Annotated in this window: 119 protein-coding genes and 1 tRNA gene (1 of these 120 only partly in view); 63 read left to right on the forward strand and 57 right to left on the reverse strand. The window is 68.3% G+C overall.

Annotated features, from left to right (window positions below; all coding sequences use genetic code 11):
• The 7 genes from ACFPN9_RS07325 to rimP form a co-directional block, all read right to left on the reverse strand.
• Window positions 1-1378: hypothetical protein (locus tag ACFPN9_RS07325; protein WP_377816154.1), on the reverse strand; the 1378-nt coding region annotated here is incomplete at its 3' end.
• Window positions 1379-1536: 158 nt separating this feature from the next.
• Complete coding sequence (gene truB / locus ACFPN9_RS07330) at window positions 1537-2484, reverse strand: tRNA pseudouridine(55) synthase TruB (protein WP_066734854.1); 948 nt, start codon at window positions 2482-2484, stop codon at window positions 1537-1539.
• Window positions 2477-2905, reverse strand: a complete 429-nt coding sequence (gene rbfA, locus ACFPN9_RS07335; protein ID WP_066734856.1) for a 30S ribosome-binding factor RbfA — start codon at window positions 2903-2905, stop codon at window positions 2477-2479. The genes truB and rbfA overlap by 8 nt, the downstream gene beginning before the upstream one ends.
• Before the next feature lie 97 nt (window positions 2906-3002).
• Window positions 3003-5843: a translation initiation factor IF-2 gene (infB, locus tag ACFPN9_RS07340; RefSeq protein ID WP_066734858.1), complete on the reverse strand. Its 2841-nt coding sequence runs from the start codon at window positions 5841-5843 to the stop codon at window positions 3003-3005.
• Complete coding sequence (locus tag ACFPN9_RS07345) at window positions 5840-6613, reverse strand: RNA-binding protein (RefSeq protein WP_082733131.1); 774 nt, start codon at window positions 6611-6613, stop codon at window positions 5840-5842. The genes infB and ACFPN9_RS07345 overlap by 4 nt, the downstream gene beginning before the upstream one ends.
• Before the next feature lie 14 nt (window positions 6614-6627).
• Window positions 6628-8220: a transcription termination factor NusA gene (gene nusA, locus ACFPN9_RS07350; protein ID WP_066734860.1), complete on the reverse strand. Its 1593-nt coding sequence runs from the start codon at window positions 8218-8220 to the stop codon at window positions 6628-6630.
• A gap of 5 nt (window positions 8221-8225) precedes the next feature.
• Entirely contained in the window at window positions 8226-8912 is a 687-nt protein-coding gene (gene rimP / locus ACFPN9_RS07355; protein WP_082737613.1) for a ribosome maturation factor RimP, read from the reverse strand.
• 342 nt (window positions 8913-9254) lie between these two features.
• On the opposite strand from rimP, the gene ACFPN9_RS07360 reads away from it, so the two are divergent.
• Window positions 9255-10343 (forward strand): DUF2336 domain-containing protein, encoded by a 1089-nt coding sequence (locus ACFPN9_RS07360; RefSeq protein ID WP_197431964.1) that lies wholly within the window; start codon window positions 9255-9257, stop codon window positions 10341-10343.
• Here ACFPN9_RS07360 and trmB read toward each other — a convergent pair.
• From trmB to ACFPN9_RS07470, 22 genes are all read right to left on the reverse strand, one after another.
• Window positions 10318-11010 carry a tRNA (guanine(46)-N(7))-methyltransferase TrmB gene (gene trmB / locus ACFPN9_RS07365; RefSeq protein WP_066734864.1) on the reverse strand — a complete coding sequence of 231 codons (693 nt, stop codon included), beginning with the start codon at window positions 11008-11010 and terminating at the stop codon, window positions 10318-10320. The genes ACFPN9_RS07360 and trmB overlap by 26 nt on opposite strands.
• Window positions 11011-11119: 109 nt before the next feature.
• Window positions 11120-12328, reverse strand: a complete 1209-nt coding sequence (gene metK / locus ACFPN9_RS07370; RefSeq protein WP_066734866.1) for a methionine adenosyltransferase — start codon at window positions 12326-12328, stop codon at window positions 11120-11122.
• 163 nt (window positions 12329-12491) lie between these two features.
• Window positions 12492-12905, reverse strand: a complete 414-nt coding sequence (locus ACFPN9_RS07375) for a helix-turn-helix domain-containing protein (protein ID WP_066734868.1) — start codon at window positions 12903-12905, stop codon at window positions 12492-12494.
• A 121-nt stretch (window positions 12906-13026) separates the two neighbouring features.
• On the reverse strand, window positions 13027-14622 hold the full coding sequence (gene lnt / locus ACFPN9_RS07380; protein ID WP_082737612.1) for an apolipoprotein N-acyltransferase: 1596 nt from the start codon (window positions 14620-14622) through the stop codon (window positions 13027-13029).
• Window positions 14622-15599, reverse strand: a complete 978-nt coding sequence (locus tag ACFPN9_RS07385; protein WP_067993955.1) for a hemolysin family protein — start codon at window positions 15597-15599, stop codon at window positions 14622-14624. The genes lnt and ACFPN9_RS07385 overlap by 1 nt, the downstream gene beginning before the upstream one ends.
• On the reverse strand, window positions 15596-16216 hold the full coding sequence (gene ybeY, locus ACFPN9_RS07390; protein ID WP_082747113.1) for an rRNA maturation RNase YbeY: 621 nt from the start codon (window positions 16214-16216) through the stop codon (window positions 15596-15598). Before ybeY ends, ACFPN9_RS07385 begins: the two co-directional genes overlap by 4 nt.
• Complete coding sequence (locus tag ACFPN9_RS07395) at window positions 16213-17310, reverse strand: PhoH family protein (protein WP_082733163.1); 1098 nt, start codon at window positions 17308-17310, stop codon at window positions 16213-16215. Before ACFPN9_RS07395 ends, ybeY begins: the two co-directional genes overlap by 4 nt.
• 207 nt (window positions 17311-17517) lie before the next feature.
• Complete coding sequence (miaB, locus tag ACFPN9_RS07400) at window positions 17518-18903, reverse strand: tRNA (N6-isopentenyl adenosine(37)-C2)-methylthiotransferase MiaB (RefSeq protein WP_066718989.1); 1386 nt, start codon at window positions 18901-18903, stop codon at window positions 17518-17520.
• A 106-nt stretch (window positions 18904-19009) separates the two neighbouring features.
• A complete protein-coding gene (locus tag ACFPN9_RS07405; RefSeq protein ID WP_067254850.1) occupies window positions 19010-19819 on the reverse strand; it encodes a lysophospholipid acyltransferase family protein in 810 nt (269 codons plus the stop codon).
• A gap of 19 nt (window positions 19820-19838) precedes the next feature.
• Window positions 19839-20336 carry a GNAT family N-acetyltransferase gene (locus ACFPN9_RS07410; protein ID WP_066718983.1) on the reverse strand — a complete coding sequence of 166 codons (498 nt, stop codon included), beginning with the start codon at window positions 20334-20336 and terminating at the stop codon, window positions 19839-19841.
• 66 nt (window positions 20337-20402) lie between these two features.
• The gene (tsaB, locus tag ACFPN9_RS07415; RefSeq protein WP_066718972.1) at window positions 20403-21086 is read right to left on the reverse strand and encodes a tRNA (adenosine(37)-N6)-threonylcarbamoyltransferase complex dimerization subunit type 1 TsaB; all 684 of its coding nucleotides are present in this window, start codon (window positions 21084-21086) and stop codon (window positions 20403-20405) included.
• A 67-nt stretch (window positions 21087-21153) separates the two neighbouring features.
• Window positions 21154-21714, reverse strand: coding sequence for a NifU family protein (locus ACFPN9_RS07420; RefSeq protein ID WP_066718969.1), 561 nt, complete (start codon window positions 21712-21714; stop codon window positions 21154-21156).
• A 109-nt stretch (window positions 21715-21823) separates the two neighbouring features.
• The gene (locus tag ACFPN9_RS07425) at window positions 21824-22318 is read right to left on the reverse strand and encodes a universal stress protein (protein WP_066718966.1); all 495 of its coding nucleotides are present in this window, start codon (window positions 22316-22318) and stop codon (window positions 21824-21826) included.
• A 92-nt stretch (window positions 22319-22410) separates the two neighbouring features.
• Window positions 22411-23472, reverse strand: a complete 1062-nt coding sequence (gene trpS, locus ACFPN9_RS07430; RefSeq protein WP_066718963.1) for a tryptophan--tRNA ligase — start codon at window positions 23470-23472, stop codon at window positions 22411-22413.
• A gap of 90 nt (window positions 23473-23562) precedes the next feature.
• On the reverse strand, window positions 23563-25134 hold the full coding sequence (gene murJ, locus ACFPN9_RS07435; RefSeq protein ID WP_066718961.1) for a murein biosynthesis integral membrane protein MurJ: 1572 nt from the start codon (window positions 25132-25134) through the stop codon (window positions 23563-23565).
• Between the two features lie 24 nt (window positions 25135-25158).
• Complete coding sequence (gene hslU, locus ACFPN9_RS07440) at window positions 25159-26469, reverse strand: ATP-dependent protease ATPase subunit HslU (protein ID WP_066718955.1); 1311 nt, start codon at window positions 26467-26469, stop codon at window positions 25159-25161.
• The gene (locus ACFPN9_RS07445) at window positions 26466-27008 is read right to left on the reverse strand and encodes a GNAT family N-acetyltransferase (RefSeq protein ID WP_245282443.1); all 543 of its coding nucleotides are present in this window, start codon (window positions 27006-27008) and stop codon (window positions 26466-26468) included. Before ACFPN9_RS07445 ends, hslU begins: the two co-directional genes overlap by 4 nt.
• Window positions 27005-28081 carry a hypothetical protein gene (locus ACFPN9_RS07450; protein WP_067994608.1) on the reverse strand — a complete coding sequence of 359 codons (1077 nt, stop codon included), beginning with the start codon at window positions 28079-28081 and terminating at the stop codon, window positions 27005-27007. The genes ACFPN9_RS07445 and ACFPN9_RS07450 overlap by 4 nt, the downstream gene beginning before the upstream one ends.
• On the reverse strand, window positions 28078-28647 hold the full coding sequence (gene hslV / locus ACFPN9_RS07455) for an ATP-dependent protease subunit HslV (RefSeq protein ID WP_245282444.1): 570 nt from the start codon (window positions 28645-28647) through the stop codon (window positions 28078-28080). Before hslV ends, ACFPN9_RS07450 begins: the two co-directional genes overlap by 4 nt.
• 149 nt (window positions 28648-28796) lie before the next feature.
• Complete coding sequence (gene hemA, locus ACFPN9_RS07460; protein WP_066718949.1) at window positions 28797-30008, reverse strand: 5-aminolevulinate synthase; 1212 nt, start codon at window positions 30006-30008, stop codon at window positions 28797-28799.
• A gap of 87 nt (window positions 30009-30095) precedes the next feature.
• Window positions 30096-31355 (reverse strand): allantoate amidohydrolase, encoded by a 1260-nt coding sequence (locus tag ACFPN9_RS07465; protein WP_245282445.1) that lies wholly within the window; start codon window positions 31353-31355, stop codon window positions 30096-30098.
• Window positions 31356-31364: 9 nt separating this feature from the next.
• Window positions 31365-32111: an SDR family NAD(P)-dependent oxidoreductase gene (locus ACFPN9_RS07470; protein WP_066718944.1), complete on the reverse strand. Its 747-nt coding sequence runs from the start codon at window positions 32109-32111 to the stop codon at window positions 31365-31367.
• Between the two features lie 419 nt (window positions 32112-32530).
• Between ACFPN9_RS07470 and ACFPN9_RS07475 the strand changes: the two genes are divergently transcribed.
• Complete coding sequence (locus ACFPN9_RS07475) at window positions 32531-33337, forward strand: WecB/TagA/CpsF family glycosyltransferase (RefSeq protein WP_245282446.1); 807 nt, start codon at window positions 32531-32533, stop codon at window positions 33335-33337.
• The gene (locus ACFPN9_RS07480) at window positions 33334-34224 is read left to right on the forward strand and encodes a DUF6492 family protein (RefSeq protein WP_066718940.1); all 891 of its coding nucleotides are present in this window, start codon (window positions 33334-33336) and stop codon (window positions 34222-34224) included. Before ACFPN9_RS07475 ends, ACFPN9_RS07480 begins: the two co-directional genes overlap by 4 nt.
• On the opposite strand, the gene ACFPN9_RS07485 is transcribed toward ACFPN9_RS07480, so the two are convergent.
• A complete protein-coding gene (locus tag ACFPN9_RS07485) occupies window positions 34199-35458 on the reverse strand; it encodes a lipopolysaccharide biosynthesis protein (RefSeq protein WP_066718937.1) in 1260 nt (419 codons plus the stop codon). The two genes, ACFPN9_RS07480 and ACFPN9_RS07485, sit on opposite strands and share 26 nt — an antisense overlap.
• Before the next feature lie 136 nt (window positions 35459-35594).
• Here ACFPN9_RS07485 and ACFPN9_RS07490 point away from each other — a divergent pair, with 136 nt between their 5' ends.
• Complete coding sequence (locus ACFPN9_RS07490; protein ID WP_066718934.1) at window positions 35595-36683, forward strand: endo-1,4-beta-xylanase; 1089 nt, start codon at window positions 35595-35597, stop codon at window positions 36681-36683.
• An 81-nt stretch (window positions 36684-36764) separates the two neighbouring features.
• Complete coding sequence (locus ACFPN9_RS07495) at window positions 36765-39155, forward strand: Wzz/FepE/Etk N-terminal domain-containing protein (RefSeq protein ID WP_156446483.1); 2391 nt, start codon at window positions 36765-36767, stop codon at window positions 39153-39155.
• 9 nt (window positions 39156-39164) lie between these two features.
• Here the strand turns inward: ACFPN9_RS07495 and ACFPN9_RS07500 are convergent, their stop codons facing one another.
• Window positions 39165-40193 (reverse strand): glycosyltransferase family 2 protein, encoded by a 1029-nt coding sequence (locus tag ACFPN9_RS07500; RefSeq protein ID WP_377816171.1) that lies wholly within the window; start codon window positions 40191-40193, stop codon window positions 39165-39167.
• Window positions 40194-40372: 179 nt separating this feature from the next.
• Here ACFPN9_RS07500 and ACFPN9_RS07505 point away from each other — a divergent pair, with 179 nt between their 5' ends.
• Entirely contained in the window at window positions 40373-41542 is a 1170-nt protein-coding gene (locus tag ACFPN9_RS07505; RefSeq protein WP_377816173.1) for a glycosyltransferase, read from the forward strand.
• A 1-nt stretch (window position 41543) separates the two neighbouring features.
• Here the strand turns inward: ACFPN9_RS07505 and ACFPN9_RS07510 are convergent, their stop codons facing one another.
• Entirely contained in the window at window positions 41544-42653 is a 1110-nt protein-coding gene (locus ACFPN9_RS07510; protein WP_245282447.1) for an AbrB family transcriptional regulator, read from the reverse strand.
• A gap of 302 nt (window positions 42654-42955) precedes the next feature.
• Between ACFPN9_RS07510 and ACFPN9_RS07515 the strand changes: the two genes are divergently transcribed.
• From ACFPN9_RS07515 to ACFPN9_RS07535, 5 genes are all read left to right on the forward strand, one after another.
• Window positions 42956-44026: a DMT family transporter gene (locus ACFPN9_RS07515; RefSeq protein WP_067254853.1), complete on the forward strand. Its 1071-nt coding sequence runs from the start codon at window positions 42956-42958 to the stop codon at window positions 44024-44026.
• A gap of 114 nt (window positions 44027-44140) precedes the next feature.
• On the forward strand, window positions 44141-45184 hold the full coding sequence (locus ACFPN9_RS07520) for a GMP reductase (RefSeq protein ID WP_066718923.1): 1044 nt from the start codon (window positions 44141-44143) through the stop codon (window positions 45182-45184).
• 99 nt (window positions 45185-45283) lie between these two features.
• Window positions 45284-46315 carry an amino acid ABC transporter substrate-binding protein gene (locus ACFPN9_RS07525; RefSeq protein ID WP_197426569.1) on the forward strand — a complete coding sequence of 344 codons (1032 nt, stop codon included), beginning with the start codon at window positions 45284-45286 and terminating at the stop codon, window positions 46313-46315.
• Between the two features lie 125 nt (window positions 46316-46440).
• A complete protein-coding gene (locus tag ACFPN9_RS07530) occupies window positions 46441-47604 on the forward strand; it encodes an amino acid ABC transporter permease (protein WP_156446482.1) in 1164 nt (387 codons plus the stop codon).
• On the forward strand, window positions 47601-48650 hold the full coding sequence (locus ACFPN9_RS07535) for an amino acid ABC transporter permease (RefSeq protein WP_066718917.1): 1050 nt from the start codon (window positions 47601-47603) through the stop codon (window positions 48648-48650). Before ACFPN9_RS07530 ends, ACFPN9_RS07535 begins: the two co-directional genes overlap by 4 nt.
• Window positions 48651-48719: 69 nt before the next feature.
• Here the strand turns inward: ACFPN9_RS07535 and ACFPN9_RS07540 are convergent, their stop codons facing one another.
• Entirely contained in the window at window positions 48720-49277 is a 558-nt protein-coding gene (locus ACFPN9_RS07540; RefSeq protein WP_066718914.1) for a GcrA family cell cycle regulator, read from the reverse strand.
• Window positions 49278-49839: 562 nt separating this feature from the next.
• On the opposite strand from ACFPN9_RS07540, the gene ACFPN9_RS07545 reads away from it, so the two are divergent.
• The 4 genes from ACFPN9_RS07545 to ACFPN9_RS07560 are packed head-to-tail and all read left to right on the forward strand — an operon-like array spanning window position 49840 to window position 53789.
• Window positions 49840-51066, forward strand: coding sequence for an aspartate aminotransferase family protein (locus ACFPN9_RS07545; protein ID WP_066718911.1), 1227 nt, complete (start codon window positions 49840-49842; stop codon window positions 51064-51066).
• 50 nt (window positions 51067-51116) lie between these two features.
• The gene (gene argF / locus ACFPN9_RS07550) at window positions 51117-52037 is read left to right on the forward strand and encodes an ornithine carbamoyltransferase (protein ID WP_245282448.1); all 921 of its coding nucleotides are present in this window, start codon (window positions 51117-51119) and stop codon (window positions 52035-52037) included.
• Complete coding sequence (locus ACFPN9_RS07555) at window positions 52037-53044, forward strand: Hsp33 family molecular chaperone (RefSeq protein WP_066718904.1); 1008 nt, start codon at window positions 52037-52039, stop codon at window positions 53042-53044. The genes argF and ACFPN9_RS07555 overlap by 1 nt, the downstream gene beginning before the upstream one ends.
• 25 nt (window positions 53045-53069) lie before the next feature.
• The gene (locus tag ACFPN9_RS07560; protein ID WP_066718902.1) at window positions 53070-53789 is read left to right on the forward strand and encodes an HAD family hydrolase; all 720 of its coding nucleotides are present in this window, start codon (window positions 53070-53072) and stop codon (window positions 53787-53789) included.
• A gap of 18 nt (window positions 53790-53807) precedes the next feature.
• Here the strand turns inward: ACFPN9_RS07560 and argE are convergent, their stop codons facing one another.
• Both argE and apaG read right to left on the reverse strand, forming a co-directional pair.
• Window positions 53808-54983 carry an acetylornithine deacetylase gene (gene argE / locus ACFPN9_RS07565; RefSeq protein ID WP_066718899.1) on the reverse strand — a complete coding sequence of 392 codons (1176 nt, stop codon included), beginning with the start codon at window positions 54981-54983 and terminating at the stop codon, window positions 53808-53810.
• A complete protein-coding gene (gene apaG / locus ACFPN9_RS07570) occupies window positions 54980-55372 on the reverse strand; it encodes a Co2+/Mg2+ efflux protein ApaG (protein ID WP_066718897.1) in 393 nt (130 codons plus the stop codon). The genes argE and apaG overlap by 4 nt, the downstream gene beginning before the upstream one ends.
• 198 nt (window positions 55373-55570) lie before the next feature.
• On the opposite strand from apaG, the gene ACFPN9_RS07575 reads away from it, so the two are divergent.
• On the forward strand, window positions 55571-56659 hold the full coding sequence (locus ACFPN9_RS07575; RefSeq protein WP_066718895.1) for a 2'-deoxycytidine 5'-triphosphate deaminase: 1089 nt from the start codon (window positions 55571-55573) through the stop codon (window positions 56657-56659).
• Between the two features lie 110 nt (window positions 56660-56769).
• Window positions 56770-56844, forward strand: a tRNA-Gly gene (locus ACFPN9_RS07580).
• 85 nt (window positions 56845-56929) lie between these two features.
• On the opposite strand, the gene ACFPN9_RS07585 is transcribed toward ACFPN9_RS07580, so the two are convergent.
• The 16 genes from ACFPN9_RS07585 to ACFPN9_RS07660 form a co-directional block, all read right to left on the reverse strand.
• Window positions 56930-58177: an integrase gene (locus tag ACFPN9_RS07585; RefSeq protein ID WP_377816181.1), complete on the reverse strand. Its 1248-nt coding sequence runs from the start codon at window positions 58175-58177 to the stop codon at window positions 56930-56932.
• Window positions 58164-58421, reverse strand: a complete 258-nt coding sequence (locus ACFPN9_RS07590; protein WP_377816183.1) for a hypothetical protein — start codon at window positions 58419-58421, stop codon at window positions 58164-58166. The genes ACFPN9_RS07585 and ACFPN9_RS07590 overlap by 14 nt, the downstream gene beginning before the upstream one ends.
• Window positions 58421-58843, reverse strand: a complete 423-nt coding sequence (locus tag ACFPN9_RS07595; protein ID WP_377816185.1) for a DUF4326 domain-containing protein — start codon at window positions 58841-58843, stop codon at window positions 58421-58423. Before ACFPN9_RS07595 ends, ACFPN9_RS07590 begins: the two co-directional genes overlap by 1 nt.
• Window positions 58843-59316 (reverse strand): hypothetical protein, encoded by a 474-nt coding sequence (locus tag ACFPN9_RS07600; RefSeq protein ID WP_377816187.1) that lies wholly within the window; start codon window positions 59314-59316, stop codon window positions 58843-58845. Before ACFPN9_RS07600 ends, ACFPN9_RS07595 begins: the two co-directional genes overlap by 1 nt.
• Before the next feature lie 200 nt (window positions 59317-59516).
• The gene (locus tag ACFPN9_RS07605; protein ID WP_377816190.1) at window positions 59517-60626 is read right to left on the reverse strand and encodes a DUF5131 family protein; all 1110 of its coding nucleotides are present in this window, start codon (window positions 60624-60626) and stop codon (window positions 59517-59519) included.
• Window positions 60626-60847 carry a hypothetical protein gene (locus ACFPN9_RS07610; RefSeq protein ID WP_377816192.1) on the reverse strand — a complete coding sequence of 74 codons (222 nt, stop codon included), beginning with the start codon at window positions 60845-60847 and terminating at the stop codon, window positions 60626-60628. Before ACFPN9_RS07610 ends, ACFPN9_RS07605 begins: the two co-directional genes overlap by 1 nt.
• Complete coding sequence (locus ACFPN9_RS07615) at window positions 60847-61359, reverse strand: thermonuclease family protein (protein WP_377816195.1); 513 nt, start codon at window positions 61357-61359, stop codon at window positions 60847-60849. Before ACFPN9_RS07615 ends, ACFPN9_RS07610 begins: the two co-directional genes overlap by 1 nt.
• Window positions 61356-62189 carry a ParB N-terminal domain-containing protein gene (locus ACFPN9_RS07620; RefSeq protein WP_377816197.1) on the reverse strand — a complete coding sequence of 278 codons (834 nt, stop codon included), beginning with the start codon at window positions 62187-62189 and terminating at the stop codon, window positions 61356-61358. Before ACFPN9_RS07620 ends, ACFPN9_RS07615 begins: the two co-directional genes overlap by 4 nt.
• Window positions 62189-64384 (reverse strand): ParB/RepB/Spo0J family partition protein, encoded by a 2196-nt coding sequence (locus ACFPN9_RS07625; protein WP_377816199.1) that lies wholly within the window; start codon window positions 64382-64384, stop codon window positions 62189-62191. The genes ACFPN9_RS07620 and ACFPN9_RS07625 overlap by 1 nt, the downstream gene beginning before the upstream one ends.
• A gap of 6 nt (window positions 64385-64390) precedes the next feature.
• Window positions 64391-64603 (reverse strand): hypothetical protein, encoded by a 213-nt coding sequence (locus ACFPN9_RS07630; protein WP_377816201.1) that lies wholly within the window; start codon window positions 64601-64603, stop codon window positions 64391-64393.
• On the reverse strand, window positions 64600-65340 hold the full coding sequence (locus tag ACFPN9_RS07635) for a hypothetical protein (protein WP_377816203.1): 741 nt from the start codon (window positions 65338-65340) through the stop codon (window positions 64600-64602). The genes ACFPN9_RS07630 and ACFPN9_RS07635 overlap by 4 nt, the downstream gene beginning before the upstream one ends.
• A complete protein-coding gene (locus ACFPN9_RS07640) occupies window positions 65337-65660 on the reverse strand; it encodes a hypothetical protein (protein ID WP_377816205.1) in 324 nt (107 codons plus the stop codon). Before ACFPN9_RS07640 ends, ACFPN9_RS07635 begins: the two co-directional genes overlap by 4 nt.
• Window positions 65657-66031: a hypothetical protein gene (locus ACFPN9_RS07645; RefSeq protein WP_377816207.1), complete on the reverse strand. Its 375-nt coding sequence runs from the start codon at window positions 66029-66031 to the stop codon at window positions 65657-65659. The genes ACFPN9_RS07640 and ACFPN9_RS07645 overlap by 4 nt, the downstream gene beginning before the upstream one ends.
• Window positions 66032-66388, reverse strand: a complete 357-nt coding sequence (locus tag ACFPN9_RS07650; RefSeq protein WP_377816209.1) for a hypothetical protein — start codon at window positions 66386-66388, stop codon at window positions 66032-66034.
• 126 nt (window positions 66389-66514) lie between these two features.
• Window positions 66515-67009, reverse strand: coding sequence for a hypothetical protein (locus ACFPN9_RS07655; RefSeq protein WP_377816211.1), 495 nt, complete (start codon window positions 67007-67009; stop codon window positions 66515-66517).
• A gap of 10 nt (window positions 67010-67019) precedes the next feature.
• Window positions 67020-67934, reverse strand: coding sequence for an XRE family transcriptional regulator (locus ACFPN9_RS07660; RefSeq protein WP_377816213.1), 915 nt, complete (start codon window positions 67932-67934; stop codon window positions 67020-67022).
• Between the two features lie 241 nt (window positions 67935-68175).
• Here ACFPN9_RS07660 and ACFPN9_RS07665 point away from each other — a divergent pair, with 241 nt between their 5' ends.
• The 25 genes from ACFPN9_RS07665 (at window position 68176) to ACFPN9_RS07785 (ending at window position 90395) form a co-directional block, all read left to right on the forward strand.
• The gene (locus tag ACFPN9_RS07665) at window positions 68176-68733 is read left to right on the forward strand and encodes a phage regulatory CII family protein (protein ID WP_377816215.1); all 558 of its coding nucleotides are present in this window, start codon (window positions 68176-68178) and stop codon (window positions 68731-68733) included.
• Entirely contained in the window at window positions 68733-69317 is a 585-nt protein-coding gene (locus tag ACFPN9_RS07670) for a GcrA family cell cycle regulator (protein ID WP_377816217.1), read from the forward strand. Before ACFPN9_RS07665 ends, ACFPN9_RS07670 begins: the two co-directional genes overlap by 1 nt.
• The gene (locus tag ACFPN9_RS07675; RefSeq protein WP_377816219.1) at window positions 69314-69580 is read left to right on the forward strand and encodes a hypothetical protein; all 267 of its coding nucleotides are present in this window, start codon (window positions 69314-69316) and stop codon (window positions 69578-69580) included. Before ACFPN9_RS07670 ends, ACFPN9_RS07675 begins: the two co-directional genes overlap by 4 nt.
• Window positions 69577-70200, forward strand: a complete 624-nt coding sequence (locus ACFPN9_RS07680) for a hypothetical protein (protein WP_377816221.1) — start codon at window positions 69577-69579, stop codon at window positions 70198-70200. The genes ACFPN9_RS07675 and ACFPN9_RS07680 overlap by 4 nt, the downstream gene beginning before the upstream one ends.
• Entirely contained in the window at window positions 70200-71519 is a 1320-nt protein-coding gene (locus tag ACFPN9_RS07685) for a DUF7146 domain-containing protein (protein ID WP_377816223.1), read from the forward strand. Before ACFPN9_RS07680 ends, ACFPN9_RS07685 begins: the two co-directional genes overlap by 1 nt.
• Window positions 71516-72079, forward strand: coding sequence for a hypothetical protein (locus tag ACFPN9_RS07690; RefSeq protein WP_377816225.1), 564 nt, complete (start codon window positions 71516-71518; stop codon window positions 72077-72079). The genes ACFPN9_RS07685 and ACFPN9_RS07690 overlap by 4 nt, the downstream gene beginning before the upstream one ends.
• The gene (locus ACFPN9_RS07695) at window positions 72076-72549 is read left to right on the forward strand and encodes a hypothetical protein (RefSeq protein WP_377816227.1); all 474 of its coding nucleotides are present in this window, start codon (window positions 72076-72078) and stop codon (window positions 72547-72549) included. The genes ACFPN9_RS07690 and ACFPN9_RS07695 overlap by 4 nt, the downstream gene beginning before the upstream one ends.
• Window positions 72550-72631: 82 nt before the next feature.
• Window positions 72632-74434, forward strand: a complete 1803-nt coding sequence (locus ACFPN9_RS07700) for a DNA primase family protein (RefSeq protein ID WP_377816229.1) — start codon at window positions 72632-72634, stop codon at window positions 74432-74434.
• A gap of 355 nt (window positions 74435-74789) precedes the next feature.
• A complete protein-coding gene (locus ACFPN9_RS07705; protein WP_377816231.1) occupies window positions 74790-75614 on the forward strand; it encodes a hypothetical protein in 825 nt (274 codons plus the stop codon).
• A gap of 76 nt (window positions 75615-75690) precedes the next feature.
• Window positions 75691-76341 (forward strand): hypothetical protein, encoded by a 651-nt coding sequence (locus ACFPN9_RS07710; RefSeq protein ID WP_377816233.1) that lies wholly within the window; start codon window positions 75691-75693, stop codon window positions 76339-76341.
• A gap of 199 nt (window positions 76342-76540) precedes the next feature.
• A complete protein-coding gene (locus ACFPN9_RS07715) occupies window positions 76541-77092 on the forward strand; it encodes a hypothetical protein (RefSeq protein ID WP_377816235.1) in 552 nt (183 codons plus the stop codon).
• 23 nt (window positions 77093-77115) lie between these two features.
• Entirely contained in the window at window positions 77116-79203 is a 2088-nt protein-coding gene (locus ACFPN9_RS07720) for a terminase gpA endonuclease subunit (protein WP_377816237.1), read from the forward strand.
• 12 nt (window positions 79204-79215) lie between these two features.
• The gene (locus ACFPN9_RS07725; RefSeq protein ID WP_377816239.1) at window positions 79216-79428 is read left to right on the forward strand and encodes a hypothetical protein; all 213 of its coding nucleotides are present in this window, start codon (window positions 79216-79218) and stop codon (window positions 79426-79428) included.
• Window positions 79428-81017: a phage portal protein gene (locus ACFPN9_RS07730; protein ID WP_377816241.1), complete on the forward strand. Its 1590-nt coding sequence runs from the start codon at window positions 79428-79430 to the stop codon at window positions 81015-81017. The genes ACFPN9_RS07725 and ACFPN9_RS07730 overlap by 1 nt, the downstream gene beginning before the upstream one ends.
• Window positions 81014-81907 carry a S49 family peptidase gene (locus ACFPN9_RS07735; protein ID WP_377816243.1) on the forward strand — a complete coding sequence of 298 codons (894 nt, stop codon included), beginning with the start codon at window positions 81014-81016 and terminating at the stop codon, window positions 81905-81907. The genes ACFPN9_RS07730 and ACFPN9_RS07735 overlap by 4 nt, the downstream gene beginning before the upstream one ends.
• A 27-nt stretch (window positions 81908-81934) precedes the next feature.
• Window positions 81935-82378 carry a hypothetical protein gene (locus tag ACFPN9_RS07740; RefSeq protein ID WP_377816245.1) on the forward strand — a complete coding sequence of 148 codons (444 nt, stop codon included), beginning with the start codon at window positions 81935-81937 and terminating at the stop codon, window positions 82376-82378.
• Window positions 82379-82444: 66 nt separating this feature from the next.
• On the forward strand, window positions 82445-83104 hold the full coding sequence (locus tag ACFPN9_RS07745) for a head decoration protein (RefSeq protein ID WP_377816247.1): 660 nt from the start codon (window positions 82445-82447) through the stop codon (window positions 83102-83104).
• Between the two features lie 78 nt (window positions 83105-83182).
• On the forward strand, window positions 83183-84217 hold the full coding sequence (locus ACFPN9_RS07750; protein WP_377816249.1) for a major capsid protein: 1035 nt from the start codon (window positions 83183-83185) through the stop codon (window positions 84215-84217).
• Between the two features lie 10 nt (window positions 84218-84227).
• Complete coding sequence (locus ACFPN9_RS07755) at window positions 84228-84647, forward strand: hypothetical protein (protein ID WP_377816251.1); 420 nt, start codon at window positions 84228-84230, stop codon at window positions 84645-84647.
• Window positions 84644-85444: a hypothetical protein gene (locus ACFPN9_RS07760; RefSeq protein ID WP_377816253.1), complete on the forward strand. Its 801-nt coding sequence runs from the start codon at window positions 84644-84646 to the stop codon at window positions 85442-85444. Before ACFPN9_RS07755 ends, ACFPN9_RS07760 begins: the two co-directional genes overlap by 4 nt.
• Window positions 85441-85686 carry a DUF2635 domain-containing protein gene (locus ACFPN9_RS07765; RefSeq protein ID WP_377816255.1) on the forward strand — a complete coding sequence of 82 codons (246 nt, stop codon included), beginning with the start codon at window positions 85441-85443 and terminating at the stop codon, window positions 85684-85686. The genes ACFPN9_RS07760 and ACFPN9_RS07765 overlap by 4 nt, the downstream gene beginning before the upstream one ends.
• Window positions 85687-85728: 42 nt before the next feature.
• Window positions 85729-87243, forward strand: coding sequence for a hypothetical protein (locus ACFPN9_RS07770; protein ID WP_377816257.1), 1515 nt, complete (start codon window positions 85729-85731; stop codon window positions 87241-87243).
• Window positions 87244-87310: 67 nt separating this feature from the next.
• Window positions 87311-87700 (forward strand): phage tail tube protein, encoded by a 390-nt coding sequence (locus ACFPN9_RS07775; protein WP_305678937.1) that lies wholly within the window; start codon window positions 87311-87313, stop codon window positions 87698-87700.
• Entirely contained in the window at window positions 87700-88065 is a 366-nt protein-coding gene (locus ACFPN9_RS07780; protein WP_377816260.1) for a hypothetical protein, read from the forward strand. Before ACFPN9_RS07775 ends, ACFPN9_RS07780 begins: the two co-directional genes overlap by 1 nt.
• A gap of 74 nt (window positions 88066-88139) precedes the next feature.
• The gene (locus ACFPN9_RS07785; RefSeq protein ID WP_377816262.1) at window positions 88140-90395 is read left to right on the forward strand and encodes a phage tail tape measure protein; all 2256 of its coding nucleotides are present in this window, start codon (window positions 88140-88142) and stop codon (window positions 90393-90395) included.
• 1 nt (window position 90396) lies between these two features.
• Here ACFPN9_RS07785 and ACFPN9_RS07790 read toward each other — a convergent pair whose 3' ends face one another.
• Both ACFPN9_RS07790 and ACFPN9_RS07795 read right to left on the reverse strand, forming a co-directional pair.
• Window positions 90397-90747 (reverse strand): hypothetical protein, encoded by a 351-nt coding sequence (locus ACFPN9_RS07790; RefSeq protein WP_377816264.1) that lies wholly within the window; start codon window positions 90745-90747, stop codon window positions 90397-90399.
• A gap of 49 nt (window positions 90748-90796) precedes the next feature.
• The gene (locus tag ACFPN9_RS07795; RefSeq protein ID WP_377816266.1) at window positions 90797-91048 is read right to left on the reverse strand and encodes a helix-turn-helix domain-containing protein; all 252 of its coding nucleotides are present in this window, start codon (window positions 91046-91048) and stop codon (window positions 90797-90799) included.
• Between the two features lie 87 nt (window positions 91049-91135).
• Here ACFPN9_RS07795 and ACFPN9_RS07800 point away from each other — a divergent pair, with 87 nt between their 5' ends.
• From ACFPN9_RS07800 to ACFPN9_RS07900, 21 genes are all read left to right on the forward strand, one after another.
• On the forward strand, window positions 91136-91501 hold the full coding sequence (locus tag ACFPN9_RS07800; protein WP_377816268.1) for a hypothetical protein: 366 nt from the start codon (window positions 91136-91138) through the stop codon (window positions 91499-91501).
• Between the two features lie 139 nt (window positions 91502-91640).
• Window positions 91641-92558 carry a BRO-N domain-containing protein gene (locus ACFPN9_RS07805; protein ID WP_377816270.1) on the forward strand — a complete coding sequence of 306 codons (918 nt, stop codon included), beginning with the start codon at window positions 91641-91643 and terminating at the stop codon, window positions 92556-92558.
• A complete protein-coding gene (locus ACFPN9_RS07810; protein ID WP_377816272.1) occupies window positions 92558-93265 on the forward strand; it encodes a DNA circularization N-terminal domain-containing protein in 708 nt (235 codons plus the stop codon). The genes ACFPN9_RS07805 and ACFPN9_RS07810 overlap by 1 nt, the downstream gene beginning before the upstream one ends.
• On the forward strand, window positions 93262-93708 hold the full coding sequence (locus tag ACFPN9_RS07815; protein ID WP_377816274.1) for a hypothetical protein: 447 nt from the start codon (window positions 93262-93264) through the stop codon (window positions 93706-93708). Before ACFPN9_RS07810 ends, ACFPN9_RS07815 begins: the two co-directional genes overlap by 4 nt.
• Window positions 93705-94823 carry a hypothetical protein gene (locus ACFPN9_RS07820; protein WP_377816276.1) on the forward strand — a complete coding sequence of 373 codons (1119 nt, stop codon included), beginning with the start codon at window positions 93705-93707 and terminating at the stop codon, window positions 94821-94823. Before ACFPN9_RS07815 ends, ACFPN9_RS07820 begins: the two co-directional genes overlap by 4 nt.
• Window positions 94820-95299, forward strand: coding sequence for a phage baseplate assembly protein domain-containing protein (locus ACFPN9_RS07825; protein WP_377816279.1), 480 nt, complete (start codon window positions 94820-94822; stop codon window positions 95297-95299). Before ACFPN9_RS07820 ends, ACFPN9_RS07825 begins: the two co-directional genes overlap by 4 nt.
• Complete coding sequence (locus ACFPN9_RS07830) at window positions 95299-95841, forward strand: phage GP46 family protein (RefSeq protein WP_377816281.1); 543 nt, start codon at window positions 95299-95301, stop codon at window positions 95839-95841. The genes ACFPN9_RS07825 and ACFPN9_RS07830 overlap by 1 nt, the downstream gene beginning before the upstream one ends.
• A 22-nt stretch (window positions 95842-95863) precedes the next feature.
• The gene (locus tag ACFPN9_RS07835) at window positions 95864-96934 is read left to right on the forward strand and encodes a baseplate J/gp47 family protein (RefSeq protein WP_377816284.1); all 1071 of its coding nucleotides are present in this window, start codon (window positions 95864-95866) and stop codon (window positions 96932-96934) included.
• Window positions 96931-97665: a hypothetical protein gene (locus ACFPN9_RS07840; protein WP_377816286.1), complete on the forward strand. Its 735-nt coding sequence runs from the start codon at window positions 96931-96933 to the stop codon at window positions 97663-97665. Before ACFPN9_RS07835 ends, ACFPN9_RS07840 begins: the two co-directional genes overlap by 4 nt.
• Before the next feature lies 1 nt (window position 97666).
• Window positions 97667-98590: a hypothetical protein gene (locus tag ACFPN9_RS07845; RefSeq protein WP_377816288.1), complete on the forward strand. Its 924-nt coding sequence runs from the start codon at window positions 97667-97669 to the stop codon at window positions 98588-98590.
• A gap of 4 nt (window positions 98591-98594) precedes the next feature.
• Window positions 98595-99098, forward strand: a complete 504-nt coding sequence (locus tag ACFPN9_RS07850; RefSeq protein ID WP_377816290.1) for a DUF4376 domain-containing protein — start codon at window positions 98595-98597, stop codon at window positions 99096-99098.
• 644 nt (window positions 99099-99742) lie between these two features.
• Complete coding sequence (locus ACFPN9_RS07855) at window positions 99743-100162, forward strand: hypothetical protein (RefSeq protein ID WP_377816292.1); 420 nt, start codon at window positions 99743-99745, stop codon at window positions 100160-100162.
• 64 nt (window positions 100163-100226) lie between these two features.
• Window positions 100227-101072, forward strand: coding sequence for a tyrosine-type recombinase/integrase (locus tag ACFPN9_RS07860; protein ID WP_377816294.1), 846 nt, complete (start codon window positions 100227-100229; stop codon window positions 101070-101072).
• A gap of 43 nt (window positions 101073-101115) precedes the next feature.
• Complete coding sequence (locus tag ACFPN9_RS07865) at window positions 101116-101790, forward strand: peptidoglycan-binding protein (RefSeq protein ID WP_377816296.1); 675 nt, start codon at window positions 101116-101118, stop codon at window positions 101788-101790.
• A gap of 40 nt (window positions 101791-101830) precedes the next feature.
• Window positions 101831-102079, forward strand: coding sequence for a hypothetical protein (locus tag ACFPN9_RS07870; RefSeq protein WP_377816298.1), 249 nt, complete (start codon window positions 101831-101833; stop codon window positions 102077-102079).
• Window positions 102079-102297 (forward strand): hypothetical protein, encoded by a 219-nt coding sequence (locus ACFPN9_RS07875; RefSeq protein ID WP_377816300.1) that lies wholly within the window; start codon window positions 102079-102081, stop codon window positions 102295-102297. The genes ACFPN9_RS07870 and ACFPN9_RS07875 overlap by 1 nt, the downstream gene beginning before the upstream one ends.
• A 43-nt stretch (window positions 102298-102340) precedes the next feature.
• The gene (locus ACFPN9_RS07880; protein ID WP_377816302.1) at window positions 102341-102724 is read left to right on the forward strand and encodes a hypothetical protein; all 384 of its coding nucleotides are present in this window, start codon (window positions 102341-102343) and stop codon (window positions 102722-102724) included.
• A 40-nt stretch (window positions 102725-102764) separates the two neighbouring features.
• A complete protein-coding gene (locus tag ACFPN9_RS07885; protein ID WP_377816304.1) occupies window positions 102765-103073 on the forward strand; it encodes a Pam3-gp28 family putative phage holin in 309 nt (102 codons plus the stop codon).
• A 21-nt stretch (window positions 103074-103094) separates the two neighbouring features.
• Window positions 103095-103391: a hypothetical protein gene (locus tag ACFPN9_RS07890; RefSeq protein WP_377816307.1), complete on the forward strand. Its 297-nt coding sequence runs from the start codon at window positions 103095-103097 to the stop codon at window positions 103389-103391.
• Window positions 103388-103867, forward strand: a complete 480-nt coding sequence (locus ACFPN9_RS07895) for a hypothetical protein (protein WP_377816309.1) — start codon at window positions 103388-103390, stop codon at window positions 103865-103867. The genes ACFPN9_RS07890 and ACFPN9_RS07895 overlap by 4 nt, the downstream gene beginning before the upstream one ends.
• A 249-nt stretch (window positions 103868-104116) precedes the next feature.
• A complete protein-coding gene (locus ACFPN9_RS07900; RefSeq protein WP_377816311.1) occupies window positions 104117-104971 on the forward strand; it encodes a DNA adenine methylase in 855 nt (284 codons plus the stop codon).
• Between the two features lie 527 nt (window positions 104972-105498).
• Here the strand turns inward: ACFPN9_RS07900 and ACFPN9_RS07905 are convergent.
• The 4 genes from ACFPN9_RS07905 to ACFPN9_RS07920 form a co-directional block, all read right to left on the reverse strand.
• Window positions 105499-105774 carry a hypothetical protein gene (locus ACFPN9_RS07905; protein ID WP_377816313.1) on the reverse strand — a complete coding sequence of 92 codons (276 nt, stop codon included), beginning with the start codon at window positions 105772-105774 and terminating at the stop codon, window positions 105499-105501.
• Between the two features lie 56 nt (window positions 105775-105830).
• On the reverse strand, window positions 105831-106259 hold the full coding sequence (locus tag ACFPN9_RS07910; RefSeq protein ID WP_377816315.1) for a PadR family transcriptional regulator: 429 nt from the start codon (window positions 106257-106259) through the stop codon (window positions 105831-105833).
• 286 nt (window positions 106260-106545) lie between these two features.
• The gene (locus tag ACFPN9_RS07915; RefSeq protein WP_377816317.1) at window positions 106546-108246 is read right to left on the reverse strand and encodes an AMP-binding protein; all 1701 of its coding nucleotides are present in this window, start codon (window positions 108244-108246) and stop codon (window positions 106546-106548) included.
• Between the two features lie 205 nt (window positions 108247-108451).
• A protein-coding gene (locus tag ACFPN9_RS07920) for a hypothetical protein (protein ID WP_066718888.1) crosses the window boundary here: on the reverse strand, window positions 108452-108981 show its 3' portion. The gene runs 13 nt beyond the window's last position; 530 of the gene's 543 nt are visible here — the last part of the coding sequence; its start codon lies off the right edge, out of view; the stop codon is at window positions 108452-108454.

The raw sequence follows: 108981 nt of genomic DNA on the forward strand, positions 1-108981 counted from the left end.
CCACCGCATTGATCTCGTTGATGCCGGCGACGAGCTTCTGCATCTGCGCGTCGGCCTGGTCGATCTGCAGCCGCGCCGAGAAATCGCCGGCGGCCGCAGCCGCGACCACCTCGCCGACATCGGAGACAACAGCTTCCATCGACTGGGCGCGGGCAAGGCGAGCCGCGGCCGCGGCCTGCTCCTGCTGCTCGAGCGCGCGGATGCGCTTGATGTTTTCCTGGAAATCGCCCAGCGCATGGCTGATCGCATCGACCTCGACCATGCCGACCTTGGACGGGATCCGCGCATCGTCAGCGCCGGACAGCATCAGCCCGACCGACTCCGCGAGCTGCCCCAGCGGCCGGACCACGCCGCGCTGGAAGAGCCACACGATGCCGATGACGGTGCCCGTCACCAGGAGGATCGCCACGAGCGATAGGGCCAGCTGCCAGCCTGCCTTGGTGATGCCGGCATCGATCTCGGCCGTGGCCTGGCTGAAGGCGGCGTCGCGCATCTGGAGGATCGTGGCGAGGGACTTCTGCGTCCAGGCGCGCCAGTCGGTCAGGCTCATGCCGGGCGGCGTGCCGTCGCGCGCCGCCTCATACATGGTGCGGTAGGTCTTGGCCTCCTCCTCGCGGAAGCCGGTCTGCACGGTGGCGAGCGCCGCCTTGAGCTGGGGCGTCACCTCCATCTGGGCGACCGCCTGGTCGATCAGCACCCAGAGCTGTTCGATGCGGCCACTGAAGCGGTCGACCTGCGAGGTCGCCGCCGGCGTCAGTTTCACGCCGCTGCCGACATATTGGGTGAAATGGACCGAACGGCTGCCGGCCGCCTCGCGGATCGTCGTGGCGAACTCGCCGAGCGAGACGGTGTTGCTGACCTCGGGATTGATGTCGCCGATCCGCGCGCCGATCTGGCGCTGCAGCGCGGTCTGCTGGTTGAGCAATTCGAGCACCGTCGCGCTGAACTGCTGGGCGACCTTGGGGTCGCGCTGCTGCAGGGGCTTGCTGCCCTCCGCCATGGCGATCCGGCGTGCCTCGGTGAGGCGAGGCGCGATCTGCGCCACCGGCCCGGCGAATTCCGAGCGCTTGCCGAAGCTCGTTTCTGCGACGCTCTGCTGCATCTGGGCGACGCGCGCATCGGTGTCCTGGGCCGACTGCTTGGCCGTGGCGGCGATCTTGCCGTCGGGATCGGCCGAGAGGATGACCTGGGTCATCCCGCCACGCTCGATCGCCGCGCGCTCGATCACCCGGCTGATCGCCTCGGAGGCGACGACGAGGCTGCGGGTCTCCCGCGCCGTCGAGAGGGCCTGCATCTGCTGGTAGGCGACATAGCCGCTCGCCAGGATGGCGGCGCCGCCGGCCGCGATGGTGCAGATGAGAAAATGCGTGACGCGCATGGCGCTCAATCCCCGACGGCCGCCGCCTCGAATCCGGTTGGCAGGTCGCGCCGTTCTGAGACGGCTTCGACCCGCACCAATCGGAGCGTTGTCGTCCGAGAAATAGGCCCCCGGCCGTTAACGCGAGCTTTCGAATCGCGGTTCTGGGGGCGTCGCGATCAGAGATTGAAGACGCGATGGGGCACGAATTCGCCTTGCTCGACCGCGCCAATGGCGATCAGCACGCCGCCGCAGGTGGCGTAGACCGCAGGGCTCGCCGGCAGCGCATCGCGTCCACGCAACAATACGCTCTGTCCGCGCTTGAGCCGCATCGCCGCATCGCGGCTGATCGCGATCTCCGGGATCAGCGACAATGCTGCCATCACCGGCCGCAGGGCGCCGGCAGCGCTGTCCGCGCTCTCGCGCAACGCGTCGACGGAGGTCGCGTCGGCGATGCCGAAGGGGCCGACCCGTGTGCGCCGCAGATGCGCGACATGGCCGAGGCAGCCGAGCGCCAGACCGAGATCGCGGGCGATGGCGCGCACATAGGTGCCCTTCCCGCATTCCGCCTCGAAGGTCGTCGTCTCCGCTGAATGGGAGACGATGCGCAGCGCGTCGATCTCGACCGGTCGCGCCTCGAGCACGACCTCCTCGCCGTCGCGGGCGAGATCGTAGGCGCGCTCGCCAGCGATCTTGATGGCCGAGAAGCGCGGCGGTACCTGGCTGATCGTGCCGGTGAAGCGTGGCAGCAGAGCCGCGATGGCGGCCTCCTCGGGGCGCGCCTCGGATGTCGCGATGACCTTGCCCTCGGTGTCGTCGGTGTCGGTCTGGCTGCCCCAGGCCACCGTGAACTCATAGGCCTTGCGGCCGTCCATCACGAAGGGAACGGTCTTGGTGGCTTCGCCGAGCGCGATCGGCAGCAGGCCCGAGGCGAGCGGATCGAGCGTGCCGGCATGGCCGGCCTTCTTGGCCGCGAAAGCCCGCTTGACCACCGCCACCGCATGCGTCGAGGTCATGCCGACGGGTTTGTCGAGCACGACCCAGCCATGCACGTCGCGCTTCTTCGGACGCGGCGCGAAGCTCTGACCCTGGGGTTCGAGGAGATCCGGTGCGGCCGGTTCAGTCATCGTCCTGCTCGTCGGTCTGGATGCGCAGCGGCTGCTTCAGGATGTCCTGACGCACCTTGTCGGAATACAGGATCGCATCGACGCGCTCGGCCTCGGCGAAGCTCTCATCCGCCAGGAAGCGGATATCGGGCGCGAATTTCAGGTTCACACGATGCGCGATCTCGCCGCGGATATAGCGCTTGTGGTCGTTGAGCGCCTTCAGCACCGGTTTCACGTCGCCGCCGCCGAGGGGCATGATGTAGCAGGTCGCGAGCTTGAGGTCGGACGAGAGGCGCACCTCCGGGACCGTGATGACGTGCCGGGCCAGCACCTCGTCATGGATATCGCCGCGCGACAAAAGCTCCGCCAGCGCGTGGCGGATGACTTCGCCGATGCGCAGCTGGCGCTGGTTGGGGCCGGAGGGTTTTGCGGGTCTTGCCATGATTCTCGTTCTCCGGGATCGGACCGGACGGACGGTCGATAAAAGCATCATGGCCGGGCAAGCCCGGCCATGATCAGCCTGGGTCGAAGCGGACGCCTCAGAGCGTGCGCTTGATCTCCTCGACGCGGTAGCACTCGATGACGTCGCCCGGGCGCATATCCTGGTAGTTCTCGAAGGACATGCCGCACTCCTGGCCCGCCACGACTTCCTTGGCGTCGTCCTTGAAACGCTTGAGCTGGGCGAGCTTGCCCTCGTGAACCACGACGTTGTCGCGGATCAGGCGGACATTGGCGCCGCGCTCGATCGTGCCGTCGGTGACGCGGCAGCCGGCGATCTTGCCGACCTTCGAGACGTTGAAGATCTCGAGGATCTGCGCGTTGCCGAGCATGGTCTCGCGCAGCGTCGGTGCCAGCAGGCCCGACATCGCGTCCTTCACATCATCCATCAGGTTGTAGATGATGTTGTAGTAGCGGATCTCGACGCCGGTGCGCTCCGCCGCCTCGCGCGCTTCCTTATGCGCACGGACATTGAAGCCGATCACCACCGCGCCGGAGGCCTGGGCCAGCGTGACGTCGGATTCGGTGATGGCGCCGACACCGGAGGACAGCACGCGGGCGCGCACCTCCTCGTTGCCGACCTTCTCCAGCGAGCCGACGATGGCCTCGACCGAACCCTGGACGTCGCCCTTGATGACGAGCGGGAACTCCTTGCGGCCGGCGCCTTCCTTGAGCTCGCGCATCATCTCGGCGAGCGAGCGGCCGGCGCCCGACGCAGCACCGCGCGCGGCGAGACGGTCGCGACGCTGACGCTCGCGATAATCCGTGATCTCGCGGGCGCGGGCTTCGGAATCGACCACCGCGACGCGGTCGCCGGCTTCCGGCGTGCCGTTGAAGCCGAGCACCTCGACCGGCATGGAGGGCGGAGCCTCCTTCATCTGGGCGCCCGTGTCGCCGATCAGGGCGCGCACGCGGCCCCATTCGGAGCCGGCTACGACGATGTCGCCGGTGCGCAGCGTGCCGCGCTGGACGAGCACGGTCGCCACCGGGCCGCGGCCGCGATCGAGCTTGGCCTCGATGACGGTACCTTCGGCTGCCCGCTCGGGGTTGGCCTTGAGCTCGAGCAGTTCGGCCTGCAGCGCGATCGCCTCGAGCAGCTTGTCGAGATTCTTGCCGGTCTTGGCCGAAACCTCGATTTCGAGCGTCTCGCCGCCCAGCGACTCGACCTGAATCTCGTATTGCAGCAGCTCGGCGCGGACCCGCTCGGGGCTGGCGTCGGACTTGTCGATCTTGTTGATCGCCACGATCAGCGGCACGCCAGCGGCCTTGGCGTGGTTGATCGCCTCGACCGTCTGCGGCATCACGCCGTCATCGGCCGCCACGACCAGCACGACCACGTCGGTGACCTTGGCGCCGCGGGCGCGCATCGCCGTGAAGGCGGCGTGGCCGGGCGTGTCGATGAAGGTCACCTTCGCACCCGAGGGCGTCGTCACCTGATAGGCGCCGATATGCTGGGTGATGCCACCCGCCTCGCCCGAGACAACATGCGTCTGGCGGATCGCGTCGAGCAGCGAGGTCTTGCCGTGGTCGACATGGCCCATGATGGTCACGACGGCCGGGCGCGGCAGCAGCGTCTCGTCCGTGTCGGGCGTGTCGAACAGGCCCTCTTCCACGTCCGATTCCGCCACGCGCTTGACGGTGTGGCCCATTTCCTCGGCGACGAGCTGGGCGGTGTCGGCGTCGATCACGTCGGTGATCTTGTGCATCGCGCCCTGCTTCATCAGCAGGCGGATGACGTCGACGCCCCGCTCGGTCATGCGGTTGGCGAGTTCCTGGATGGTGATCGTCTCGGGGATGATCACCTCGCGCATCACGCGCTCCTTCGCGACGTCCGAGGCGCGGTGCCCGGTCATGCGCTGGACGCGGCGGCGGAAGGCGGCGACCGAACGCGTGCGCTCGTCGTCACCGCCGGTCGCGGTCGACAGCGTCAGGCGGCCGCGCGGCTTTTCGCCGACCTTGGGAGTCTTCGGAGCCGGAGCCGGGGCGCCTCGCGGCGGGCCGCCCGCACCACCGCCGGGGCGGCGGAAAGCGGGCCTCGCCTCGCCATCATCGGGACGGCTGCGCGGGGTGGCGGCAGACGGCGCCTGACGCGTCGGACGGGTGATGGCGGGCTCTGCCGGAGCCGTGGCATCGACGCGCGGGGGGCGCGGCGTGTCGAGACGCGGCGGACGGGAATCGAGCCGGGGCGGACGCGCGCCGACATCCCGCATCGGGGCACGGGGCGCGAAATCGGGTCGCGGGCCTGCGGCGGCCGGGCGCGGCGCATAGCCGGCAGCGGCGGGCGGCGGAGAGGACGGCGCCTGCGAGGGAGCCGCGGGCGCGACATCGCGCGGCGGCTGCGGCGCACGCGGAGCCTGCGGCTCGTCCATCCGCTGGCGGGCGGCGCTTTCGGCGCGGCGCTTGCGGTCTTCCTCCTGGCGGCGGCGCTCTTCCTCTTCGCGCTGGCGCGCAGCCGCGGCTTCGCGCTCCTGGCGTTCACGCTCCGCGGCGAGAGCCCGGGCGCGGGCCTCCTCCTCGGCGATGCGGCGGGCTTCAGCCTCACGATCGCGGGAGTCGGCGAGGGCGCGCTGGCGCGCTTCCTTCTCGTCCTCTGAAAGGGTGCGCAGCAGCATGCCGGAGGCGGGCCGGGCCGGCGGCGTCGGCGCGGCCGGAGCCGGACGCGGAGCGGCCTGCTGCACCGGCGGCGCGGCGGGACGCGGCGCGGGGGCCTCCTTGGCGTCCGGGCCGGCGACACGCCGCTTGACCTCGACGACCACCTGCTTCGACCGCCCATGCGAGAAGCTCTGCCGGACAGTGCTCTGCTCGACGGGACGCTTCAGGCTCAGGGTCTTCGGGGGGCTGACGGTCAAGGTCTTGTCGCCCGGGGTCTTGGTATCGCTCATTCTGTGCTCGGTCCTGCCGCGTTCGGTCCAGCCGGTTCGGTCGTTCGTTGGTCTACGGAATCGTCGCCTGCGGGGTTGGCACCGGTCGGCTTATCCGGGTCGGTTGCGCCGGCATCGCCCGTCCGATAGCGAACGAGCCGACGCCAGCGGGAGAGGAAACCCTCCGCCGCCGGTCCCGGAGCAAGCGCCGCATGTATCACATGTGGGCGGCCTAACGCCAATTCCAAATCTTCGCTCGCGAAAATTGCCACGACAGGCAGCTTTCGCGCCTTCAGACCGGCCTCTTCGCGGGCGACTTCGGCCCGGCGGAGCGCCTGGCCGATCTTGCGACGCCCATCCTCGGCGCCGTCCTGTGCCTCGATCACGCCGGCGCACTGGCCGGAGCCGATCATCGCCTCGACCTTGGCGAACCCCGCCTGCACGAGCCCGGCCTTGTTGGCCATGGCCAGCGCCTGCAGCGCGTCCTTGTGCATCAACCGGTCGATCGTCGCAGCCAAATCGGGCGGCACGACGACCTTGGTCTTCAGCGAGCGTTCGAAGGCGCGGCGCTTGATCGCCTCGGCGACGGTCGCGGCGCTGAGGCTGGCCCAGACGCCGCGCCCCGGCAGCTTGCGCCGCAGATCCGGCACCAGCACGCCATCGGGGCCGACGACGAAGCGGATCAGATCGTCCGGCGACTTGACCGCCCGCGTCACGACGCAGCTGCGCTCCGGCCCGTCGCGACGGGCCTGGGGCGTTTCGCGCGGACCGCGCGCCGCAGCCGCGTTCATGGCGCGCTCCCGGCTCAGGCCTCGGCTGTTGCCTCGGTGGTGTCCTCGGCTTCCTCCGCCGGAGCCTCGACCCAGCCGGCCTGGATGCGGGCGGCCATGATGATGGCCTCGGCGTCCTGACGCGAGAGGTCAAAGCCGTCGAGATAGCCGGAGTGGCGGGTGGTCTCGCCGTCCTTGCGCTCGGTCCAGCCGACGAGATCGTCGGTGGCGCAGCCGGCGAGATCCTCGACCGACTTCACGTCGTTCTCGCCCAGCGCGACCATCATCGCGGTGGTGATGCCGGCGACCTCGCGCAGCCCGTCTTCGACGCCCAGCGCCCGGCGCTTCTCGTCGAACTCGGCCTCGACCGCGGCCAGATACTCCTGCGCGCGGGACTGGATCTCGGCGCCGGTCTCCTCGTCGAAGCCCTCGATCGAGGCGAGCTCGGAGGGATCGACATAGGCGACCTCCTCGACCGTCCGGAAGCCTTCCGAGGCCAGCAGCTGGCCGACCGTCTCGTCGACGTTCAGCGCGTTCATGAAGATGTCGGTGCGGGTGACGAACTCCTTCTGGCGCCGCTCGGATTCCTCGGCCTCGGTCAGGATGTCGATGTCCCACCCTGTGAGCTGCGAAGCCAGGCGAACGTTCTGGCCACGGCGGCCGATCGCGAGGGAGAGCTGCTCGTCGGGCACCACGACCTCGATCTTGTCCGCCTCTTCGTCGAGCACGACCTTGGCGACTTCCGCCGGCTGCAGCGCGTTGACGACGAAGGTCGCGACGTCGGGCGACCACGGAATGATGTCGATCTTCTCGCCCTGGAGCTCGCCGACCACGGCCTGCACGCGCGAACCGCGCATGCCGACGCAGGCGCCGACGGGGTCGATCGAGGAATCGCGGCTGATCACGGCGATCTTGGCGCGCGAACCCGGATCACGGGCCACCGCCTTCACTTCGACGATGCCGTCATAGATCTCCGGCACTTCCTGGCCGAAGAGCTTGGCCATGAACTGCGGATGGGTACGGGAGAGGAAGATCTGCGGCCCGCGCGGCTCGCGGCGCACGTCGTAGACATAGGCGCGGGCGCGGTCGCCGACCTTGAAGGTCTCGCGCGGGATCATCTCGTCGCGGCGGATGATCGCCTCGCCGCGGCCGAGATCGACGAAGACGTTGCCGTATTCGACGCGCTTGACGGCGCCGTTGACGATCTCGCCGATGCGGTCCTTGTACTCGTCGTACTGGCGATCGCGCTCGGCCTCGCGGACCTTCTGCACGATGACCTGCTTGGCGGCCTGGGCGGCGATGCGGCCGAAATCGAAGGGCGGCAGCGGATCGGCGATCACGTCGCCGACCTGGGCGGCCGGGTTGTGGCGCTTGGCCTCGTCGACGGTGATCTCGACGGCCGGATTCTCGACGCTGTCGACCACCTGGAGATGGCGCGCCAGGCGCAGCTCACCGGTCTTGGTGCTGATCTCGGCATGGACGTCGGTCTCGGCGCCGTAGCGCGAGCGGGCGGCGCGGGCGATGGCGTCCTCCATCGCGTCCAGCACGATCTGCCGGTCGATCGATTTCTCGCGGGCGACGGCGTCCGCGATCTGAAGCCATTCGAGCCTGTTGGCTGCGACCACCATGGCGCTCACTCCTCTTCGGTTGTGTCGGGCGGAGTCTGTCCGCGAATCTTGTCGGGCCGCGGGCCCAGCGACTTCTTGCGTCCCTTGGGCGGCGCGGCGATATCCTCCGCGGGCGGCATCGCGGGCGGCAGCCCGGCCTTGCCGCGGCGCAGCGACTCGGTCACCAGCGCATCGGTCAGCACCAGCCTTGCATCGGCGATCAGCCCCATCGGAATCGCGACATGGCGCTCCTCCTCGGTCTTGGCGTCGTCGCGGGCGAGCAGAGCGTTGCCGCCCTCGACTCCGAGCAGGATGCCCCGGAAGCGCTTGCGGCCAGCCACGGGGGCCTCGGTGTCGATCTTCGCGAGATGGCCGGCCCAGCGCGCGAAGTCGCCGGCGCGGACGAGCGGCCGGTCGATGCCGGGCGACGACACTTCGAGATGGTAGGCGACCTGGATCGGGTCGTCGACATCGAGCGCCGGCGAGACGGCCTGGCTGACCTCCTCGCAACCCTCGACATTCATCGTGCCGTCCGGCCGCTCGGCCATGATCTGCACGGTGCAGCCGTTCTGGCCGGTCACGCGAACCCGCACCAGCCGGTATCCGAGATCGACGATGGCGGGCTCGATGATCGCGGCGACGCGCGCGGCCACGCCGCTCTCGACGACGAGGCGGGGGTCGTTGTCCTGTTCGCTGGCGTTCGGCTCGTTCATGCCCTGGCTGCCTGCCTCTCGGCCGGGCTGGCGCCCGGCTTCGACCGAAGGATGGTGCATGGAGCGCCGGGAGCGGCCGCGCGGGGGCCGCCGGCCATCGGCGTCATGCTCGGCCCCGGCTGGGCTGCGGCCAACAAAAAAGAGCGGACCTTCCGGCCCGCTCTTGATCATCGGCTGATACCGAAACCAGAGCTGTTGGCGCCTATTTAGTCTGCATCGGCCCCGCTGGCAAGCGTCCTCTCCGGCAGGGGAGCCCCGCAAAGTCCGGTGCGGCATTCCGCTAACCCGCTGGTCATCCTTCTGCGTCATGGTGATGCCGCTGCGCGTTGCTTGGGGATGAGTATGAGTTCTGTCAGTTCGCTGTTGCGCGATCTCGAGACGACGATGGTGCGCGGCTCCGCCGACGAGCGCACGCAGATCCTGTCGCGTCTGACCGACCTCTTCCTCAGCACCGCCGCGGTCATGGACGAGGACCAGGTCGGCATTTTCGATGTCGTGATCGGCCGCCTTTCGCGCGCGATCGAACTCAGGGCCCGCATCGAACTCTCTGAACGGTTGGCGCCCGTGCCCAATGCACCGGCCGGCGTGGTGCGCCAGCTGGCGCTCGACGAGATCGCCGTCGCCCGGCCCGTCCTCGTCGCCTCGCCCCGCCTGACCGATCAAGACCTCGTCGCCATCTCCGCGGCGAAGGGGCGCGATCACATGCTCGCCATCACCGAGCGCGCCGCGCTCGGCGAGCCCGTGACGGATTTCCTGATCCTGCGCGGCGGCCGCCTGGTGACCCACGCCATCGCCGCCAATCCGGGCGCGCGCTTCTCCCATCACGGCATGGGCGTCCTCGTCATGCGGGCCAATCAGGACGATGCGCTGCAGTCCGCGCTCGGCGAACGCAAGGATCTGCCGGCCGAACTCGCTAGCCAGCTCATGGCGGCGGCGAAGAACTCGGCGCGGCGTCGGCTGTCGGCCGGGCTCGATCCTGACATGGCTGAGGTCGTCGGGGATGCCGTCGAGCGCGGCGCGCTCGCCGTGGCCGCGGACGCGCAGATCAAGAGCGATCTGGGGGCCGCCAACGAGGCGCTGGTCGAAATCAACCGCCTCCGCGACGCCAACCAGCTCGACGAAGCCGCAATCGTCCGCTTCGCCAGCTCGGGCGCCACCGAATACGCGATCTGTGCCGTCGCGGTGCTGGCCGAGCTGAGCCTGCCGGCGGCCGAGCAGGCCGTGCTGGGGCCGGACCGCGACGCGGTGCTGCTGGTCGCGAGGGGGCTCGGCTGGTCCTGGGAGACGGCCGCGGCGCTGATCGGCCTGCGCAAGGATTTCGGCAAGTCGGAAGCCGCCATCGAGCGGGCACGGCAGCATTTCCGCACCATCGCCCAGCCGACGGCGCAGCGCGTCCTCGGCTTCCTCAGGATGCGCGACGCACAGCAGTGAGATAGCTCGATACCCGCCCCGCCGCGACCGCCTTGGCCTCGTAGCGGGTGCGGATCCAGCCGGGATAAGGCTGGCGCCAGTCCTCGGCCCGTTCGTCGGTCCAGTCGAAATCGGGCGAGCGGGCCAGCCGCGCCAGCGTCCAGCCGACATAGTCGTCGATGTCGCTGGCGAAGCGGAAGCGTCCGCCCGGACGCAGCGTCCGCGCCAACAGCGTCAGCGTGCGGTCGGAGACGAAACGGCGCTTGCGCTGGCGCCGCTTCGGCCAGGGATCGGGATAGAGAAGGTCGATCGCATCGAGCGAGCCCGCCGGCAGACGCGGCAGGAGCAGCGCCGCGTCGCCGTCCCAGATGCGGATGTTGTCCAGGCGCTCGCGTTCGATCACGGCCAGGAACTTGGCCATGCCATTGATGAAGGGCTCCACGCCGATGAAGCCGATCTGCGGGCTCTCGCGCATGCGCATCAACAGATGCTCGCCGCCGCCGAAGCCGATCTCGAGCCGCACCGCCTCGACCGGCCGCGGAAACAGCGCCTTGAGGTCGGCGATCTCGCCCTCCGGCAGGCGCAGCCGCGGCAGCGCCGTGTCGATCATCACGCTCTGGCCCTCGCGCAGGGCCTTGCCCTTGCGCCGGCCGAAAAAGGCGCGGTCGGGATCGTGGTCATGGGTCATCGGGACGGTCTTCTGGCTGGATGGCGTGGCGGTCGAACGGCGTGCCTAGCAAACAAAAAGGGCCGGAGCGACATGCTCCGGCCCGATCGAATGGTCGGCTGCGTCTGCGTCAGGCGGCGACGGCCTTCTTCAGCGCGTCGACCAGATCGGTCTTCTCCCAGGAGAAGCTGCCGTCGCGGCCGGCCTTGCGGCCGAAATGGCCATAAGCTGCCGACTTGGCGTAGATCGGCTTGTTGAGCTGGAGATGGGTGCGGATGCCGCGCGGGGTCAGGTCCATGACCTCGCCCAGGACCTTCTCCAGCTTGGCCTCGTCGACCTTGCCGGTGCCGTGCAGGTCGACATAGATCGACAGCGGCTTGGCGACGCCGATGGCGTAGGAGAGCTGGATCGTGCAACGCTCGGCGAGCTTGGCCGCGACCACGTTCTTGGCGAGATAGCGCGCCGCATAGGCCGCCGAACGGTCGACCTTGGTCGGGTCCTTCCCCGAGAAGGCGCCGCCGCCATGGGGCGCCGCGCCGCCATAGGTGTCGACGATGATCTTGCGGCCGGTCAGGCCGGCGTCGCCGTCCGGGCCGCCGATGACGAACTTGCCGGTCGGGTTGACGTGCCAGACGGTGTCCTTCGAGATCCAGCCCTCGGGCAGGGTCGAGCGGATGTAGGGCTCGACGATCTTGCGGACATCGGCCGAGGACAGGCTCGCATCGGTGTGCTGGGTCGAGAGCACGATCTGCGTCACGCCGACCGGCTTGCCGTTCTCGTACTTGACCGTGACCTGGCTCTTGGCGTCGGGGCCGAGCTTGGCGGCGCCGCCTTCCTTGGCGTGCCGGGCCTTGGCCAGCACCTCGAGGATCTTGTGCGAATAATAGATCGGCGCCGGCATCAGCTCGGGCGTCTCGCGGCAGGCATAGCCGAACATGATGCCCTGGTCGCCCGCGCCTTCATCCTTGTTGCCGGAGGCGTCGACGCCCTGGGCGATGTCGGCGGACTGGGCGTGCAGCAGCACGTCGATCTTGCACTTCTTCCAGTGGAAGCCGTCCTGCTCGTAGCCGATCGCCTTGATCGCGCGGCGGGCGGCCGACTTGACCTTGCTCTTCATCGCCTTCTCGTCGAGCGAGGTGCGGACCTCGCCGGCGATGACGACGCGATTGGTCGTGGCCAGCGTCTCGCAGGCGACGCGCACCTGCGCGGCGTCCATCCCCGCCTTGGCGGCTTCCTTGAAGAACAGGTCCACGACCTCGTCGGAAATACGGTCGCAGATCTTGTCGGGATGGCCCTCGCCGACGGATTCGCTGGTGAACAGGTAATTCTGGCGTGACACGGTGGGACAACCCTTGGTCAGCGATGGCAGGAGGCCGGCCCTGGGACCAGAGCCGGCCGACGAAAAACGGCCAACCTCTTTGCAGCGGACGTGTTCGGCGTCAAGCACGCCGAACCGTTTACCGGGAGAATCGTTCGACAGGGCGAACGATCAGGGCTCGTTTTCAGGTGTTTTCTGGCTCTTCTTCGGCGAGGGTCTCGACAAGGTCGATGATGCGGCGCCGGACCTTGGCGCTCTTGATCCGCACGAAGGCCTTCGTCAGTTGCACGCCTTCGCTGCTCGACATGAAGTCCGAGACATAGGCATTCGCGGCTGAATCGGAGAACCCCCCGGTCGGCATGTCGCCGGTCGGAGCGCCCTCGAAGAAGAACGACACCGGCACGTCGAGCATCTTGGCGATCTGCTGGAGCCGGCTGGCGCTGATCCGGTTCGAACCCTTTTCGTATTTCTGGACCTGCTGGAAGGTCAGCCCCAGCGCATCGCCGAGCTTTTCCTGGCTAACGCCCGCGAGCATGCGCTGCATCCGCACGCGACTGCCGACATGGCGGTCGATCGGGTTGGGGACTTTTTTTAACATAGGTTTGCCTTGGCTCTTCGCGCTGGCTCGGATGCATGGGTTCCGGCGGCAGCATAGTCAATTGGTTTGAGGCGGTGGAGGTCGGCACCCTATCCCCTCGGTTTACAAGTTCCAAATGGGATTAGTCACGGGGCAGCATTCGCGCCAGCAGCAAGAAGCCAGCCAAAAGGGCGACATAGGCCCAGTCCGCGATGCGGCCGTAGAGCGTGGCCGGGCCGGCGCGCGGCAGCCCGACATCCAGCACGCCCTCGCGTCCGAGAGGCAGGCTCGCCAGCGTCCGGCCATAGCCGTCGGTCACCGCCGAGATGCCGGTGTTGGCGACGCGCACGAGAGGCAGCCCCTCCTCGATCGCGCGCAGCCGCGCTTGGGCGAAATGCTGGTAGGGCCCGCTCGTCTGCCCGAACCAGCCGTCATTGGTCAGGTTGAGCAGGAAGCCGGGACGCGGCCCCTGTGGCATGGCTTCGCCCGGGAACACCACCTCGTAGCAGATCAGCGGCGCGGCCGGCGGCAGGCCGCGGATCGTCAGCGGCAGACGGCGCGTTCCGGCGGCGAAACCGCCCGGCACGGACACGAACTCCGAGAGCCCGACGCTGCGGATCAGCCGCTCGAGAAACGCCGGCAGATACTCGCCGAACGGCACCAGATGGACCTTGTCGTAGCTCGAGACGATCGCGCCCTCGTCGTCGACGACCTGGATCGAATTGAAGATCGGTGGCCGGCTCTCGCCCGGCAGCACCTCGCCGGCCCGCGCGGCGCCGGTGATCAGCGTGGTGTTGGGCGGCAGCAGGGCGGCGATCCGCGCCAGCGCCTGCGGGGTCCGTCCGAGCAGGAAGGGGAAGGCCGATTCCGGCCAGATCAGATGGGTCACGGCCTGGACGCCGGGCGTGCTCGGGCTCGTCGCCCGGTCGCTGAGCGTCAGATACTGGTTCAGGATCGCTTCGCCATTGCGGGCGTTGAACTTGGCGTCCTGCGGCAGGTTCGGCTGCATCAGCCGCAGCTTGACGCCGGCGACCAGCGGCACCGGATCGGCAGGGACACGCCAGAGGCCGAAGCCGAAGAGGCCGGCGACGGCCAGAAGCGCCAGCACCGGCATCCGCCAGCGCGCGAACGCGCCCTCCGACGTGCCGAGCGTCGCCGGCGCCGCCCCGATCGCGACCGCCAGCAGCGTCAGCCCGTAGAGCCCGACGAGGGAGGCGGCCTGCGCGATCTGCGCCTGGCCGGCGAGCATCATGCCGTAGACGTTCCAGGGAAAGCCCGTCAGCACATGGCCGCGCAGCCATTCGCTGAGCGAGAGCATGACCGCCAGAACGAGGATGCGGCCGGCGCCGGTCGACCAGAGCAGCCGCGCGCAGCCGAAGCCGAGTGCGGGGAAGAACGCCAGCAGCGCCGGCAGTGCCACGACGCCCAGCGGCATCGCCCAGGCGAATTTGTCGGCCTCCACGAGGAAGGCCGCACCCAGCCACCACAGCCCGGCCAGAAAGAAGCCGAAGCCCCACCACCAGCCTGCGGCGGCGGCCGCACGGAAGCGGGCGAGAACGCTCCCGCCGACCGATCCATCGACCAGCCAGACGGCTGCGGTCATCGGCACGACGATCAGCGGCCAGAGATCGAGCGGGGGCAGGGCCAGCGCGCCGCTGGCGCCGGCGAGACAGGCGATCGCTCGCCTGCGCCATCCCCAGGCGAGAATGACGCCGTCGGCCAGAGACGCTAACCGCATCAGACCGTTTCCGCCGCGCTTGTGTCCTCGCCGGCCGGGCGGCGGTGGATGCTGAGGCGCTTGACCCGGCGGCTATCGGCTTCGAGCACCTCGAAGATCAGCCCTTCGGGCCCCTCGATCGTTTCACCCTGTTCAGGAACGTGCCCGGCCAGCGTCACGATCAGCCCGCCCACGGTGTCGACCTCCTCCGCGATCGGGTTCTGCGACAGGTCGATCCCGGTGGCCTCGCGCAGTTCGTCCAGCGTGGCGCGGGCGTCGGCGCTGTAGCGCCCCTCGCCATCGGGCGTGATGGCGGGCGCCTCCTCGAGATCGTGCTCGTCCTCGATGTCGCCGACGACGATCTCGATCAGATCCTCGATGGTGACGAGCCCGTCCGTGCCGCCATATTCGTCGATCACGAGGGCGATATGGGTCCGTGTCGTCTGCATCCGCACCAGGAGTTCGACGGCTGGCATCGAGGGCGGGACGTAGAGGACGGGCCGCATGATCTTGGTGGCGGCCAGCGTCATCGTCAGATCGACCGCGCCGAGATCGTGGAGCGCCGGCTGGGACAGCCCCGCGCTCGGCTCGGCCTTGGCCTGGCCGGCAATGAATTCGAGGAAGTCGCGGATATGGACCATACCGCGGGGATCATCGAGCGAGTCGTCGAAGACCGGCAGGCGGGAATGGCCGGCGGTTCGAAACAGCGCCAGCAACTCGTCCAGCGTCGCATCCGCAGGCACGGCGATGATGTCGGCGCGCGGGATCATGACGTCGCCGACGCGCCGCTCCCGCAGGCTGAGAACATTGGAGAGCATGGCGCGCTCCTGCGTGCTCAGATCGGCGAGTTGTCCGCTGCCCTGGGCCAGTGCCTCGGTGATCTCCTCGCGGATGGTTCCGCCGCCACGCAGGCCGAGCCTGTCCAGAAAATGGCTGAGCCAATGGGTGAGGCCGCGTCCGGCGGCTTCGGGCTGGGTCTGTCGACTGTCGTCGCTCATGATCGTGAGGGTCGGTCCGGGGTGGGAACAGGCGCGGGTGAAGCGGGGGCGGGCGGGGTGACGAGTTCGCCGTCGGCATAGGGGTCGGCGATTCCGAGGCGGGCCAGAGCCGCGACTTCGAGCCCTTCCATCCGCTCGGCCTCCGTTTCGGTTTCGTGATCTTCGCCAAGCAGATGCAGCAGGCCGTGGATCACGAGATGGCTGAAATGATCTGCGATGGCCTTGCCCTCGGCCTCCGCCTCGCGCGCGACCGTTTCATAGGCGATGACGATGTCGCCGAGGACGGGGCTCGCACCGATCCGGTCTGCCGGAGCGGCCGGGAACGACAGGACATTCGTCGCCTTGTCGAAGCCGCGCCAGTCGCGGTTGACGATGCGGATGCGCCGGTCGTCGGTCAGCAGCAGGCTCAGTTCGGCGCCAGGAAGGGGCTTGACCGGAGCCACGGCCAGCGCGGCCTCGATCGCCTCTGTAGCATGGGCCCGCAGCGCCGGCAGGTCGCCCAGCGCGCGCCATTGCCGCGACTGCGCCCGCAGGGCGAGTGCGGGCGGCACGGGAGGCTTGTCGGAACGGATCTCGGGGCGCGGCGCCGAACGCCGCGCGCGAGGTCGATCGGTCATCGCGGCCGCTCCCGCGACAGGGTCCGCTTCAGGCCATCCATCTCGTCCTCCACCGGCGCCTGCGGGAGCGGCGCGCGCAGGCGCTCCTCGCGCTCCTCGCGCTCGCGCCGGGCAGCAGTCTCATAGGCCATGACGATGCGGCGCACGAGGTCGTGGCGGACGACGTCGCCCTCCTCGAACTTGGCGTAGCCGACGCCCTCGACGCCCGAGAGCAGCTTTACCGCCTCGATCAGCCCCGAGCGCTGGCCCGGCGGCAGGTCGATCTGGGAGGGGTCGCCGGTGATGATCATGCGCGAGCCCTCGCCCAGGCGGGTGAGGAACATCTTCATCTGCACGGAGGTCGCGTTCTGCGCCTCGTCCAGCAGCACCACGGCATTGGTCAGCGTCCGGCCGCGCATGAAGGCCAGCGGCGCGATCTCGATCATGCCGGTCTGCAGCGCGCGCTCGACATGGCGCGCTTCCATGAAGTCGTTCAGCGCGTCGTAGATCGGCCGCAGATAGGGATCGACCTTCTCGCGCATGTCGCCGGGCAGGAAGCCGAGCCGCTCACCCGCCTCCACGGCGGGGCGCGACAGGACCATGCGCTCGACGACGCCCTGCTCGATCAGCGACACCGCATGGCCGACCGCGAGCCAGGTCTTGCCAGTGCCGGCCGGCCCTTCGGCGAGGACGAGCTCGTTGCGCTTGAGCTGGCGCAGATAGGCGTCCTGCGCCGCATTGCGCGCCCGCACGGGGCCGCGCTTGCGCGTGACGATCGCGTCGAAGGAGGCCTTGCCGGCATCGGCCGCCGGAAACAGCGAGCGCTGCACGTTGCTTTCCTCGATCGCGCCGTCGACTTCGCCCAGGGTCACGGGCGCGCCGGCCTTGGCGCGTGTGTAAAGCGTTTTCAGCACGCGCCCGGCCTGCTCGGCGGTCTCGCGCGGCCCCTTGACCGTCGCATGGTTGCCGTTGGGGCTGATGACCACGCCCAGCCGCCGCTCGAGATGGGCGAGGTTCTGGTCGTAATGGCCGAACACGAGGCTGGCGAGGCGGTTGTCGTCGAAGGAGAGCAGCACCTCGGTCGCCGGCAGCCCATCCCGCGTCAGCCCGTCGATGCGTGTCGGCGTCGCCTCGCGGCGGGGGCTGCGGTCCGGGCGGGGTGTCGTCGTGTCAGCCTGTGCCAATGGCGTCGTCTCCCTGGCGCCTGTTCCGGCCGGACAGGAGCGTGAGGCCGGGTCGTCTACCCTGTGCAACGATCATATCAGCCGGTGCGACGGTGGCAGGCTGATGACAGGGACGCGTGGAACGCAACGGAACGGGGCTCACGCGGCGATATCCTCGGAGGAGGGCTTGCCTGCGGCAGCGCCGGTCGCCTCGGCCTTGCGGCCGAACAGCGAGTTGGAGCCCGCCCGCTCGATCACCACCTGCACGAGCTCGCCGATCTGATTCGTCTCCGTCTCGATCTGGACAGCCTGAAGGTAGGGCGATTTCCCGGCAAGCTGGCCGGGATGGCGCCCCGCCCGCTCCAGCAGCACGTCGACGGTGCGTCCGACCATCGCATGGTTGAACGCCTGGCGATGATGTTCGATCCGGGCCTGCAGCCGGTGCAGCCGCTCGTCCATCACCGCGGCCGGGACGGCGTCGTCGAGCTCGGCGGCCGGCGTGCCCGGGCGCGGCGAATACTTGAAGGAATAGCTCGAGGCGAAGCCGATCTCGTCGACGAGACGAATCGTGTCCTCGAAATCGGCATCCGTCTCGCCAGGGAAGCCGACGATGAAATCCGAGGACAGCGCGATATCGGGCCGCGCCTGCCGGATTCGGTCGATGAGCCGGCGATAATCCTCGGCGCTGTGCTTGCGGTTCATCGCGGCGAGGATTCGGTCGGAGCCGGCCTGCACCGGCAGATGCAGGAAGGGCATCACCTGCGGCAGGTCGCGATGCGCGGCGATGAGATCGTCGTCCATGTCGCGCGGATGGCTCGTGGTGTAGCGGATGCGGGCGATCCCCGGCACCTCGGCGACACGGTGCATCAGCCGCGCCAGGCCCCAGATGCGACCATCCGGCCCTTCGCCGTGATAGGCATTGACGTTCTGGCCGATCAGCGTGACGTCCTGCACCCCCGAGGCCGCCAGCCGCTCGATCTCGGCCATGATCTGCGCCACCGGCCGCGAAAACTCGGCGCCGCGCGTATAGGGCACGACGCAGAAGGCGCAGAACTTGTCGCAGCCTTCCTGGACCGTGACGAAGGCGGAGATGCCGCGCTGGCGTATCGCCTGCGGCCGCGGCGCGGGCAGATGGCCGAACTTGTCGTCGATCGGCAGGTCGGTATCGACGACGCGCCTGGCGCGCGCCTGCTCCAGAAGCTCGGGCAGGCGGTGATAGGCCTGCGGCCCGACGACGAGATCGACCGCCGGCTGCCGCCGCTGGATCTCCGCGCCCTCCGCCTGGGCGACGCAGCCCGCGACGATGATGCGCGTGTCCTGCCCCTCCGCCTTCTGCGAATTCTTGATGTCGCGGAGCTTGCCGAGTTCGGTATAGACCTTCTGCACCGCCCGGTCGCGGATATGGCAGGTGTTCAGCAGGATCAGGTCCGCGCCCTCGGGCGTCGCCGTCTCCTCGAAGCCCTGTTCGCCCAGGATGTCGGCCATGCGCTGGCCGTCATAGACGTTCATCTGGCAGCCGAAGGACTTGATATGAACTTTCTTCATCGCGCCGGGTCTGGTCTCCAAACCGTCTCCTTACTCCGGATCGCGCCGCGAGGGAACGCCCGGCACGGCTCCGGGGGCCAAGCAACGACCGGGCCAGCAGCGGGCATCACGGCAGCGGCCGCCCGCTGACGGTTTCCTGGCGCGCCTTGCGGATCGTCTCCTGCGCCCGGCGGGTCGCTTCCTTGCGCGAGGTGGAACGGCCCATCGCGATCGGCTCGCCCCAGGCGAGCTCGACGTCGATCGCCCCGGCGCGCAGGATCGCCTGCAGATGCGGAACGAGCGGGGAGTCGCCATACCAGGCCAGCGCCGCGCGTTCGAAGCGTCCGCCCGCGATGCCGTGAAAGCCCGTATAGCTGATCGTCAGCGGATAGACGGCCACGTCCGCCTCAGCATCGGACTCGCCCTTGCCCAGCGCCTCATGGGCCGCCCCGAGGAGCGAGGAACGCAGCGGCCGGATGCGGGTGCCGTCGCCCGTCGTGCCCTCCGCGAAGAGCACGACCGCCTCTCCGGCGGAAAGCCGCTCGCCCATGGTCGCCGCGACGTCGGCGGTCGCCGCCCGCCGCGACCGGTCGATGAAGACGGTGCGCTGAAGCTTGGCGAGAACCCCGATCACCGGCCAGCCCGCCACCTCGCTCTTGGCGACGAAGCTGAGCGGCCTTTCGGCGCCGAGCACGCAGATGTCGAGCCAGGAGACGTGGTTGGAGACGATCAGCCCGGCCGCGCCCTTCGGCGGCGGCGTGCCGCGCACGCGCCGCCTTACGCCGAGGCAGCGCAAGGTCATGCGGTGGAACAGGCGCGGGATGGCGGTGGCGCGGGCGGGCGCCAGCCGCATGACCAGCCATTGCACCGGCAGCAGCGCGACCGTGCCGGCGGCGAAAACCGCGACCCGCAGGAGCGCGCCGGGCGGCAGCGACATCATGGCGTCAGCGGCGGGGTCACGCCAGGTCGAGCCGCATGGCGACGGCGGTGGCCCTGCTGCCGTCGGGCTTCGGATAATAGCCCTTGCGCCGGCCGACCTCGCGGAAGCCGAGATGGCGGTAGAGCCGCTCGGCCGCGACATTGCCATCCTCGACCTCGAGGAAGACCTGCGCGACCCCGTTCCCCGCCAGGCGGGAGAGGTGGGCGCCCAAGAGATTGGCGCCCAGACGGTTGCCGCGATGGGCGGGCGCGACCACGATCGAGAGGATCTCCGCCTCGTCGGCGGCCTGGCGCGACATCACGAAGCCGGCCGGTCGAGTCTGGTGACCGGTGAAGACACCGTCCGCCGCGACGCTGGCGTCGCTCAGCAGGGCGGCGCATTCGCCCGCCTCCCAGCCGCGCGCGAAGCCGCCCTGGCCATGCAGCGCCGCCACGTCGCGGGCGTGGCGCGCGTCGAGCCGCGCCGTGCGCGCCGGGCAGGATTCGGGATGGAGGAGTCGCCGCAGCCAGTCCATGGCGCTTGATGGCACAGCCCGGGGGCGCGGCAAATACCCTTGCGTCATCGGGGCGTTTCGCCCTTCTCAGCGCCGCGGCAGGCGCGCGCGGTCCTGCGGCGTCGTCTCCGGGGCCTTCAGATAGAGCGGCCGCGGCGGTGCCTGTTCCGGATCCGCGATCAACCCCAGCCGGGCGACCCAGGTCACGTCGGGCGCCCGCGAATCGTCGATCACCAGCGCATCGAGCCCGATCGCCCAGGCCTCGTTGGCGACGGCCAGCGCAGCCGAGCCGACGAGGCTGACCGGACCGGCCCCGATGGCGCGCGCCGCATCGCGATAGCTCACCTGACGTAAGGCAACGATCGGCCGGCCCTCCGAACTCAGCGCCTGGAACCAGACCTGGCCGTGCTTGGCGTCGAGCGCGGCGGCGATCACCCGCCCGCTCTCGCGGCCGACCAGAGGCGCGGCGCAGGCGGCGAGCGTCGTCACGCCCACGGCTGGGATCTTCGCGGCGAAAGCGATCGCGCGCGCCGCGCTGACGCCGACGCGCAGGCCGGTATAGCTGCCCGGTCCGACCGTCACGGCGACACGCCCGAGCGACGAGAACCCGCCCGGAACAGCTTTCATCACGCGTTCGATCAGCGGCATCAGCGCCTCGGCATGGCCGCGCTCCATCGCGACCTGCTCGATCGCGACGGGTTCGGCCGCCCCGGCCTCCAGCACGCAAGCCGAGCAGGCGCCGAGCGCGGTGTCGATCGCGAGAATGCGCATCAGCCTAGGCCTTGCCTGTCGGGTAATCTTGCACGCGGGACGTCATTCTCGACAGGCGGCTAGGTGATCAGATCGCCTCGACTTCCCGCACATCCGGCAGGAAGTGGCGCAGCAGGTTCTGGATGCCGTGCTTCAGCGTCGCGGTGGACGAGGGGCAGCCCGAGCAGGAGCCCTTCATCGCGAGATAGACCGTGCCGTCCTTGAAGCCGCGGAAGGTGATGTCGCCGCCGTCGCCAGCCACCGCCGGCCGAATGCGTGTCTCGAGCAGATCCTTGATCGTCTCGACGGTCTGGGCGTCCTCGGGCGCGAAGAACTCGCCCTCTTCCGTAACGTCCGCCTGCGAGCCGCTCGCCAGCACCGGTGCGCCGGACATGAAATGCTCCATGATCGCGCCGAGGATCGCAGGCTTCAGATGCGGCCACTCGCCGCCGGCCTTGGTCACGGTGATGAAGTCCGCGCCGAGGAAGACGCCGGACACGCCCGAGACGCCGAAGAGGCGCTGCGCCAGTGGCGAGCGCTCGGCCTGCTCGGCGTCGCGCAACTCGAGCGTGCCGTCCGGCATCACGGTGCGGCCGGGCAGGAACTTCAGGGTCGCCGGGTTCGGCGTGGCTTCGGTCTGGATGAACATGCTGGAGTCTCCGGTCCCGGACGGTTCAAGGCCGCCGTTCCATCGGCGAGATATAGGCGCCTGTCGCGAATCATTCCAGCGCGAAGCGGGTGGGCCGCAGCGCGCACCGTCATGCCAGCGCGTCGATTTCCTCGTCTTCGAGGTGGCCGGGCACGATCGCGACGGGAATCGGGAAGCTGGCGGCCGATTTGCCGGCGAGCGCGCTGACCAGTGGTCCGGGGCCGTCGCGGCCGGCACCGGCGGCAAGGACGAGCAGCGAGATGTCCTCGTCGGCCTCGATCAGCTTGACCACCTCGTCCGCCTTGTCGCCGGTGCGCACGACGCGCTCCGGCTCCAGCCCGGCGAAGGTGCGCACCGCTTCCGCAGCGGCGTCGATCAGCTTTTCGGCCTCGGCCTCGGCCTCCGCCTGCATGACCTCGCCGACGCCGAGCCAGGTCTCGTGCTCGGGCGGCTTGATGACGCCCAGAAGCACGATCGCGGCGCCCAGCCGCGCGCAGCGGCGCGCCGCGAAGCGGACCGCCTTGGCGCATTCGACGCTGTCATCAACGACCGCGAGGAATTTCGGGCGATGGCCCGTCTCGTAGGACCGCCGTCGCTTTACCATCGATCTCGCCCTGCCGCCGCTTCGGGAACGGACATGGTGGCTCGCGCCGCAACGTCAGCGCAAGCCCGCGCCTTGAGGTCGGGCCGCACCGATCAGCCGCGCCGCACGAAGCCGACGATGTCCTTGACGTCCCGCATGATGGGGGCGGCGATCGCTTCCGCCCGCTCTGCGCCCGCGCCGAGAATGCCGTCGATATGGCTGACATCGGCCAGGAGCCGGCGCATCTCGCCGGCAATCGGCGCGAGCTTCGCCACGGCGAGATCGACCAGTGCCGCCTTGAAACCGGAGAACTGCCCGCCGCCGAACTGGGCGAGAACCTGCGCCTTGGTCTGGCCGTTGAGCCCGGCATAGATGCCGACGAGGTTCTCCGCCTCGGGCCGGCCCTCCAGCCCCTTCTCCTCGGATGGCAGCGCGTCGGGGTCGGTCTTCGCCTTTCGGATCTTCTGGGCGATGGTCTCGGCATCGTCGGTGAGGTTGATGCGCGAATTGTCCGAGGCGTCGGACTTCGACATCTTCTTGGTGCCGTCGCGCAGGCTCATCACCCGCGGCGCCGGCCCCTGGATCATCGGCTCGGGCTGCGGGAAGAAGCCGAGCTCGCCCGTGCCGAGCCCCTTTTGCGCGATCTGCGCACCGAAATCGTTGTTGAACTTCTGGGCGATGTCGCGCGTCAGTTCGAGATGCTGCTTCTGGTCCTCGCCGACCGGCACATGCGTCGCCTTGTAGAGCAGGATGTCGGCGGCCATCAGCACGGGGTAATCGTAGAGGCCGACCGAGGCGTTCTCGCGATCCTTACCGGCCTTTTCCTTGAACTGCGTCATCCGGTTCAGCCAGCCGAGCCGGGCGACCGTGTTGAAGATCCAGGCCAGTTCCGCATGCTGCGGCACCTGGCTCTGATTGAAGATGATGCTGCGCTGAGGGTCCACGCCGGCCGCGACATAGGCCGCCGTGACCTCGCGGGTGGCGCGCGTCAGTTCGGCCGGACCGCCCCAGACGTCGAGGCCCTGCGTGATCGCGTGCATGTCGACGACGCAATAGATGCACTCATGCGTCTCCTGCATCGCCACCCAGTTGGTCAGCGCGCCGAGATAATTGCCGAGATGCAGCGTCGAGGTCGGCTGCATGCCGGAGAAGACGCGCTGGTGAAAGGTCGCCATCGGGGCGCTCCCGCAAGGGTGGGGTCGTCTGGAGTGCCGCGTTCTGGCCGAAGCCCGCCCGAGGCGCAAGGGCAAGCCTGGCCTCTGGCGTCAGATGGGCTTGCCGAGGCGGCTGAGCTCGCGCAGGCGGAAGGCGCCGAGCATCCGTCCCGCTGCCGCATAGACGAGGCCGCCGGCGCAGCACAGGGTCAGAAGCGCGGCCACGCGCCACAGCAGCGCCGACCGGGTCGAGAGAGCTTCCTCCAGCCAGGGCATCAGCGCCGCGAGCGCCGCCACCATGAGAACGCTCGCAGCCAGCACGGACAGGATCGGCCTGAGCAGCGGCAGGCGCGGTCGCCAGAGTCCGTCCCGCGCGAGGAAACTTCCGAGCACGCAGGCTTGCGTGACGAAGGCGAGCGTCGCGGCCGCGGCGGCATTGGTGGCAGGCATGGGGAGCACCGACAGCCGCCCGGCCAGGATCGCGACGCCGAGTGCCGCCAGCCCGGCATAGAGCGGCAAGCGCGGCGTCTGGCGGGCAAAATAGACCTGGGCGAAGACCTTGGCGATGACGGCGAATGGCAGGCCGGCGGCAAAGGCCTGCATCGCAGCGGCCGTTCGGATGCGGTCGATCTCGGTGAAGCGACCGCGCTCGAACAGGACGGAGATGATCGGCTCCGCCAGCCAGCCGAGGGCAACGGCGGCGGGGATCGCCAGCGCCAGCCCCAGCACCAGAGCGCGGTTGATCATGTCGCGTCGGCCGGCCGCGTCGCCGCTGGTCTCGCAGACGGCAATGGCCGGCAGCAGCACCACGCCCATCGCCACAGCCACGAAACCGAGCGGTAGCTGGAAGACCCGGTCGGCATAGTAGAGCCATGACACTGCGCCCGGCTGAACCGAGGCGATCTGGGTCGACACCAGCAGCACGAGCTGCGAAGTCGATGCCGCCAGCAGGGCCGGGCCGCCCAGCCGCAGCAGTCGTGTCATCGCGGGCGACCAGCTCAGCCGCGGCCGGACCAGCGGCATGTTGCCGTACCAGAGCGCGACGATGATCATCAGGAGGTGCAGGGCGCCGCCGAGACTGACGGCGGCGGCGATCAGCGCGGCCCCCTGCACCGAAGGCATGCCGGTCGTCAGCGCGACGATCAGGGCGGCGATCAGGACAAGGTTGAGCAGGGACGGCGCCAGTGCGGCGACGAGGAAGCGTCCCTCCGAATTGAGCACCGCGGCGAGCAGCGAAGCGAGCGTGGTGAAGGCGAGAAAGGGCAGCGCGATCCGCGTGTATGCCGTTGCCATCGCGAGAGTCTGGGGCGCGTCATGGAAGCCGCCCGCGATGGCGAGCACCAGCCAGGGCGCGAGCAGCAGGCCGAGTCCCGTGGCGGCCCCGACGCCGAGCGCCAGCCAGGCGAAGGCCTCGCCGACGAAGCGCCGCGCGGCTTGCGCGCCCTCCATGGTGCGAAGATCGAGATAAACCGGCACGAAGGGCGCGTTCAGCCCGCCCTCGCCCAGCACGCGACGCATCAGATTCGGCAGGCGGAAGGCGACGAGAAAGGCGTCCGCCACCGGCCCGGCGCCGAGCATCCGCGCGATCAGCATGTCGCGCGCGAAACCGAGCAGGCGCGACAAGACCGTCGCCAGCCCGACGACGAGCGAGTTGCGGGCGAGCTTCGCGGGTTCCGCCGGCATCGCCGCCCTTCCTTCAACGGTGGGTTACAGAATGAACCGGCTCAGATCCGCGTTCTTCGCGAGATCGCCGATGCGGGACTGCACATAGGCTGCGTCGATCGTCACCGTCTCACTGGAGCGGTCGGGCGCCGTGAAGGAGATTTCGTCGAGAATCCGCTCGATCACCGTCTGCAGCCGCCGCGCGCCGATGTTCTCGACGGTGGAGTTCACATCCACGGCGATGCGCGCGATTGCGTCGATCGCATCCGGCGTGAAATCGACGCGCACGTCTTCGGTCGCCATCAGCGCCACGCTCTGCTTGATCAGGCTGGCCTCGGTTTCGGTCAGGATGCGCCGGAAATCGTCGACGTCGAGGGGCGAGAGCTCGACGCGGATCGGCAGGCGACCCTGGAGTTCGGGCAGGAGGTCGGACGGGCGCGAGACGTGGAAGGCCCCCGACGCGATGAACAGGATGTGGTCGCTCTTCACCGCGCCATGCTTGGTCGCCACCGTCGTGCCCTCGATCAGCGGCAGCAGGTCGCGCTGCACGCCTTCGCGCGAGACATCGGCCCCGCTTTTGCCCTCGCGGGCGCAGATCTTGTCGATCTCGTCGAGAAAGACGATGCCGTTGTTCTCGACCTCGCGGATCGCCGCCTGCACGATCGCCTCCTGGTCGATCAGCTTGTCGCTTTCTTCCGTCAGGAGCGGCCCATAGGCATCCTTGACGAGGACGCGCCGGGGCTTGCCCTTCTGGCCGAAAGCCTTGCCGAACATCTCGGAGAGGTTGATCGCGCCGATCGAGGCTCCGGGCATGCCGGGCACCTCGAACATCGGGGCGCTGGGGCCCGCACCGGCGGCGATCTCGATCTCGATCTCCTTGTCGTCGAGCTCGTTGGCGCGCAGCTTGCGGCGGAAGGAATCGCGGGTGGCGAGGCTGGCATTGACGCCGACCAGCGCGTCGAGCACGCGCTCCTCCGCGGCCAGATGCGCCTTGGCTTCCACGTCCTTGCGCCGCGTTTCCCGTACCAGCGCGATCGCGATCTCGACCAGATCGCGCACGATCGACTCGACGTCGCGGCCGACATAGCCGACCTCGGTGAACTTCGTCGCCTCGACCTTGAGGAAGGGCGCATTCGCCAGCTTGGCAAGGCGGCGCGCGATCTCCGTCTTCCCGCAGCCGGTCGGCCCGATCATCAGGATGTTCTTCGGCGAGACCTCTTCGCGCAGCGGCCCTTCGAGCTGCTGCCGCCGCCAGCGGTTGCGCAAGGCGATCGCGACCGCGCGCTTGGCGTCGTTCTGGCCGACGATGAAGCGGTCGAGTTCGGAAACGATCTCGCGGGGGGAGAAAGAGGTCATGTCAGGTCTGAATCCTGCTGGAACTGCATGATGAGGACGCCGGGCGTCCGGCCTTCGAGATGGGGGACAGCTCGGAAGCCCGCCTTGCGATAGGCGGCGACGGCGCGCCCGTTATCCGGGTCGGGATCGATCAGGATTGTCTCGTGGTCTTGGGCCAGGAGGTTCACCGCAAACTGGCGCAGCGCGGCCGAGCCGATCCCCTGCGACAGCCGCTGCGAATCGGCCAGAGAGAGATCGACGCCGACGGCCTCGGCCGGGACCTCAAGGAGCCAGGGGCTCTCGGCGGTCCATGCGGGGATCTGGTGCGGACCGATCCGCCAGACCTGGATATAGCCCGCCGGCTCGCCATCAAGCATGATCAGGAAGGGCGAGCAGGTGTCGTCACGACCTTCGATCATGTCGCGGATGTAGCCGACTTCGGTCTTCGGATCGCCCCACCACTCCTGCCAGTGCGGCTGCGCAACCCAGCGCGCGAGCAAAGGCAGATCCCCGGCCTCGACAGGGCGGAAGGCGATGTCATGGGACACCGGCGCGCTCACGCGGGCTCCGCCGGCGGCAGTTTCGCCCGCAGCCCACCGAGCGGCACGCGCGGCAGCAGGAGCCGCCGCAGGCTGCGCCACCCTGCGGACAGCGCGAGCACCACCACTGCCAACCCGAGCAGCGTCAGCGGCAAATGCAGATCTCCGGAGACGCCGCGCGAGATCAGATGCGCCACCGCGATGCCGGCATAGCTCAGCCCGGAGACGATCAGCGCCCGGCGGTCGATCACCAGCGCCACCAGCGCGAGCAGCGCGAACACCGCCAAAGTGGCGCCGGCGGCGGCCGTTCCCATGCGGCCGACATCGCCGATCGCAGCCTGCGTGACCGGGTGGACGATCAGCGGCGCAGCGAGCAGGTGCAGCCAGAAGGCGACGTCCGAGCGGCGGGTTCGACGCAGCGGATCGCTGAGGTCGAGCCGCATCGCCGCCAGGAAGATTGCGAGGCCAGCCGCGAGCGCGAGCGGATACAGATGGCCGCCGACGAAGCCTGGGGAGGCCCGCTCGATCAGCCCGGCTGCGATGGCCAGCCCTCCGAGCCCGCCGATCGCGCCGTCGATCGGCACGCGGAAGCGCCAATGGTGGAGCGCGGCCGCCAGGACCGTGCCGAGCCCGGCCCCGAGATAGCCCCAGCCATCCGCTCTTGCACCGGAGAAGCCGTCTCCTGCGACAAGCCCGATCGCGACCACGCCGAGAAAGCCGCCGGATGCGGCGAACATCAGCGCCAGCGCGATCGAGGGCAAAGCGAGGCGCATCCGGCGCGAGAACCACTCGGCCAGTCCCCAGGAGACGAGCAGCGAGGTCAAGGCGAAGACCTGGCCGAAGCCGAGGACGCTCGAAAGCCCCAGGACCGCGGCCGCCAGAAGCCCGACGCCGATGGTGACGAAAACGTCGTTGAACCCACCGATCAGACGGAAGCGCTCGTCGTCGGGGTCCGGCCGGGATGGGCTCTCGGCGCCGGGCGAGGCCGGCGACGAAGCAAGCCGCAGCCGGGCCAGATGGGCGATGCGGATCGCCTGGGCCCGGTCGATGACGCCGGCCTCGACGGCGGCGTCGAGGTCCTCTTCCAGGATCACGCCGCCTCCAGCGTTTCGATCACCAGCGAATGGTTGGTGTAGACGCAGATGTCGCCGGCGATCTTCATCGCCTTGCGCACGATCGCTTCGGCGTCGGGCTCGACATCGATCAGCGCGCGTGCCGCCGAGAGCGCGTAGTTGCCGCCGGAGCCGATCGCCATCACCGAGCCATGCTCGCTGGCCTCCGGCTCGAGCACGTCGCCGGTGCCCGAGATCAGCAGCGAAACCTCCTTGTCGGCGACCAGCAGCATCGCCTCTAGCCGGCGCAGATAGCGGTCGGTGCGCCAGTCTTTGGCGAGCTCGACGCAGGCTCGCAGCAATTGCGTCGGATACTGCTCCAGCTTGCTTTCGAGCCGCTCGAACAGCGTGAAGGCGTCGGCGGTCGCGCCGGCGAAGCCCGCGATCACCGCACCCTTGGCGAGCCGGCGCACCTTGCGGGCGTTGCCCTTCATGATGGTCTGGCCGAGCGAGACCTGCCCGTCGCCGCCGATCACGACCCGCCCGCTCTTGCGCACCATCAGGATGGTGGTCGCGTGCATCGTCGGGGCGGAGGAAGCGTCTGACATCGCGATTCGGCCTCGGCGGTTCGCGGGAGGGGAGCCGCCAACATGTTCAGCGGCGCCCGCGGTATCAAGGGGTGGCACCGCTTGCGCCCGCAGGCGACACGGGCCGCCGCGGCGATTCACGTGAAACGCCTTGCGGTCGGCAGCAGCCCTCAGGCCGCCCGCTGCAGCCCCACCCGGCCCCAGATCGCGCTCAGCCCGGAGACGAGATGGTCGATATCCGCATCGGAGTGCAGCGGCGAGGGCGTGATCCGCAGCCGCTCGGTGCCGCGCGGCACGGTCGGGTAGTTGATCGGCTGGACATAGATGTCGAAGCGTTCGAGCAGCTCGTCGCTGACCGCCTTGCACAGCACGGGGTCGCCGACCATCACCGGGACGATGTGGCTGGGGTTGGCGAGATGCGGCAGCCCGGCGGCGTCGAGGCGCCGGCGCAGCGTCGCCACCCGCTCCTGATGGCGCTCGCGCTCCTCCTGGCTCTGCTTGAGATGGCGGATCGCGGCGAGCGCGCCGGCCGCGACCGGCGGCGGCAGCGAGGTCGAGAAGATGAAGCCCGAGGCAAAGCTGCGGACATAGTCGCAGAGCGCCGCCGAGCCCGTGATGTAGCCGCCCATCACGCCGAAGGCCTTGGCGAGCGTGCCCTCGATCACGGTCAGGCGCGAGGCCAGGCCGTCGCGCTCGCTGACGCCGCCGCCGCGCGGCCCGTAGAGGCCCACCGCGTGGACCTCGTCGATATAGGTCATCGCGCCGAATTCCTCGGCGATGTCGCAGAAGTCCGCGATGGGAGCGATGTCGCCATCCATCGAGTAGACCGATTCGAAGGCGATCAGCTTGGGCCGCGCCGGATCGAGCGCGGCGAGCTTGCGGCGCAGATCGTCGGGGTCGTTATGGGCGAAGATGTGCCGTTCCGCCCGCGAATGGCGAATGCCCTCGATCATCGAGGCGTGGTTGAGCGCATCCGTCAGCACGACACAGCCGGGGATGCGCGAGGCGAGCGTGCCGAGCGAGGCCCAGTTCGACATGTAGCCGGAATTGAACAGCAGCGCGGCTTCCTTGCCGTGCAGGTCGGCGAGCTCCTGCTCCAGCAGGACGTGGTAGTGGTTGGTGCCGCCGATGTTGCGGGTGCCGCCGGCGCCGGCGCCGCAGCGCTCGATCGCCTCGTGCATCGCCGCCAGCACGGCCGGGTGCTGGCCCATGCCGAGATAGTCGTTGGAGCACCAGACGGTGATCTCGCGCGGGCCACCTTCGCCATGATAGGTCGCGCGCGGAAAACGGCCGGCCTGGCGCTCCAGATCGGCGAAGACGCGGTAACGGCCTTCGCGGCGCAGGCCGTCCAGCTCCTCGCGGAAGAAAGTCTCGTGGTCCATCGCCTGCCTCCTGCGGCGCGCGCTTTCTAAAGCCTAGGGCCGGACAGGCGAAATGGCACGCGGTGTCGCGCCCCGTCTTGACCTCGATCAGTTTTCGCGCCGCGCCAGTTCAAGGATCGCCTCCAGCAGCGCCCGGATCGCGATGCCGGCATCGGCTTCGGTCATGGCCTCCAGGGGCGAATGGCTGATGCCCTTCTCGTTGCGCACGAACAGCATCGCGGCCGGGCAGAGCGCGGCCATCGCCATCGCGTCGTGACCCGCGCCCGAGGGCAGACGTCGCGGGGTCGGATTGACGCCCATTCGGGCGATCCCGGCGCTGAGCGCCTCCTGCAGCGTCGGATCCATCGGCACCGCGGAAGCCTTGGCATAGGTGGTGATGTCGAGCCCCACGCCGCGCCGCGCCGCGATGGCGGCGAAGCGCTCCCTGACGATCGCCTCCATTGCCGCGACCGTCTCGTCGCGGGGCGAGCGGATGTCGACGGTGAAGGAGACCGCACCGGGCACGACATTGGTCGCGCCGGGTTCGACCTGGAACACGCCGACCGTGCCGACCGCCTGCTCGTGCCCGGCGGCGATTCCTTCCAGCGCCAGCGCCATCTCGGCCCCCGCCGTCAGCGCGTCCTTGCGCAGCGCCATCGGCACGGTGCCGGCATGTCCGGCCTCGCCCGTCACGCGGACGCGGGCGCGCCTCTGGGCATTGATCGCGGTGACGATGCCGACGGCCTCGTTTTCGACCTCGAGCACCGGCCCCTGCTCGATATGGACCTCGAGATAGGCCTTCACCGATCCCGGCTTGCGCGCCAGCCCGGCGATGCCGCCGGGGTCGCCGCCGAAGGCGACGAGCGCATCCGCGAGCCGCACGCCGTCCGCATCGCGCGCCTCGAGCCAGGCCGGGTCGTAATCGCCCGCCAGCGCGCCCGAGGTGGAGAGATGCGTCGGGAAGCGGACATTCTCCTCGTCGCCGAAGGCCACCACCTCAAGAGCGAAGGGCAGGACGATTCCCGCATCACGCAGCGCCTGCGCCGCGAGAATTCCGGCGACGACGCCGAGATTGCCGTCGAAGCGCCCGCCATCCTTCACCGTATCGATATGGGAGCCGATCATGACGGATGGCCCGCCAGGAACCGGACCCTCGCGTCGGCCTTGGACCGACCCCGCCGCATCGATGAAGGCGGTCAGCCCCGCGACCTCCATCGCGCCTTTCGTCCACTCGGCCGCCTGCCGGTGGGCGGGCGACAGATAGAGCCGCGTCAGTTTGCCGGGTTCGTCGGAGAAGCGGGCGAGGCCTTCGAGCGCGGCGAAGGCGCGCGCGCCAAGGACGGCGGCGGAGGGAAGCGAGGCTGCCATCATGTGGTCCTAGTAGGTCGCCCGGCCGCCCGACAGGTCGAAGACGCCGCCGGTGGTGAAGCTGTTCTCGGCCGAGGCGAGGAAGGCCACCATGGAGGCGACCTCCTCGGGCAGCAGGAAGCGCCCGCGCGGGATCTTGGCGAGCATGTAGCCGATATGCTCCTCGGTCATCTGGTCGAAGATGCGGGTGCGGGCGGCGGCGGGTGTGATGCAGTTCACCGCGATGTCCTGCGTCGCGAGCTCCTTGCCGAGCGACTTGGTCAGCGCGATCACCGCCGCCTTCGAGGCCGAATAGGCCGAGGCGTTGGGGTTGCCCTCCTTGCCGGCGATCGAGGCGACCAGCACGAGACGCCCGTAGTTGCGCTTGATCATGCCGGGGATCACCGCCTGGCAGCAATGCAGCGTGCCGTCGACATTGAGCTTCATCACCCGCGCCCATTCGTCGAGCGGATACTCCCAGGTCTTCAGATTGGCCCCGGCGATGCCGGCGCTGGTGACGAGGATGTCGACGCTGCCCTGCTTGGCCTCCAGCGCGTCGGCGGCGGCTTTCACCGCTGCCGCGTCGGTGACGTCGATCCCGAGCCCGGTCGCCGTCCCGCCGATCTCCGCTGCCGTCTTGGCGGCGAGGGCGCCGTCCAGGTCCCAGATCGCGACATAGGCGCCGCTGGCGGCGAAGCGCTCCGCCACGGCGCGGCCGATGCCCTGCGCGCCTCCGGTGACGATGGCGGTTCTTCCCTGCAGATCGATCTGGTTCATGGTCGGCCCCTGACTCGTTGGAGGCGCACCCTAGGGGGTCGAAGGCCGCAGGGACAAGATCGCGCGGGCGGCGTCGATGCCTTGCTGGTGCCGGGCCGCAACGATTCGTTTACCATGATCGCCGATCCGCTGTTGTGGCCTGGGCTGTTCCGAAGCGGGACGCGCGGCCTGTTCCCGTGCCGATCCCGCACAGGGCGCGAGATCTTCCGCGAGCCGGCGCCGCGCCGCCGCCCCGTTCCGGAACATCGCGTGATTTCAGGGGCTTTGCCGGTTAACCCGGCCTCGCGCATCGGCTGAAGAGGCCGTTCACCACCCCGCCGTCTTCGCCTTGATTCCCGCCGGCATTGCGTCATGACCAAGAGGCGCCGACCATCGGCGCGAGACGCCGCCGACTGACCTCCTCCAGGATCGCCCGAGCCTTGCCCGCCAGCCTCACCCTCCCTCGCAACACTCCGATGCCGGCGGCGCGGCCGGCCGGCATCGCGCAGCGCGACATCGGCGGCATTGCCGTTGCGCTGCTGTCTCGCAGCGCGGCGCTGGCGGAGTTGTCGGAGGCGATGAGCAGCGGCCGACACGTCAAGCTCGCCTTCTGCAACGCCAACCTCGTCAACATCGCAGCGGCCGATCCGGCTCTGCTGCGGCAGCTTGCGGGCTTCCTCGTCCTGCCGGACGGAATCGGAGTCGATCTGGGGAGCCGCCTGCTCCATGGCGACAGCTTCCCGGCCAATCTGAACGGAACGGACTTCATCCCGGCCCTGCTCGAGGCCGAGACCCGCGCGCTGACCATCGCTCTGCTCGGCGCGAGGCCCGGCGTGGCCGAGCGGGCCGCTGCGAAGCTGGCCGAGCGCTATCCCCGTCACTGCTTCCGCGTCGCCGGCGACGGCTTCTTCGACGCCGCAGGCGAAGCCGTACTGCTCGCATCCCTGAAAGCCGCCCCGCCCGATCTCCTGCTCGTCGCCCTCGGCAATCCCCGCCAGGAGCGCTGGATCGCCGAAACGCTAGGCCCGCAGCATGCGGCGGTCGCGGCCGGTGTCGGCGCGCTGTTCGATTTCCTCGCAGGCGAGGTGCCGCGCGCGCCGGAAGCCTGGCGCCGAGCGCGGCTGGAATGGCTCTACCGGCTCCGGTGCGAGCCGGCCCGGCTCTGGCGCCGCTACATCCTCGGCAACCCGCTCTTCCTGCTGCGCATCCTGCGCCAGCGCCTGCGGACCGGCAGGCCGCAGCCGTGACGCAGAGCTTCGCCATCGCGACGCCGAGCTATGCCGGCGATGTCGAGCGCTGCCGGCTGCTCTGCGCCAGCATCGACCGCTTCGTCACCGGCCACGCCGCGCATTATCTGCTGGTCGAGGATGCCGACGTCGCCCTGTTTCGCCCGCTCGAAGGCCCGCGCCGCCGCGTCATCGCCGAATTCGAGCTGCTGCCGGTCTGGCTGAAATCCTGGCCCGATCCGCTCAGCCTCGGTCGCCGTCGCGTCTGGACCGGCCCCCGCGCCCTGCTGCGCGGCGTCCCGCCGCTGCGCGGCTGGCATGCCCAGCAGCTGCGCAAATTCGCCCTGCCGCTGAAGAGCGACGAGGATGTCGTGCTCTTCGCCGATTCTGACATGCTCTTCCTGCGGCCCTTCGACGTCGCCAGCCTCGCGACGCAGGACGGCGTGCGGCTCTACCGCAAGCCCGACGGCATCGCCGCGGAGATGCGCGAACATCGCGGCTGGTGCGACAGCGCGGCGGGTCTGCTCGGCCTGCCCGCGCCGGATTTTCCGAGCCCCGACTACATCAACAACATGGTGAGCTGGCGCCGCGACAACGTCCGCGCGCTCATGGACCATATCGAGAGCACCAGCGGGCGCGACTGGGTCAGTGCCATCGCCTCGCGCCGCGGCTTCTCGGAATATGTGATCTACGGCTATTTCGTCGAACGCGTGCTGGGGCTCGACCGGGCGCGTCACTGGCCGGACCCGCGCGAACTCTGCAAGGTCTATTGGGGCGGCGAGGCCGGGGCGATCGAGGGCTTGCGCTCCTTCGAGGAAGTGCTGGAGCCCTGGCAGGTCGCCGTCGGCGTGCAGTCCTTCATCGGCGAGCCGGTCGAGGCGATCAGGGCCCTGTTCGAGACGCAGTGACGCCGCGCCCCGCCTGCGCCAGCAGCCTGTAGGTCACCGCCGCCGACAGGACATACACCGCGCCGAAGACCAGATTGAGCCAGGGAGCCCAGGCGTCGTCTGCCGGAAAGCGCAGCATCACCCAGGAGAGCAGGGCGGCCTTCAGCCCGGTGATCGCCAGCAGGAGCGCGATCCGCGAGCCGGTCCGCTCGCGCGCATAGAGCAGCTCGGCATGGTATTCGACCAGATTGCGGAAGGCCGGGACCAGAAGCAGCGGCAGGAAGAGATAGGCCGCTTCGCTGACGTTCCGGCCCAGCAGCCCCGGGAAGGGCCAGAGCGCAATGATCACCGCCAGCAGCCCGCCGATCGAGATGGTGGCGATGCCGGCCTCGACCAGCGCGAGCCGGCCGGCCCCGCCGGCGAAACCCCGGTCCTTCATGATCTTCTGGACCAGCATCTGGTTGAAGCTGCGCACGGGCATCGCGGTGAGGTCGATGACGCGCATGGCGATGGCGTAGAGCCCGGCGATGCGTTCCCCGGCCAGCGCCAGCATCAGCAGTTTGTCGAGCTCGGCCTGGACATAGAAGACGATTTCGGCCGCCCCGGCATAGACGGCGTCCGCCATTCGGCGCGGATAGAGCCGGCGGACGAAGCGCAACCGCAGCGGTGGCAGAAAGAAGATCAGCGCGAGGCTCAGCGTCGCCGTCGTGGCCGCCAGATAGGCCAAGACCCAGATCTCGAGGCTGTGCCGGCCGAAAGCCGCAAACAGCAGCGCGGCGACCGTGCGCAGCGATGAGCCGAGGATGACGAGCAGGGCCGCCTGGCGGAAGCGCCGCAGCCCGTTGTTGACGATCGCGACGACCTCGACGAGCCGCCAGCACAGGATTTCCGCGACCAGGATCAGCGCGAAGGGCAGCGCCGCGAGCCGCTCCGCGAAGAGGAAGACATAGGCCAGGGCGGCGACCGCGGCGATCGCTGGCAGCGAGAGCAGGGCGAGAGCGGAAAACCCTGCCAGATAGGCCCCCAGCAGCCGTGGTTTCACCGTCGCGACCCGGTAGACCGGCGAGACGAAGCCGAAGGCGAGCATGCGCGACAGGATGAGGCCGGTGGCCGATGCCGTTGCGAACAGACCGAATTCGCCGAGGGTCAACGTATTCGCAACGATGAGGAAGTAGACAAGCGAGATCACGAGCCGGCCGGCTGAGCCGCTCAGGATGGTGAGGTAGGCGAAAATGGCGGCGCGGTCTGGCAGCATGAGGTCCGTTTTCGCGGCGCGCAGGATGCGCGTGGGCCCGTCTGGCCCGGCTTCTGCCTCATCCGGACGGCGTCGAGGCGCCACCCTAGCCGACAGGCGTTGAACGACCCTAAACGAAACGGAACCGTCCCCGCTCATGCGACAGCCCGATCCGGATCGACACATCGACGGCCTGACCCGGCGCGCTGCGCTGGCCGCCGCCGCGGGTCTGGCCGCGACCGGTTTCGCGCAAGCCGCCGGCGTCAGCGCGGCGCGGCCGATACCCATCGGGTCGGCCGCCCAGATCGAGACCTTCCGGGCCGATCCGCGCTATCGCGAGGCGCTGAAGCGCTATTGCGACGTCATCGTCCCGATGAACGACCTGAAATGGGAGGCGCTGCGCCACGACCGCGCCCGCTTCGACTTCTCGGGCGCCGACGAGATCGTCGCTTTCGCCGAGCGCAACGGCCAGGCCCTGCGTGGCCATGCCCTGCTCTGGGGCGAGGCGCTGCCGCCCTGGGCGAGGGACATGACCAGCCGGGCCGAGGCCGAGCGCGAGCTTGTCGAGCACATCAGCACGGTCGTCGACCGCTACAAGGGCAGGATCGCGACCTGGGACGTGGTCAACGAGGTCATCCGCTTCGAGCCGCTGCCGGGTGAACCGATGCGCGACACGATCTGGCAGCGGCTGCTCGGGCCCGCCCATGTCGAGATCGCCTTCCGCGCCGCGGCCGCGGCCGATCCGAAGGCGCGGCTCGTGCTGAACGACTTCAACTTCGAGGAGCCGGGCGCCGGTACGGCGGCGCGCCGCCGCATCGCGCTCGATCTCTGCCGCCGGCTCAAGGACAAGGGCATCCCCGTCCACGGCATCGGGATGCAGGCGCATCTCTATGCCGACCGCCCGCTCGACATCGACGGGCTGGAAAACTTCATGGTCGAGCTCGGCAAGCTCGACCTCGACGTCGAGATCACCGAACTCGACGTGATCGACTGGAAGCTCCCCGCCGATGCCGCGACGCGCGACCGGGCCGCCGCGAGCCTGGTCGGGACGTTCCTCAACGCCATCGCCTCCGTCCGCCGGCCCAAGGCCATCGTCACCTGGGGCCTGAGCGACCGCTATTCCTGGATCCACGAGACCTTTCCGCGTCAGGACAAGGCTAGAGCCCGACCCCTGCCGCTGGATGCCGATTTCCGGCCCAAACCGATGATGGCGGTGCTCGACCGCTATCGCCGAGGCCAGAGTTAGCGCCCGCCGCGACAGAGCGAGCGAGACGATGTTGCCCGTGCCGAGACGCTCCCGTCCCGGCGTCCGGCGAGGACTGGAAGAGTGAAGCGTAGCGTCATGTTCACCAACGAGACCGCCGTCAGCGAGCCGGAGCCGAGGCGTGATCGCCGCGAGCGCCGGGCCGCGCCCGCGGCGGTGCCGGCCGTCATGGCGAAGCTCACCGATCCGGCCTGGGTTGTCCGGACCCTCTGGGCGCGCAAGGGGCTCATTCTGCTCTGCGCCGTCCTCGGCCTCGTGCTCGCCGCTCTGGCGAGCCTGCTCTTGCCGCCGAAATACGTCTCGACCGCCCAGCTCTTCATCGACCCGCGCGACCTGCGCGTGCTCCAGAACGAAGTCTCGCCCAACGCGACCGGTGGCGACCCGACCTCGATCACCAGCTATCTCGAGAGCCAGGCGCGCATTATCGCCTCCGATAGCATCAAGACGCCGGTGGTCTGGAGCGAGGGGCTGGACAAGGACCCGGAATTCGGTGGCGAGGCCCCGAAATCGGGATTGGGCCGCCTGATCGCCGAGTGGTGGCCGAAGAGCGGCGCGCCCGATCATGACGGGCTCGTCTATGCGCTGGCGGCCCTCGACCGGAACGTCAGCGTCCGCCGCGGCGAGCGCACCTTCGTCATCGACATCTCGGTTACCTCGCGCGAGGCCGCCAAAGCCGCCCGCATCGCCAATGCCCTGGCCGAGACCTATCTCGAAAACCAGGCCAAGGTCCGGGCCGAGGCCGCCCAGCGCGCCACCGCCTCGCTGACCTCGCGCCTCGAGGAGCTGCGCAACCGCCTGCGCACGGCCGAGGACAAGGCCGAGCGCTACAAGGAGGCCAACAACATCGTCGGAGTCGGCGCCGGCCGCTCGATGACGGAGGAGCAGCTCGCGCTCAACAACGCCCAGCTCGTCGCGTCGCGCACCCGCGTCACCGAGGCGCGCGCCAAATACGACCAGATCATCGCCACCCGTCCGGCGGGCATCGAGGCCGGCGCGATCCCCGAGGCCGTCGCCTCCAACACCATGACGGCGCTGCGTGCCCAGCTCGGCGCGGCCCTGGCCAAGGAGGCCGACCTGCTCGCCTCGCTCGGCGCCCGCCACCCCGCCCTCGCCGCCGCCCAGGCCCAGACCCGCGACGCGCGGCGCCAGATCTCGGACGAACTCTCCCGCATCGCTCGGTCCGCCAAGGTCGAGCTGGATCGCGCCGTCGAGGCCGAGCGCCAGATCGCGCGCCGTGTCGATCAGCTGACGGCCTCGCAATATGCCGCCAGCCGCGCCTCGGTCGAGCTGCGGGAGCTCGAGCGCGAGGTCGAATCCTCGCGCGTCGTCTACGACGCCTTCCTGCGTCGCGCCCGCGAGACGGGCGAGCTCGCCGGCATCGATACCACCAATGCGCGCGTCATCGGCGCCGCCATGCCGCCGCTCGAGAAAAGCGGCATCAGCCGGCGCACGCTGGCGCTGCTCGGCGGCATCGCCGGCGGCGGGGCCGGTGTCGCGCTGGCGCTCGGGCTCGCTCTGTTCGGCCCGCTGCCCCTTCCGCGGCGCCCCGTCCGACAGGCGGAGGAGAGCGAAGCGGCCCAGCCGCCTGCGGCCGCCGCTCCAGCCGAAGCGAAGCCCGTCCCGGCCCCGCTGATGGCGGTGCCATCGGCCGTGGCCGTCGCGCCGCGTCCTGCGGCGGCCAAGGCCGGCTGGCGTCGCCTCGTCGCGATCAACGGTGGGCAGGCCGAGCGCGTGCCCGATCTGCTGCGGACCGCCGCCGCCCCGCTGCTGGCGACGTTGCCGGCCGTCCGCCACCGCCGCTGGCGCCGTGATGATGGCGAGATCCGCTCGGTCTTCCAGGCGAAGACGCATCTGGTCGATGTGCTCGACAAGCCGAATGCCGGCTTCGCCAAGGCGGTGCGGACGGTGCGCTCCGCCCTCGCGGCGCAAGCTTCCGGCGGCGACCATCGGCGGGTTCTGGTGCTCGCCCTGCGTCCCCATGCGGGCGCCTCGACGCTCGCGCTGAATCTCGCGCTCGATGCGGCGCAGGCCGGCCTGCCGGCGATGCTGGTCGATGCGAGCCTGGGCGAGGAATCCCTGACCCGTATCTATGCACCGGAGGCTCAGTTCGGGCTCCACGACATCGTCACGGGCAAGGTCGGGCTCGTGCGTGCGGCGCTGCAGGACGAGGGCACCGGCCTGTTCTTCCTGCCCCGCGTCGGCCGGACCGATCTGGTCGGCGTCGAGCAGATCGGGAGCGGCTTCTTAGAGAAGGCCCGCCGTTTCGGCCCGATCATCATCGATGGCGGCGCGGTCGGGACGGACGGTCTCGCGCTTCGCTTCGCCGAGGTCGCGGACGACATCGTCCTCGTCCTGCGCGAGGGCGCGGTCGGCGAGGGCGATCTCGCCAGCGCGACGGCGGCGCTCGGCGAACAGGCCGACAAGCTGCGCGGCTTCGTCGTCAACGAGGCCTGAGCACCGGCCTCAATTCGCTTCCGGCTTGCGGTACTGCTCGTTGGCGACGCCGAACTCCGACAGCAGGCGTCCGGCCGCCACCTGTGCGTGATAGAGGCCGATCACGGCAGACCCCGTCTTCAGGCCGAGCGCGAGGCCGCGCGGCAGGCTGGCGCCGAGGAGCGCCAGCGACTTGGCCAGCACGCGCAGCCGGCCGGAGGTTCCCGGACGCAGCCGCCGCTCGATGGCCGCGGAGATCGCGCCGTTGCGCAGGGCGCGGGCCTGGATCCAGCCGAATTCGCTGCGCCGGGCCGGCATCGTCTCGCGCTGCGCCGCCTCCTGCACCCACCAGAAGCGGAAGCCGGCCGCTTTCGCCCGCGTGAAGAAATCGCTGTCGCCGCCACCGGTGAAGTCGAAACGCTCGTCGAGGAACGGGTATCCGAGCCGCTCCAGCACCTCTCGCCGGATCAAATAATTCGCGCTCGAGAACAGGATCGGAATCGGGCCTGAGGCGGCATAATGAGAGCGGAAGACCGGGTGGGCGGAGAGCCAGGCGCGCGAGGAATCCTCAAAGTCCGGCGTCACCGAGCCGCCGAACAACTCGGCCGGGGCGCTACGCGCAGCCTTCAGGAAGGCGTCGAGCCAGAGCGGCGTCGCGGTCTCGTCATCGTCGATGCCCAGAACCTGCTTCAGCGCCGGAAAGCGCGTCAGCGCGCAGCGCCAGGCGGCGTTGTAGGCCTTGCAGTTGCCCTGACGCGGTTCGACGATGACGAACCCCTTGAACAGCCCCTGCGCGAGCAGGGACGCGGCGCGTTGCGCACCAGCCTGTTCAATGCCTTCGTTCTCGACGACGATGATAGCGACATCATGCCCGCCCTGCTGGGCCGCGAGCGAGCGCAATGTCGCCTCGAGCAGGTCGGGCCGGCGAAAGGTCGGTACGCAGACGACGCTCTCGACACCCGCCAGCGTAGCCTCGGGAGAGCTGGCGAGTACGCTGAAGGGCTCCGGCGTCGTGAAGAGCGCAGCGGCGCGGTTGCGGATCGGGTCGAGGGCATTCATCGCGTCCATCATCGCCCGCCGCGCTTAAGGTTCCGTGATCGCGATGGCTGGATCGGCGGTGGACCGGGCCATGAAGCGTTGATCATGCTCGCGCGCCGCGCTTGACCCGCGCCCGCGGGCGAGGCCTTGCTGCGACTGCGGTGTGCGCCGCAGATGGTTCTCCGGCCGGGCTTCTTCCCTTGCGTCTCGCCTTCCTCACCGCACTGGTTCCCGTCGCCCGGCCCGACACCGGCTTCGAGATCGCCAATGCCGCGATCCTCGACGCCCTGCGCGGCGCCGGGCACGAGGTCACGGCCTTCGGCTTCCTGCGGCCGGGCGAGGAGCCGGCCGATCCGGACCGTTCCCGCATCATCGCCAGGACCGAGATCGAAAACGCCGTGGCGTCCCCCGGCCTGCGCCTGCGCTGGATCGCGGCCGCCCTGCGCCTGCGCCTGCCCGTCGCCTGCGCCAAGCTGCGCCTGGCGGGCGCCGGCCGCCTCGTCGAGACGGTCCGCGCCGAAGGCCCTTTCGACGCCATCGTGCTGAATTCGGTCATGCTGCCCGGCGCCTTTCCGGATCTGCTCCGTCTCGCCCCCTGCCTGCTGGTCGAGCACAACATCGAATATGTCTCGGCGGGCCAGAGCGCCAACCATGCCCGCAATCCCGTGCTGAAGCGGCTCTATCGGCGCGAGGCGCGCCTGCTGGAGCAGATCGAGCGCAGGCTCTGGCGCGACTGCCGCTTCGTCTGGACGCTGGCGGAGGAGGATCGCGCCGCCCTCGGCCCCGCGCTGGCGGCCCGCTCGGCCGCGCTGCCCCTGCTCCCTGTCGCGGCGGCGCCGGAGACGCCCGCGGTCGCCGAGCCGGAGCCGGCTCACGACGTTGGGCTCATCGGCACCTGGACCTGGACGCCCAATTTCATCGGCCTCGACTGGTTCCTGCGCGAGGTCTGCCCGCTCCTGCCGCCGGATGTGACCGTCGCGGTCGCGGGCCGGCTGCCGCCGGGCGTGACGGCACCGCCTGGCGTGCGCTTCCTCGGACGCGTCCCGGCCGCCGACGCCTTCCTGCGCTCCTGCCGGATCGTGGCTTTGACCAGCCGCGCCGGCACCGGCGTTCAGCTCAAGACGGTGGAAGCGCTCGCTCTCGGATTGCCCGCGGTCGCGACGCCGCTCTCCTGCCGTGGTTTTTCCGACATGCCGGCCAATGTCACGCAGGCCGAGGATCCCCGCGCCTTTGCGGATGAACTGGTCGCCCGGCTCGCCGCGATCCGGGCCGGCGATCGCCAGCGCCTCAATGGGGCGGCTTTCCTGGATCGTCAGCGCCAGGCCCTGGCTGAGGGGCTGGAACGGGGCCTCGCCGCGGCCCGGGCCTGAGCTAAGAGCCCGGTTTGGAGGGGCCGCGCCCGATGAGCAGCCCGAACAACGGCCCGGCGCTGATCATCACCAGGAAGACCCGGATTATGTGGTGGGCGGCCACGAAGGCCACCTCAGTGTGCAGCGCCAGCGCGATCAGGCTCATCTCGGCCAGCCCACCAGGCGAATAGGCCAGGATCAGCGGCACATGCCCATGCACCGAGACTTTCGCGACCAGCCAGGCGAAGGCGAGCGTCAGCGACAGCAGGATCACGGTCGAACCGGCCGACAGCGCCAGCACCCGCAGGATGGTGCGCGGCGCCGTGCCGACGAAGCGGCAGCCGATGGTGATGCCGAGGATCAACTGGGCGGCGTTGACGATCTCGAAGGGCGGCACCGAGTCGCTCAGACCCGAGACATGGACGATCGCGCTGACGATCATCGGCCCGAGCAGGAACTTCGCCGGCAGACGCAGCCATTCGCCCAGCACGATCCCCGCGATGCCGCAGGCGAGCAGGACGAGTTCGGCCAGGAGCGGGGTCGCGAAGACGGAGGGCCCGGCGACGCGGTTGCCGCCGATCGGCACGCCGCCGATCCACTGCACGATGAAGGGCAGCGTCATCACCACCAGCAGGATGCGGGCGGAGTGGATCAGCGCGATGATGCGCGCATCGCCGCCCTTCTCTTCGCCGAGCGTCACCATCTCGATCAGCCCGCCCGGCATGCCGGCGAAGAAGGCGGTGATCGGATCGAACCCCGCGACCTTTCTGAAATAGGCGACGCAGGCGAGGGCGCAGGCGATCATGAACAGCACGAGCCCGGCCAGCGTCGGCAGCCAGTTCGGCAGCTGCGCGATCACCTCCGGCTTGAAGCCGGCGCCGAGCATCACGCCGATCACCATCGTCATCGGCGGGCGGATGACGGAGGGGGCCGCCACCGGCCAGCGCAGCAGCGCGGCCGCCGTGCACGCCACCATCGAGCCCAGCATCCAGGGCAAAGGCAGCCGCCCCAGCACGAAGAGATAGCCGCCCAGCCCGCCGATCAGCAGCGCCAGCGCGAAGCGCCGATAGGGAAAGCGCGCCGGATGCAGCCCGCGCAAACCTTCGACGAAATCGCTCAGCAGGGTCCTCACCGCAGGCGGCCCGCCCGGCTCGCGACGCCCGGCGCGACGGCCGGGCGCGTGCTCGGGAAAGCGGATCGGGAAGCGGCCGACATGCAGGCTCCGGCGTGGTGGCGAGGCGGTGCCCTCCTAGACCGCAGGCGCGAAGCGCGAAAGTCCGGGCGGCACATGCCGCATCTGTCCCTCCGGCGCATCGCCGCGACACAACCCCGGCATGTGCGGCCGGCTCTGGCGCGACTCCGCGATTTCCTCGATCACTCTCATGGGGAAACACCCGGCCGGGCCGCGACGCCCGTTGCCGACGGTCGAGGACGATGAGCGAAGAACGGCAGACCGGGCGCGAAGATCGCCTGGCGCAAGGCGAGGGTTCGGCCGAAATCGAGCCACCCCCGCGCGTCCTCGACACGGCGGAGCCTGTCGCAAGCCGAGAGCCGCCTCCCACGCTCGAGCCGGCTGCAGCCGTGGGTGCCGTGCGTTCCCGGCGGGCCCGCCTGACGCGTTGGTGGAGCGTTGCCAGCCCCAATCTGCGCGGCTCTGCCTATATGATGGCGGCGCTCTTGGTCTATGCGGTGATGGTCGGCGCCATCAAGCATGTCGGCGGGGTGATCCCGCTGGTGCAAATCCTGCTGATCCGCCAGATCGTGATGAGCCTCGTGCTGCTCGCGATGTCGCGCGGCGGCCTGCGGCCGATGCTGCGCACGCGCCGGCCGGGCCTGCAGGTCATCCGCAGCATCCTGACGCTGACCGCCATGCTCTGCGGCTTCACCGCCGTCATCCAGATCCCGCTGGCGCAGGCGACGGCGATCGGCTTCAGCCAGGTGCTCTTCGTCACCATCGCCGCGGTCATCGTCCTGAAGGAGGTCGTCGACGCGCGTCGCTGGATCGCGACCGTGATCGGCTTCCTTGGCGTGCTGGTCATGCTCAAGCCCAGCAGCGAGGGGCTCGATACCTTCGCCCTGCTCGCGGTGGCCGGCGCGCTGCTCAATGCCGGCATCACCGTCAGTGTCCGCATGCTGGCTGCGACCGAGCGCACCGACACGATCCTGATCTGGCAGGGCATGGTGATGATGGTCGCGCTGGCCATCCCGACCTGGCTCTGGTGGGTGCCGCCCGATGCCACGCAATGGTTCTGGCTGATCGTGCTCAGCCTGTTCGGCACGGCCGGGCAGTGGCTGATCACGCGGGCCTATCAGGTCGGCGAGGCGGCAGCGCTCGCCCCGCTCGATTTCAGCCGCTTGCTGCTGGCGAGCTTCACCGGCTTCGTCTTCTTCGCCGAGATTCCCGCGCTGTCGACCTGGATCGGGGCGGCCATCGTGATCGGCGCGACGCTCTACACCATCCGCAAGAACGCCCGGACCCTGCCGCGCGAGCCGGCCGCACCCTGACGAGACCCGCCCCCTGCATTGCCCGGCAGCCGCCGCCGGGGTTATGAATCGGCGCACGCGGGCCCGATCCGGCCTCAGTCGCGCGCGTGCAGTCCCGACGCGAAGGAGCCGCCCATGCGCATCGAGAACGACCCGAAGCTCGATTTCCGCGACGTCCTGATCCGCCCCAAGCGCTCGACGCTCGGCAGCCGCGCCGAGGTCGACGTCTTCCGCTCCTTCCGCTTCGCCCATACGGGCCGCGACTGGACGGGGTTTCCGCTGATCGCAGCGAACATGGACGTCGTCGGCACCATGCAGATGGCGCGTGCCCTGTTCCGCCACGGCGCCATGGTGGCGCTGCACAAGCATTACGGCCCCGACGAACTCGCCGCCTTCTTCCGCGAGCCGGAATCGGTCAACGCCTTCTTCTCGCTCGGCACCACCGAGGCGGACCACGACAAGCTCGCCCGGGTCCACGCCCAGTCGCCGATCGACAAGATCTGCCTCGATGTCGCCAATGGCTACACCGAGAAATTCGTCGAGACCGTCAAGGCGACCCGGGACGAGTATCCCGATGCCGTCATCATGGCGGGCAATGTCGTCACCGGCGACATGACCGAGGCGCTGATCCTGGCCGGCGCCGACATCGTCAAGGTCGGCATCGGCCCCGGCTCCGTCTGCACCACCCGCAAGATGACCGGCGTCGGCTATCCGCAGCTCTCGGCGATCATCGAATGCGCCGATGCCGCCCATGGGCTCAAGGGCCTGGTCTGCGGCGATGGCGGCGTCACCGTGCCGGGCGACCTCGCCAAGGGCTATGGCGCCGGCGCCGACTTCATGATGCTCGGCGGCATGCTCGCCGGTCATGACGAATGCGAAGGCGACATCCGCTACGAGGAACGCGACGGCGAGAAGGTGCCCGTCGGCATGACCTTCTACGGCATGTCCTCGGACACGGCGATGAAGCGCTATTCCGGCGGCGTCGCCAAATACCGCGCCTCCGAGGGCAAGACCGTCGAGGTGCCCTATCGCGGCCCGGTCGAGGGCACGATGCAGGAGCTGATGGGGGGCGTGCGCTCGGCGATGACCTATATCGGCGCCGTCCGGCTCAAGGAGGTGCCCAAGCGCACCACCTTCATCATGGTCGGCAGCCAGCTCAACACCGTTTTCGGCAGCTGAAAATCGCCTTGGCCCGCTCTACCGCCGCCGGCCCGGCTGTTGCATAGTCGCGCCCTTCGAGAAGCCGAAGGCCGCAACGGGCCCGGGGGAGAGACGACGATGATGAAGACAGTTCTGGCGGCCACCGCCGCTTTGGCGGCGAGCGCCTCCCTAGCGAGCGCCCAGCAGCTTGCCCCGAGCCCGACGCTCGATGCGATCAAGGCCCGCGGCCACATCGAATGCGGCGTGCATCTCGGCCTGCCCGGCTTCTCCTTCGCCGACGACAAGGGCGAGTGGACCGGCCTCGACGTCGACTATTGCAAGGCGCTGGCCGCCGCCGTCCTCGGCGATGCCAAGAAGGTCAAGTTCACGCCGACCTCGGTGCAGCAGCGCTGGCCGATCCTGCAGTCGGGCCAGGTCGACCTGCTCTCGCGCAACTCGACGATCACCTTCTCGCGCAACGCCTCGCTCGGCCTGAACTTCCAGGGCATCAATTTTTACGAGGGCCAGACCTTCATCGTCCGCAAGGCGACCAACGCCAAGAGCGCGGCCGATCTCGACGGCGCCTCGATCTGCGTCGCCGCCGGCTCGACCGAGGAGAAGAACGCCTCCGACTGGTTCCTGGAGCGCAACCTCAAGGTCACCATCACCAATTTCCAGAAGAACGACGACGCCATCGCCGCCTATGACGCCGGCCGCTGCGACGCCTACACCGCCGGCGTCGGCGCGCTCGCCGGCCAGCGCGTCAAGCTCAAGGTCCCCGGCGACCACATCATCCTGACCCAGCCGATCTCGAACGATCCGCAGGGCCCCGTGACCCGCTGGGGCGACGAGCGCTGGCAGCTCATCGTGCGCTGGGTGCTGAACGGCACCATCGCCGCCGAGATGCTGGGCGTCACCTCCGCCAATGTCGACCAGATGAAGGCGAGCTCGAAAAACTCGGAAGTCCGCCGCCTGCTCGGCGTCGAGGGCAATTTCGGCGCGATGATGGGGCTCTCCAACGACTGGATGTACAACGCCATCAAGCAGGTCGGGAATTACGGCGAGAGCTTCGAGCGCACCGTCGGCATGGGCTCGCCGCTGAAGCTCGAGCGCGGCCAGAACCAGCTCTGGACCAAGGGCGGCCTGCTCTTCACCCCGCCCTTCCAGTGAGAGCCTCTCGTCATAGTCGGGCTTGACCCGACCATCTCGGAAACCAGCCTCCGCGTCATGAGCTTCTCGGGTCGCAGCGACGCTGCGCCCGAGAATGACGCCCAACGATCCCTTGGCGCCGCTTCTTGACCAGAGCCCTCGCCCTCCTCAACGACAAGCGCGTGCGCGACGTGGTCTATCAGGCCGCGCTGCTGCTCGGGCTCGCGGCCCTGACCGTGTTCTTCGTGCGCAACGCCTCGGAGAACATGGTCAAGGCCGGCATCGCCTCGGGCTTCGACTTCCTCTGGCGCAATTCGGGCATCGACGTGCCCTTCGTGCTGACGGGCTACACCCGCTCCAGCACCGTGTTGGACCTGTTCTGGGCCGGCGTCGCCAACACCCTGCTGGTGACGGTCGTCGCCATCGCTCTCGCCACCGCGCTCGGCTTCCTCGTCGGCATCGCGCGGCTCTCCTCGCACTGGCTGCTCTCGACGATCGCCGGCGCCTATATCGAGTTCGTCCGCAACATCCCGCTGCTCTTCTTCGTGCTGTTCTGGTATTTCGGCGTCATCGCCGCCCTGCCCGCGCCGCGCGACAGCGTCAGCGTCTTCGGCGTCGCCTTCCTCAACAATCGCGGCCTCACCATCCCGCTGCCCGAGGCGCCCGGCGTGTTCCGCTGGGCGGTCGCGGCGATCCTTCTGTCCTGGATCGCTCAGGCGCTGGTCGCCGCCTGGGCCCGTCGCCGCAAGGAGCGCACGGGACAGGACGCGCCGGTTGTGGCGGTCGGTGTCGGGCTTGTGCTGCTTCTGCCGGCGCTCGCCGTGACCTGGGCGAGCCTGGCGACGGGCTGGGACGTGCCCGTGCTGCGCGGCTTCAACTACCGGGGCGGCTTCGTCGTGATCCCCGAATTCGTCGCCCTGCTGGCGGCGCTCGTCACCTATACGGCGGGCTTCATCGCGGAGATCGTGCGCGGCGGCATCCAGGCCGTGCCCCGCGGCCAGACCGAGGCGGCCGCGGCACTCGGCCTGCGCCCGGGCCGCATCCTCAGGCTCGTCGTCATCCCGCAGGCGCTGCGGGTGATGATCCCGCCGCTGACCAACCAGTATCTCAACGTGCTGAAGAACTCGTCCTTCGGCGCGGCCATCGCCTATCCCGACGTGGTCAGCCTGTTCATGGGCTCGGCGCTTAACAACACCGGCCAGGCGATCGAGATCATCGCGATGACGCTCGCCGTCTATCTCGTCATCGGGCTCGCCGTCTCGGCCTTCATGAACTGGTACAACGCCCGCATCGCCCTGGTGACGCGATGAGCGCGGCCTCCGTCTCCCTCTGGCGCCAGCGCCTGTTCGGCACGCCCGCCACGGCCGTGGTCACCCTGCTGCTGGCGGCGGCGATCGCCTGGCTCGCGATCCCGATCATCCGCTGGGCGCTGATCGATGCGAGCTGGCGCGGCACGACGCGCGCCGACTGCACCGCCGGGGGCGCCTGCTGGGTCTTCGTGAAGGCGCGCTTCGGCCAGTTCATGTACGGGCTCTACCCGCAGGGCGAACGCTGGCGCGCCGATCTCGCCGGCATCCTCTTCGTGCTCGCCATTGCGGCTATCGTCCTCGCCCCGCAGCGCCTCAGACTGAAACTGGCGATCGCAACGCTGGTCGTGCTGCCGCCTCTCGGGATCTGGCTGCTCGCGGGCGGCTTCGGCCTGCGCTGGGTCGAGACGCGCGAATGGGGCGGGCTGATGCTGACCCTGTTCATCTCGGTCTATGCCAGCCTGATCGCGATCCCGCTCGGCATCCTGCTCGCGCTCGGGCGCCAGTCGCAGTTGAAGGTGGTCCGGCTGGTCAGCGTGCTCTTCATCGAGTTCTGGCGCGGCGTGCCGATCATCGCGGTGATCTTCCTCGCCTCGCTCCTGCTGCCGCTGATCCTGCCCGGCGGCGTCGGCATCGACCGGCTGGCGCGCGCCGTCATCGGGCTCGGCCTCGTCATCGCGGCCTATATGGCCGAAGCGGTGCGCGGGGGCCTGCAGGCGCTGCCTCCCGGCCAGCGCGAGGCCGCGACCGCGCTCGGCCTGACCTACTGGAAGGCGACGGGGCTGATCATCCTGCCCCAGGCACTGCGGATCTCGCTGCCTGCGATGACGAACGAATTCATCGCGCTGGTGAAAAACACGACGCTCGTGCTCGTCGTCTCGATCCTCGACCTGCTCGGCATCGCCCAGGCCTCGCTGGCCGACCCCGCCTGGGTCGGCATGAACATGGAAGCCTATGTCTTCTCGGGCTCGATCTACTGGCTGATCTGCTTCGCCCTCTCGCGCTGGAGCCGCCGCCTCGAAATGCTGGGCCGGCGCCAGCATCGCTGAGGCCGCGTCCACGCAACGAAAAAGCCGGCCGCGAGGCCGGCTTTTCTGCATCAGACGAAGGCGCTGCGCTCAGGCGCGAACCTTGCTGCGATCGCGGCGGCGGTCTGCCGCCGGCTGATAGGCGATGCGGGAATGGTAGCTGCAATAGGGCAGTCCGGTCTGCGAGCGGCTGCCGCAGAAGCGGAACTCAGCGGTCGTCGGGTCACCCATCGGCCAGCGGCACATATATTCGCGCAGATCCATGATGGTGACGCGCTCGGAGAAGGGGATCACCACATCCTCCGACGGGGCAGGCTCCGGCTCGGCCTGGGCCTCCGGCTCGGGCGCATATTGCGGCGCGAGCGCATTGGCGCCGCGCGTCATCGCGCCCGGATTGGACGACGGGCCGCCCATCGGATGGCTCGGCGAGCGGGTCGGGGCCTTGCGGGGGGCGGCCGCGCGCGGGGTGCTTGCGGCGGCCGGGTTCTTGGCGCGCCCGGAGAGGCCGAGGCGATGGACCTTTCCGATCACCGCGTTGCGGGTCACGCTGCCGAGCTCGGCGGCGATCTGGCTGGCGCTGAGCCCGTCGCTCCAGAGCTTCTTCAAAAGCTCGACGCGCTCTTCCGTCCATGCTCCGGCTTCGTTCATCGGCTCACCTGTCATCTCGGCCGGCCCCTGGCGGAGCCGTCCTATGGGCGGATCGTGGCGGAATCCGATATCCCCGGCGCCCGTCGAAGACGGGAGCCGTGACAGTCGAAACTGACGGATACTGGGGTCGCCGCACGAAATGTCGTATCTGACGAAGCCGACCCTACAAGATGCCCTGACTCGGCGACAAGAGTCGGCGAATCGGAAATCGCTTTTTCCCCAGTCGATTCGACGATCCGCCCGAAACCGAATCCTTTCGGCAACACTGCCTCCCGGCAGCGGAATCTGGGCCGGGCCGCTGCGGAATTGACAGAGGCGGCGCCCTTTAGCATAGTTCGGCAACGACGCCGCCGCCCTCTCGGGCGGCGCTTATGTTTTGCGGATCAGGGCTTTGCAGCGATGCGGATGACGGCGCGACGAGAAACCGGACTCTGGCTGCGACGATAACGTCGTCGCCGGGTCGCGTTCGGCCGCCACCCTTTTGGCGCCGTCTCGCCCGGACCACCGTTTTCAGTCCGGCGCCATTCCGTTTTCACCATCGCCGTCGCGAGGATCGCATCCCATGGCCTCTGCCCCCGTTTCCGCTTCCGCCGCTCCCTCCGTCCTGCTGCCGACCTATGCGCGCGCGCCCGTCGCCTTCGAGCGGGGCGAAGGTCCCTGGTCGATCACCGCCGACGGCACCCGCTATCTCGATTTCGGCGCGGGCATCGCGGTCAATGCGCTCGGCCACGCCCATCCGCATCTGGTCGAGGCGCTGACGACCCAAGCCGGGAAGATCTGGCACACCTCCAACCTCTACACGATGCCGGAGGGCGAGAAGCTGGCGCGGCGCCTCTGCGAGGCGACCTTCGCGCAGCGCGTCTTCTTCGCCAATTCGGGGGCCGAGGCCAATGAGGCCGCCATCAAGATGGCGCGGAAATACCATGCCGCGAAGGGCCATCCCGAGCGCTACCGCATCATCACCTTCGAGGGCGCCTTCCACGGCCGCACGCTGGCGACGATCGCGGCCGGCGGCCAGCAGAAATACATCGAAGGCTTCGGGCCCAAGGTCGACGGCTTCGACCAGGTCGCGTTCGGCGACCATGCGGCGCTCGAGGCCGCGATCACCGATGAGACGGCCGCGATCATGATCGAGCCGATCCAGGGCGAGGGCGGTCTGCGCTCGGTGCCGCCGCAATGCCTGCGCGGCCTGCGCACGCTCTGCGACGAGCGCGGGCTGCTGCTGATCTTCGACGAGATCCAGACCGGCGTGGGCCGCACCGGCAAGTTCTTCGCCCATGAGCTCTCGGGCGTGACGCCCGACATCATGTCGATCGCCAAGGGCATCGGTGGCGGCTTTCCGATGGGCGCCTGCCTCGCCACGGAAGAGGCTGCCTCTGGCATGACGCTGGGCACGCATGGCACGACCTTCGGCGGCAACCCGCTCGCCATGGCGGTCGGCAATGCGGTGCTGGACGTCGTGCTGGCGCCGGGCTTCATTGAGAAGGTCGGGCAGATCGCGCTGCGTCTGAAGCAGTCGCTGGCCGAGCTCAAGGACAGGCATCCGCAGGTCATCGCCGAAATCCGCGGCGAGGGCCTGATGCTCGGCCTGAAGCTGCACACGCCGAACACCGATTTCGTCACCGAGGCCCGCGCCGCCGGCCTTCTCGTCGTCGGCGCCGGCGACAATGTCGTGCGCCTGCTGCCGCCGCTGATCATCGGCGAGGCCGATGTCACTGAGGCCGTCGCGCGTCTCGACCGCGCCGCGAGCGCCGTCGAAGCCTCGCTGAAGCGGCCCGCGGCTGAATAGAGCCGGCCCGCTCCGGCCCCGCCCCCATCAGGCAAGCGAAGGATGCGCCCGTGACGCGCCATTTCCTCGATCTCTCCGATTTCTCCGCGACCGAGTTGCGCGCCATCCTGCGCGCCGGCGAGGAGATCAAGGCTCGCCGCCGCACCCCGGCGGCCGCCGCCGACCGTCTGCTCGAGGGCAAGGTCGTGGCGATGGTCTTCGAACAGCCATCCTTGCGCACCCGCGTCTCCTTCGATGTCGGGATCCGCGAACTCGGCGGCTCGCCGATGATGGTGACCGGTCGCGAGATCGAGCTCGGCGAGCGCGAGACCATCGCCGACACCGCCCGCGTGCTCTCGCGCTATGTCGACGCCATCATGATCCGCATGCTCGACCATGACGCCGTGGTCGAGATGGCGGAGCATGCTACCGTTCCGGTGATCAACGGGCTGACCAAGCGCCAGCATCCCTGCCAGGTCATGGCCGACGTCATGACCTTCGAGGAACGCAAGGGGCCGATCAGGGGCAAGCGCATCGCCTGGACGGGCGACACCAACAACGTGCTGACCTCCTGGATCCACGCCGCCGGCCGGCTCGATTTCGAACTGGCCATCGCGACGCCGGAGGAGCTGGCGCCGCCGCCGGCTCTGCTCGCCTGGGCGAAGGACCAGGGCGCCCGGCTGTCGTTGAGCACGAAGCCGGAGGCCGCCGTCGAGGGGGCCGACTGCGTCATCACCGATTGCTGGGTCTCGATGGGCGACGAGGAAGGCACGCGTCACAACCTGCTGAGGCCCTACCAGGTCGATGAGCGCCTGCTCGGCCGGGCCGAGAAGGACGCCATCTTCATGCACTGCCTGCCGGCCAGCCGCGGCGAGGAGGTCACCGACGCCGTCATGGACGGCCCGCAATCGGCCGTCTTCGACGAGGCCGAGAACCGCCTGCATGCGCAGAAGGGCATCCTCGCCTGGTGCTTCGGCGGGGTCTCCGCCTGATGGACGGCACTGACAGCGGCGCGGAGGTCTCGGCGCTGGACGATCGCGTCGTCCCCTTCACCGTGCCCGATCTCGACGTGCGCGGCCGTGTCGTGCGGCTCGGCAGCTCGATCGACACCATCCTCGCGCGGCATGGCTATCCCGACGCCGTGGCGCGAGTCCTCGGCGAGGCGGCGGCTCTGACCGTCCTGCTCGGCACGGCGCTGAAGTTCGAGGGCCGCTTCCAGCTCCAGACCAAGAGCGATGGGCCGATCTCGATGCTCGTCGTCGATTTCAACGCGCCGGATGTCTACCGCGCCGTCGCCCATTTCGATGCGGAGCGGCTGGCGGAGGCCGAGGCCGCAGGCCTGCTCTCGACGGGCGATCTGCTGGGCGAGGGCCACCTCGCCATGACGGTCGACCAGGGCTCCGTCGCCACGCGCTATCAGGGCCTCGTGGCGCTGACGCGCCAGAGCCTGGAAGAGGCGGCGCACCAGTATTTCCGCCAGTCCGAGCAGATTCCGAGCCGGGTGCGCCTCGGCGTCGGTTCGATCGTCACCGGGCAAGGCCGGCAATGGCGCGCCGGCGGGCTGCTCGTGCAGTTCATGCCGCATTCCATCGACCGGCTGCGGGCCGCCGACATCCATCCCGGCGATGCGCCGCAGGGCCACGAGATCCTGACCGCCTCGGATCCGGACGGCATCGATGACGACGCCTGGACGGAAGCGCGCTCGCTCGTCGAGACGATCGAGGATCACGAGCTGCTCGACCCGCTGCTGGAGAGCGAGCGGCTGCTCTACCGGCTCTTCCACGAGCGCGGCGCCCGCGTCTTCGAGCCGGTTCTGGTCCGCGAGGAGTGTCGCTGCTCGCGCGAGCGTGTGCTCGGCATGCTCCGCGGGTTCTCGCCGGAGGATCGCAAGGCGATGGTCGCCGATGACGGGCAGCTCGCCGTGACCTGCGAATTCTGCTCGCGGCGTTATGTCTTTACACCCGGCGAGGTCGAGGACGGCATGTCCGCCGAAGCCTGATCGACGGCCGAAGGGAGCGGGATCGATGACGCGCCCCATCACCACGATCGGCTTCGACGCCGACGACACCCTTTGGCAGAACGAGCGCTTCTTCCGCCTGACCGAGGAGCGCTTCGTCGCTTTGCTTGGTGCCCATGGCGCTGCGGCCGAAATCTCCGGGCGGCTGCTCGAGGCCGAGCGCCGCAACCTCGCCTTCTACGGTTTCGGCATTAAGGGCTTCGTGCTCTCGATGATCGAGACCGCGATCGAGATCACCGACGGCACCGTGCCGGCTTCCGTCATCGGCGAGATCCTGGCCGCCGGCCGCGAGATGGCGGCCCATCCGGTCGAGACCCTGCCGCAGGCGCGCGAGACGCTGGAGCGGCTCGCTTCTACGCATCGCCTTGTCCTGATCACCAAGGGCGATCTCTTCGACCAGGAGCGCAAGCTGGCGCAGTCCGGCCTCGGCGAGCTGTTCCACGGCGTCGAGATCGTCAGCGACAAGACGCCGGAGGTCTATCGCCGCATCTTCGAGCGGCATGGCGACGGCCCGCAGCGCGCGATGATGGTCGGCAATTCGCTGAAATCGGACGTTCTGCCGGCGCTTGCCGCCGGCTCCTGGGCCGTCCACATCCCGCACGAGCTGACCTGGGCGCTGGAGCATGCCGAAGAGCCGGTCGGCGCGCCGCGCTATCGCCGCCTCGCCCGGCTGTCGGCGCTCGACGAACTGGTCGGGCTGATCGAGGCGGAGGCGGCGGCCGGATAGGTCGCCGCCGCGCGGACCCTACCCCCTGCACTCCGCCATCAGCTTGCGCATGAAGGCCTCGCCCGCGGCGAACTGCTCCAGCGTGATGTACTCGTCCGGCTGATGCGCCTGGTCGATCGAGCCCGGCCCGCAGACGATCGTCGGCAGCCCCGCGCGCTGGAAATGCCCGGCCTCCGTCGCATAGGCGACCGCGATCGTGCGGTTGCGGCCGGCGAGCCGCATCACCAGCGTCTCGGCCTCCGAGCCCGGATCGGGCGCCAGCCCCGGCACGTCCGAGCTCATGACGGTTTCGATCGTCGCCGAGGGCGCGGTCTTGCGCATGCGCTCCAGCACCTGCTGCGACAAAGCGGCGAAGCGCGCCGGCACGTCCTCCGGATCGGAGCCCGGCAGCGTGCGGACCTCCCAGGAGAGGTCGCAGCGATCGGCCAGGATGTTGCGGGCGATGCCACCATGGAACTTGCCGACATGGACGGTGTCGTAGGGCGGATCGAAGCGCCCGCTGCCGTCGGGCCTGGCCTCCAGCTCGTCGGCCATCGCCACGAGCCCGGCCGAGAGCCGGATGCCGCCATGAACGGCACTCGCCCCCAGATGCGGCTTGGAGGAATGGGCGGCGGCGCCGGTGATGGTGGTGAAGAAGGTGCGGATGCCCTTATGGGCGTCGGCGAGTTCGAGCGAGGTCGGCTCGCCGACGATGACGGCGCGGGGCTTCGGCAGATCCACGCCCATGCGGGCGATGCCGTCGACGACGCCGAGGCAGGTCACCTCCTCGTCATAGGAGAAGAAGAGGTGGATCGGCGTCTTGAGATCCGCCGCCAGGAAATCCGGCACGAGCGCCAGCGCCAGAGCGATGAAACCCTTCATGTCGACCGCGCCGCGGCCATAGGCCTTGCCATCCTCGATATGCAGCGTGAACGGGTCGCGGCTCCAGGCCTGGCCCTCCACCGGCACCACGTCGGTGTGCCCCGAGAGCAGGATGCCGCCCCGGTCCGGGGGACCGATCGTGGCGAACAGCGCCGCCTTGTCGCCGGTGGCGTTCGGGATGCGGATCGAGGAGACGCCCCAGCTCGCGAGATAGTCCTCGACGAAGGCGATCAGCTCCAGATTGGATTTGTGGCTCACCGTATCGAAGGCGACGAGCCGGGCGAGCATGTCGAGCGGCGCCAGGCGCTGGCCCGTGGAGGCGGACAGGGTCAATGGAGGACCTTCTTCACATAAGGGGAATCGAGCGGAAACAGCGGCACCTCGACATCGAAGATCGTGCCGTCCTCCGCCAGCATGGCATAGAAGCCGCGCATCGAGCCGTCCGGCGTCATCAGCGGGCAGCCGGAGGTGTAGCTGTAGCTCTCGCCCGGCCGCAGCACCGGCTGCTGCCCGACGACGCCCTCGCCGCGCACCTCATGGACCTCGCCCCGCCCGTCGGTGATGAACCAGTGCCGGCTCATCAGCTGCACGGTCTGCGCCGAGAGATTGAGGATCTCGATAGTATAGGCCCAGAAATAGCGGCCCTGCGCCGGGGAGGATTCGCCCTCCATGAAGCTCGGCACGGCGGTGACCCGCACGCCCTGCGTCTCAGCCTGATACATCGCGAACGGCTCCGTCCCTGATGCGCCCGGCCCGGCGGGCCGCAGACTTGTTAGCGACGCCGGGGCGGAAGGGTCAATGCCGCAGCCGGTCAATCTCGCGTGGACAACCCGCTTCCGCGCATCCTCGCGGCGGCGTCCGCGCTTGGCCTTTGCGTCGGGCTTCGCTAGGCGTGACCGATTGTCCTTCCGGGATTTCGCATGCTGACCTTCCAGCCCGGCATCCAGCCCGACCACTGCATCCAGGCCTTCGTCGAGGCGGGGGCGATCCGCCTCGCCCAGCCGCCGGCCGAAGGACAGATCCAGCCCGCCAGCCTCGATCTGCGCCTTGGGGAGAAGGCCTATCGCGTCCGCGCCAGCTTCCTGCCGGGGCCGGACCGGACGGTCAGGCGCCGGCTCGATGAGCTCGCCTTGCACGAGATCGACCTGACTCGCGGCGCTGTGCTGGAGACGGGCTGCGTCTACATCGCCGAGCTGATGGAGGGGCTGAAGCTCCCCGCCGGCCTGCGGGCGGCGGCCAACCCGAAGAGCTCGACCGGCCGGCTCGACGTCTTCACCCGCGTCATCACCGACCGCGCCCGCGAATTCGATCTGGTCGAGGACGGCTATGAGGGGCCGCTCTTCATCGAGATCTCGCCGCGCACCTTCCCGGTGCTGGTGCGCTCGGGCTCGCGCCTCTCGCAGATCCGCTTCCGCGCCGGCGAGAGCCGGCTCGACGACCGGGCGCTCGGCGAGCTTCATCAAAGCGAGACGCTGGTCACGGCGGCCGAGCCTTCCTTCCAGGGCGGCGTCGCCGTCAGCGTCGATCTCTCGGGCTTCGGCGGGCTGATCGGCTATCGCGGCAAGCACCACACCGCGCTGATCGACGTCGACCGCGTCGGTGCCTACCGCGCTTCCGAATTCTGGGAGCCGATCCCCAGCGACGGCTCGCGCGCGCTCATCCTCGATCCCGGCCAGTTCTACATCCTCGCCTCGAAGGAGGCCGTGCATGTCCCGCCGGATTATGCCGCGGAGATGACGCCCTTCGACGCGCTGGTCGGCGAGTTCCGCGTGCATTACGCCGGTTTCTTTGACCCCGGCTTCGGCCATAGCGGGGCCGGCGGGCAGGGCGCGCGCGCCGTGCTCGAGGTGCGCTCGCGCGACGTGCCCTTCATCATCGAGGACGGCCAGATCGTCGGCCGGCTGGTCTATGAGGCGATGGCGAGCCGCCCCGCCGCGCTCTATGGCGCCGGGCTGAAGTCGAACTATCAGGGCCAGGCGCTCAAGCTCTCCAAGCATTTTCACGACTGAGCGCGGCACGCCGCCTGGCATGGCGCCGCCCGCGATTCCCGGATGACACCCGCCGCATCAGGCGCTATGAACATGCTGCTTCGCGCCGCCCCCGGGCCGCGCCGACGCATGCGGGCGTAGTTCAGTGGTAGAACGTCAGCTTCCCAAGCTGAATGTCGTCGGTTCGATCCCGATCGCCCGCTCCAAAAACCCCTTGGAACTCAGCTTGTTACGACGGCCTACCGTTGAACTTGCGTTCCCCACGTTCCCCAGCGCGTTCCCCAAGCCTGTTTAGGGCTTGTTCTCGCCGGCCCTGTAGGCCTGACGCTTGGCGGCGATCGCCTTGCTTTTTCCGATCGCGCCGCGGGAGTAGCGAGCCGTCGTCGAGGCCTGGGCGTGTCCGACGGATCCGCGGATCGTATCGAGATCGGCGCCGGCATCCTCGGCTTCCGTGATCGCGCCGGCGCGGGCGTCGGTGTTCCAGACGGCGTCCGGAATCCCTGCCGCACGGGCGATGACCCGCCAGTCGCGGGCATAGGCGAACTCAGCATAGGGCCGTCCGGCCGTCTCGTCGCGGATCAGGGGCCCGATCCGCTCGGCCACGGGCACTGTCTCAATCAGAGCCATGATGCTCGGAAAGAGCTTCAGGTCGTGCGAGACGAGGGCGCCCGTCTTCGTGGTCTCCTTCGAGACGACGAAGTCGCGGCCGAGATCGCCCCATGTGAGGCCGTTAGCCCAGCGCCGCCAACCCTTGCCGCGGCGGCCGCGCAGGACGAAACCCTCTGCGCCTTCACCGGCAGGCACCGGCAGCCACTCCCCTATCACGTCCTTCTGGCGCATGCCGGTTTCGAACTGGATGGCCGTGCCCAGCGCCAGCGACAGACGGCCCGCCTCGATCGCCTTCGGAATGAAGGCCTCGACATGGTGCGACTCGAGGCGGGAGCGTCGCCGCCGCGGGCCGGCGAATTCGGTCGCGCCGAGGATCGTCAGCAGCCGCGTGCACTGCTCGGTCGCCAGCTCGGCGGCGAGACCGTAGCGCAGCATCTCCCGCAGCATCTTCATGATCTTGCAGGCGCGGTCGATCCGCTCGGCGCCTCCCGGCTTCTTCGGCGCCTTGGCTGCCTCATACCAGCGCCTGAAGTCCTTCAGGCCGAGCGCGGCGAGGCTGCGCTGCCCGAAGGCCTTCTCGATCGTGCCGACGACGTGGAGTTGGCTGCGGCGGGTGTTGTATTTCCAGCCAGCGACCGGGCTCTCCTCGTCGATCTGGAAGCGCCGTGACAGCGAAGCGATGGTGCCGTCGAAGGCCGTATAATCCTGCTTCTGGCCGGCCGACCAAGCCAGCATCTCGGCCTGGAAACGCTGGCAGGCGGCCGAGACGAGCGGCAGATCGGCCGGTGTATCGGCGTAGTGCAGCCGCACCGTCTCCGGCTTAAAGCCAGTTGCGACGATATCGGCGCGGGCAACCCAGTAAAGCGCAACGGCGCCGCCGGCGCGCTTTCGTCGCTTCAAGCCCGGTGTGGGGTGATCATCTGAGCGCATCGAGATTCTCCGTTCCGTCCATAGCGGACGGGCCGAAGCTAGCGATTCCGTAGCGCTTGTTGAAATAGGCCAGGACGGCCGGCCAATAGCGTCCGCCCATGATCGGGTCGATGCGGGGCAGGCCGTCGCGCTCCAGGACGACCGCGCGTGCTCGCCAGTCAGCGGGGGTCTGGCTGAGCCGGCGCGCGATCTCGGCCTCGCAAGGGAACAGGCCGGCATCGGGTTTTCGCGCTGCGGCTCCCATCAGCGCACCGCCTCGCAGATCGGCAGCAGCGCTGCGCGGCGGGTCTCGACGTCGTCATTGTTGACCCAGCCGAGCAGCACGGCAGCGTGGCAGAGATCGGCCTCGCCGGGCTTCGGCCGCGTGCACCAGCAGGCGAGGTTCTTGCCCTTCAGCCGGCGCGTCTGCGCCTCAACGACATAGGGATATGCGCGGGCCGCCTCGAAGACGCCGTCGCCCAGCGTCAGCGGTACCAGACCATCGCAGATAGCGAGGAAGAGCCTGACGCACTCTGCGCGGGTGCCGTGTGTGCCGACGATGAAGGGGTTCCCAAGGATCGATGGGCGCGCGACGTTGATCGCGTCGAGGCCGTTGGTGGCCTGTGAGACGGCCTGCAGGTCGAAGCCCTTTCGGCGGGAGAGCTGGAGGCGGATCGGGGCGCTCATCACCACCTCGGATAGGTTTCGGCTTCACCGCGCGCGACGTTTCGGCCGAGGGCGGTAAGCTCGTACATGATCTGGTCTGGCTGCCCCGGCCGGCCGGGGTCTCTGCGATAGACCCGGAAGAGGCCGTGAAAGAGCGCGGCCTGCATCCGCCAGTCGTCGGCGCAGGTGTAGAAGTGGTCGCGGTAGCCGGCTTTCAGGCCTGTGCCGCCGTAAGCGTGCACCACGCAATGAAGGATGCCGGGATCGAGCTGCGGCGCCAGCGGATGTGGGGCTGGCAGCATGACGTCGTGCGATGGCGCACGCCGGACATGCTCGATCTGCCGGAGCGCGTCGCGCCAGCGCAGCTGCCAGGCGTCGCTGAGGTCTGCGATGACCTGGCTGCGGGCTTTGGAAGCGGTCGGGGCATAAACGACGCTCGGGCTTTCGAGGCCGCGCACGCCGACGAACCATGCCTTGCGGAGGCGGTCACCCATGGCTGGCCTCCCTCGCGTCGGCCTGTCGCTGCTGTTCGCTGCGCCAGTGCAGATAGCAGCCGCGCTTCTCGGCGCGCGGGCACCCGTCCCACCAGTGATAGCAAGAGCCAGGGCCAGCGGCAGGATCGCGGCCGCAGGCGTGCTTGCCCTTCGGCCGGGACCAGTGCGACGGCTGAGGCAGCGGCAAAGATGCCTGGATCTCACCCATGACGCACCTCCGGCATCGCATCATGCGTCACGCCGTCCAGGAGGCGGCCGGCGCGGGCTTTGCCGAACTGCGCGATGATCTCTGCGCCGGCGTCGTCGATGCGTCCGGTCGCCATCGCCTGCCCGCGCAGCAGCTGGCCGTCCCGGCAGAAAACGGCGAGTTTGCCCTTCGGCGGTCGAGCCGTCTCGCTTGGCGCCCACTCCCCCCACTGCTTGAAGAAGAAGGCCGTGCCGGCGGTGGCGCATTGGTCGCGGATCGAGCGCGCCCAGTCCGGGTGCATCGGCCGGGCGTTCGGGCCGCTCTCACCGCCGACGATCACCCAGTCGAGAAAAGTCGTGTCGGGGTGGTGCTGGACGGCGTTGCTCTCGCAATTGGGACAGATATGGCCGAAATCCTGAGCGCCGCATGCGCAAAACTCACCGAACGAAGTTGATGTCAGGCCGCATGCGTGACAGACCTCGCGGTCGGGTGCAGAACCGGAGCGCCAGCCGCACTCGGTAGCGCATTCGTAAGAGCCGCATAGCCATGCTCCGAAATCGATCGGACCCAGCAGCGGCTCGGCAGAGACGCCGACCCACGGGATGCCGAGCTTGGCTTTCAACGCCAGCAGGCGCGGGATGTCGCGGCCGGCCTCGTCCTGGTTGCAGACGGTGACCAGCAGGCCGGCATGCTTCGGCCAGGTCGTGACGCCGATGGCGGCCAAGCGCTTCTCGACCACGCTGATGCGCTTGGTGACGATCTGGATGTCAAGCCGGTTGCACTGGACGATCTTGCCCCAGGCCTCGGCGAACCATTCTATCGGCACCTCGGTGTCGAAGAGGTCCGACATCGACTGGATGAAGACGCGGCGCCGTGAATTGGGGTGATAGCCGCCTATCTCCGCATCGGCCGCCCACCAGGCATAGTCATTGTCGAGCCGGTTGAGCATGGCGGCGGCGCCCTTGATCTTGCGACGCGGCGCCCCGACTCCCCAGAGCCCGCCGCCGAATCGCCCAGCCCAGGTCTCGGCGTAGCAATGATCGCAGCCGGGCCCGACCTTGGTGCAGCCCCACCAGAAATTGACCGTGGCGTCGGTCCATTCGATGCCAGTGCGCTCGGCCATCACTGCACCTCAACCGGCGCGTCATGGGCGCGGCCTTCCCACCGGGCGATGACCTCAAGCATCGCGGCCTTCATGGCGTCGCGATCGACATTGCTGACGTAGTTGCAGAGGTTCGGCTCTCCGATCTTGAAGACGAGGACGGCGAAGCCGGCGCCGCCCAGCCCCTTGTCCATGGCGGCCGCGATGCCCTGCAGGATGTCGAGCGTCTTTCGGTCCGTCATCACTGCGCTCCGCACCAGTAGGCCGTCCGGGCTGCGCGGGCCGCGGCTCCGGTCGCCCAGGGCAGAGCCCGGCCTTCCGCGACCAGGACGCCGCCAAGATCGCGGCCGCCGGCGGAGAGGCGCGCGAGGGTGCGGCCGTAGAAATCCGTGCAGCGGCCCGAGGGCTCGCAGCGATCGACCGTCACCGGACCGCCGCGCAGCAGCTGGGCGAGGCGTTCCTTCGCCTTCAGGCCGGCCGTGAGTTCGGCTTCGCAATGCGCGTTGCGCGTCTCGGGCGCGTCAATGTTGTAGATGCGGATCCGCTCGGCCGGGTTGCCGGGCAGTGCGACGGTGTCGCCGTCGATGACGACGATGCGGTTGCCGTCGACCGCCTCGGCCCGCACCGCCACCGCGAACAGGGTCGCGAAGGCCATTACGGCGAGGGCGCCGAAGCCATAGACGATGGCGCGGGACCGGAAGCGCTCGAGCGGGCAGTTCTCGCCGCCCGGGCCGTCATAGGAATGGTCGTTCACGGCATCATCCCTTTCCGGGCTGCATCGAGAAAGGTTTCGAGGTCGGTCGCCAGCACGCGCCAGCGGTGCTGGCCGGCAACGCGGGGGGCCTGCTGCATGCGGTTGAACGCAGCCGTCAGGTCGAAGTCGTCGAGGCTGTCGATAATCGCCGGATGCTCGCGAAACTCCTGGCGGCGAGCAAAGACGTCGCAATAGGCCGAGATCGGCTCGACCTTGAGCAGCCCGACATTGCCGTCGCCGGCGTCGACGATGGCGCGCAGCGCGGTGACCAGGACGTCACGCTCATACAGGCGCTCCATGTTGTAGAGCACCATGACGGCGACCGTATCGCCGCGCTTCATCCGGTTCGCAGGCGTGTTGTCGACGATCCGGACGCCGGCCTCGTCGCAGATAGCGTTCAGCCGCAGCGCGGTCGCATCGCCGGCGGCCAGCCGCGCCTTGTGGACGGCCGGCGGCCGCACCGCGGTCTGCTGCATATTGACGGCGCTGAAGGCCCGCGCTTGCTCGGGGCCGTCCGCCTGAACGACCATGCAGGGGACCGACTTCATGCCGCGCAGCCGCGCGGCCGTGGTGCGGTGCTGCCCATCGATGATGGCGAAGCGGCCGCCCTCGACCGGCGCGACGATCACGGGCGCGAAATGCGTCCAGCGGAAGCCCTGCGCGATCGCGCGGACCTGCTTGCGACCCGAGAGCGTGATGCCGCGCTGGTAGGCTTCGTCGACGGCGAGCTGGCCGATCTCGATCCATTGCAGCTGCGGCGCGGGTCCGACGGACTCGCTGTAGGAGATCCCGGCATAGTCCGACACGTCGATCGAGCGGAGCGTTTCCATCAGGCCGCCTCCGCCAGATCTGCGGGGCGCCAGCCCTTCTCGGCCGCGGTCTTCACGGCGAGCTCGACGAGCTGGGCCTTGGTCCAGCCGACAGGGGCCGGCTGCTCCATCTCCTTCAGCGCGGCGCGGATCGCCGGCGCCTTCTGCGAACCGAACCAGGCGGCCGCGTCGAAGCCGGCGGGGTCGTCGACCTCGTCGGCGCCCCCGTCCTGATCCCGCCAGATGGCCAGCGCCGCATCGGCCGCGCTCTGATGGACTTCCGAGGCCGGGAGATCTTCGGCCTCCGTCCCCGGTTCGGCCGGCGTGTCGATCGCCGCGAAGACCTCACCGCGCAGAAGCGCCGGGAGCCAGCGATGGGCTGTGGCGAGGCGAGTGGCGACGGCGACCAGGTTGCCCTTCTTCAGCTTCGCGTGCTTGGCCGGCTCGTCGCCGCAGTCGGCGATCGCGGCCAGTGCCTCGGTCTTCGGCGCGGCGGTGAAATAGGCGGCCGCGTCGAAGCACTCGACCAGTGCGGCGCGGTGCGCGTCGAGCGGCAGGGCGCAGCGAAGGTCCGTCACGGCTGTCGGGCTCAGCGCATCGTTCGAGTTCGTGTTGTTGGCCTTGCTGGTGAAGTCCAGCGAGTGAGCGATCGCAGCCGCGACGTTGCGCTGCAGCGTCAGCTCGTCCCAGCCCAATGCAATCCGGAAAGCGTCGCCGAAGGACTGATTGCGGGTTTCCCAACTGCGTAGAGGCCACGGCAGATCGGGCCCGGCATGGCGGCCATTGATATCGATCCTCGTGGGGGCGCCGTAGGCAACGGCGCTGGCGACGAAAGCCGCAAGCGCGATGCGCGGCTCTGTCGCGAGGACCTCCGCTGCCGCGCGGGTAGCGCTCAACGCCAGTTCGTCCAGGAGATTAGCCGAGAGGCGCGCTGGTTCCGGCGCCTCGGGTGTCTCGCCCGCGGCCGTCGGCTGCGGCTTCGGAGCCTGCATCGCGGTTGCCTTCGGGGCCGCCGGCAGCCGCTTGTTCTTGAGGTGCCCGCGGATGACGTCGAGGCCGCCCTCGCGATTGATGCGGACGATGACGACAGCCTTGGCGCGCTGCTCCGCCGGGAGAGAGAGCCAGGCGGCGGCGCCCTCGTCGAAGGCGTCCCGCTCGTTCTCGATCTGCTCGATCTCGTCGTCGAGGCGATCATTCTCCTCCTGCAGCGCACGAGCCGCGATTGGCAGGTCATCTTCGTCTTCGCAGGTCGACCATGCCTCCTCGAGGGTCGGTTCGATCTCGAGCTGGCGGGCATGAATGGCGGCGAGGCGGGCTTCGATCTCGCGGATGCGCTCGGGCTTGTCCTCGTCGCGCAGGGCCGGCTTCGGAAGACGGTCCCAGCCGTGATGCCCATCGGCCTCCTGCTCGGTCAGGCCTTCGGCCCAGCCTTCCTCGGCGGCGAGACGCTCGGCCTCTGCTTTCAACTTGTCCCCGGCGAGGCGGTGAAGCAGGCCCGCATCGGCGAAGTCACGCTTCTCGACGAAGAGGTCGGCAACCAGCTCGCCGCCGGCGGCCACATAGGCTTCTTCACCGACGAAGAGCGCCATGGGTGAGTTGCCCGGGACGGATTCGCGCGTGAAGGCGCGGCGGATCGTGTCCCAGCGCAGCTCCCAGGCCTGCGTAGCCTTAGCGAGATAGGCCGCCTGCTCGGCCAGTCCGACGAGCGTGAAGGCGCGAGCGGAATCGCCGTTGATGCGGCCCTCGAGCCAGGCCTTCCGAACGTCCTCGTGCAGCCGGCCGAGCGCCTGGCGCTGCTCCACCTGGCGCAGGGTGATACCGAAATGGGCGGCGATCTCCTCGTTGGTCTTGCCGCGTTCGGCCAACTGAACGAAGGCCTCGTACTCGGCGACTGGATGGAGCGGCTTGCGAAGCACGTTGGCGGCAAGCGAGATCTCGAAGGCGTCGGCGTCCGGTTCGTCCAGGCGCAGCATGACCGGGACGAGAGCGTCCCAGCGGCCTTCATGGGCCAGCTGATGGATGGCCTTGAGGCGGCGGTTCCCGTCGATGATCTCGACGGCCTCGTCGCCGACAAGCCGGCCGACCAGCGGCTGCAGCAGACCGTGGGCGTCGATCGACGCGACGAGGTCGGACACGTCCTCTTCGCCTGGGCGACAGTTCACGGCCGTGCCGGGAATGAGTTGGTCCGGCCGATACTCGTTCAGATCCTGGCTCATGAGCCGTCAGTCCTTCTGAGGGAGGGTGAAGAGCGCATCGCGGGCACAGTCGACGACCGTCACCTCGATCGAGGTCGGGTCGGGCCAGAGCAGGCTGCGGCTCTCGGAGGGTTCGGGTCGGCAGGCCTTGCGCAGCACCGACTGGATGCGGCGCGCGAGATCGATGGCCGGGATGCCGGACGGCGTGTCGATCGCCACAATGACGGTGCGCGATGTCACGACACCGCCTCGCGGGTGCGGTCGGCGAGGTTCGCGGGACTCCTGACGGCCCGAGCGCGGGCCGCATGAAGCCGGCTGCTCCAGGTCTCGAAGCGCGTGACCCAAGCCTCGGCCGCTTTCGCCGGCGGCAGCACCTTGATCCGGTGTTTCAGGGCGAGCGGTTTGATCGTGCTCAGCTTGTCGTCCCAACGCCGTGGCTGCGGGCCGAGAAGGTGATCCCGCTCCGCGAGCAGCAGCTGCAGGTCGACATAGTGGACCCGATCGCGCAGCACGGGCGGCAACGGCCAGGGCAGGCCCGCCTCGGCATGAAGATAGCGGTCGATCGGCTCGGCGATCTGCCGGCGCAGCCGCTGGATCGACAGGCGCGGGCCGGAGACGTCGCCGAGGGCCGCGCGCGTCTCGTCGAGCGCCTGCTGAAGGGCGGCGAGGAACGGCGATGTCTGGTCGCCGAGCGGGCCCTCATGGCCATCATGAAGCAGGAAGGCCATCGCCAGCGCGTCGTCCTGCGTCTGCCCCCAGAGGAAGTCGGCGCCGATGCAGCAATGCTGGGCGACCGAATAAAGCATCCCGCTCGGCAACTGGTTGGCGAACCGGCCGGTGTTGCCGAGCGGGATGGCGATGTCGCGGCGGATGTCGAGCGTGCCTGGCTCGATGATCCGGCCGAGCGTGAGCGCCCGGCCGGAGGCGAGCGGCAGCCAGGGCGCGGCCGCGGCGGAGACGGTGGTTGCCGGCTTCATGGGGCGTCACTCCCACGAGAGAGACGGCGCTCGGTGATGCCCCCCGCAAGCCGCAGCAGCGACTCGAGGTCCGCCATGTCGACCATGTCGAAGGCGGCGTCTCCGTTCAGCCGCTTGGCGCGATAGAGCGCGTCGACGAAGAGCGTCTTCGTGGCCTGGACGGTGCGCCGCTCTTCGGCCCGCTCGCGATCTGCCTCCTGCCTCTGCAGCTCGGCCTCAGCCGGGCCGCCATCCGCCGCCCGCTCGAGCACCTCGCCCAGGCCGCGATTGTCCGGCTGCTCGCGTGGCACCATGGCGCCATTGTCCCTGGACCGGATCATCGGGCGGCCTCGCGCAGCTCGGGTTCGCAGTAGCCCGGGCGCAAGCTGAGCAGGCGGCGGTGGCTGACCTCGAGGGTCGAGAGAGCCAGACGGCGGAGCGCCGGCGTGTCGAGGCCGGCATCACGATCGCAGATCCGCTCGACGATGCGCGGAGAGACGACGCCGGCATCGGCCTGGATCAGGGCGACCTGGGCAAGCATCCAGCCAGCCCTGGCCGACAGCGCGAGCGGTCCTTGCGCGACCGTCGCGGGCAGAGGTTGCCCGCGCAGCCTTTCGACAAACCAGGCCATGTCGTCGGCGACAGCCTGCAGGCGGCGAATGGCGACGACGCGCGCCTGCGCTTCGCCGGCTGTGAGGGAGAGCGCGTCCATCTACGCCGCCTCCATGTCGCTGGCGGCGTCGCCCGTGGCATGCTTACCGCGTTCGGCGACGCGGGCGGCCAGCAGCTTGGCCGCGTGCGGGCCGAGAGAAGCCGCCATGTCCGGATGATAGCCGGCCCGGGCGAGATCGAAGATATCGGCGTAGCCGCGATCGATGCGGCCCTGGTCGAGCAACTCGACCATGTCGGCGATGACGACATCGCGGACGGCGGGCTCGAGCGGCGGCTCGTCTTTCAGCGAGGCTCGCGCCTCGCGGGCATAGGCGCCTTCGAGGCGCTGCCGGATCAGGGCGGAGTTGAGCGTCTCGACCGGGGTCGGACGGCCAGGGAGCGGGCGTTCGTGACGCATGGCAGCGCCTCCATCGGGTTGCGATGGGAGAACGCTAAGCGGGTGAATTTACCCTGTCAAGGGTTAGAGGGTATATTTCCGCATCCTCTCATCGGACGCCGTGGTGGGCATCCGATTCGCTGCGCATCATTGCCCGGCCAGAAACGCCCGCTTCCAGTGCGTATAGATCGCGCTCTGCTCTGCGGCCGACCATCCTGATCGATCGCAGGTGAACTTCTGGAGGTCCCGGCCATACACTGTGGCATTGGCAGGGAAGAGGTCTCCTGTTGCGGTCCACCAAATGCAGGCATTGCGCCGCGCAACCGGCATAGCGCCATCGCAGCCGGTCGTGAGACAGTCGGCGATCTTCCACATTAGGTCAGGGTGCATCTCGAGCGACCTCGCGACCGCCAGAAGATCCGATCGCTCTTCATTGCAGCGGGCAGCCGGTTTGCTGCCGCAGGGCCGGACGATTTTTCCGACCTGATGCGGTGAGAAGATTGGCTCGTCGGCTTCCCGCGCCCCGGCTGCCGCCCAGACGTTCAATGCCACCGCCGACTGCAGAGGCGAGGTAGAGGGCTGGGCTGCTGCGCCCAGCGACAGGGCAGCGAAGCCAAGAGATAGAACCCAGCCTCGCTTCATGGGCACCTCTTCAGATTCCGAAAAGCTCGTTCATCGTCAGCACCTTGTGCATGCTGACGACATACTGCGGATCGAATTCAATCTGGGCTGCGGGATTGAGCTGCGCCACGATGATCTTCGATGACGATCGGCGCACCAGCGTCTTGATGAAGGACTCGTAGGGGCCATCAGGCGTATAACGCGCCGTGATCGCCACCGTGTCGCCGACGTTGGGATGTTTGAAGGCGCTGACAAACCGCAGCTCGCCCGGCTTGTGCTCGGGCACCATCGAGGTGCCTTCGACATAGAGAGCATAGACCCCTTTTGCATTCGCCAATCCTGGCGGACGCGCCACGTAATCCACCACGCCACCCTCGAACTGAAACGCTCCGGCCATCGATCCGGCAATGGTACCTCTAACCTCAATGTCCTTTATGAGGCCTGAGCGATACGGGTAGTCAACGTCGGCTGGCCGGCTGTTGGGGATCGGCCGGCCCTCCAAGACCGGCGGCGCCGGATCACCGTCACCATCCATCAGCCACTCAAGCGAGCACTCAAGGCCCGCAGCTACCTTGCGAAGCGTGTCTGCACGCGGATTCCTCGTCCGGCCATTGATAATATCCCGGAGCAAATCCTTGTTATCGCTGATCTTCAGCGAAACAGCCGTTGCGTTGGTGCCAAGGCTTGCGAGGCGTTCCTCGATCCTCAGGGCGAGCGGTGTCTTCATGTCGGGTAAAATACCCCGCCGCACAATGGGCGTCTCTGCGGAAATACCGCCTTGACTGGAGGGTAAATTTCCGCATAGCGTCACGCCATGCTGACGTTGACCGACCAGATGCTGACCGTCGCCAAGGCCTATTGCGAGGCCCTCGGCGTGACGCTTTCCGTAGCCAGCCGGCGGGCCTTCGACGAGTCGAAGCTGCTTGTCGATCTGGATCGCGGTCATTCGTCGCCCACCCTCAAGCGGTCCGACCGCGCGCTGCGTTGGTTCTCAGACAATTGGCCGGAAGGCCATGTCTGGCCAGCCGACGTTCCTCGCCCCGCAAGGGCCGACGCTGCCTCAGCTGAGGCGGCCGAGAGGGCCGCGTGATGGTTTTGGCTCACTGGCGACCTCCGCCCTGATCTGACCTCGCCACCCTGACGCACCTTCACTCTGCCGTCGCCTTGAAAGACAGGGAGGATTTCACGTGGACTTTTCCAGCCTCGACACGGCAGAGCCGGGCTTCCTCCTGCTCAAGCGCGCGAGCCGCGTCCTAATCAAGGCGGCTGGTGGCCTGCACGCCGCCGGCGAGATTACGGGGCGCAGCCACGAGCAGATGCGCCGCTATGGCGACCCCGCAAGCCCCGAGACGCTGCCGGTGCATCTGGCCATGCGGCTCGAGGCTGATTGCGGGCAGCCCTATGTGACGCGCGCGCTGGCTGAACTCTCGGGCCACGCGTTGCGGCCGGTCCAGGGGCGCAGTGCCGATGGCGGCCTGCCGATGGCCTTCGCCGAGGCCACGATGGCCGGCGCCGAGTTCCACCGCGAAGTCGCGCTCGCCAAGGCCGACGGGGTGATCACTCCCAACGAAGAGAATGCGATCGCCCGGGCCGGCGCCAAGGCGCAGGCCGCGATCGGGACCGTGCTGGCGGTGGTGGCAGGGGCCACTCCGCCATCTCCGCCGCCGGCCGGACCGGCTGCGACGCCGACGCAGGACGGGCAAGTCTCGCGTCCCGTCCTGCGCTCGGTCGGAGAGGCCGGCTGATGGCGCCCCTACCGCTCTGGACCGACGAGCGCATCGGCCAATTGAAGGCCATGCTGGGGCGCGGTCTCAGCGCCGGCCAGATCGCCGACGAATTCGGTGACGTCTCGCGCAATGCCATCATCGGCAAGGTGCACCGGCTGGGCCTTGCCTTCTCGCGCGGCTGGGGTCAGCACGAGACGCCAGCCGAGGCCTCCGCGCGCAACCTGCGACCGGCGCAGCCCAAGGCTCCGAAGCCCACGGTCCCACGTGCCATTTCTCCCGCGAAGGCCAAAGCGAAACCGGCCGCGCCGCTGCCTGACGCGCCGGCAGTCGACCCGACCCCGAAGGCCTGGCCTAAGCCGGTCGGGCCGGAAGCTGTCGATCTCGATGGGCTCCGGTCCGGCCTCTGCCATATGCCCCTATGGGGGATCGAGGCTCGCAGCGGGCTCTATTGCGGCAAGCCGGTTCGCGCTGAGGGCCAAAGCTGGTGCGCGGCCTGCGCTCAGCTGACCTATGAAAAGCGGCCGATCCGGCAGCAGGAAGAACTCAACGCCGCGCGATCGCGCCGGGCAAAACAGCTGAGCCGTGACGGGGCCTTCGCATGAGTGTGGCCCCGCTCTCCTTCGACGAGATCGCGGCCCGGCTGCGGACAGCCGCGCTCGGCGAGACGATGGCGCTGAACCAGCTCGAGCTGCTGGTCGCGCAAAGCCCCTCCGAGGATCCGGCCCTGCGGCGGCTGACGATCGGCGAGACGTTGCGCCAGGCCGAAGCTCTGGCGAAGGCGAGCGAGATTGCGCTGGCGCTGGCGCGCAACCCGGATCTGGCGATCGGGCTCGGCTTCGCGCCGCAGAGCGAGGCGCTGTCGTGACGTTGCCGCCGCTCTCCTTCCGCGCCCAGGTGAAAAGGCTCGCGCTGCAGGGCCTTTCGCCGCGCGAGATCTCGCAGGCACTGTCGCGCTCGGCCGCCGCCGTGCAGCGCATGCTCTACAAGTTGCGGCTCGCCGGTGAATTGCCGCCGCCGGACGCGATCGACCCGTCCTCCCTGCCCGGCCGTGCGCTGGCGCTGATCGAGGCCGCCGGCGATGTCGGGCGCAGTGCGGCAGCGCTGCAGGCGGAGCTCATCTGCGCTCCGCCGGATCTGCGTCGGGCGCTGCGACGGCTTTGCGAGCTCGAGGCTGCGCGCGAAGATGCCGACCAGCGCTATCGCTCGGTCCAGGTGGCGCCGGCGCCGGTCACGACCGTGGCGCGACCGTCCGCGGGGCTCGAGGATATCGTCGGCCATGCGCTGCTCATCGCGGGCAAAGGCCAGCGCGATCGCGCAATCGCGTTTCTGCGGCGGGCCTGCGACCGCCTGCCGCCCGGCAAGTTCCAGGCCTATGTCGACAACTGGCTGGTGATCGCCGATCTGCTGGGCGCACCCGAGACCCGCGGTCCGGACGGGCGCCTGCGCGGCTATGGCGCCTTCTTCGACGTGGCGGGGATGGGCTGATGGCAGCCACCGCTCACAAGCCGGATCCCGCGTTCGACGCCTGGGTCGACCGCGCCAAGGCGGTCTCGACGCTCAATGCGGCGTTCAAGTTCGGCTTCTCGCCGAAGGGATCGGCCGGGCGGACGACGCGCCCGACGGGCGAGATCGCTGGCCCTTGCCCGCGCTGCGGCGGCGTAGACCGCTTCTCGGTGAACGCTAAGACGGGGCTGTGGAACTGCCGCGGCGCCGGCAAGGGCGGGGCCGATGCGATCAGCCTCGCGCGGTATCTCCTGATCGATGCCAGCTTCCTGGAGGCCGTCACCTTCCTGACCGGCGAAGCCAAGCCCGGACGGCCCGCGACCGAACCGACGGCGGAGGAGATCGCGGCGCAAGAGGCGGCGCTGGCGCAGCGCAAGGCGGACGACGCCGCGGCGCGGGAAAAGACCGAGCGCGCCAACAACCAGTTTCGCGAGGACGAGCGCCGGCGCTGCCATGCGCTCTGGCGCGCAGGCGAATCCGCGCCTGGTTCGCTCGTCGAGGCCTATCTGCGCTGGCGCTGCATCCCCGGTGTGCCCGTCGGCGCAAAGCTTCGGCTGCACCGCGAGATCCATCTGCGCCATCCGGCCGGCAAGCACGGCGCGATCTTCTGGACCGGACCGGCGATGCTGGCGCCGATCGCCGGCAATGACGGCCGTTTCATCGGGCTACACATGACCTGGCTGGATCCGGCTCTCGCGGATGGCGGCCTGCCGGCTGAGGCGAAGGGCAAGCTCGTCGCGGTCGTCGACGGCGAGCGGCTCGACGTCAAGCGCTCGCGCGGGACCAAACAAGGCGGGCACCTCGTACTGGTGCCGGCGCCGTCAGGCCGTGTGACGCGGATCGTCATCGGCGAAGGGATCGAGACAGTGCTCTCAGTCTGGGCGGCGATGCTCGAGGCCGGCGAGGACCTGTCGACGACGGAGTTCTGGTCCTCGATTGATCTCGGCAATCTGGGCGGCAAGGCGACGCGCTCCATCTCCCATCCGACACGGAAGAAGGCCGACAAGGCCGGGCGGCTGTTCCCGATTCGGGTGAGCGGGCCCGAGCCCGATGTCAGCGACCCCAGCCGGTCGATCGCCATCCCCCATGGTGTCGACCAGGTGCTGATCCTCGCCGATGGCGACAGCGATCGCTTCACGGTCGAGATGACGGTCGCCCGCGCCTCCGCCCGCTGGGCCCGGCCGGGCCTGACCGTTCGCGTGGCCTGGCCGGAAGACGGCGGCGACTTCAACGACATGCGGATTCGGATTGTGCGGGAGCGCGGGCGGATATGCGCGCAGCAGGAAAGGGGACAGTCGTGAGCACGGCGGAGAAGAAGCAAGCGGATCAAGAGACGATCGATGAGGGCGTGGATTTAGCGCTGATCCAGCTTTGCAACGTCCTGGGCGTCTCGACTGAGGCTGTGAATTGGGACGCCGCCAGCGAAACATTCGAGGGCGACGTGCAGTCGGTTATCTGCAGTATTCTCCGAGCCAAGTATGGCGAGTACTGGTCAGCAGACGACGGGCTTGAAAGCGCACGCCTTGAAGCAGCCAACGCCCGCATCGCAGAGCTGGAGTTGCTGATCAACAGTCCTGAAACGGACGATTGGTTGACGGGCGCCCGTTTGGAAGCGGCGCATCAGGTCGAGCGCTATGGCGCCGAGCACGATGCGGGCAAGACGGCTTGGGATTGGTTCTGGCTCATCGGCTATTTGGCGCAAAAGGCTGCAGCGGCTCAAACCGCTGGCGATTCCTCCAAGGCCAAGCACCACACAATCTCGACCGCAGCCGCGTTGCTGAACTGGCACCGCCATCTGGGTGGTATCGATCAGCGCATGCGGCCTGGTATCGACCCTGTCGAACGCGGGATCGTGTCATGATCGCGCGCGTCACCTTCGACGCTCTGGCGCGGGCAATCTACGAGGCGCGCTTCGCTGACGAGCCGAGGCGCTGCGTCACGCGCTATGAGGATCTCCCGTCGGAGGCGATCGCCGTCTGGCATCGCTGCGCGCGGACCGCGATGGCGCTTTGCGCCTCCGGATCCGGCGATCTGGGCGGGCATGTTTGGGAAGCCGGCATCACGGAGGATGGGCTGCCCTGGGCGGTCTATGTCTATGGCCATCACGACACGGCCGCCTTTATCAGCCCGGCCTATCGCCAGCGCATGGCGCGGGAGCTCGACCGGATGGGCTGCGAGGATCCGTTCGAATGGCTGGCCGGAAAGCCGGCCGAGCAGCTGTGGATCTATGATTCCAGCGAAGACCCTGCCGAGCCCGACGAGTTCGGCATGCTCTTCTGCTCTTCCGAGCAGCCCGGGGCGATCGCGATCACGGGGGTGCGGTTTCCGTGATGCCGGCCTTCGCTATCCTGCCGACACGACGGGCGGAGACGGTCACATTTGACCCGTCCCGGGCGGAGCTAGCCTCCGCCCGATGACAGCCCGCGACGACACGCCCTCAGACGATCCGATTCTCGGCGCGGTCCAGGCCGCGGCGCCCGTCTCCTCCGCGCCTTCTCCCGATCGTACCGACGATGGCGACGCCGGCGACGGGCATGACGATGGCGAGGGCGAACGGCCGCAGCTCGGCGCGGCCGAATGGGCTCTGATCAAGCAATGCGTCGCCCAGGGCACGCACGACATCGGCAATTCCCGGCGCTTCCGCTTCCGCTGCGGGCATGAAGTCATCCATATCCAGAACGTCGGATGGCACGTCTATGACGGGCGCCGTTGGATCGAGGATATCGACGGCGTCCACATCACGCCGCTGGTGCACAGGACCGTCGAGGCGATCGCGCTTGAGGCGCATCTGATCGAGCCGACCGAGCGCGAGGCGGCCGCAATCGAGCTCGGCGACGCCGCGCAGGCGATGAAGGATTCGGTCAACTGGGCCGAGGCCGGCGAGGCCGACAAGGCGCAGCTGCCCGAGCTGAACCGGCAGATCGCGGCCGGCTCGCGCGCGCGAAAAGCCGTGGCGAACCGCAAGGCGCAGCGCCGGCGCTTCGCCAACTCGGCGTGCAACACAGGCAAGATCGACGGCATGCTGAAGCAGTCGATCGGCTTTCTCTCGAAGCCGCTGGCGGAGTTCGACGTCGACCCGCTGGCGCTGAACCTCGAAAACGGGACGCTGCGGATCCGCGTCGTCGAAACCGAGGATGAGGAATCCGACCCCACCGACCCGCGCTATCGCCGCGAGGTTTCGATTGCACTCGAGGAGCATCGGCGCGACGACTGGATCTGCAAGCTCGCGCCCGTCGGCCACGATCCGAAGGCTGCCTGCCCGATCTTCGACGCGTTCCTGGCACGCATCCTGCCGGAGCCCTCGATCCGCGACTACATGCTGCGCTATCTCGGCTACGCCCTGACCGCGCTCACCATGGAGCAGGTCTTCGTGCTGCTGCACGGCGAGGGGCGCAACGGCAAGTCGACGCTGGTCGACATCGTCTCGCGCATCGCCGGCGACTATGCGACCTCGCTGCCGATCGCGACGCTGACGGGCGAGGACCGGCGCAAGGGGGCCGAGGCGACGCCCGACCTGGTGCGGACGCCCGGCGCCCGCCTGGTGCGCGCGGCCGAGCCGAAGGAAGGCATGGCCTTCGACGAGAGCCTGATCAAATCCCTGACGTCGGGCGAGCCGATCCTGGTGCGCCGGCTCAACCACGAGTTCAACGAGGTCTATCCGAAGTTCAAGCTGCTGATCTCGGCCAACCGCAAGCCGGTGATCAAGGGCAATGACGACGGCATCTGGCGCCGCGTCGTGCTGATTCCCTTCGACGTGCAGATCCCGAAGGACGAGATCGACAAGAAGCTGCCCGACAAGCTCTGGGCCGAGCGCGCCGGCATCCTCAACCGGCTGCTCGGCGGCCTCTCCGACTTCCTGCAGCGCGGGGCCCTCGACCCACCCGCCGCGATCCAGGCGGCCAGCCAAGAATATCGCGACGAAAGCGACCAGATGGGCGCCTTCGTCCGCGAGGCCCTGATCGTGACGAAGCAGCCGCACGACACCGAGACGGCCGGCGCGCTCGTCGAGGCCATGACGGTTTGGTGCCGCAAGGCTGGCCTGACCCCGTTCAAGCCCAACACGATCACGCGGCGGCTGCCGAAGACCGCGCACGACTTCGGCTTCGAGAAGGCCAAGTCGTCGACCTCGATCTATGTCGGCGTGCAGATCCGCGATGAGTTCAAGGCCTCTGACGATGACGGCCGCTGGCCCTCGCGCACCCATCGCGACGACTGACGGGAGGCTAGGGAGGGTAGCGTTCGCTCCGGCGGCTACCCTCCCAAAAGGGGCGCGGGGAAAAGCCCCGACAGACCAATGGGTTGCAAGTGGCGCGGGAGGCTAGGGAGGCTAGGGAGGGTAATCGGATATGCCCGCACGCGCGTATCGCGGGGAGAAAGGGGGATGGGCCGCAGCGATGGGCAAGTGTGTTTTTTGTGGCCTCATAGCCCTTTACCCTCCCTAGCCTCCCTATCCTCCCAAACGAGAGAAAAAGAACAAAGAGAAGAATGGGTTAGAGGTTCGGTGGCTTTGGGAGGCAAGCGGTTTTGCGCTTCGCTACCCTCCCTAGCCTCCCAGATCGGGGAATGAACGGATGAAGACGATCGGAATTGAGGCCTTCCTGTCGTGGGCCTATCGCGAGGAACTGCCTAAGGCGGAGGCCGGGACCGGCCAGGCGCTGACAGGGACGCTGGGCGGCACGCTGGCTGGCGGATGGGACGCAGTCTCGCGGCAGGGCGAGCTGATGGCCGAGACGGTTCGCGACGGCCGGGTCAACGCCTTTGGCGTATTGCCGCTCTCGATCGACTGCGGTCCTCCGCATCCTGACGCGCTCGTCGCTCATAAAGCCGTCTCGGCGCTGGACTGCTGGGAGATCGGCCTGCCGGAGGATTGGGATCCGCTCGCCGACATGCATCTCAGCGAAGCGGACCGGCGTGACGCGGTCGCCCGTGCGATGCCGCGCATCGTCGTCGGCCGCGAGGGCGTTGCCCGCTTCCGCCAGCGCCCGGCCGAGCTGGTGCGCCATCATGCGATCATGCGCAGCGCGCCATGCTGGGAGGCGCAGGCGCCGGTCTCGAAGTTCGTTACAGGCCCGACCGGCAACCCGGCATGGTTTCGGCGGGTGACGGTCACCGAGGGCATGACAACGTTCGAGCGTGAGGTGGACGGTTTCAATCAGCGCACGCGGCGGCCGTGGCCTGGCGCCTACAAGAAAACCTATCTCGACCCCGACCCGGCCTTCGCCGCAGCGGACCGGGCGGAGTACGAGATATGGCATGCTGCCGTGGCGCACGTGACCGAAACGCTCGCCAACGCGGCGCTGGCGGGCCATCGCGTGCTGCCTCCAGCCCGCCCGGCTCGACCCTGGGAAGGGAGGGGAGATGCTGCTCGGGCGCCGTTGACTGCGACCTTCGCTTGACATACCCCTCGAAGCGTCAAATTCCGTCCGCCGCCCGGGTCACTCCCGAGGCGGCGTTTTCATTGGAGGCGCAGGGATGGTGAAGCCGATCCTCCTGCGCTGCGACGGTTCGGACTTCCGCCATCTCGGCAACCTCTATGCCGCAGCCGGCAAGCGCGCCCCCGTCGCCGTCCGCCGCGCGGTCAGCCGCAAGGGCGAAAAAGCCCGCGGACTGATGACCCGGGCCGTTCGCGATCGCCTGCGCATCACGCTCAAGGCGGTGCGCCGGCACATCGCAGGCCGCATGATCGCGGCCGCCAGCTATGCCGTGATCGCACGGGGCACGATCCGCCTGAACGAGTTCGCCACTGTCCAGGACAGCGGCGGCGTCAAGGTCGACCACATCCCGCGCGGCTGGGTCGAAGGCCAGGACAAATTGGCGATCGCTTTCCAGGCGAAAAAGGGAAAGCCAGCGAACCAGCCGGGCAACGCGGCCAAGCGGCGCGGCACGCTCGGGGGTCGGATCGTCTACGGTGTCGGCAAAGGCAGGCGGCAGGGCTTTCGCTCCGTCGCCGGCGTCATGGTGCCATCGGCCTTCGTCGACAGCAGAGCGCAAGGCGAGTTCGCCAAGGTGGCCGCCGAGCTGCCGGCTGAACTGGCGCATCAGCTCTGGGTCGTGACCGAAGGCGTCGATCTCGCAGCCAGCCGCGCCCGGTCCGCCCGCACAGGCCGCGCGTGGCGGCTGTGAGCCTGCCCGCCTGGCGCGACGATGGCCGGCGCGGCTCGCGCGGGGTCGCGCGGTCGAAATGTTTCACGAAAATGTTTCACGGGTCCTTCCCAGGGGCGCCACACCCTGCGGGTAAGAATGCCCGCGGGATTTCTCTAGTGGCCCGGTTGCGTGACGCGGTGCACGGATCGTCACGGATATGAGCGGCGATGCACGCTTCATGTCCGTGTCAAAAGCGGCGGAGATCGTCTCGGCCTCGGAAGGCCAGCGCGTCGATCGCTCGACGCTGTCGCGCTACATCAAGCGCTACGCCTCGGACTTCGCTCCCAGGCGCGAGGGCCGCGAGACCCTGATTGACGTCAACGCCCTGCTCGAGCACCGGAAGGTCAACATCCGGGTCGAGCGCGGATCTGCCGAGCCCTTCAAGGGCGACGTCAAGGTCGCTTCGACCAAAGAGCGCAAGGGCGAGATCGGCGTCCGCATCGCGGAGATCGAGCTCGAGCGCGAGGAAGAGAAGCGCGCCCGGGAGCGTGGCGAGATCATCTATGTGGCCGACCTGGCCGCCGCGGCGGAAGCCGCCATCAAGGCCTTCGGCGCGGCGCTCGACGAAGCGGAGAGTGACGCCGCCGAGGACATCGCCCGCCGCACGCGCTCGGAGGCCCGCCATGTCAGGCCGGGTCTGCGGACGCTGAAGCGATCCGCCCTGGAAGCCTTCACCCGCGCCCTGACCCGGGTGCTGCCGTCGTCGGAGGTCGACACACCGTCAGCGTAAGGACTGCGCCTGCATGAGGACCGATGTCGGACCTGGCTGAAGCCGCCAGCTCGCGGGCCGGGCGGATCCTGTATGCGGCGCTTGTCAGGGCCGCCCGCCCCGAGAAGGAACTGACGGTCTCCGAATACGCCGACGCCTTTCGCGTGGTCTCGGCGGAATCAGGTTCGCCCTGGGCCGGCGAGTGGAAGACGTCGCGGATGCCCCATCTGCGCGAGCCGATGGACTGCCTGCATCCCGACCACCCGGCCAAGGTCGTCACGCTGAAATGGGCGGCGCAGCTCGGCAAGACCGAGATCGGCGTCAACTGGTTCGCCTTCATCGTCGATCGGGCGGCCGGCCCGGTGCTGACGATGCTCCCCTCGCTCGACGAGGCGATCAAGTACAACCGCGTCAAGCTGCAGCCGACGATCGACGCCTCGCCCCGGCTCCGGCTGCGGATCAAGGCCGAGAACAGCCGCGACGAGGCCGCTTCGACGACGACGTTCAAGCGCTTCTCCGGCGGATTCAATCAGATCGTCACGGCCTCCTCGTCGAAGGGCCTGCAGATGATCTCGATCCGTTACCTGATTGCCGAGGAGATCACGAACTATCCGTTCGACACGGATGGCCGTGGCGATCCGCTGCAGCAGGCCTATGCCCGGCAGAAGGCCTATACCGGCAACCTGAAGCGCCTGCTCTCGAGCACGCCGGGCCATCGCGCGACCTGCCGGATCAGCGCGTCCTATGACGCGGGCGACCGGCGCCGGCGGTACGTGCCATGTCCGCATTGCGGCACCTTCCAGGTGCTGACGCTGGCTGCGCTGCAGCCGCCCTCCGAAAGCACCGCCTTCATGGCGAGCTTCAGCTGCCTGTCCTGCGGCTGCATCATGGAGGAGCACCACAAGGACGAGATGCTGAGCCGAGCCGAGTGGATCTCGACACGGCCCTTGCCCGTCGATGATCCGGAGGCCGCGCCTGTCGCGGTGCCGGACGTCATCCCGGACGGCGACATGGATCGCTACCGCTGCCCGCCGCTCGAAGGGCGCTGCCGCGAATACGAGCCGAGCTGGGCGCTCTGGACGGCCTATTCGCCGGCGGAAACCTGGCAGTCGCTCTGGCTGACCTGGGAGGAGGCCAAGGCCTCGCCCGTCACGCTCAAGACCTGGACGCAGCAGACGCTGGGCGAGGCTTGGGAGGATGGTGCTGCCGAAGTCGAATACGAGCGGCTGCACGGCGCGCTGGAGGACATCACCTCCGGCCTCGCCACGATCGAGCACCCGGTCTGGGTCGGCTTCATCGACTGCCAGGGCGATCGCCTCGTCTGGGCCATCTGGGCTTATGGGCCGATGACACAGGGCGTGCTGATGGCGCGTGGCGTCATCCCCCACGCACCGGAAACACCGGAGGCAGTGGCTGGCATCGACGAGCTGCTCTCGCGCAGCTGGCCGGCCAACACCGGCGGCGTCGTCGAGGTCGCCCGTTGGGGTATCGACTCGTCTAACTGGTCGAACTGGGTGCGCGCCGTCGCCTCCGGCCGCGGCCATCGTCTCTGGGCGATGGAGGGCGCCGAGAAGAAAACCGCGCCGATCCTGGGCACCCCGAAACGGCTTGCGATCAAGGACAAGTTCGGGCGCACGCTCTCGAAGGCCCTGGTCTATCCGACCGGCGTCTTCGACCTGAAGCACACGGTCTATCGCGGCCTGCGCCAGTTCGTGGCCGGCCCCCTCGAAAGCGGGGCTTATCTGCCCGGCACATTGCGGCTGCCGCGGGACCTGGTCGACGAGGCCTATTGCCGCGAATTGACCGCCGAGGTCTGCATCGACCCGTCGCAGGAAGCCAAGGGCAACGCCCGGCGCAAGCTGCATGAGAAGCCCGGCGACAACCGCATCTGGGTCAAGCGTGCCGGCTGGGCCAACGAGGCTCTCGACATCGCCGTCGGCTGCCGGGCGCTCGCCTTCTCATTGGGCGTCGACACGATGGGCCCGGCCGGCTGGGCCAAGTGGCGCGAGCGCCTCGCGCCGCCAGAGGGCATGACCGACCTATTCGATGCGCTGCCGGCCGGGCAGGCCAAGCCGGCGCTGAAGCCCAACACCATGTTCGCGCGGCTTGCCGCCCTCAACAACCAGGACTGATGGAGCCGCCCCGTGCCGACTGATGAAGAGATCCTCGCCAATCTGGAGGCGGAGCGGGACCGCGTCCTGCTCGGCGAACGGGCCTCGTCCGTCACCGTCACGCCGACGAGCCACAAGACCGACTTCGTTGCCCCCGACATGAAGCGGCTCGATGCGCGGATCGAGGACCTGAAGGCCAAGACCGAAGGTCGCCCTCGGCGCGGCGCGATCGGCTTCGTGTTCTGATGCACCGCCCCGCTTTGGTCGCGGCAGACGGGGTTACGCCTCTGTTCGGCTCGGCCGCCGCCTCCGCCCAGCCGATGCACCGCGGCGCGGAGACCCGTTCGCAGGCGCTGTCGAATTGGAACCCGCCCGGCCTGTCGGCGGACAAGGCGGTGCTGCGCGAGCGGCGCCTGATCGCCAACCGCGCCGAGGACCTCGCACGCAACAACCCGATCGCGATCGCGGCGATCACGCGTCTGGTCGACATGATCGTCGGCGCCGGCCTGCGCTTCTCCTCGAAGCCCAGCGCCTCGGCGCTCGGCATCACGCGCGAACAGGCTCTCGATCTCGGCAAGCAGATCGAGCGCGAGCTCGCCCGCCATGCAAACGATCCGCGCAAGCGCTGGGATGCGCAGCGCAAGGTCAGCGCCAACGGCCTGTATCGACTGATGGCGCGCAGCTTCGTGAAGCTGGACGAGGCCTGTGTCGTCGCCACCTGGCGCGAAGGCCAGGGGCCATACGAGACCGCCTTCCTCGCTGTCGATCCCGAGCGGCTCGGCAATCCAACCTGGAAGTCCGATTCGGACACGCTGCGCGGTGGCGTCGAGATCGACGGCTATGGCGCGCCTGTCGCCTACCACATCCGCAACCGCCATCCGGGCGACGGTTTCGGCAGCGGCGTGAACTGGGAGCGCGTGCCGCGTGAGACGGCCTGGGGCCGCCCCGTCTTCTGCCACGTCTTCGAGCCAGAGCGCGAAGACCAGAACCGGCCGATCTCGCCCTTCGCCGCGCTGATGCCGATCCTGCGGATGAAGGGCACGCTCTCCGAGCTCGAGCTGGCCGCCGCCGCGGTCAACGCGATGTACGCGACCTACATCAAGTCCAACATGCCCTTTGCCGAGGTTGCGGCGTCGATGGAGCCCGAGGCGTTCAACAACGCCACGAACTCCTATGCGGACAAGCGGCTCGACTTCTATGAAGCCGCGCCGGTCAAGATCGGAGGCGTCCGCGTGCCGATCCTGCCGGTCGGCGACGAGATCTCGATGGCCGGCCAAGGCCGCGAGCGCGCCGGCATGGGCGAGTTCGACGACATCTTCAACGACCAGATCGCGGCACGCATGGGCATGTCGCGCCAGCAGGTCCTGATGAACTTCGCGAAGCTGAACTATTCCAGCTCGCGCACCGTGCTGAACGAGACCTGGCGCATGGTTCGCCGGAAGGTCGCGTCCTTCGTCGAGCAGGGGCCGATCCCGATGGCGCTGTGCGTCGTCGAGGAAGCGATCGACAAGGGCTACATCCGCATGCCGTCCGGTTGCCGCCCGCTCTGGGACGAGCCTGCGGGCTGGATGTCCGGTCGCTGGATCGGACCCGGCCGCGGCTGGGTCGATCCGGTTAAGGAAGCCGAGTCCGCCTCGCTGCGCATGGAGACGATGGTCTCGACGCTCGAGATGGAGTGCGCCGAACAGGGCCTCGATTATGAGGAGGTCCTCGACCAGATCGAGCGCGAGGAGGCCGAGATCACGGCGCGCGGTCTCACCCGGGCCACCGTGATCAGCCGTATCGCCGCACGCTCCGCCCAGGCCGACCCGGCCGAGGAGACGACCGCACCATGACACTGCTGCTGCCGCGCATCGCGGCCGAACTCGTCAACACGCCGTTGGCGATCGACGGCGCGCGCGCCGACGTCATGCTGCGCGCGCTTGGCCCACGTGTCTTTGGCGCGCCTGTTCACGTCGCATCGGCGCATGCCCCCGATCCTCACGCCGGCGTCCTGCCGCAGCGGCTCGATCGTGGCCTCGCATCGGCCGGCCGCTCGGCCTTTCCCGTGATCGACGGCGTTGCCGTGATCGAGGTCGAAGGCACGCTGGTCAACAAGGGCTCGTGGATCGGCATGGATTGCGGGGAGACCTCCTATGAGGGACTGCGCACCCAGATCGAACGGGCGCGCCGAGAGTCCTCGGTCCGGGCCGCAGTCTTCGAGGTCGATTCGCCCGGCGGCCAGGTTGCCGGCGTCTTCGAGACCGCCGCCGCGATGGCGCGCCTCTCGGCCGAGAAGCCGACGATGGCGATCCTCACCTCTAACGCGTGCTCGGCCGCCTATCTGCTCGCCAGCCAGGCGCGGCGCATCGTGATGCCGGAGTTCGGCTATGCCGGCTCGATCGGCGCCGTCGTGATGCATGTCGACTTCTCGGCCGCCCTGACCGAGGCCGGCGTCAAGGTCACCATGATCCAGTCGGGCGCGCACAAGACGGAAGGCAACCCCTTCGAGCCCTTGTCGGTCGAGGTGGTCGATCGGATCCGCGCCGAGCTCGACCAGGTCCGTACTCGCTTTGCCGAAGTCGTCGGCAGCGGCCGGGGCAAGGCCCTGACCGCGCAGGCCGCGCTCGCCACCGAAGCGCAGGTCTACTCCGGCCGAGAGGCCATCACCCTCGGGCTGGCCGACGCAGTCGGCGATCCGCACGAGGCCTTTGCCGCCTTCCGCGCGGAAATCAGCCGCCTCTGAGCGGCTTCAACCTTGGAGCACAGCACCATGTCGAACCTCGCCACCATGGCTCGCGAAGCCGCGGCCACGACCGCCCCTGCCGCCATCACCGAGACCGCGCCGCCGCCCGCCGCCGCTGCCGCTCCTGTCGCTTCCGCCCCCGTGGCGACGACGCCGACCGTCGACGTGACGGCCGTCCGCGCCGAGGCCCGGGCCGAAGAGCGCGCCCGCATCCAGGCGATCGTCGGCCATGCCGAAGCCCAGGGGCGCACCGCACTCGCCCATCAGCTCGCCTTCGGCACCGATCTCGCGCCGGAGGCCGCCGCCGGCCTGCTGACCGCCGCGCCGAAGGCCGACGCCGCTCCCGCCCGCACCCTCACGGGCGCCACGGTTCCGGCCCCGGCCATCGCGCCGCAGGCCGGTGCCACCGACAAGGCCGATGCCTCGGCCCGCCTCGCCGCCGCCGTCAAGGCGCTCGGTCCCAAGGCCTGACGCCCCAGGCCTGATCCGGCCGCCCTCATCGCCGCCTTTCCTTCAGCCCTCTCCAGGAGAGATCTCATGTTCACCCCCACCAGCCAGGAGCGGGCGAAGACCTTCTCCGATGTCGTCAAGCATGTGAACGACTCGAACTTCTCACTCGACGCCTTCACCGTCGCCTCCGGATCCGGCATCCTCGAGGTCGGCACCGTCATGGGGCAGGCCACGCTCGGTTCCGCTACCTCCGCCGTAAAGGCCTCGGGCGCCAACACCGGCAACGCCACCATGTCGGCCGTCACCGTGCTCGATGGCGCGGTGAGCGGCATCTACACCGTGCGCATGCTGACGGCGACGACCTTCCGGGTCGAGAAGCCCAACGGCGACGTCATCGGCGACGGTGCTACCGGCACGGCCTTTGCCGACGATATCGGCTTCACCATGACGGCCGGCGGCACGCCGATGGTCGCCGGCGACGGCTTCGACGTGACCGTCGCGCCGGGCAGCCTGAAGTGGAAGCCGCATGATCCCGCGGCGGTCGACGGCTCCCAGGTCGCCGCCGGCGTGCTCGGCGAGGCGGCCGATGCCACCAGTGCGGACGTCGTCGCGCTCGGCGTGAAATGGGGCGCGATCGTCGTCCTCGAGGAGCTGACCTTCAAGTCCGGCATCTCGGCGCCGAACCGCGCCGCGGCGATCGCATCGCTCGGCGCGCCCTCGCGCATGATCCTCGCTCGCGGCACCTGACCGGCACGCCGCGCGCCTCCATCCGACGCCCCGTCAACTCGCCCGCCATGTGCGGGCTCTCACTCCTGGAGTCCCGTCATGGAATTCGTCTTCCCGTTCGATTCCGTCACCCTGACCAATCAGGTCAACCTCATCCCGTCCGACTACGGGATGCTGAACGCGCTCAACCTCTTCCCGAGCGAGCCGATCTCGACCACGGTCGTCGGCATCCACCGCGTCGGCAACCAGATCCGCGTCCTGCCCGCAAAGCCCCGCGGCGTGCGTGGCGCGGAGCCGGCTTCGGACAAGGAAAACATCTTCTACCTGGAGGTGCCGCACTTCCCGATCGCCGACAACCTTGGCCCGGCCGACCTGCAGAACAAGGCGGCGATCGTGGATGGGCGCGCCGTGCCGATGACGGTCGAGATGGCGACCGCGAAAAAGCTGATGAAGCTGCGTCGGCATCACGCCGTCACCCGCGAGTACCTGAAGTTCGCGGCGCTGAAGGGCCTGGTGAAGGACGGTGACGGCAACACCATCGTGAACCTCTACACCTTCTTCGGCATTACCAAGGTCACCGTCGACCTGGCGCTCGGCACGGCCGGTACCGAGATCTTCGACAAGCTCGAGGAGATCCGGACCTCGGTGCTGAAGGGTGTTCAGGGCGATACGGTCAGCCGTGTCGAAGTCGTCATCGGCTCGACGCTGCTGAACCGGCTGCTGAAGCATCCGAAGTTCGAGAAGTACTGGCTCAACACCCCCTCGGCGCAGGAGCTGGTCAAGCTCGAGCGGCACCGTCTCGGCCAGGACTTCGGCCGCATCATCGACACCGGCACGGTGCTGCTGCGCGAGTCGGTCGGCCAGGTGCCGGTCAAGGTGAACGACGTCCTGACCAACGAGTCGCTGATGGCGCCGACGTTGGGCGTCGCCTACCCGGCCGGCACGACCGAGATGTTCACGACCTTCGATGCGCCGCCGCACCACATCGATGCGGTGAACGAGCCGGGCATGGAGATCTTCATCTCGGAGAAGGTGCTCGACCACGGCGAAGGCGTCGAGATGAAGAGCCAGTCCAACCCGCTGCCGATCGTCAAGCGCCCCGAGGCGCTGGTCGAGATCATCAGCTCCAACTGAGCGCACGCGCGTGACGGCTTTTCAGGACGCGGTGTCGCGCTCCCGCGCCGCCGTCACGCGCGCCTATGCTGTCCCGTGGCGGATCTTGCCGCGGGTGAAGATCGGGCAGGAGCGCCCGGTCCCGGACACGAGCCGCCAAGCCTTCGAGGTGAAGGGGCATCTCTTCGCCCCGGACAAGGTCGATGGACGCGTCGCCGAGCTCAACGCCTTCGAGACCGGCCGTTCGCCCGGCATTCTCGGCGAGGACCAGGCGCTGACGGTCTGGGAAAACCCGACCGGAGGCGTCATCCGGCAGCATGACATCGTCGAGGAGGTCGTCGAGGCTCCGGCGGCCCCGCGTCGGTACCGGGTGTCCAACCCGCCGGGCGGCGACGCGACAGGGCATGTCCGGCTCGATCTGCAGGACCTCTCGCGAAAGCCTGTCGAATGAGCCTCGCCGTCATGGCCGTCCGCCTGGCCGTAACCGCTGCGCTGGCGCCCTATGTCGCGCCCGCGGACCTTGCCGAGGCGACCTGGCCGACGCTCGCCCGGGAACGCGTCTTCGACTCGCGTTTCGATCTCCTCGACGGCAGGGGCGGCGAGCGCACGCCGCTGATCGTCTTTGCGGTCGAGGCGGTCGAGGGCAATGCCTTCTCGGCCCAGGATGGCGCCGGCGCCGCAAACCGCGGTTTCGATGCCGTCGCGCGGTTGGTGCTGTCTGCCCAGGTCACGTCGCGGCAGACTTTCGAGACCGAGACGGGCGAGGAGTTCGACGCCGAGGCGGCCGACCTGCTCGATCAGGAACTGGCCGACATGCTGGCGGTCCTGCAGGAGCAGGCCTGGGCCACGCTCCTGGCCGACCCGCTGTTTCGGAAGGTGACCAAGCGCGTCACTAAACTCGACGCCGAACCCTATCCGGCCTCCGAAACCGGCGAGAAACTCGCCGTGCTGGCGAATTCCTATTTCGTCGAGCCGCTAAGCGACGGCGAGAAAGCGCTCGGGCTCGTGCGGGATAGCCTTCCCCTCGCCTCGCCGGTGCGCGCGCGGGCCCTTGTCGCCCTCGGGCACATGCAGGCCACGCGCGACAAGCTCGCCGCCAATGTGCTGGCCCGCTCCGGCCAGGGATCCCTGCCCGATTTCGGCGTCACCGCCACCGTCCAGGGAACCGCCGCGGTCGCGCCGACGGCCCCTGCGCCATCCGACCCCGATTTCACCATCACGCTCGATCCGGAGGACCCGCTTCCATGAGCCCCACCGCCACTCTCGTCGATGTCCGCCCTCAAGCCGGCCGCCGCGTCCGCGACCAGGAGGGCTCCCTCCTGCCGGAGACCCACATCCTGCGCGGCGTGCCCCGCTCGGCTTACTGGCTGCGCCTCGAGCGAGATGGCGACGTGACGCTCGCAGCGCATGAGCCGGAGGCCGAGCCGGCGGTCGAGACTGCCGTCGAGCTGCCGGCGCTGCCGACCGCCGACGGCAAGAAGAAGGGCTGACCGCCCGCTCCCGATCGCCCCTCAACCGCAGAGGCCTGACCCATGACCATTTTCTTCGACCAGATCCCCGGCTCGCTGCGGCTGCCGGGCTACCGGAACGAGTTCGCGCTCGGGACGCCGCCCTTCTCGCAGTCGATGCAGGTCCTGATCGTCGGGCCTGTCGCCGCCGGCTCGACCGTCACGACCGGTGTGTCGCAGCGCCCGAGTGATGATATCGAGGCCGCCTATGGTGCCGGCTCGCTGCTCGGCACGATGCTGAACTATGCGAAGCTGACCCGGCCCTTCCTCGACTATCGCGTCCTGCCGCTGCCGGAGTCGGCCACCAAGGCCACCGACGTCTACACGGTCAACACCGTGCCGCCGGTCGGCACCTGGCCGTTCTGGGTGCTGGGCAACGCCCGCCGGCGCCAGATCACCGTCGTCGCCGGCGACACGGTCACCACTGTCGCGGCCAAGATCGCCGCCGCGATCAACAGCCGCGTGACGCTGGCGGGGGACTCGAAGTCCCTCGTCGACATCGTCTCGGCCACCTCGGCGCTCGGCGTGGTCACGGTCACCGCCCGCAACGGCGGCACCATGCTGAACGCGACCAAGTGGATCTCGTTCAAGAGCCGCGGCGAGGTCTCCCCGCTGGGCAGCCACATCACCAACGTCTTCACGGCCGGCTCCGGCGCGCCCGATCTGGCGGCAGCGCTCGCCGGCGTCGGCACGGGCTACTATGCCTGGGTGATCTCGGCCTATCGCGACGCCACCTCGCTGGCGGCGATCGACGCATGGCTGGAGGCCCAGTGGGGCCCCTTCGCCATGCGCTATGGCTGGGCGGTGGGCGCCGTCGTCGGCTCGCAGGGCACGCTGGCCGCGCTGGGCGACGCGATGAACGATCGCAAGCGTGTGCTCGCCGGCCTGCGCAATTCGTCCGAGCCGGAGCCGATCATCGCCGCCTGCTTCGGCGCCGAACTGGCCCATGTCTTCGACTTCGGTCGCTCGATCACCGAGGTCCAGATCTTCGCGCGGGGTCTGACCGGGCGCACGATGACGCATCTGACCGGCCCGTGGGAGGAGGACGACGTTTTCTCCGACGAGCAGCGCAACCTGCTCTATTTCGACGGTATCTCGCCGCAGGTTCCTGCAGAAGGCGCGGTCCAGATGGAGCGCGTCATCACCACCTTCCAACGCCGCTCCTCGACCGGCCTCGAGGACATCTCCTATCTCGACATCAACGGCCCCTGCATCGATGCCTGGGTCGTGCAGTACCAGCGCCACTATGTCTGGAATGCCCACCAGAACGACAGCCTGGTCGGCGACCAGGAGGACTTCGCCGACGGCCAGACCCGACCCAAGGATGCCCGAAAGACCTTCGTCTCGGCCTATACCGAGGTAAACCGGCGCGGAAAGATCGTCCAGGACATCCCGAGCTACGAGCAGGCCCTCAAGGTCGAGCTGTCGGGCGACCCGGTGCGGCTGAATGTCGAGCAGAAGATCTTCCGCGCCAACCCGCTCTACATCCTTGCGACCAAGAGCATCGTCGGCGAGCTCGCCCCCGGCGCCCAGACCTGATCGCGGCCACGACCTTCGGCGCCCGGCTGCGGGCGCCACCATCCTCTGACATCGGGAGTGTTCCACCATGGCCGGCAAGGACTATGGCGTCGTCATCATCACCGTGCGCTCCGGCCCGCTCGCCGGCCGCACGCTGCAGGCCATGGGCGAGATCAAGCTCAAGCCGTCCGGCTACAAGATCGGCGGGGAGGTCTCGGTCGACCACCAGGCGCATAACCGCTCCTTCGAGCCTTCTCCCGTCGTCGCCATGTGCGATTTCGACCGCGGCGAGATCGACTGGGATCAGCTCGCCCGGGCCCGCTTCGACATGACCTGGGAGGAGGAACACGCCGGCCTCGTCCACTACATGACGCAGGCTGCGATCGTCGGCGAGCAGTCCGACAGCTTCAAGGACGGCAAGGCAACCGGCCTTGAGGTCCAGTGCACCAAGCCGAACTACCGCAAGAGGGCCGTCTGATGTGGACGCTGGCGCTGGACAAGCAGCGCGAGTGGCCGGCGGGGACGTTCGTCACCTCGATCGATTTCCGCGACCCGACGCTGCGCGACATGCGGGCGCTTCCGGAAATCGAGACGGCGCGCTACCTCAAGGACGGCTCCGCCAGCTACGGCATCGACTGGGATGCCGTGGATTCCTGGCTCCGCCGCCTGCTCAAGGACGAGATCAAGCTCGGCCTGATCGACCAGCTCTCCCCGGCCGAGGCCGAACGCGCCAAGGTTACCCTGCTCGGTTTTTTCGGCACGGCGGAGGTCGAGAAGCCCAGGAGCGCGCCTCCGACGACCTCCGCTTCGGAGCCTTCCTCCGCACAGACCCGGATCGACTGAGCGTGACCGATCTGATGCGGCTGCATATCCGGTGGCTGGCCTGGCGCGCCGGCCAGGGCTACGGAGCCTGATCCATGGCGATCGTGAACGAAGCCCGTGCCGTCCTGACGGCCGAGGACCGCGCTTCGGCCGTTCTGGCCATGGTCGCGCGGAACTTCGACAGGCTCAATCGGGCTGCCGATCGGCTCGATGCCAACGGGGCCGGGGCGCGCCGCCAGCAGGTGACCCAGCAGGCGATGTCGCGGACGGCTGTCATTACGGAGCGCATGGGTGCCGTGGCGGCGAGAGCGGCCGGTCCGCTGGCGGCGGTGATGGGCGTCTACGGAGCAGCTCGTTTCGTCAATTCCGCCAATCGCGAGTTCGCCCAGAACGAACGCGCGATGACGCGCATCGCCGTCACGGCCGATGCCTCGGCTGAAGTGCAGAAAGCGTCGTGGTCGGAGTTGCAGAAGCTGGCCTTCGAAACCGCCCAGCCCGTCGACAAGGTGAGGGAAGGCCTCGAATCGCTGGTCGCTGCTGGTCGGTCCCTACCGGAGGCGATGGCTTTCCTGCCTTCGGTGGCTCGCACGGCGCAGGCGAGCGGCGCGACGACTGCCGATATCGCCAGAAGCGCGGACGCGGTCGGCTCCGCGTTCAAGATTGCAGGGGCGGATATGCAGTCCGCGTTCGACATCATGGCGACGGGCGGCAAACTCGGCCAGTTCGAGCTGAAGGATATGGCGCGCTATCTGCCCTCGCTCGCTCCGGCGGCGGCGGCGATCGGCATGGAAGGTAAGAAGGGCCTGACCGAGCTCGTCGCCATGCTCCAGGTCCTCCGCAAAGGATCGGGCACCGCCGAAGAGGCGGCCGGCTCGATGAACAACATCCTGCAGAAGATGTCGTCCGAGGAGACGGCGAAGAAGTACAAGAAGCTCGGCGTCGATCTCGAAGGCATGTTCAAGAAGGGCAAGGCCACAGGTCAGGACATGGTCTCGGTCTTCATGGAAGCGACGCAGCTCGCAACCAAGGGGGATCTCGGAAAACTGCCTCAGCTGATCGGAGACATGGAGTTCGCGCGCGGTGTCCGCGCGCTCATGATGTTCCGTGGCGAATTCGACAAGATGAAGCAGACGATCAGCGCCACCTCGGCCGGCGCCGTGGCGGGCGACCTGAATCGTGTCCTGTCCACCAGTCAGGCAACGATGGACCGGATGAAGATCTCGTCCGATCGTTTGACCACCGCCGTCGGCGAGCGGCTGACCCCCGCATTCCAGGGCCTCGCCAATGTCGCGACTGCGGCGATGAACGCCGTCAGCGGCGCGCTTGAGCCCAAGAAGTCGGACAAGGAATTGGCGGCCGGCATCGGCGCGCCTGAGCAGCTGACCCCGGCAGAGCAATCGGTCCGCAATGCCGAGCGTGTCAAGAAGATGCTCAAGGATGCCCGGGACCGTGGCTCTGAGCTTTACAGCATGCGCGATGGTGGCTTCGGGGTCGGCACCTCGCGCTTTTCGCCGAATCGCGCCGCAATCCTTCGCAACAAATCTAAGCTGACGAAGGCCGAGCGACAGGAGCTGGACGGCATCAACCGTCAAGAGCAGAAACTGCGCGAGGCGCGCGACGCTGCCGATCGGCGGAATGAGCGGCCTGACTTCACGCGCTTCCGGGCCGATGAGGCAGCGTTCGCCGACAGCTATAAGAAGGAGGGCCGTAGCGGCCCGCTCTATGGAGCGATGGATGCTGCCAACCGCGAGACGCAGCGCCGGCGCGACGCGGAGTCGAGTATCAAGATCGATGATCTGCTGGCAGGCCAGGGCGAGGCGGGCACGGCGTTTCGCGCCGCCTATGACGCCTATGTGCGCAGTGAGCGTGCGCGAGTGCTGGCGCGTCGGGACGCGCCGAGCATGGATGACGGCACGCCGCTGCCGAAGACCTATGACCCGACATTGGGCCGCCAGGCCGACGAGGCGCGCACGCAGATGGTGCGGGCGGCTCAGGAGCTTCTGGCGCGGAGCGGGCAGATGCCGACCCAGGCTCAGATCGAGAGCCTCTATGGGCAGCTCGCCGAGGCCGCGAAGAACCTGAGCGAGAAAGCTGCCGTCGTGCCGGGGGTCGACCCGCAGAAAGTGCCGGGCCAGGCCGAGTCGATGCAGAAGGCGCTTGAAAGCGCCAACATCACCGCCAAGGCGGACATCAGCACGACCTCGGACATCCGGGTCAAGGTCGAGGCCGAGCCCGGCTGGTTCGCGCGGCTGGTCTCGCAGGTCACGAAGACGACGACCACCGACACCCGCGGCATCTCGCTGCCGGGCAAGGAAACGCGCAGCGGCGGCGGAGGGGGGATGGCGCCCTAGACTACTTCTCGGCGAGGAGGCCGGGCACGTTCTGGCCTCCGGGTCCATAAAGGCTCCAACCCAGCAGACAGCCGACCTTCCCGCCGGCAAGCTTGAAGCCCTTCTCATGCTCGGCATAGCGGGTGCGCAAAAGGGCCTTCGTCTTGGCCTCGTCGAAGTCGATCTTGAAGTGCTGAATCATGAAGCCGATCATCAGCTCGTTCGCCTTGTAGTCCGGGCAGTTGTTGGCGATGACCATCACCTGCGCGAAGTGGTTGGTCGCGTTTTGCTGCTGCTGGCTCAGTGACTGGGCAAAGGCGGGTGCCGATACGGCGCAGGCGGCGGCGATTAGGCAGTTGCGAAGGGTCTTCATCTTTCGCGCTCCGGTTGAGCGCTCAGAATAGCGGGCCGGATGGGGCTGTCTATTCCGGCCGGGCCTTCCGCAGTCGAACGCCCGGTCCTTCGCCGTTTTCGGCCACGAAGATCACGCCGGCGTCTTCGAGAGCGCGACGGATGGCTTCGATCGTCTGGTGGCTACCCGTCAGCACCTCGTCGCCAGGTTCCAGCCTCTTGATCGTCGGCAGTGAGACGCCGGCTCGTGAAGCTAGGTCCAGTTGGCTCCATCCGAGCAATGCACGAGCGGCGCGCATTTGGGATCGAGTGCTGATGCTCATGGCATTAAAACCGATGCTAAAGGTATTGACGAACCATATGGCTCAGATATGATGCCAAAAGCATCACATCTTGCCAAGGGAAATCCGATGCCCATCGACCGCAAGTTCGATATCGCTGACGTTAGCAAGCTCACGCTCCGTGAAGCGCTGGCGCTTCACGAAGGCCTGTCGTCATTGATCGACGTGGCAACGGCGTTGCTCGGCCAGCCTCGGTTCAACGGCGAGATGGTGCTCAACCCCGCCGGCGAAGTGATCGACCGGCTGTGCGACCAGATGCATTTGCTCTGCGAAGAGGCGATGGCGACCATTGCCGCGGCCGAGTCGACGGACCACTGGGAGCGCATTTTCCGCGCCGAGCTGCTGCTGCGGCGTGCCGTTTCCGAGATCGAGGATCCTCCGGAGCTTGAGAGGATCCTCGCCTCGCTGGCCGCATGGCCGCGGGCCGCGGCCTGACCACAAGAGCTTCGCCCTGGCAGGGCGATGATGAGCGCGAGATTTCCGAGCTTCGACGGCTCCGGTCTCGCGAAAGCGAACCCGTCGCGTTCTCCGGGCCTGCCAGGGCCGGAGCCGTTGAAGACCTCAGGAGAAAAAAATGCAGGACTTGATACCTCACACGTTCGTATTTGAGCAGAGCGCCGTACGTGCGGTCTTCTGCGACGACGAGCCGTGGTTCGTCGGCAAGGACGTCTGCGCGGCGCTCGGCCACTCGAATCACAACGTCGCCCTCGAGCGCTTGGACGAGGACGAGAAGGGGGTAAGCAATGTTTACCCCCTTTCGAAGTCGGCCGTCGGCGGCGGTGCTCAGGAGATGGTCATCATTTCGGAGGCCGGGGTCTATCAACTGGTCTTCACTTCCCGCACCGCCAAGGCAAAGGCCTTCAAGCGCTGGCTTGCCCATGAGGTGCTGCCGACCTTGCGCCGGACGGGCCGCTTCATCATCGGGGCCGATGCTCCTGATATGCCGGTCAGCGCCGATGGGCGCCTGTGGGGCATCGGCGTCGCCAAGATCAACGCCGCCGCACGCATGATCTCGGTCGCCAGCCGCATCTACGGCCCGGAAGCCGCGCGCAGGCTCTATGAGATGGCACCCGAGCTGCCGGACCTGACCGGCCTCGCGATCGGGTCACTCGCCGGCACGGCGAAGGATGATCCGGAAGGCTGCCTGCGCTTCCTGCTCTCGCTGCAGGCGCGCTCGGGGCTCTCGATCGGCGACGTGCTGCAGAACAGCCTTCACGACAAGGTTTCGGCCCGCGCGCTGGTCGAGTTCGGCCTGCTGGTCTCGCCGGATGGCTACGACCACTTCGTCGCGATCGCCAACGCCCATCCCTGGCTGCTGCGCAGCTTCCTCGAAACCCAGTGGCAGGGCGACTGGCGTCTGGCGCTGGCCCGTCTGCCCGGCGCCAAGCCGGCGCCGGGCAATTATCGGTTCGGCAAAGGTTACTCGAAGGCCGTGCTCATCCCGCGGGACGTCATTCTCGACGCGCGCTCGCCCAACAGGATTCGCCACTGATGGCCACCCCCGGCGGCTTCCTGCGTCCGGCCTCATTCCGCGGCGTGCCCTTCTATGCGCGCCGCGACACGCGGCCTTTCCCGCGCTCGCTGCAGATCGACGAGTATCCGGCCTCCGACCGCTGGAGTGTGATCGATCTCGGCCGCAAGGCGGTGACCTATCGCGTCGACGCCTATGTCGCCGACGAGGGCAATGTCGAGGCGCGGATGCGCGCGCTGGAAGCGGCGCTCGAGGCGCCCGGCGCCGGTCTGCTGATCCTGCCGCAGCGCCGGCCGGTTATGGCCTGGGCCCGCGCGCCGGAATCGAGCTGGGAGGCCGACAAGCTCGGCTATTTCACCTTCCGCGTCGAATTCGTCGAGGACGGGCCGGCCGCCGGCACGGGTCTCAGCCTCGGCCTGGCCGAGCGCCTGATCGTCGATGCGCTCGGCACGGTCGCGAGCCTCGCCACGGCCGCCGGCGTTCGGCTCGACAGCGTCGCGGCGGATCTGCGCGGGCCAGGGCTTTACGAGGCCGCCGCCTTTACCCGGGAAGGCGCCGCCCGGCTCGTCGCCCTCAAGGCTGATGCGCTGGCGATCACGGCCGAGACCGAGGTCGTCGAGGCCGTGCAGACGGCGGCGGGCTGGTCCGGGCAGGCGGCGATCGCCGAGGCGCTCTCGGTTGCCGGCGACGCCGGCCTGACGGCGCTCGAGGACCGGGCGGCCACATGAGCGCGCCCCGTTCGACCTCGCGCATCCTCGAGGCCCGCGGCCGCGAGCAGGCGGCGGTCTTCGCCCGGCTTCTGGCGGCGCTCGCCTTCGCCCGCGGTGTCCTGCGCCTCGACTTCGCCACGCGCCAGCAGGCGCAGCAGGCCCGCGCCCGGCTCGTGGCGGTGATGGAGCCGCTGCTCGACCGCGCTGCGACCGAGACCGAGCTTCTGACGGTCGTCGTCGGCGCCTATGGGCAGGCTCTCGCCGCGATCGACGCCGAGATCCTGTCGCTGAAGCCGCTTGCCCGGGTGGTTACCGGTCAGAGTCAGCCCGCCTGCCTGCTCGCCTGGCAGCTCTACGGCGACACCACGCGCGCCGCCGAGCTGGTGCGCCTCAACAATGCGCGCTGCCCTGAATTCATGCCGGTCGAGATCCTGGCTCCGCTGCCGGATGACGCGGCATGATCGGCAAGGAAACCAGGCGCGAGGATCTGATCCTCGAGATCGGCGGCGTACCGCATCCTGGCCTGCTCTCGATCGAGTACAGCTTCGACGGCAAGGGCGCGCTGCTCAAGGTCGTCGCCGGCGTGCACGAGCAGAAGGGCGCACTGACGAAGAAGGGAAGCGAGGCCGTGCTGAAGGCTTTGCTGCCGGGCGGCGGGGCCGAGACGATCGTCACGGGCCGGGTTCGGCGAAGCTATGGCGACGAGGCCAAGCCTGCGCTCCGGCGCTTCCTGCAGATCGAAAGCAAGGCCTGTGATGCGGTAGAGTGCGCGGCTGACGGTCGCAAGCATGGCTACAACCTGAAAAAGCAGAAGCTCGGCGCCGCGGCCGACACGCTGTTCAAGCCCTACGGCATCAAGGTCAAGGTCGAGGCCGACAGCCGCGAGATGGACATCGCATGGGCGCCGGGCGAGCGCGCTTTCGACGTCGTCGAAGAACGTGCCCGCAAGGCCGGTCTGCTGATGACCGGCGCTGCCGACGGCGGTGTTGTGCTCTACAAGGGCACGCGCGGCCGGCACCCCGGGTCCTTCGTCGTCGGCGACGATCGCGGCGACGCCAACGCTACCACCCTGCAGTTCGAGGACAGCGAGATCGGCCAGTTCTCGCAGACCCACTATTACGGGCAGCGCTACAAGGGCGGGAAGGGCAAGGACGAGACGGATGGCTATGCCATCGTCGAGAACGAGGCCATCCGCCGGTTGCGGATCGACATCCGTCGAATGGAACACGATGGCGACGATGCCGACCTGAAGCAGCGTTCCGAATGGGACGACCGCCGCGGCGCCGGCGGCGATGCTGGAAACGGGACCCAGATCGTGCTGGCGACCCCGGAATGGCGCGACCCCGACGGCAAGCTCTGGTCGGCCGCCTTCGTTCGCTATGTCGTCGCCGGGGACTTCGAACTCGAGCAGGACATGGCGATCAAGAGCGGGCAGCTCTCATGGTCGAAAGAGCACCAGATCGCCCGCCTGACGATGGTCGATCCGCGCAGCCTCGGCGGCAAGGATGCCAAGGGCAAATCGGGCGACGCTTGGAAAGTGTCGACCAAGAAAGCGAAGTACGAGGAGCTGTCGTGAGCCTGGTCCGCTTCCGCGTCATCAGCGTCGACGACAGCGGCCCGATCCAGAAGGTCACTGGCCGCGGCGAAGGCGGCGAACGGCTGGAAAACCTGATGCGCCCGCAGCCGGATGGGCTGACGACGGTGCCAGAGCCCGGCTCGCTCGGTTGGGCACAGTTCGCCGGCTCACGCGAGCGCGGCCTGGTGGCGGGCCTGGAAAATCCCGACAAGCGGCCGGGCGGCCAGCCGAACGGCAGCAAGGTCCTGTATGGACCCGACGGTCAGAAGCTTTCTCTGAAGCCGGGTGGCGGCGTCACGTTCGAAGGCGGCAACGGCCAGAGCTTCGGCATGAACGCCAATGGCGACGTGGTGCTGAAGCCGAAGGCGATCGACGGCACGGTTTATCTCGGCGGCGACCCGGTTGATGGCGGCGTGTTCGCACGCGTCATGACTGAAAGCGGTGCCTCGCCCTTCGTCTACGCAAGGGTTTCCTGATGACGCGCCTTCTCGTCGACGCGCTGGTGCCGCAGGGTGCCGGCCCCGATATCCTGTGGAACGGCGAAAGTGGCGACATGGCGCTCGCTCCGCTCACCGACCCGGGAAACCCGGCCGGCCTCGTCGCGCGCAATCCGCTACTGACGGCGCTGGTGATGAGCCTCGAAAGCGATGCCCGGGGCCCGCGCGACCCGCTCGACCCGTCTGTTTACGACCAGCGCGGCTGGCCCGGCGACGGGTTCGATGTCGACACAGCACGAGGCGAGGCACCGCTGGGCTCGACCACCTGGGTCGCGTTCCGCCACCCCACCGACGACGAGAATGCCCAGCGCGTGGTCGAGGCCGCCCAGGTCGCGCTCAAGCCGCTGCAGGATCAGGGCGTGATCGGCGACGTGACAGTCGAGGCCGAGGCGGACCCGGCCGAGACCCGGATCCGCCGCAGCATCACGATCGCCCGGCCCGACGGCTCGATTCTCTATTCCGGTCCGTTCTCGGGGCTCTGGGAAGCCCTCGGCGCCGGCCTCTCGGGCGCCGGCGCCTGACCCTCGAAAGCGTGAACCCGACATGGCCCTGACCATCCCGACGCTCGAGGCGACCTCGCGCTGGCTGCGCGGCGTCGTCGCCACTGCGCTGTCCGGCGCGCGCGCCGACATCTGGCCGAACAACTGGACCGTCTTCGTCAAGGTGATGGCGATGGCCGCTTCGCAGGGCAACCTCCGCGCGGAGTGGATCTATAAGCAGGTCTTCGTCACCACCGCCGAAGACGACATGCTCGATCTTCATGGCTACGAGATCGGGCTCGGCCGCAAGCCGGCCACGGCCGCAACGGGCATGGCGATTTTCGCTGCGGCCGACGGGTCGATTGTCCCGGCCGGCAGCGTCATCGATGCCGGCGGCCGCGCCTTCACGGTGCGTGCCGCCGCCACGGCCGCCGGTAACAGCGTCACGGTACAGATCGACGCGACGGAAACAGGGCCGCGCGGCAATCTGCCGGCCGAGGCCACCGTGCGCCTGCGCGATTCCGTGGCCGGTGTCGCCCAGGACGGCGAGATCGGCCCACTCGGCCTCTCCGGTGGCGTCGAGAAAGAGATCGACTCGGCCTATCGCAAGCGGCTGATTTTCCGGAAGCGCAACAAACCTCGTGGCGGTGCCAAGGCGGACTATCAGGTCTGGGTCGGCGAGGTCGCCGGTTTCGCTACCGCAGCCGTCTTCGCCGCGACGCCTGAGGTCGGCACCGTCACGGTCTATCCTCTGCTCGAGGGGAGCGGCGCCGATCGCATCCCGTCACCCGCGGACGTCCTTCGCTGCGCCGAGCATCTCGAGACGCGGCGCCCTCTGACGGCAACGGTCATGGTCGTCCAGGCGACCGAGAAGTCGATCCCGGTCACAATCTCGCAGCTCGAGACGGACAGCTCCGCAACCCGGGCCGAGATCTCGGCCGAGATGCTCGACATGTTCGACGAGCGGGCCTTCGTCTCCGCCGGGGCTGAGACCTTCCCGACCTCGTGGCTGTCAGAGGCGGCGTCCCGGGCGCTTGGCGAAAGTCGACATAGGCTCGTGGTGCCCGATCCCGACACCGACACGGCGCTCGCGCTGGGCGAGTTCCCCGTGTTCGGCGGGTTGACCGTCACATGAGCCGCACCTTCGCGGTGGTGCCAGGCCAGCTGCCGGTTCGCGTGGCCAATGCCGCCCCGCTCGACAACGGCCCGGGGCTCGGCGCGCCGCCTGCGACCACTGATCGCCTCACGGGCGTGACGGCGGACGATCTCTGGCTGCCATCACTGCGGCTCTTTCCGCGCGGCCGGGCCTGGCCGGACGAGAAGCCCGCAGGGCTCGGCGCTTTCGTCTGGCACGCCCTGCCGCGCCTCGTCGCGGAAACCATGGCGCAGATTCACGACTGGCTGAACCGGGCCCGTTATGGCGCCTTCGTGACGCAGTGTCGGCCCGAGCTGGTCGAGGATCACGAGCGCGAGCACGGCCTGCCCGACGGCTGCCTCGCCGCCGTCACAGGTCTGCCGGAGCGCCGTGCGCTGGTCCTGGATGCGCGCACGCCCATGGAGACGGCCAACCGCATCGAGATCGAGGCCGTGCTGCAGCGCACCGGCTATCAGGTCACGATTCAGGAGCCGCTCGGCTTCGAATGCGGCCTGTCGGATTGCGGCGGGCCTGACGGTTTTGGCTCGGCCGGACTACCGCACATCTTCCTGTTCGCCGGCGAGGGCCTCGCGCTCGACTGGGTCGCCGGGGCTGAGAGCGGCTTCGACCAGCTCGGTTTCGGCCAGCTCAACGACACCGGCCTGACCTGCCTGATCGAACGCATCCGCCCGGCGCACACGCTGGGCATCCTCGACCCGGAGACGCTGTGAGATGAAACGCTGGGAACCGATCGCCTATCCCGGGCCGGATAACGGCTTTGGCGCGGCCACGCACCGCAACTTCGACCAGGGCACCGGCGCGCGAGGTTCCTGGCTTGATGCCGCGGGCTACCAGAACATCATGGACGAGCTTTGCGCTCTGGCTGAGGCCGGCGGCCAGGTCCTCGATGGCGCGAAGGCCAACCAGATCGCGCTCGCGGTCCAGTCTGGCAAATCCACATTTGCAATCGCCACCGGCACCGCCAACGCCTGGACCGTGGCCCCATCCCTTGCTGTGCCGGCCTATGCGCTCGGCCGTGTGCTCTGGATCAAGGCCCCGGCGACGAACACCTCGACGACGGTCAATGTGAACGTTTCGACCCTGGGCAGCCGCCGCCTAAAGCAGCGCGACGGCACAGATCCGGCCATCGGCGATCTCATCATCAACAACTGGTATCCGACGATCGATGACGGGACGAACATCGTCGTCCTGACCCCGCTGCGGTCGGAGATGGTCAACACGTTCAGGGGTATCCCGATCTCGGCGATCTCAGCGTTTGGCATCGGCTCTGTGACCTCAGGAATCGTCACGACACCTGGCGGGTACACCACGGTCGCAAACGACCTCGGCTCGGACGGATCATTCAGCGGCGGCGGTATCCTCACGCTGACTTCGGGCGGGGTCTGGATTTCGACCTGCACAATTGAGACCGATGACCCAAACGCCAGCCTCCTGTGGCTGCGTCTGGGCCAGAACGGCGGCAACCCAATCGCATGGACGCAGGATAACAGTACAACGGGCGCCAAGCGGGTTTCGGTGACTCACATCGGGTCGTTCTCGCCAGGGGATACGCTGCAGCCGCTCTTTTACATCGTCAGCGGTTCGGCTTCTTACACTTACCCGAAATGGCTTTTCGCCGCTGCGAAGCTGAGGTGATCCGATGACCGCGCGAAACTTCAAGTGCCCCCCCGAGCAAGCGGCCGAGGTCTGGCAGGGCCTGGGCTGGGATCAGGACACGCCTGTCGTGCATGTTGGCGATGAACTTGTTGGCCCGGCTAACCTGATCGATGCGGCTGAGGTGTTTCTGGCGACCCCGGCCGCCGAGCGTCGCAAGCCGGGTCTGATCGCCTATGCCCGCGACAAGCGCTGGCGGGCCGAGGTCGGCGGGACGCTGGCGGCCGGCATCCCGATCGCGACCGACGACCGGAGCAAACTCATGATCATCGGGGCGGGTGTCGCGGCGGCTGCGGACCCAAACTGGTCGACCGTCTGGCAAGGCACCGATGGCGCGGCCTATCCGGTCAATGCGGCGGCTATGCTCGCGATCAGAGACGCGGTCCAGGCGCACACGAATCGGACGTTCACAGTGCTGGCTGGCGTGCTGTCTGGCATCGATGCAGGCACGATCACGACGCGCGCCGAGGTCGAAGCAGCCTTCGCCTGATCGTTGATCTTTTCTTCTGATCGGTCACCTAGCTCCAAACCTCATTTCTCGCGAGGCACGTCATGTCCACCACCTCAGACCCGATCGCGGCGAGCATCTCGACATAGAGGCGCGCACCGCCATCCTGTTGAAGACGAAAACCGACCGGCACTCCGAGCGCGCACTCGTTACACGGCAGCGGGGTCAGCTTCTCTTTGTCTCCCGGGCTGCCCGGGCTGCGTCCATCAGTTGGCGAGCCAGTGTCTTTCCTTCGACCTGACGAACCTCATAGCCCTCACGGGATAACTGCCGGCGGATATCGCCGATCGACGTGCACTCGCCTATGCGAGCGATTTCGAAGGCGCGCTCAAGAGGCGATTTGCCTGGTATCATCGATCTGAACGCCCGTCACGGCGGCCGGCGCCGCGCGTCAACGGACAACGATTTCGGGATCTCGGCAACCGAAATTCGCCGCCCGCGGATCGGGGGTGCTCGCGGCTCAAGGCCATCCGCGGGCGGCGAGGTAGCCCGCCGGAGCCATCTCCGGCACGTCGATCGTGCCCCGCTCAGTTTAACGCCTGGTAAGTAGCTGCGCGCCTCACTCTTCAAACGCATGGTGACGGCATGCTGCTCGTCGAGCCTGCAATCAGCCAAACATCAGCGCTATGGCGATCGCGAAGATGCCGAACGCGATGCCGGTCACTGTCATCCACATTAGCGTGTTTAGGGACGGCTGCACGACGACTGGTCCGCTCTTCGCCAGAGGACGATGTCTGGCTCGAATGGATACGGTGGTCCGAACCATCGGTTCACGTCTCGACGGCGAATTCCTGATCAGGAGCTGGTTACAGGCCAGATGGGTCTTCGGCCTTCGACTTCGCCAGGCGCTCGCGTCGTTTCAACTCGCGCTCGATCGCAGCGCGGATCAGATCGGCGCGCTTTTCGCGGGGGGCCAGGACTGCATCCATGCGGGCCATCGTGCCCTCGGGCAGGCGAGCGGGCATGGATTCGTGATTGATCTGGGGTCGCGCCATAGATGCATGATCCCGATATCAGGTATCGAAGCCGATAACTGCAGTTTATGATATCACTTTCATGAGTTAGGTGAGATCATCTATTCCATCCGGACACGAGCCGGAGGATTGATCCGTGACCTCACGAACGTTCGCCGATGCCGCCGCCAGCTACATGGCGCTGGGCGGAGAGGGCAAATATCTGCCGCGGATCCTCGCCCGGATCGGCGACAAGCCGGTCACGGAGGTCACGGCCGGCGAGATCCGGTTTCTCGCCCTCGAGATCTTCCCGACCGCGAAGAACTCGACCCGCAACCGCCATGCGATCACGCCCTGCCGCGCCGTGATGAACCACGCGCACGAGCTCGGGTGGTGCAACTGGCTCCGGATCCGCTCGCTGCGCAACGCGCCTCCCAGGCGCTACGCCCCGCCGGACCAGGACTGGCTCGCGACCTTCGTCGAGTTTTGTGACCGTAACCGCCTGCTGAAGCTGGCGGCTCTGGTTTTGTTCATGAACCACACCGGCGCCCGGGTGTCGGAAGCGATCGGGCTGCGCGGCGAGCATGTCGACCTCGAAGCGCGCAGCGCCATCCTGGTCAGGACGAAGACCGACCGTCACTCCGAGCGCGCACTCTCGGCCGAGCTGGTCAGGCGGATCCGCATGATCGGCCTCATCCCGGGCGAGCGCGTCTTTGGCCAGCGCTGCCGGCACAACGTGAACGATCGCCTGCGCTGCGTCTCCCGACGGGCTGGGCTCGAATACAAATCCAGTCACGCCGTCGGCCGAGCGGCCTTTGCGACGAATGCCCTCAACATGGGCCTTGGCATCAGGACCGCGATGGACGCCGGCGGCTGGCGGACCGCGCGGATCTTCCTCGAGGTCTATGTCCACACCGCCGCGGCCGGGAAGGCCGTGGCCAACCGCATCGACCAGACCTTCCCGCCACCTCGACGGGACTGGCTCCTGGCTGACGCTGCCTGATCCAGCCGCCTCCGGGCGGCTTTCTCTTGCCCGGAGCACCATCATGAACACTCGCGAGGTCCAGGCCGCGCTGCTTTCGCTCGGCTATGCGATTGTCGTCGACGGCGACGCCGGGCCGAAGACGCGCACGGCCCTTCAGGCATTCCAGCGTGGCTGCGGGCTGGCAGCCGACGGTGTTGTTGGGCCGCTGACGATCAAGGCCCTGCAGGCGGCGACCGCTGAGAAGGCCGAGCCGCGTGTGGACGATCCGACGCCAGCGGCAGCGCCGGCGATGCCCGGTTTTGCTCAGCCTCGAGCCTCCCGCTGGATCGACGAGATCATCATCCACTGCACAGCGACGCCGGAGGGCCGCGACGTCTCGGTCGAAACCATCCGGGGCTGGCATATCGGCCAGGGCTGGAAGGACATCGGCTATCACTGGGTCGTCATGCTCGATGGCAGCGTGAAGCCTGGGCGCCCTGAAGCGCAGGTCGGATCGCACGTTGCAAACCACAACAGCGGCACGCTGGGCGTCGTCTATGTCGGCGGCGTCGCCGCCGACGGCAAGACGCCCAAGGATACCCGCACGCCGGCCCAGAAGGCCGCGCTGCTGGCTCATGTGCGGGCGCTGATCGCGCGCTATCCGACCGTCCGCAAGGTCACCGGCCACAACCAGTACGCCGCCAAGGCCTGCCCGTCATTCGACGTGCGCAGGGATGAACTGGGCAGGCTGGTCTGAACCGAACCGGGCGGTTTCCCGGAATTTTCAGGAGAACACCATGACCAAAATGCGCGCGAAGCTTCGCGTCGGTTCCGTCATCCCGCACGGCGCCAACCACGAACTGGTGACCTTCCATGGCGTTGCCAAGAGCGACGGCTACCCTGCTGACGGCGCCGACGAGAACAACACCTTCGCCAAGTTTTCGCCTTCGGCCAAGTTCGACATCACGATCGCCAACCCGGCGCTGCTCGGCGCGTTCGAGGCCGGCGACACTTTCTACGTCGATTTCACGCCCGCGCCGAAATGATGCGCATCGGCGATCGCGCCGCAGCCTGCCCGTCCTGCGGGTCGCTCGCCATCGTCGATGCGCCCCCGGTGAAAGGCCCGCGTCTGCGCTGCGAACGCTGCGGGCATGAGGGGCCTCAGCGGACCTTCCTGTCCTGGCATGGCGGTGCTGATCGCGGCGCTCGGCCGCCGATCGTCGGCAGCCGCGTGCTGCCGCTGATCCCCTCCGAATTCGATTGACTCGTCGCGGCCGGGCCCGCCGCTGACCTTCCGGAGATCCATCATGAACTTGAAACGCCTCGTTGCGGCGATCGCCGTCGCATGCGCTCTCGCCGTCTCGGCCTGCGTCCCGAAGGACGGTGCCGGGCCGGGTACATCGGCCGAGGGCTGGCGCCAGATCGCTGTCGGCGTCGGCACGGTTGTGGGCCCCACCAAGGCCGACGCAGGCGTCGCCAAGGTCTCGGCCCAGCTCGCCCGGTACTGCGGCGCGCTGCAGGCCGTAGCGGCCGGCGCCTCCATCTTCGCTCCCGAGAAGCAGCGCAACGCGGCGGCCGTCGCCGCGGCTGCCGTCACCACCGTCTGCTCGAGCCCACCGGCGGACGTCGCGGCCGCGCTGGTGCTGGCGGCCGACACCTATGCCGCAGTGAAGGCGGCGCAGGCGCGATAGGCCGCGACCGCTCCGAATCACCACCAAGGGAGAAGACGACATGTGGAAGCTTCTAAACGATGCGCAGTTCTGGTCGCTGATCCGAACCCTCATCCAGAGCACCGGCGCCTCGCTCGCTGTCGTGGGGGTGGTCCATCCCCAAACCGTCGAGCAGCTGCTGGGCTTGACGGCTTCGGCGCAGATCCTGATTGGCGCGGCCGCGAACATCGCCACAACGATCTACAGCCTCGCCATCCGCACCAAGGCCGGGCTGGTCGCAACCGCCGCTGCGCTGCCGGAGGTGCATGAGATCCGGACGACTCCGGAGATCGCCAGCGCGATCCCCGATCCGACGGTTACCTCCGGCTGATCTCGAGACGAAAGCGGGATGATGGCACGCCAGCCGCTGACGGCCGATGACGTCGATGCGATCGCCAAACGAACGGTCGAGTACCTGCGCCCCGTGGTCGAGCAGGCGATTGAGGATTCGGAGATCAACCTCCTGGTCCGGATGGGGGTCGACCCCGCCAAGCTCGGTGACGTCCAGAAGGACTTCGCCTTCCTGCGCAGCCAGCGCGAGATTCGGGAGGCAGTCGTCAAGCAGGGCATCGGCGCTGTCCTGCTGTCGCTGCTGGCGCTGATCGGGACCGCGGTCGCGTTCTGGTTCAAATCAGGCATGCCCCGATGAAACACTGGATCGCGGCTGCAATCGTCTGGCCCGTCGCCACCATCGTCGGCGGCTGGCTTTTCCTTCACACAGGACCGTCGATCGAGCTCAGACTTGCGCCGGTTCTGGTTTCCCAGTCGATCGTCGAAGTGCAGCGCATCGGCAATCGTGTCTGTTGGGAATGGCGCTACACAAAGGCTCGCCCGGCCGTACCGCAGACCTTCGCGTGGTCCTTCATAGTTGGCGGCACATCGGTGCGAGTGCCAGCCGTGGTGCTGAAGGCATCTGAGCGATCCCCGATGTCGGCAGCGCGCGTTCGGCCGCCAGGGCGAGGCGATGTCGACCTCTGCGCGACGATCCCCGACGAGCTGGCTGATGTCGCCGGCGTCTCGATCGTCGGCTGGGCCGAATACGAGACGAACCACACTTTCTGGACGACCTGGCAGGCGATCCCGTCGGTGCATGTTCCTAACCTATCAGGCGGAGTACCGCCCTGATCGCCTCGCCCCCGTTACGGGCGGCCTGTTGACCACGGGCGTTTCCTTCCTCGACTGGCCCGGCCTTGCTAACGCGGGGTCGGGCCTTTTCACTCCGCTGACCGGCGGGGCGATCCGGCGCTGACACGCCATCTCACCACGGGGCCACTTTGGCAGAAGGTCCCGCGAAGCCTGACCACTTCCGTGAAGGCAACCCGCCGAGCGCACCGGTGCGCGCCCGGACGTTGCACATTCCCGGATCTCTTCACAATGGACGACACGATAATGCGGCCGGTCTCGCCGGCTCGCCCGCCCGCCGCCTATATCGGCGGCAAGAAGCAGCTTGCCGCCCGCCTGGTCGCCATGATCGAGGGCGTCGAGCATCATACCTACGCCGAGCCGTTCGTTGGCATGGGCGGCGTGTTCCTGCGCAGAAGGCTGGCGCCTAAGGCTGAAGTTATCAACGACATCTCGGCTGACGTCGCGACGCTCTTTCGCATCCTGCAGCGGCACTACGTGCCCCTGATGGATCTGCTGCGGTTTCAGTTCACGAGCCGACGGGAATTCGAGCGGTTGCTCGCAACGGATCCAGTGACGCTGACCGATCTCGAGCGAGCCGTTCGCTTCCTGTACCTGCAGCGGGTAGCATTCGGCGGAAAGGTGGCGGGCCGGAACTTCGGCGTCTCGCCCGGGATGCCGGGACGGTTCGACGTTACCAAGCTCGCGACAACGCTGGTGGATCTGAACGAGCGCCTTTCCGGCGTCATCATCGAGAACCTGCCGTTTCAGCAGTTCATCGAGCGCTATGATGGCGAGGGTGTGCTGTTCTATCTCGACCCGCCATATGCCGGCGGCGAGACAGATTATGGACTAGGCGTGTTCAGCCCCGAGAGCTTCGTGAAGCTGGCCGAGCAGCTTGGCAAGATCAAGGGCGCTTTCATCCTGTCGATCAATGACACGCCTTCGATCAGGGACATCTTTGCAGCGTTCAAGTGCGAAGCTGTCTCGCTGACCTATACCATCGGCAGCGGCGCGGCGACCGAAGCGAAGGAGCTTATTGTCACCCCGCCCTCGATGGTGGTGAAAGCGCCGGCGCCCGGGCTCTTCGACGCTCTTTTGCCGTAGCAGACCGAGGCCCGGCCGCGCGAGCGGACCGGGCCTTTTTTTGTTCGTGGGCGGCGCCGTGGCACGGCCATTGCTACGCAACAGACTGTTTCCACCCAGACTGGCCCGGCTCCGCTGACGCGCAGCCGGGCCTTTTTCATTTCAACGCCAAGCTGTCGCGGCATTGTGGCTGGCATCCCAGATCTAAAGGCCCGATGTTCGCAGTCCCTTCCGGGAACGCTCCGGAATGCCGCTACTCGAGTGCGACACCATTCGACCGACGCGAGTCAAAACGTCGCACTCCGCAATGAGTCCTAACGAAACCAGTTCGTCAAAAGTGTTTGAAATTACGATCAGGATCGGCAGCAGGTAGGCTCGGCTGCGGAACTTTTTCGACACCATATCCGTTGGTGCAGCGATTGCCGTTCGTTATCCTGTTGACTACATCGCCTAAAACGGTAATAACACGAGCAAGAAAAAGGGGCCGCTTGACACGGCCCCTAGTCTCTGGGTTGGTTGATTCGTCGGCAGGTTGGCAGACCGTCCGACTACCACTTGAACCAGGTGATGATCGCCCACCAGATTGCCCTGGCGGTTTCACCTGCATAGAGGGACCTGGTCTCGAACTTGAGCCAGGCCTCGGCTTCCTCCCTACCATTCTTGGCGATGCGCTCAGCGAACTTGTGCTCTAAGCACGCTTCGTAGTCGAGCGCGGCCTCGCCGCGGTAAGAGAGCTTGATACCGATCCTGGTCAGGGTCGGTAGGCGGGTCGCAGCCATCTTAAGATCTCCTTTGTCTGGCTGGTCTTCATCGTCGTCTTTCATCCATGACTTACCTTTCTGTCGTGCCCTAGGTTGAGAAGCGGCTCGGTTGGCACGAATTACGCCGAAGCCGCTCCATAGATAGCACCCGCCATGCTTCCGGCAAAGTCGAGCGCTTTCTGTCCGATCTCTGTGAGCTCAAAGAGCTTGCGGGGGCGCCCGCCGTTCGGCGCGCTGCTGATCCCGCTGGATCGAATCAGGTTCTTTTTCTCGAGACCGAGAATTGTATCGTAAACAGTAGCCAGCCGAGGCTGCTTGCCGGTTTGCTCCTCGATCAGCGTCAAGATATCTGCTGCACAGATACCCGTGGGGTTCAGCCTGATGGCCTCAAGAACGGCGATCTCTCGCCCCGAGAGCGCAATCGTCGAGGCCTTGTCGCTGCGGAAAAGCTGCAAAAGGCTCACTGAACTCTCCTTTCTGCGTGTCTGCTTTTTCTCCTTCGTCCACTCATCAAAATCGGCCCATTGGGCGTCTGAATGCGGTGTCATGCATCTGGGGTCCCTTCTCGGTGGTCACCGCGACGGTTCTTGTTATTCGCGGGTCAGGGTAAAATACGGAAATGCGCTAAAAAGTCAATCTGCCATGCAAAAGGTGGCGGCCGGCACAATTGTGCAGCGGTCGCCAATGGGGAACGTGTTGATGCGCTAAGAGCTAGTTGGCTCCGCTTCCCAAGCTGAATGTCGTCGGTTCGATCCCGATCGCCCGCTCCAACATTTGTTCCTGACGATCTGCGATGAAGCGCTGGCGACGACAGCGTGGGCCAGGCTGCGACCCTCACAGCAGGGTTCGCAGCTCCTCCTTCTTGACCTTGCCGGTCGCCGTCATTGGCAAGGCCTTGACCAGCCTGATTTCGGGCACCTTGTAACCGGCCATGCGCTCGCGGCACCAGGCCGAGAGCGCCGCTTCGTCCAGCCCCACCGCCTGTTCGCCAAGCGCGATGAAGGCGACCGGCACCTGCCCGCGCTCGGCATCCTCGCGGCCGATCACGCCCGATCCGGCGATGTCGGGATGCTGGCCGAGCATGGCCTCGATCTCGGCCGGGAAGACGCTCATGCCCTTGACCTTGAGCATCTCCTTGCGGCGCCCGAGAAAGTGCAGATAGCCCTGCTCGTCGATGACACCGATGTCGCCCGTATGCAGGAAGCCGTTGCGGATCGCCTCGGCGCTGGCTTCGGGCTTGTTCCAGTAGCCCTTGAACAGCGAAGGCGTGTGCACGCAGATTTCGCCGGTCTCGCCCAACGGCATCAGCGCGCCGCTGTCGAAATCGCAGATCTTGAAATCGGTGCCGGGCACCGGCAGACCGACGAAGACCGGCTGCGACAGCAGGTCGAAATTGTCCTGCTGCATGCCGATGGTGAAGCTGTCCATCGTGTGGGTTTCGGTCATCCCCCAGGCGGCCTCGATCATGTCGGCCCCCGTCAGTGCCCGCCAGCGGGCCCTAAAATCCGGATTGAGCTTCTTCACGAAGGACGAGACGCGCACCTTGCGCAGCGAGGTTAGGTCGAAGGATGGCGTCCGGGGGTGGTCGAGAATTTCCACCGCGTTATCGACGAGCAGATAGGCGAAGCTCGCCTTGTGGCGCTCCACCGCCGTCATGAAGCCCACCGCATCCCAGCGCGCCATCAAAACGAGGGTCGCGCCCGCGACGAGTGGAAAGAGCAGCCCGGTGTCCTCGCCGGCGATCCAGAAGATCGGTACGAAATTCAGCACCACATCGTCGGGCGAGAGCTGGAAGCTCGCCGCCAGGGACGTTCCTGCGGTGTAGAGCATGTCACGCTGGGTGTGGATGCAGCCCTTCGGCATGCCCGTCGTGCCGCCGGTATAGTTCAGCGCAGCGACCGCATCGAGATCCGGCGCGAAGGCGGGAGCCGGCGCCGTCACACGGGCCAGCGCCGGCAGCAGATCGATGGCATCCTCGCAAGCGACTTTGGGCTGCACCAGCGCTGGGGGCACGGGAAAGCTCGGTTCGGCGGGCAGCATCTCGGCGAAACTCGTCACGAAGACGGCTTCAACCTGCGTCCGGTCGCGCACCTGCCGAAGCGGTGGCATCAGGCTGTCGAGGCAGAGAATGGCCCGCGCGCCCGTATCGTTGAGTTCATAGGCGAGTTCGGCTTCGCGAAACATCGGGTTCACGGGCACATGCACCGCACCGAGCTTGAGGATGCCGAAGAAGGCCAGGATGAATTGCGGGCAGTTAGGCAGATAGACCGCCACCCGGTCTCCCTGCCGCACGCCATGTTCGTGCAGCAGTCCTGCGAAGCGGTCGCTCAGATCGTCGAGTTCGCGATAGGTGATGGCGCGTCCGTAGAAGATGCAGGCTGGTTTGTCCGGCTGACGCCGAGCCCATTCGCGCAGATGGTCGCTGATCGCGATGGGGCCGAGGGGGTAATGCGGATCGCGGGCGATCCCAGGCGGCCATGCCGCGCTCTGAAGCTGACGCAGGCGTTCGAAATAGGCGGCTTCATCGGTGTTCATCGTCGGGTCGGCCTGCCTGTCTGCCGCCCATCAGAAGACCTGCCCTCATGATGGTCCTGGCAAAAGGCGAGGGTAGCGGCGGCTTCGCCCGGCGCAAGGCCGCCGGCTCTGCGTTTTCGTGCCGACAGGTGCCTGTATGGCGTTCCCATACAAAAAACCTCCGGGGCGCGAGCCCCGGAGGTTGTCGTCGTGATCGGATGCGAGATCAGATCACCGGCGCGGTGGCGCGGTAGGGCTCGGCCTTCTCGTCGAAGCGCGACCAGCCTTCCTGGCGATACTGGGCGAGGCGAGCGTCGCGATCGATCGGCGTGGCGCCATCCATGATCGCTTCGGCGGCCGGGGCCTGCGACTCGCTCGTCTTGACCGAGACGACGCTGCCGCCGCGACGCACGGTCTCGGCATAGTAATGCGCATCCTCCTCGTCGACGCCGGCATTGATGAAGGAGCCGACGAGGCCGCCGGCGGCGGCACCCGCGACGGCGCCAGCCGCTGTGGCGGCGAGCCAGCCTGCCGCGACGACCGGGCCGATGCCTGGGATGGCGATCATGCCGAGCCCGGCCAGCAGGCCAGCGGCGCCGCCGACGCCGGCGCCGATGCCGGCGCCCTCGGCGGCGTTGCTCTCTTCGCCGCGCTCATTGCGGCCGACGAGGCTGATGTCCGAGGCCGGAATGCCGGCGGTCTCGAGCTTCTCGACCACGTCGGCGGCGATGGCGTAGCTGTCATAGGAACGGGTGA

The sequence above is a fragment of the Allobosea massiliensis genome (genome assembly GCF_042655245.1).
GTDB classification, from domain to species: domain Bacteria; phylum Pseudomonadota; class Alphaproteobacteria; order Rhizobiales; family Beijerinckiaceae; genus Allobosea; species Allobosea massiliensis.

Excerpts from the sequence above, each read along its gene's own strand:
- ACFPN9_RS07870 (WP_377816298.1), top strand. The coding sequence starts at position 101,831 with ATGACCAAAATGCGCGCGAAGCTTCGCGTCGGTTCCGTCATCCCGCAC.
- hslV (WP_245282444.1), bottom strand. The coding sequence starts at position 28,647 with ATGTCAGACGCTTCCTCCGCCCCGACGATGCACGCGACCACCATCCTG.
- ACFPN9_RS07790 (WP_377816264.1), bottom strand. The coding sequence starts at position 90,747 with ATGAAGACCCTTCGCAACTGCCTAATCGCCGCCGCCTGCGCCGTATCG.
- ACFPN9_RS07515 (WP_067254853.1), top strand. The coding sequence starts at position 42,956 with ATGAGCGAAGAACGGCAGACCGGGCGCGAAGATCGCCTGGCGCAAGGC.
- ACFPN9_RS07795 (WP_377816266.1), bottom strand. The coding sequence starts at position 91,048 with ATGAGCATCAGCACTCGATCCCAAATGCGCGCCGCTCGTGCATTGCTC.
- ACFPN9_RS07560 (WP_066718902.1), top strand. The coding sequence starts at position 53,070 with ATGACGCGCCCCATCACCACGATCGGCTTCGACGCCGACGACACCCTT.
- ACFPN9_RS07685 (WP_377816223.1), top strand. The coding sequence starts at position 70,200 with ATGGCAGCCACCGCTCACAAGCCGGATCCCGCGTTCGACGCCTGGGTC.
- ACFPN9_RS07640 (WP_377816205.1), bottom strand. The coding sequence starts at position 65,660 with ATGATCCGGTCCAGGGACAATGGCGCCATGGTGCCACGCGAGCAGCCG.
- ACFPN9_RS07605 (WP_377816190.1), bottom strand. The coding sequence starts at position 60,626 with ATGGCCGAGCGCACTGGCATCGAATGGACCGACGCCACGGTCAATTTC.
- ACFPN9_RS07620 (WP_377816197.1), bottom strand. The coding sequence starts at position 62,189 with ATGGAAACGCTCCGCTCGATCGACGTGTCGGACTATGCCGGGATCTCC.
- hslU (WP_066718955.1), bottom strand. The coding sequence starts at position 26,469 with ATGACCTCTTTCTCCCCCCGCGAGATCGTTTCCGAACTCGACCGCTTC.
- ACFPN9_RS07485 (WP_066718937.1), bottom strand. The coding sequence starts at position 35,458 with ATGCTGCCAGACCGCGCCGCCATTTTCGCCTACCTCACCATCCTGAGC.
- ACFPN9_RS07705 (WP_377816231.1), top strand. The coding sequence starts at position 74,790 with ATGAAGACGATCGGAATTGAGGCCTTCCTGTCGTGGGCCTATCGCGAG.
- ACFPN9_RS07410 (WP_066718983.1), bottom strand. The coding sequence starts at position 20,336 with ATGGACTGGCTGCGGCGACTCCTCCATCCCGAATCCTGCCCGGCGCGC.
- ACFPN9_RS07800 (WP_377816268.1), top strand. The coding sequence starts at position 91,136 with ATGCCCATCGACCGCAAGTTCGATATCGCTGACGTTAGCAAGCTCACG.
- ACFPN9_RS07785 (WP_377816262.1), top strand. The coding sequence starts at position 88,140 with ATGGCGATCGTGAACGAAGCCCGTGCCGTCCTGACGGCCGAGGACCGC.
- ACFPN9_RS07805 (WP_377816270.1), top strand. The coding sequence starts at position 91,641 with ATGCAGGACTTGATACCTCACACGTTCGTATTTGAGCAGAGCGCCGTA.
- ACFPN9_RS07670 (WP_377816217.1), top strand. The coding sequence starts at position 68,733 with ATGGCGCCCCTACCGCTCTGGACCGACGAGCGCATCGGCCAATTGAAG.
- ACFPN9_RS07720 (WP_377816237.1), top strand. The coding sequence starts at position 77,116 with ATGTCGGACCTGGCTGAAGCCGCCAGCTCGCGGGCCGGGCGGATCCTG.
- murJ (WP_066718961.1), bottom strand. The coding sequence starts at position 25,134 with ATGCCGGCGGAACCCGCGAAGCTCGCCCGCAACTCGCTCGTCGTCGGG.
- tsaB (WP_066718972.1), bottom strand. The coding sequence starts at position 21,086 with ATGCGCATTCTCGCGATCGACACCGCGCTCGGCGCCTGCTCGGCTTGC.
- ACFPN9_RS07760 (WP_377816253.1), top strand. The coding sequence starts at position 84,644 with ATGAGCCTCGCCGTCATGGCCGTCCGCCTGGCCGTAACCGCTGCGCTG.
- ACFPN9_RS07915 (WP_377816317.1), bottom strand. The coding sequence starts at position 108,246 with ATGAACACCGATGAAGCCGCCTATTTCGAACGCCTGCGTCAGCTTCAG.
- ACFPN9_RS07655 (WP_377816211.1), bottom strand. The coding sequence starts at position 67,009 with ATGAAGCGAGGCTGGGTTCTATCTCTTGGCTTCGCTGCCCTGTCGCTG.
- ACFPN9_RS07900 (WP_377816311.1), top strand. The coding sequence starts at position 104,117 with ATGGACGACACGATAATGCGGCCGGTCTCGCCGGCTCGCCCGCCCGCC.
- rimP (WP_082737613.1), bottom strand. The coding sequence starts at position 8,912 with ATGAACGAGCCGAACGCCAGCGAACAGGACAACGACCCCCGCCTCGTC.
- ACFPN9_RS07820 (WP_377816276.1), top strand. The coding sequence starts at position 93,705 with ATGATCGGCAAGGAAACCAGGCGCGAGGATCTGATCCTCGAGATCGGC.
- ACFPN9_RS07895 (WP_377816309.1), top strand. The coding sequence starts at position 103,388 with ATGAAACACTGGATCGCGGCTGCAATCGTCTGGCCCGTCGCCACCATC.
- ACFPN9_RS07540 (WP_066718914.1), bottom strand. The coding sequence starts at position 49,277 with ATGAACGAAGCCGGAGCATGGACGGAAGAGCGCGTCGAGCTTTTGAAG.
- ACFPN9_RS07345 (WP_082733131.1), bottom strand. The coding sequence starts at position 6,613 with ATGAACGCGGCTGCGGCGCGCGGTCCGCGCGAAACGCCCCAGGCCCGT.
- ACFPN9_RS07770 (WP_377816257.1), top strand. The coding sequence starts at position 85,729 with ATGACCATTTTCTTCGACCAGATCCCCGGCTCGCTGCGGCTGCCGGGC.
- rbfA (WP_066734856.1), bottom strand. The coding sequence starts at position 2,905 with ATGGCAAGACCCGCAAAACCCTCCGGCCCCAACCAGCGCCAGCTGCGC.
- ACFPN9_RS07675 (WP_377816219.1), top strand. The coding sequence starts at position 69,314 with ATGAGTGTGGCCCCGCTCTCCTTCGACGAGATCGCGGCCCGGCTGCGG.
- ACFPN9_RS07375 (WP_066734868.1), bottom strand. The coding sequence starts at position 12,905 with ATGTTAAAAAAAGTCCCCAACCCGATCGACCGCCATGTCGGCAGTCGC.
- lnt (WP_082737612.1), bottom strand. The coding sequence starts at position 14,622 with ATGCGGTTAGCGTCTCTGGCCGACGGCGTCATTCTCGCCTGGGGATGG.
- ACFPN9_RS07650 (WP_377816209.1), bottom strand. The coding sequence starts at position 66,388 with ATGCGTCACGAACGCCCGCTCCCTGGCCGTCCGACCCCGGTCGAGACG.
- ACFPN9_RS07830 (WP_377816281.1), top strand. The coding sequence starts at position 95,299 with ATGACGCGCCTTCTCGTCGACGCGCTGGTGCCGCAGGGTGCCGGCCCC.
- ACFPN9_RS07815 (WP_377816274.1), top strand. The coding sequence starts at position 93,262 with ATGAGCGCGCCCCGTTCGACCTCGCGCATCCTCGAGGCCCGCGGCCGC.
- ACFPN9_RS07555 (WP_066718904.1), top strand. The coding sequence starts at position 52,037 with ATGGACGGCACTGACAGCGGCGCGGAGGTCTCGGCGCTGGACGATCGC.
- ACFPN9_RS07595 (WP_377816185.1), bottom strand. The coding sequence starts at position 58,843 with ATGAGCGCCCCGATCCGCCTCCAGCTCTCCCGCCGAAAGGGCTTCGAC.
- ACFPN9_RS07750 (WP_377816249.1), top strand. The coding sequence starts at position 83,183 with ATGGAATTCGTCTTCCCGTTCGATTCCGTCACCCTGACCAATCAGGTC.
- ACFPN9_RS07465 (WP_245282445.1), bottom strand. The coding sequence starts at position 31,355 with ATGGCAGCCTCGCTTCCCTCCGCCGCCGTCCTTGGCGCGCGCGCCTTC.
- ACFPN9_RS07420 (WP_066718969.1), bottom strand. The coding sequence starts at position 21,714 with ATGTTCATCCAGACCGAAGCCACGCCGAACCCGGCGACCCTGAAGTTC.
- ACFPN9_RS07500 (WP_377816171.1), bottom strand. The coding sequence starts at position 40,193 with ATGAATGCCCTCGACCCGATCCGCAACCGCGCCGCTGCGCTCTTCACG.
- ACFPN9_RS07835 (WP_377816284.1), top strand. The coding sequence starts at position 95,864 with ATGGCCCTGACCATCCCGACGCTCGAGGCGACCTCGCGCTGGCTGCGC.
- ACFPN9_RS07745 (WP_377816247.1), top strand. The coding sequence starts at position 82,445 with ATGTTCACCCCCACCAGCCAGGAGCGGGCGAAGACCTTCTCCGATGTC.
- ACFPN9_RS07385 (WP_067993955.1), bottom strand. The coding sequence starts at position 15,599 with ATGAGCGACGACAGTCGACAGACCCAGCCCGAAGCCGCCGGACGCGGC.
- miaB (WP_066718989.1), bottom strand. The coding sequence starts at position 18,903 with ATGAAGAAAGTTCATATCAAGTCCTTCGGCTGCCAGATGAACGTCTAT.
- ACFPN9_RS07425 (WP_066718966.1), bottom strand. The coding sequence starts at position 22,318 with ATGGTAAAGCGACGGCGGTCCTACGAGACGGGCCATCGCCCGAAATTC.
- ACFPN9_RS07590 (WP_377816183.1), bottom strand. The coding sequence starts at position 58,421 with ATGGGAGCCGCAGCGCGAAAACCCGATGCCGGCCTGTTCCCTTGCGAG.
- ACFPN9_RS07890 (WP_377816307.1), top strand. The coding sequence starts at position 103,095 with ATGGCACGCCAGCCGCTGACGGCCGATGACGTCGATGCGATCGCCAAA.
- ACFPN9_RS07765 (WP_377816255.1), top strand. The coding sequence starts at position 85,441 with ATGAGCCCCACCGCCACTCTCGTCGATGTCCGCCCTCAAGCCGGCCGC.
- ACFPN9_RS07865 (WP_377816296.1), top strand. The coding sequence starts at position 101,116 with ATGAACACTCGCGAGGTCCAGGCCGCGCTGCTTTCGCTCGGCTATGCG.
- nusA (WP_066734860.1), bottom strand. The coding sequence starts at position 8,220 with ATGGTGGTCGCAGCCAACAGGCTCGAATGGCTTCAGATCGCGGACGCC.
- ACFPN9_RS07910 (WP_377816315.1), bottom strand. The coding sequence starts at position 106,259 with ATGACACCGCATTCAGACGCCCAATGGGCCGATTTTGATGAGTGGACG.
- ACFPN9_RS07735 (WP_377816243.1), top strand. The coding sequence starts at position 81,014 with ATGACACTGCTGCTGCCGCGCATCGCGGCCGAACTCGTCAACACGCCG.
- ACFPN9_RS07625 (WP_377816199.1), bottom strand. The coding sequence starts at position 64,384 with ATGAGCCAGGATCTGAACGAGTATCGGCCGGACCAACTCATTCCCGGC.
- ACFPN9_RS07600 (WP_377816187.1), bottom strand. The coding sequence starts at position 59,316 with ATGGGTGACCGCCTCCGCAAGGCATGGTTCGTCGGCGTGCGCGGCCTC.
- ACFPN9_RS07855 (WP_377816292.1), top strand. The coding sequence starts at position 99,743 with ATGGCGATCGCGAAGATGCCGAACGCGATGCCGGTCACTGTCATCCAC.
- ACFPN9_RS07810 (WP_377816272.1), top strand. The coding sequence starts at position 92,558 with ATGGCCACCCCCGGCGGCTTCCTGCGTCCGGCCTCATTCCGCGGCGTG.
- ACFPN9_RS07695 (WP_377816227.1), top strand. The coding sequence starts at position 72,076 with ATGATCGCGCGCGTCACCTTCGACGCTCTGGCGCGGGCAATCTACGAG.
- ACFPN9_RS07875 (WP_377816300.1), top strand. The coding sequence starts at position 102,079 with ATGCGCATCGGCGATCGCGCCGCAGCCTGCCCGTCCTGCGGGTCGCTC.
- ACFPN9_RS07880 (WP_377816302.1), top strand. The coding sequence starts at position 102,341 with ATGAACTTGAAACGCCTCGTTGCGGCGATCGCCGTCGCATGCGCTCTC.
- ACFPN9_RS07850 (WP_377816290.1), top strand. The coding sequence starts at position 98,595 with ATGACCGCGCGAAACTTCAAGTGCCCCCCCGAGCAAGCGGCCGAGGTC.
- ACFPN9_RS07585 (WP_377816181.1), bottom strand. The coding sequence starts at position 58,177 with ATGCGCTCAGATGATCACCCCACACCGGGCTTGAAGCGACGAAAGCGC.
- ACFPN9_RS07660 (WP_377816213.1), bottom strand. The coding sequence starts at position 67,934 with ATGACCGCGATCCAGATCGACAAGCAGCTTCGACTCGTCGAAGGCCCG.
- trmB (WP_066734864.1), bottom strand. The coding sequence starts at position 11,010 with ATGACCCATGACCACGATCCCGACCGCGCCTTTTTCGGCCGGCGCAAG.
- ACFPN9_RS07405 (WP_067254850.1), bottom strand. The coding sequence starts at position 19,819 with ATGTCGCTGCCGCCCGGCGCGCTCCTGCGGGTCGCGGTTTTCGCCGCC.
- ACFPN9_RS07715 (WP_377816235.1), top strand. The coding sequence starts at position 76,541 with ATGTCCGTGTCAAAAGCGGCGGAGATCGTCTCGGCCTCGGAAGGCCAG.
- ACFPN9_RS07610 (WP_377816192.1), bottom strand. The coding sequence starts at position 60,847 with ATGACGGACCGAAAGACGCTCGACATCCTGCAGGGCATCGCGGCCGCC.
- ybeY (WP_082747113.1), bottom strand. The coding sequence starts at position 16,216 with ATGACCGATCGACCTCGCGCGCGGCGTTCGGCGCCGCGCCCCGAGATC.
- ACFPN9_RS07535 (WP_066718917.1), top strand. The coding sequence starts at position 47,601 with ATGAGCGCGGCCTCCGTCTCCCTCTGGCGCCAGCGCCTGTTCGGCACG.
- ACFPN9_RS07545 (WP_066718911.1), top strand. The coding sequence starts at position 49,840 with ATGGCCTCTGCCCCCGTTTCCGCTTCCGCCGCTCCCTCCGTCCTGCTG.
- hemA (WP_066718949.1), bottom strand. The coding sequence starts at position 30,008 with ATGGACCACGAGACTTTCTTCCGCGAGGAGCTGGACGGCCTGCGCCGC.
- ACFPN9_RS07470 (WP_066718944.1), bottom strand. The coding sequence starts at position 32,111 with ATGAACCAGATCGATCTGCAGGGAAGAACCGCCATCGTCACCGGAGGC.
- ACFPN9_RS07780 (WP_377816260.1), top strand. The coding sequence starts at position 87,700 with ATGTGGACGCTGGCGCTGGACAAGCAGCGCGAGTGGCCGGCGGGGACG.
- ACFPN9_RS07840 (WP_377816286.1), top strand. The coding sequence starts at position 96,931 with ATGAGCCGCACCTTCGCGGTGGTGCCAGGCCAGCTGCCGGTTCGCGTG.
- ACFPN9_RS07575 (WP_066718895.1), top strand. The coding sequence starts at position 55,571 with ATGCTGACCTTCCAGCCCGGCATCCAGCCCGACCACTGCATCCAGGCC.
- ACFPN9_RS07700 (WP_377816229.1), top strand. The coding sequence starts at position 72,632 with ATGACAGCCCGCGACGACACGCCCTCAGACGATCCGATTCTCGGCGCG.
- ACFPN9_RS07845 (WP_377816288.1), top strand. The coding sequence starts at position 97,667 with ATGAAACGCTGGGAACCGATCGCCTATCCCGGGCCGGATAACGGCTTT.
- ACFPN9_RS07525 (WP_197426569.1), top strand. The coding sequence starts at position 45,284 with ATGATGAAGACAGTTCTGGCGGCCACCGCCGCTTTGGCGGCGAGCGCC.
- ACFPN9_RS07730 (WP_377816241.1), top strand. The coding sequence starts at position 79,428 with ATGCACCGCCCCGCTTTGGTCGCGGCAGACGGGGTTACGCCTCTGTTC.
- ACFPN9_RS07520 (WP_066718923.1), top strand. The coding sequence starts at position 44,141 with ATGCGCATCGAGAACGACCCGAAGCTCGATTTCCGCGACGTCCTGATC.
- ACFPN9_RS07490 (WP_066718934.1), top strand. The coding sequence starts at position 35,595 with ATGCGACAGCCCGATCCGGATCGACACATCGACGGCCTGACCCGGCGC.
- ACFPN9_RS07740 (WP_377816245.1), top strand. The coding sequence starts at position 81,935 with ATGTCGAACCTCGCCACCATGGCTCGCGAAGCCGCGGCCACGACCGCC.
- apaG (WP_066718897.1), bottom strand. The coding sequence starts at position 55,372 with ATGTATCAGGCTGAGACGCAGGGCGTGCGGGTCACCGCCGTGCCGAGC.
- ACFPN9_RS07905 (WP_377816313.1), bottom strand. The coding sequence starts at position 105,774 with ATGAAAGACGACGATGAAGACCAGCCAGACAAAGGAGATCTTAAGATG.
- infB (WP_066734858.1), bottom strand. The coding sequence starts at position 5,843 with ATGAGCGATACCAAGACCCCGGGCGACAAGACCTTGACCGTCAGCCCC.
- ACFPN9_RS07360 (WP_197431964.1), top strand. The coding sequence starts at position 9,255 with ATGAGTTCTGTCAGTTCGCTGTTGCGCGATCTCGAGACGACGATGGTG.
- ACFPN9_RS07710 (WP_377816233.1), top strand. The coding sequence starts at position 75,691 with ATGGTGAAGCCGATCCTCCTGCGCTGCGACGGTTCGGACTTCCGCCAT.
- ACFPN9_RS07645 (WP_377816207.1), bottom strand. The coding sequence starts at position 66,031 with ATGGACGCGCTCTCCCTCACAGCCGGCGAAGCGCAGGCGCGCGTCGTC.
- truB (WP_066734854.1), bottom strand. The coding sequence starts at position 2,484 with ATGACTGAACCGGCCGCACCGGATCTCCTCGAACCCCAGGGTCAGAGC.
- trpS (WP_066718963.1), bottom strand. The coding sequence starts at position 23,472 with ATGGCGACCTTTCACCAGCGCGTCTTCTCCGGCATGCAGCCGACCTCG.
- ACFPN9_RS07775 (WP_305678937.1), top strand. The coding sequence starts at position 87,311 with ATGGCCGGCAAGGACTATGGCGTCGTCATCATCACCGTGCGCTCCGGC.
- ACFPN9_RS07885 (WP_377816304.1), top strand. The coding sequence starts at position 102,765 with ATGTGGAAGCTTCTAAACGATGCGCAGTTCTGGTCGCTGATCCGAACC.
- ACFPN9_RS07635 (WP_377816203.1), bottom strand. The coding sequence starts at position 65,340 with ATGAAGCCGGCAACCACCGTCTCCGCCGCGGCCGCGCCCTGGCTGCCG.